Raw genomic sequence first — 115,090 nt, forward strand, 5'->3', positions numbered from 1 at the left:
AGTTTTTTATTATAAATTAAATTATGTATTTCCCTCAAACCCAGAATAGTTAAATGCCATTAAAGAAACCGAGTCTGCCGCAATGCGCCCCCATACCCTTACCTTACCCCGCGCTAAGCCGGGATATTCAAATCATTTCCCGTCGCTAAAGAACTAACGCCATCGTGTCATCCACCTGCCGCCGCAACGCCTGGGAGCGCCTTCCGTCACGCGCAGCTCGCACTCATATCGCGCAGACTCAGGAGTCTGACCCGGTGTGCCTGTTCGATGGCGTCGCTCCCTGCTGCTCTTTGGGCAATAATGAGCGAGGCGAGATGCCAAAGGCTTTGCGGAAGGCGTGGCTGAAATGAGAGAAATCAGAGAAGCCGAAATCCAGCGCCGCCTGGGACACGCTACTGACTCGTCCGCGTTCGAGGGCCTCTCGGCTCGCTCGCAGCCTCTCCTGCCAAATCACGGCCATCGGCGTTTTTTTGTGGCGGGCGAAAGCACGCGTGACGGTGCGAATGGAAACATGGTGCGCCCGAGCCAGGCTCTCAATGTTCAAATCTGGATCGACAAGCTGCCGCCGAATGCAAATCATCATCCTGGCGTACAGATCGCGCTCAGCACTCACGTTATCCAGATCCTGCAATTCCAGACTCAGCACCAGCAGATCCAGCATCGTCTGGGAGAAACGGCCATAAATATCTGGGTTGTCCAGACACGCGGGCATCGCTGTCGCCTGACGCAGCATTTCACGCAGTGGAATCACGCCGGGCCGACTGTCGTCCAGTACCATAGCGGTGAGCGTTTCAATCCTCGGCAAACGACAACTCAGCAGATGCCGCGGGATCCGCACCAGGTGATTATCGCCCCCACCCAGGCTGAAACTGAACGTCTGCGCGGCGTCGTATAACACCAGACTATCCGCCGCCAGCGCCGCCTTGCGCCCCCGCTTTGCATATAGCCCAGCCACAGATCGTCGTCTGGCCCCTGCCTCAGATAACGTGCGGTGCGTTCCCAGCGGTGCAACGGCGCGGACAACGAACAGATATCCACCATCCCCACCCCGCGTACCGCAAGCCGGGCGTCAAAGTCGACCCCAGCCATGGGCACGCTGGCGGCCGGAATGCAGTGACGCAACACCACGTCGTTCCAATACTCGAAGCGGCGCGACTCGGCAACGCCAATGGTCGAATAGTGGGAGCAGACCGCAGACGGCATGATGCTATTCATAATTGCTCACCTCGCACCTTAATTCCCGCATCAATAACAGACACGGGTTCACAGACAGCAACTATCGTGCCAGCACTCAGATGTCCCTCCAGCTCTCACTCGCATCCGCGCTAAGGCAGTGGAGATATCGCTGACGCTCCGTCGATGCGCCAGGCGTCCCACGTCGCGAATGGCGTCGAAAAAGCGAGAACCGCACTCAAGGTGTGCACATCTGCGCTATGACGGAGCATCACGCTATGGACCTTTTCAGCCTGCCCGCCCGTTGTCCCTGCCAGCCAAACGACTGTCCTTATGAAACAAGTACGCAGCAAATTTCTCCCTAATATCTGTAACCGTAAGGTCTTCCGGCCACGTTGGTACCGGGAAATAAACAAGAGATATCAGACATGAGGGTAACGTTATGACTGTTAGTGGCACCACATCTCGCATCAGCCTGGTCGCCTGCACACTCTGGCTGGCGACGATCCCGGCCCATGCGGTCGATCTCAACTCACAGGATCTCATTCCGGCTCCTGCCGGTACCGATGCCATTCTGGCGTATTTCACCTACGCCACGCGAGACAGCTTTACCCCCACAGGTGGCGACGAAATTAAGCAAGGCACCGGGCTGGACTCCTTCGTCAGCATCTTTCGTTACGTCCACTATATGGATGTGGGGGGCTTCACGGTCGCGCCGCAGGTGCTGATGCCCTACGGACGTCTTTATAACGGCTCCCTGGGCGGTGCCCGCCTCGATTCCGCCAGCGGCCTGGGCGACCCCATTCTGGCCGCCCCGGTCTGGCTGGTGAACAACCCCAGCACCACCTTCGCCCTCGTGCCCTACCTGTACGTCCCTGCCGGTTCCTACGATGCCGGGCGCACGCTCAACGTCGGTGAGAACCGCTGGAAGTTCGATCTGCAGCTTGGCGGCGTGCAGCAGCTTGGTAACGGTTTCGCCACGCAGCTGTCCGCTGATGCGATGTGGTATGGCGACAACGACGATGCCACGGGCATCGGCACCGGCCGCCTCAAACAAGACAACACCTATCAATTTCAGGGCTGGGTAAGCTGGACGCCGCCCGCAGACACCACCTGGACCGTCTCCGCCGGTTACGCCAAATTGTGGGGCGGTAAGCAGCAGATCGACGGCGTCGAGAACGGACAAGCGACGCGTTCGGATCAGGTAAGGCTGGAATTGTCGAAATTCATCACCCCCACGGTGCAAGTGCAGGGCTTGCTCCAACGCGACATCAACGTCGATGGCGGTTTTAAGGAAGATCTCCACACCACCCTGCGCGTGATGAAACTGTTCTGATTGAACAGAGGCCTATGCACCCCCTTCCACTCACATGTTACGGAGAAATCCACCATGAGCGAACAGCAGCAAAAGCCGTCTCTCTATGAACGTCTCGGCGGATATGACGCCGTCTACGCCTTCGCAGGCGAAGTGTTGAAGACCTGTATGAAGCATCCCGACATCGGCCATATCTGGGCGCACGTGTCCGAGTCTTCATTTCAGAAAGAGCATATCAACTTCGTTGATTTCTTGTGCAAGCACTGGGGTGGCAACACCGTCTATCGGGGACGAGATATGGTGACCGCGCACCGCGGCATGGGGCTGACCGAGGTGCACTGGAAAGCCGTATTCGAGTCTATCGACGAGTGTTACGAAAACTTCAATGTGCCGCAGGATATTCGTGAAGAGGTCAACGCTTTCCTGACCCAATTCAAGCCCGCGGTCATCGGCAGTCCTTCGTATCGCGACGTGGTGCTCTCACACCCGGACATGGATGTGACCAAAGGCATGAAAAGTGTCGGTATCCACTGGCCCAAAGCCGATAAGCCGTCTTAACACCTTACGGACACCCGCAGGCTGCGCGGGTGTCCATTTCAGCCAAACGACTGACCCGGATAACCAAGTCAGGATGGCATTCCGGGCTTATGTTCAAGACAGGCGCATGAGCAAACACAGAAAAAGGAAACAACATGGCTATTCAACGTCCCACTGCCGAACAACTCCAGGAGCTTGCCAGTCGTCTGCATATCAGCCTGACGCCGGCGCAGGCCGAGGAATATCTGGCGGTGATGCAGGCTAACTTCGACGCTTACGATCTGATCGACTCCCTTCCCGACGATATCCCGGAGGTCCGCTATCCGCGCGCCGCCGGCTATCGTCCGACTGGCGAGGAAAATCCGCTCAATGCCTGGTATTACAAAACGGAGGTAAAAGGTGCAGCGACTGGCGCGCTGGCCGGGCGGACCATCGCTCTGAAAGACAATGTCTCGCTCGCCGGCGTACCGATGATGAACGGCGCCTCCACGCTCGAAGGTTTCGTCCCATCCTACGACGCGACCGTGGCCACCCGCCTGCTGGATGCCGGGGCGACGATTCTCGGCAAAGCCACCTGCGAGCACTTCTGCCTCTCCGGCGGCAGCCACACTTCCGACCCGGCCCCGGTGCACAATCCCCATCGTCATGGCTATTCCTCCGGCGGTTCGTCCTCCGGCAGCGCCGCACTGGTGGCGGCTGGCGAAGTGGACATGGCGATAGGCTGCGATCAGGGCGGTTCCATCCGTATCCCTTCCGCCTTCTGTGGTACCTACGGCATGAAACCGACCCACGGTCTGGTGCCTTACACGGGCATCATGCCGATTGAGGCGACCATCGACCACGCCGGTCCCATCACCGCCAACGTGCGCGACAACGCGCTGATGCTGGAAATCATCGCCGGAAGTGACGGGCTTGACCCGCGTCAGTACGCGCCCGTTGTAGAGAGCTATACCGCCGCCCTCGGAAAAGGTGTGCGCGGCCTGAAAATCGGCATTCTGACCGAGGGATTCCAGTTGCCGAATATGGACCCGCAGGTAGAAACGAAGGTGCGGGACGCCATCGCCCGCCTGCAAGCACTGGGCGCCATCGTTAGCGAAATTTCCGTGCCGGAACACAATCTGGCGGGCGCGCTTTGGTCGCCTATCGGCTGCGAAGGTCTGACCGCCCAGATGATGCACGGCAACGGCATGGGTTTTAACTGGGAAGGCCAGTACGACGTCAGCCTGCTGGACAAACACGCGCAATGGCGCGACAGCGCGGATGCCCTCTCCCCGTCGCTCAAAGTTTGCATGTTCGTCGGCCAGTATGGGCTGGAGCGCTATAACGGTCGCTACTACGCCAGAGCGCAGAATATCGCGCGTCGGGCCCGCGCCGGCTACGACCGGGCCCTGAGCGATTTCGATCTGATGGTGATGCCTACCGTGCCTGTCCTCGCTCAGCCAATACCAGGCCCGGACTGCTCCATCACCGAATACATCTCGCGCGCTTTCGAAATGATCGGTAACACCGCTGCGCAGGACATCACCGGTCACCCGGCCATGTCTATCCCCTGTGGCATGGTCGACGGACTTCCGGTTGGCATGATGCTGGTAGGACGTCATTACGCTGAAAACACGCTCTATCAGGCCGCCGCCGCTTTCGAAGCCTGCGGTGACTGGCGGACGTTTTAACCTTAACTCTCGGGAAGCCTAAAATGAGCCATAAACACGACCACGACCATACCCAACCCCCCGTTGATATCGAGCTACGCGTCCGCGCACTGGAATCCCTGCTGCAGGAAAAAGGCCTGATCGACCCGGCTGCGCTGGATGAGCTGATTGACACCTACGAGCACAAAGTCGGCCCCCGAAACGGCGCACAGGTTGTCGCCAGAGCGTGGAGCGACCCGGAATACAAACGTCGACTGATGGAAAACGCCACTGCCGCTATTGCTGAACTGGGTTTCTCCGGAATACAGGGCGAAGACATGCTGGTCGTGGAGAACACGCCGGACGTGCACAACGTCACCGTTTGTACGCTGTGTTCCTGCTACCCCTGGCCGGTACTTGGTCTGCCGCCGGTGTGGTACAAATCAGCGCCCTATCGTTCGCGTATCGTCATCGACCCGCGCGGCGTTCTCGCCGAGTTCGGGTTACACATACCAGAAAACAAAGAGATTCGCGTCTGGGACAGCAGCGCCGAGCTGCGCTATCTGGTCCTGCCAGAACGTCCGGCAGGCACGGAAGGCTGGAGCGAAGCGCAGTTGAGCGAACTCATCACGCGCGATTCGATGATTGGCACCGGTGTGGTTAGCGCACCATAACGAAAGGAGAAAACCATGAACGGGATACATGATCTGGGGGGGATGCACGGCCTTGGCCCGATCCCTACCGAGGAAAACGAGCCCTATTTCCATCATGAGTGGGAACGCCGGGTATTTCCTCTGTTCGCCTCGTTGTTCGTCGGCGGACACTTTAACGTCGATGAATTTCGCCACGCCATCGAACGTATGGCGCCGACCGAATATTTGCAGTCGAGCTACTACGAGCACTGGCTGCATGCATTCGAAACGCTGCTGCTGGCAAAGGGGGCGATCACCGTTGAAGAACTGTGGGGTGACGCGAAGCCTGCCCCCTGCAAGCCTGGTACACCTGTGCTGACGCAGGAGATGGTGTCGATGGTGGTCAGCACCGGCGGGTCTGCTCGGGTCAGTCACGATGTTGCGCCCCGCTTCCGGGTGGGCGATTGGGTACGAACGAAAAATTTCAACCCGACCACCCATACCCGCCTGCCACGCTACGCACGCGATAAAGTCGGTCGCATAGAGATCGCTCACGGTGTGTTTATCACGCCAGATACTGCGGCGCACGGGCTGGGCGAACATCCCCAGCATGTTTACAGCGTCAGTTTCACCGCGCAGGCGCTGTGGGGAGAGCCGCGCCCTGACAAAGTGTTCATCGATCTGTGGGACGACTATCTGGAGGAAGCATGAATACGGTAACACAACACGATTACGCCGCCCTCGGGTTACCGCGCGATGAGGAAGGGCCGGTGTTCGATAAGCCCTGGCAGGCAAAAGCGTTCTCCCTGATAGTCCATCTCCACCGGGCCGGGCTGTTCCCGTGGGCAGAATGGGTACAGACATTCAGTAAAGAGATCAACGCGGCGCCGGCGCAACCGGGTGAAAGCGCGAATGATGCCTACTATCGTCAGTGGACGGCGGCGATGGAAAACATGATGACGGCACTCAACCTGACGGTGCCGGATGAAATCAACCGACGGACGCAGGAGTGGCGCAAGGCGTATCTCAACACGCCCCACGGCCAGCCGATTGTACTGGCGAACGCCAGTTGCCCGCCGGCACATAGCCATCATCACCTTTCGCCGGGCGTGCCGGTCACGGTGAGTCCGGCACTCGCTACCAACAGCAAAATCGATAATGGAGTTACACCATGAGTGATATCACCCTTAATGCCCACACCCCGGCTGCTCCCATTCCTGTCGCGAAACTGCTGCCCTGGGCGCTGTTCACCGCCCTGCTGGCGCTGCTGGCCATCTATTTCGTTGGCGCAGAACAAGGCGCAACGTCGATGTTTTCCGGCACGCAGGTGCATGAATTCTTCCACGACGCACGTCATCTGCTGGGCTTTCCCTGCCACTGAGGAGGCGGAAATGATTGGCAAACTGTTATTTAAAGGGATGATGGCCGGCGTTCTGGCCGGGATGGTGGCATTTGCCTTTGCACACCATTTCGGCGAGCCGCAGGTCGATCGCGCGATTGGCCTGGAAAAAAGCATGTCAGCTCACGCTCACCACCACGGCGCGTCAGCAGACGGCGAAGAAGAAGAGGTGTTTAGCCGACAGACCCAGTCCGGGATTGGCCTGATGACCGGCATGGCGCTGTTTGGCGCCGCGCTGGGCGGCGGTCTGGCGCTGGCGTGGGCCTTTAGCTACCAGCGCTTTGGGCCATCGGACCCGCGTGTGCTGGCGTTATGCCTGGCGCTTGGCGGCTTTCTGGCAATGAGCCTGATGCCAGGTCTGAAATACCCGCCCAATCCGCCCGCAGTCGGCAACCCGGAGACCATCGGCTATCGTACCGGGCTCTATTTCGTCATGATGTTGCTTTCTATCGGCATCGTCATCGCGGCCGCGTGGTTATCACATCAGCTCACGCCGCGCCTCGGCAGAGGGAATGCGATGATGTGGGCAACGCTGTTCGCCGTGGCGCTGATGCTCGTGGTTTGTGCCCTGATGCCGACAGTGAATGAAGTCTCCGACCACTTCCCGGCGGACCTGCTATGGCGTTTCCGCATAAGTTCCTTCGGCACGCATCTGGTGCTCTGGGGCGTCATCGGCGTGGCTTTCGGTGCTTTAGCCGAACGCACGCCGACGACACGCGAACATCGCCCGGCCTTCCGGCGCGGTTAACAACATGAGAGCGTCGCTAACGCTGATTTGTCAGGGAGAAACGGCAGCCTCCAGAGGTTCACACTTTCCCTGTGATGACCCTCTGGAGGCGCGGGAGTGGCAACGGGCGCGCCAGCTACAAAGCAGTGTCGCCCGTTATCACCGCGTCTGGTTCGCCCCGGACGCCGCCGCCAGGCAAACCGCCGCAGCGCTCTCTTTACAGGGTACGCCAGTGACGGAACTGGCGGAGCCCGACTACGGCATCTGGGCCGGTCGGCCAGTGCATGAGGTGATGATGCAAGACGCCGAAGCGTTCCAGGCCTGGCTGGAGGGTGCCGCTCCCCCGGGCGGAGAGTCACGTGCTCAGCTGCTGGCGCGCTGTGGCAGCTGGCTGGCTAAACACGTCGATATTCGAGGTCGCCACTGTGCCATTGCGCCTGCCGCCGCAATCCGCGCCACGATCGTCGACGTTCTCGGCGCCCCGCTTCACTCATTTGCGCGTATCGACATCCACCCGCTGAGCATCACCGAATTGCGCAGCGACGGACGACGCTGGAATTTGTGTTTATTGAAGAGCCACATAAATGGTGAATAGACCACGTTCAGCCAGCGGACGGACGTCTGTCACATTTTTAACCCTTCCATAAATCAGGTCCGACACTACCCCTCGTGGCATTCATATACGCTTTCATCAAGGGGATGATATTGAATCAGTGGTTTCAAGTTAACGCGAACCACCACTGAGCTGAAGTACCAGCCAGTGATATAGCTACCTGTGGCTGGAGCAGGCCATTATTTGGTCGATAAGCCAGCGGCCTGCCTGGCCTGGCGGATTATCCACACGATACACTGCTGACATCAACATACTGACCCCACCCTGAGGTTCTTCCTCAATGGCCAGACGTACGAGGCGACCACTATCCAGATCGGTCTGCACGGTGTGGAGAGGCATTCCTCCCCAGCCCAGTCCATTAAGCAGGAATGCGCGCTTGGCAAACAGGTCAGCGAGTTTCCATGTTTTGGGAGACATTACGCCAAAATCGCGCCCTTTTGAATGTTCAGAACGATCGGTCAGTACCAGCTGAACATGCTTTGCGAGTTCACTCTGCGGGATTGGGCCTGGATACGCCGCCAGTGGGTGCTCTGCCGCAGCTACCATTGCAAAAGGAATATTCACCAAAGGTTCAGTGATGATTCCTGGGGGCGTCAATGGCAGGAAACCAACAATACCCACCGTGGCTCGTCTATCCAGAACGGGCTGGAAAGTAGCGCCAAGAGCTTCTACGTACACATGAAGCGGTACTGCCGGGAACTGTTGACGAAACTCTTTAGCGACTCCCGCAAGGGCATCAATGGGAAAAAAGACATCCACAACCACAGCAAGTTCGGGTTCCAGTCCGGCCGCCATGCCTTTTGCCTGGGATTTCATGGCATCCACAATAGAAACGGCTTTTCGCGCGCTGACAAGCAATGCCGAGCCTGCAGGTGTCAGCAATGGATAGCGCCCTGAGCGATCGAATAAGGTGACACCTAATTGCAGTTCCAGCCCACGCACAAGCTCACTGGCTGCTGACTGAGCCCGGCCAAGACGACGGGCAGCGGCCGAGAAGCTCCCTTCATCTACAGCAGCAACAAATGTTCGAAGCTGGTCGAGCGATATTCCGTCAAGCATAAACCCTCACCAATGTATCTGAATTCAAGATGGTATCCATAAGATTATAACGGCTGTTCAGATGCATTCGTAGGTGCAATTATGGTGGCGCACTATTTTTTACGTTGACCACAGTCCACTCACCGGAGATTTAATATGACTACTATTCTGCATATCGACTCGAGCATCCTGGGTAGCAACTCTGTCAGCCGCAGCCTGACTGCTGAAATCGTCGCTAAAGAAGTGAAATTAAACCCTGGGGCCACACTTCTGCGACGCGATCTTGTTGCAGATGAATTACAGCATTTGAGCCCTGCCCATCTGGCTGTGTTTCAGGGAAATACACCGACTTCAGAATCGTTAGCGAACGACATCGCTCTGGGCAGCACCTACATCGATGAGTTGTTCTCAGCGGATATCATTATTATTGGCGTTCCGATGTACAACTTTTCGCTTCCGAGCCAACTCAAGGCATGGCTGGATCGTGTACTTGTCGCGGGAAGGACATTCCACTACACCGCGAATGGTCCGGAAGGTCTGCTTCCAGCAGGTAAAAAAGTGTATATCGCTTCAACTCGCGGTGGCGTTTACAGCGGTACCAGCCCTGTCGCCCATCTTGACCATCAGGAAACGTTGCTTACCGCTGCGCTTAATTTCATCGGACTCTCTGACATCACCATTTTTCGTGCGGAAGGTCTTGCTCTGGGAGATGACGCCAGAGCAACGGCACTTGCCAGGGCGAAGAACGAGGTTGAAACAACGGTTATCTGACTCGTGACCGGGGCTACGTTGAAAAACCGGCACAAGGAGTTAAATGTGGAAATAGGCATAAACAGTTTCGCTTCACTTTTACCTGAAAGGAACAATGGGCGTATACCTAATCCGGCGGAACGTCTTGCGGCATTACTGGAGGAAATCACTCTTGCCGACGAGGCTGGTATAGATGTGTTTGGTGTCGGTGAACATCATCGTACTGATTTCGCCGATTCGTCACCTGCTGTCATTCTTGCGGCGGCCGCCGCACGAACGAAAAAAATCAGACTAACCAGCGCGGTATCGGTTCTCAGTACGGTTGATCCGGTGAGGTTGTTTCAGGACTTCTCCACCCTGGATCTGCTCTCGCAGGGCCGTGCCGAAATCACCGTTGGTCGTGGTTCTTTTGCAGAAGCTTATTCGCTATTTGGTCACTCCAGGGATGACTATGACGCTCTATTTACAGAGAAGCTTGGACTTTTGCAGCAACTTGTCAGGGAAACACACATCACATGGTCAGGCCGTTACCGTCCAGCGCTTACGGGCCAGGGCGTCTATCCCCGGCCAATGCAGAATCCGCTGCCGGTTTGGGTAGGTGTTGGCGGGACACCGCACTCCTTCATCCGGGCCGGAGCTGCGGGTCTGCCGCTGATGGTGGCGATTATCGGGGGCAGACCCGATCGTTTCCGGCCATTAATCGACCTCTACCGGCAGGCCGGTATTCGTGCCGGCTACCATCGCGAACAGCTTAGGGTGGGGCTACATGTTACCGGCTTTGTGGCTGACTCCGCGAAAGCAGCAAAAGACGCGTTTTATCCAGGCTGGCTGCATGCTTTCACACAAGTGGGCAAAGAGCGCGGTTGGGGGCCAGTGACGCGTGAGCAATTTGATGCCTCCTGTAGCCCTGACGGTGCATACCTCGTTGGCGATCCGCCAACCGTGATAGCCAAAGCACAGGCAATATCGACATCATTGGGCGGTATTGACCGGCTGTCATTTCAGATGAGTGCTGCCACTGCAGGATCTGAGGCAATGGGTCATTCAATCAAACTTATCGGACACGAAGTGGCTGCGGCCCTTCGTGAAAAAAAGCACACAGCCAGAATTGTATATTGAAGGAAAATCTATCATGACCGATTCTCTTGAGAGCCAGGGCGTGAATCGCGCCATTGCCTACCGTACGAAGGGCCATCGATTAGGCCCCATTACGCGATTACTGAGTCCGGATGATCTGGGAGATGATATCAAGCCGTTCGTTTTTCTTGATTTGTTTGAGTTCTTCCCACCGTATAACCGTGGTTTTATACCTCATTCACATTCAGGTATTGCAACCCTTACGGCCTTCTTTGAAGGTGGTATGACTTACGGGGATACCACAGGAAAACAAGGTTCCATGTCTGATGGTTCTGTGGAGTGGATGCGAGCAGGTAGTGGGGTCTGGCATGCGGGTGAGCCCTTACCGGGGAAAGTCATGCGAGGTTTTTAGCTCTGGGTGGCTTTACCGCCTGAACTGGAACTGGCATCGGCAGAAAGCCTTTATTTCGAAGCTGAAGCTATTATGCACGATGGCCCAGCCCGTATTTTACTGGGACAGTACAATGGCAGGACCAGTCCAGTTCCTTCACCATCATCAATGACTTATCTGCACGTGCGGCTTTCAGATGGTCAGAAGTGGACTTATCAGCCGCAGGCAGATCATGATATCGCATGGCTGGCAACTAACGCCGGGCAGCTGGAGATCGGAAATACCCTGCTCGAACGTGAGCTGGCAATTTTCGCAGAAGGTCATGGAGCTATCAGCATCACGGCTCATGAAGAGGCCGAATTTGTGATCGGTTCAGCGGTCAAACACCCTTACCCTCTCATCCGGGAGGCTTCCTCTGTCCATACAAACGCGGCTTCGCTGGCAGAAGGAGAACGAACTATCGCCTCTATTCGCAACAGCCCGTCATTCAGTGCGCTTACATCGCGCTGATAACTCTCATCGATATTCAAAGAAATATCATGACACGCCGTAGTCATACTCATAAAACTGTCGCCATCACTGGCGGCAGTCCCGCCTGAAAACGTCGTATTTCTGCGGCATAGCATTCACGAAGGTAATATCTCAACCGTGGCCGCTCTGGCGCGAGCTTCCGTCATTGCGGAAACATAGCTGCTGCCGGAATATTTTATCTGGTAGGTCCGATCGATTTTACTTTCAAGAACCGGGTCCGCGGGTTTTGCGAACCGCACGTCGAATTCCTGTCCGATAGCCACTATCTTACCCGCCCGCTGAGACAGTGCTGCCTGATACCATTTTGAACGGGTACCGCTATAGGCACGGACGAAAAGTCGGTTATCCACCGTCACTTCCCAAATCCATGTTGGCGTGCCGGTGGTATTCATATCGGGACGGTACGGCGCGATTTTCAGGTCGTCCGCCGCATCTATTTTTGCTAAAAGCTCGCGGTTCCAGAGCATAAACCTTTCCTCTTTTCTATACGTTATTTCGTATATTATAAAGTTGGTAACACTGCGTCGGAGAATATCGAACGGTGTTATGATTTATTTATTAAGGTATTTATTAAAAAATGCCGTGATGTTATCAAACGGAATCTTATCCATGCGGTCATATAAATCAACATGGGTGGCATCTTTAACAATCAGAAGCTCTTTAGGCTGATTTGCCGCTTCATATGCCGTTTTAGAGAAATAAAGCGAATGCGCTTTTTCGCCATGAACAAACAGGATTGGGCGCGGAGAGATTTCCTTAATATACGTCATCAGCGGGAAATTCATAAAGGACATCGGCGTTGTCACGGACCATGAGTTTCCGGAGTTGACGGCACGTGGATGATATCCGCGTTTGGTCATATAGTAGTCCGCGTATTCCACGAGGAACTGCGCTTCGCCGCCCTTCAGTTTATTGTAAGCTGGCTGATAGGCCGGTTGACCGTTTGCCGCATCGTCCCAGCGCTGAAGGCTCATCTTCTCAAGCGCCTGCTCGCGTTGCGCCGGCGTTACGCTGTCATTGTAGCCCTTTGACATCACGCGGCTCATATCATACATGGTGCTGGCAACAACCGCTTTTACGCGTTTATCCACGGCAACAGCGTTCAGCGCGATCCCCCCCATACCGCAGATACCGATGACGCCGATACGTTCACGGTCCACATAAGATTGCAGCCCAATAAAATCAACGGCTGCCATAAAGTCTTCGGTATTAATATCGGGTGACGCGATATTGCGCGGTTCCCCACTGCTTTCGCCGGTATAAGACGGATCAAATGCCAGCGTCACAAATCCGCGCTCGGCTAAGGTTTGCGCATAAAGACCTGAGGCCTGCTCTTTTACCGCGCCAAAGGGCCCGGAAATAACCAGTGCCGCAAGCTTCTTGTTTCCGCGATCTTTAGGAAGATACACATCTGCGGCCAGCGTAATGCCGTAACGGTTTTTAAAAGTTACTTTTTGATGATCCACTTTGTCGCTCCTTGGGAAGGTTTTATCCCACGTCTGAACCAGGCGTACTGAAGAATCTGCTGTGCCTGCTGCCGGCTGGGCGACCGCAGATTCTGTTGAAATCATGGCCAGCGCTCCGGCAAGGAGTGCGCCATTAAAAAAGCGGGTTGAAGTTTTTAGCGTCATGATAGTCATACCTTCATTCAAATTGGATGCGGATTGGGTTGTAGTCAGCGCCTCATTTCGGTATGGCTATTTTGGATGTCGCTAATGAAATCTGTTATTAAAATACTCTGTATTATTTGCCTGATCCTATTAACATGATGCCAAAGCGTATATTTCACTTTTCATAACGGGTAAGTTGACGACGTCGCACAGACTTAACAAATATGAGGCGTGACGGAATGATTTCAGACAAATCGGTTGAGAGACGACTCGGCAAGCTCTCCCGGGATATTGCTCAGCGCACGCCCGGTACCGGTGATTTTCCCACCGCGGTTGAAGGGCTGGAACTCTTCCGGCGCAACGAACCCGCCCCTCCGGTGAGCTGCCTGGTCCCTCCGAGTATCGTTCTGGTGGCTGATGGCGCGAAGATCATGTGGGTTGGCGGTGAAGCTTATGAATATAATACGGAAAAATTCCTCATCACCTCCCTCGACTTGCCAGCCAGTTCGGAAGTGTTACAGGCATCGCCATCACGGCCCTGCGTCGGCGTCGCCTATAAACTTGACCAGCGCGTACTGATGGAATTAATTGCCCAGGGATGCCTGCCGCCAGTCAAAAAACGAGATGCGGGAACGGGGGTCGGTATAGGAACCATGACTGATGTTTTACTGGAGCCTTTCTGCCGCCTGCTTTCACTGCTGGACGAACCCGAAGCCATTCCCGTTCTCGGCCCGCTGATTCAGAGGGAGATACATTACCGGCTGTTGATGAGCGATCGGTCCGATCGTCTCAGGCAGATTGCGGCAGTCGACGGCCATGGTTACCGTATCGGTAAAGCTATCGACTGGTTAAAGACCAATATTGCTTCGCCGCTGCGTGTCGAAGAGCTGGCAAGTCGCGTGCAAATGAGCACGCCCTCCTTCCACCACCATTTCAGACAGCTTGCGGGAATGAGTCCGCTCCGCTATCAGAAATGGCTGCGTCTCAATGAAGCAAGGCGACTGATGCTGAATGAGCATTACGATGTCACCACAGCGGCCTATGCTGTCGGCTACGAAAGCTTATCCCATTTCAGCCGGGAATATACGCGGATGTTTGGGGAATCACCCAAGAGGGATATTACTGTGCTGAGAGAGTCTGCCGGTAGGCTTTAGTAAATTCTGCCCTGCTCTGCCTCCCCCGGTGAAATCTATTGTACGTGAAGGCTACAGGAGATGCTAAAGACCTGAACTCAAAAATATTTGCGCATCACTGACATTATTAATCCAGTAACTTCATTTCCAGAGCCCGACTCATGGCTTGCGTACGACTATTGACTTTGAGCTTGGCGTAGATGTTCTTGATGTGCCATTTCACCGTCTCAGTAGAGATAGTCAGGGAGCGAGCGATTTCTTTGTTCATCTGACCGTCAGCAATGAGCTGTAATATCTGCAGCTCTCGCTCACTGAGCTCCTGGTTAACATCAAGGTTTTCATGCTCAATCCGCTTGCCTTCAGACAGGCTCCCTTTCCCGGGCCAAGGGTCATCCCCTTCGCTGGCTGCCGAGGTTTCGCGTACACGGACAAGCAGAGGCTGCAAGGCATCGCCAGCATCAAGAAAAATACGTTTGAGATGCTGTTGTGCCGCTAATTGCAGGACGGGCTGCAATGCAGCCACGGCAGCCGCGTTTTCGCCACTATCCCACAGTGATAATGACCATAGCGTACGAAGACGCGCTGCGGAGAGCCGGTCGCCCCGACGCTCCTGCTCAGTCACGAGTTCGCCAAGCAAAAGGCTGGCTTGTGGCGCCTGACCTGACGCCAGAAGCAGGCGGCTGCGGCTGACATTGGCATGCTGTGCTATTGCGCGTTGACAGGGGTTTTCGGCATCAATTGTGGCACGGGCCGCCAGTTGTTCGAGTTGCCGATGCAGCAGCTCCGCGCCTGGATAATTCGCGCGCTGCAGGCGCACTCTCGCTTGCTCTGCTAACAATAAAGCCTGCGGCCGTTGCCATCCTCGAGACACCGCTAGTCGCTGCGCGTGTTCCAGCAGTCGTTCTGCCTCATGCGGCATATCGTCATTCAAGGCCTGGCGCGCAAGGTAGGTATAGCAGCGACTCAGGGCGTCGGGTGGACCAAACCGATCGATGAATTCGAGTCTATCTGCTAACAGCGTATTTAATGAGTCCAGGTTCATACGTTCGTAAGCCATTTCCGCCAGCAGCGGCGCAAGCGTCGCGCCGCTGGTCGACTGAGGGCCGGTATAACGCTCAGCCTGGCGCAATGCATTCTCTGCATGCCCCCAGGCGTTCTCCAGGTCACCCTGACCAAGGTGGCACTGAGTGATGATAAAAGCGCGATAAACCGAGACAAATAGATTGTCTAGTGGACTTTCCGGGCAAGGCATATGCCGTTGAACCTCAAGAGCGTCGCTATAGCGCTGGTTAACCACGTGGCAGTAGCTCAGAATATTGCATATGAGACCGTCGACCCAGGTGTCTCCGCAGGGCACTTTAGCCAGCAACGGCTCAACAATCGCCAGGCTTTCCGGGATTTTCTCGGCAAAAGCTTCGCAAATTGCGCGCACGACACGTAATTTGAGCCAGGCGTTGGGGGTTATATCATCACGATGATTAACGACCATTTGGTCAAGATTATCAAGTAACTGCCTCGATTCATCGAAGCGAAAATAGTGCGCCAGCGCCCAGGCCAGATTGATTTGCAGGTCAATGCGCGAAGGGTCAGTACTCGCAGGTAAGTGATGCATCCAGGAAACCAGGGTATCTATATCCCCTTCTTCCGCCAGCGACTGCGCGCCCGCGCCATCCTGCCCGGGATTATGGATCGGCTTGCCCGCTGCCAGTGCGTGGCGTACCGCCTCGGACCACAATCTCTGCTCAACGAACCAATGACTGGCTAATTCATGTAAGTGCTTGAGGTTGATATCGTTGTTCTGCTGCAATATCGTTCGCAGGGTTTCCTGCAAAAGAGGATGGTAGCGAAACCAGCAGCCTTGTTCGTCCAGGGCTGACAAAAAAAGATTGCGCCGCTCAATCCATGCCAGTATCGCTTCACTATCATCACGCTCTGTAACCCCGTTACATAACCCGGCATTTAAACGATTAAGAAACGATGTTTTGACGAGAAAATCAAAAACTTCCTGTGGCAATGGGTCAAGTACCACCTCTTTCAGATAACGGGCGATAGCGCGGGTTCCACCACGAATATTGCGCAGCAGATGTTCTGGATCATTGAGCAATTCTGGGGATAACGAAGCGATTTTCATGCCGGCGATCCACCCCTCTGTCGCGGAAAGTAGCCGCTGTACATGCTGATTACTGAGCGGTATGTCAATCGTCTGGCTGAAATAGTTTCTGGTTTCTTCAAGCGTAAATTGCAGGTCTCGATCGTAGATTTCCACCAGCTGGTCCTGTGCCTGAAGCAGGCTCAGAGAGAGACTGGGGTGGAAACGGCTGCCAATGATCAGGTGCAAGGCGGCAGGAGCATGCTTGAGCAAATATCCCAGGGCTTCATATACACCAGCATCATTAATCATATGGAAGTCATCAACGATCAGATACAGGTCGTGCGGACAGTAATGCAGTTGGTTAATCAACCCGGCCAGCAGCTGTTGAGAACTGGAAGGCGTCTGTTCTTCTATGTTGCGCCAAAAGTCGGCGTCCCAATCGCCATAGAGCGGCCGCAATGCTTGCAGCAGATAAGGAATGAACTGCCATACGCCATCATCATCCTCATCGAGGCTAAGCCAGGCAACGCGTTCACCCTGGGCAATCATTTGCTGATACCACTGCGCCAACAGCGTGGTTTTGCCAAATCCAGCACCCGCGCAAACGACGCCCAGACGGCGTCGCTGCATGCGATCGAGGAGGAGCAGAAGCCGTGAGCGCTGTAGCAGCCGTATCGAAGAGCGTGGTGGAACGAATTTGGTCAGGATTAGCGGCAAATCTCTCGTCAGCCGCAATGGCCCGGAGACCAGTGAAGTTGCCTGGCGACTTTTCAAATCCGATGGCTTCATCCGTAGTTATCTACTCGTATTATTTTTTTATCAATTGTACGCCAGAGCCCGGGATGGCATGGAGCCACCCCTCTCGATAGATACATAAAATTTATAAAGTTTGACCTCAAGCATGAAAACCCCCTCCTACCCCCCCATGAAGGTGGCTTCGCACCTCCTCGTCGCACTCGTAGATTCATTGCATCGGCGTGGTTAAGGGGCTTCCAGCCTGTCAAACCCCCGCCTGACGACCTTTACTGAGGAGAATTAAGTGATGCTTAACAAACAGGCTTTACTCCAGGCTTACCGTAAGATGCGCGAAATCCGGACGTTTGAGGAGCGTTTGCATCAGGAAAACACCAGCGGGGATATTCCGGGCTTCATTCACCTTTATACCGGTGAGGAAGCCATTGCGGTGGGGGTCTGCGAAAATCTCACTAACGCTGATTTCATTGGGTCCACACACCGTGGGCATGGCCACTGTATTGCCAAAGGCTGCGATATTCACGGCATGATGGCTGAAATATTCGGTAAGGACAGCGGATTATGCCGGGGCAAGGGAGGCTCTATGCATATTGCCGATCTGTCGAAAGGTATGCTGGGTGCGAACGCTATCGTGGGTGGCGCCCCTCCGTTAGCCATCGGCGCTGCTCTGACGGCCAAAACCCTCAAGACCGGTAACGTTGGGGTCTCTTTTACCGGTGACGGCGGTTCTAATCAGGGCCTGGTATTTGAAGCCATCAACATGGCAGTCGTGCTGCAACTCCCTGCCATCTTTATTTTCGAGAACAACGGTTATGGCGAAGGAACGGGTCATGACTACGCCGTCGGTGGTCGTGATATCGCCGGGCGCGCCGCGGGCTTCGGTTTACCGGCAGTGACGGTTGATGGCACCGATTTCTTTGCCGTTTACGATGCCACCGCAGAGGCGGTCAAGCGCGCCCGAGAAGGTGGAGGCCCAAGCGTCATTGAGGCCAAAGCTTTCCGCTGGCACGGTCACTTTGAGGGCGATCCGGCGCTTTACCGCGCTGAGGGCGAAGTTCAACGTCTGCGCGAACAACATGATCCGCTGAAGATTTTCACCGCCAGGGTCAAACAACACATCTCCCTTGAGGAACTGGCGGCGATCGACGCGGCGGTTGAAGCACTTGTCGATGATGCTGTATTCAAAGCGCGAGCCGCTGCCTATCCGGCTCCGGAAGACCTGCTTACAGACGTTTACGTCTCATACTGAGGGTGATAACAATGCCTATAAAAACCTATCGAGAAGCGGTCAAGGAAGCCCTGGCCCAGGAAATGGAGCACGACGAACGCGTCGTTCTGATTGGTGAAGACTTGCGCGGCGGTCACGGCGGAAATGCGCCCGAAGAAGCAAGGATAGAGGCCTTTGGAGGTGTGCTCGGAGTCACTAAAGGGCTGTGGACGCAGTTCGGCTCCGACCGGGTGATCGACACCCCCATTACGGAGTCGGCGATCGTCGGCATGGCTGCCGGCGCCGCTGCAACGGGTCTGCGGCCGGTGGCGGAGCTGATGTTTATGGATTTTTTCGGTGTTAGCCATGATGCGCTGTACAACCAGGCGGCAAAGTTTCGCTATATGTTTGGTGGCAAGGCCAAGGCGCCGCTGGTGATGCGGGGCATGATCGGTGCTGGTTTTTCTGCAGCAGCCCAGCATTCGCAGTCACCCTATAATATTTTTGCTACCACACCGGGGCTCAAGGTGGTTGTGCCATCGACGCCTTATGATGTCAAAGGGCTGCTGATCCAGTCGATTCGCGACGACGATCCGGTGGTGTTCTGCGAGCATAAAATGCTCTATGACCTCAAGGGCGAGGTACCGGACGAGATTTATACCCTGCCCCTGGGCGTCGCCAACTATACCCGTGAAGGTGAGGATGTCACCATCATCGCGTTGTCTGCAATGGTACATAAAGCAAACCAGGTCGCCGACAAACTGGCCAGGGAGGGGATCTCGGTGGAGGTGGTCGATCCACGTACAATCTCGCCTCTGGACGAAGAAGGTATTCTGGAATCAGTGGCTTCTACCGGCCGCGTGGTCATTGTCGACGAGTCAGCCGCGCGTTTTGGCTTTGCTCATGATGTCGCAGCGCTGATTGCTTCCCAGGCATTCCATTTCCTCAAAGCGCCTGTTGTTCTGGTGACACCACCACACACCCCGGTACCGTTCTCCCCTGCTCTCGAAAAACTCTGGATCCCTGGCGTTGAACGTATCGAAGCTGCCGTCCGTCAAGTGCTGGAGGATTAAGCTATGAGCGATATCAGGACACTTGAAATGCCGAAGTGGGGCCTTTCAATGGAGGAAGGCGTGCTCGCGCGGTGGGCCATCCAGGAGGGTGACCGCTTCGCCAAAGGGCAGGAAATCTGTGAAATTGAGACCAGCAAAATCGTCAATGTTCTGGAGGCCCCCTTCGCCGGTACGCTACGGCGGATAATCGCCCGGGTGGGAGATACCCTCCCGGTCGGCGCTGTTTTGGCGTTGGTAGCTGACTCTTCGGTAAGCGATGCTGAACTGGATGCCTTTGCCGCCAGTCTGGCCGCGGCGCAGCCAGCAGCGCCTGCCACGCAGACTACCGAGCCTGCTGTAGCGGCCGTCGCGCCCTCCATTGTACCAGCCCCCGCCAATAAGCCTGCGGCATCCATTGGGCAGACCGAGGTACCCACCAGCCTGCAAGGCATAACCGATCCGACTCAGGTGAATGCCACTCCCCATGCGTTACGTCAGTCTGCGCGGTTGGGCGTTGACTTGAAAAAGGTCCAGGGTAGCGGGCGTGGCGAGCGTATCTCTGTCGCTGACCTGGAGAGCGCGATCGTTGCCGCAGGCGGCCGCATCGCCTCTCCGCCGCCGCCCGTTCGTTCCGGCAAAGCGCCGCGATCGCATACCGATGATAGCCAGGTATCGGCAACCCCGTTGGCGCGCCGTCTGGCCAACAAACTGGGGATCAACCTGCACGACTGCCGCAAAAGCGGTTCACTCGGACGGGTGAGCCGTGATGATGTGCTGGCGGCCGCTTTGCTGCTTGATGGGCTACCCCAGGCCGGGGCTCCACAAGCCACGTCAGCGACAGCCTTTGAGACGTTGCCGATGTCCAGTATGCGGCGAGCGATCGCTGGCCGTTTGCAAATGTCCAAGCAACATGCACCCCATTTCCGTTTGACCGTCGATCTCGATCTGGAGCGACTCTTAGCATTGCGTAAGGAAATCAACAGCGAAGTACCCGGCGTCAAGATTTCGGTTAACGATATGCTGGTTAAGGCCTGCGCCATGGCGCTGATAGCCGTGCCGGACGTCAACATACAGTTTGATGAGGCTACCCAGAGCATCCGCCGTTTTGCCGATGCCGACATTTCCGTGGCCGTTGCGCTGCCAGACGGGTTAATTACCCCTATCGTACGTTCGGCCAACAGCAGGTCGATAAGCGACATATCAAACGAAGTTCATTCTCTGATAACCAAAGCCCGGGCGGGCATGCTCAAGCCCGAAGAATTCCAGGGCGGCACCTTTAGCGTGTCAAATCTGGGCATGCTCGGAGTACGGCAGTTTGACGCCATCATAAACCCACCCCAGGGCGCGATCCTTGCGATTGGCGCAGGCGAGCCCCGAGCGGTAGTTCGCGATGGACAAATCGTCGTCCGCCATCAACTGACCGTATCGCTGTCCTGCGATCACCGGGTCATCGATGGGGCGTCAGGCGCGGCTTTTCTCCAGGCGCTCAAGCGGCTGGTTGAAACACCGACGCTGTTGTTTATCGAGGAGACGAGCTATGCACGACAAATATGATGTACTGATAATAGGGGGCGGGCCTGGGGGGTATGTCGCCGCCATTCGTGCCGGCCAGCTAGGGCTTCGTACAGCATTGGTGGAAAAGCAGCATTTAGGGGGGATCTGCCTGAACTGGGGATGCATTCCAACCAAGGCGCTGCTGCATGGTGCAGAGGTGGCGCACAGTATTGCGCATGCCGATCGGCTGGGTTTTAGTCTCAGAGAGGTGAGTTTCGATGTGCAGAAACTGGTGCAGTTTAGCCGCGCCGTGTCGCAACAGCTGACCGGAGGTGTCGAGTACCTGCTGAAGAAAAATGGCGTTACTGTCATTACCGGCACCGCCCGGCTACGTGGTAAGGGGCATGTAACGGTCGCCGATCCCCGAGGGGAAGAGCGAGACTATCGCGCTGGTCATGTGATCCTTGCGACTGGCGCCCGGCCGCGAGCGTTGCCAGGAGTAGAGCCAGATGGTGAGCGAATCTGGACCTATTTTGAGGCCCTGCAGCCTGAGCGCTTACCGGAGTCTCTATTAATCATCGGATCAGGGGCCATCGGAGTCGAGTTCGCCAGCCTTTATAACGATCTTGGCAGTAACGTGACGCTGGTCGAACAAGCCGCGCAGATTCTGCCCGCTGAAGACGCCGAAGTCTCCGCTACCGTGCGTAAATCGTTCGAAAAACGCGGTATACACGTCCATAGCCAAACGCTGCTGACGCAGGTACAGCGCACCGATACGGGCGTGCGCTGCACCTTGAAAACCACCGGTGCCGAACAGACCCTGGAAGTCAAACGTGTGCTGTTGGCAGCGGGCGTACAGCCTAATGTGGAAGGCCTGGGGCTGGAAGCGCTGGGAGTCGAGTTGGACCGCGGGTTTATCAAGACGGATGCAGCTTGCCGAACCAACGTATTTGGGCTCTATGCTATCGGCGATGTGGCCGGCCCGCCGTGTCTGGCGCACAAAGCCAGCCACGAAGGCGCGATCTGCGTCGAGACGCTGGCCGGCGTCAAAGGCGTACGCCCTCTTAACCGCGACTATGTGCCCGGTTGTACCTATGCCCGGCCACAGGTTGCCAGCCTGGGCTTGACAGAGGCGAAGGCTCGAGAGACGGGACGGCCAATCAAGATCGGTAAGTTCGCATATCAGGGGAATGGTAAGGCGCTGGCCAGCGGGGAGACGGAGGGTTTTGTAAAGACTGTTTTCGACGCCGAAACCGGCGAGCTGCTGGGCGCGCATATGGTTGGTGAGCAGGTCACTGAACAGATCCAGGGTTTTGGTATCGCGCATCATCTGGAGGCCACAGATGAGAGTCTCTTATCGATGATCTTTGCTCATCCAACGCTTTCTGAAGCCATGCATGAATCCATCCTTGCCGCCAGTGGTCAGCCGCTGCATCAACAATGACAATATAAACCCGGCATTCAACGCCGGGTTTGTCTGAGGCTTTAAGGCCGTCTGAAAAGGGCAATGCTGCGCCCGGCCAGAACAAAATCAATTGTCTCGGTAATGATGACGCCGTCCGTTTTTTCTTCAGCGGTCGACAGCTCAAGAACCCAGCCGCCTTCGCCAAACTGCGGGATCTGGAACGGAACATCGCCCTCAAAGGGATTGAACAGCATCAGCACGTCATGCCAGATGCCCTCCTCCTGTTCAAGATCGGGTCGGCTGATGGCGAGACCTAACGTCGAACCTTCATCCCATTGTTCAGATTGCTGCAGACCGCCGCCGGCGTTAAACCAGCGTATCTCGAGCCCGTCACGCCAGCTTTCACGGCGTAAAAGCGGTTGCTCCGCACGCAGCGCTATCAGACGCTGGGTGAAATGGCGCAACGCATGGTCCTGATCGGACAGTGCTTCCCAGTTGACCCATGAAATCTCGCTGTCCTGGCAGTAGCCGTTATTATTGCCCTGCTGAGAACGGCCAAACTCATCGCCGGCCAGCAGCATCGGCGTACCGTGGGAGAACAATAACGTGGTCAGGAAATTCCGCTTCTGGCGTTCGCGGACGGCGACGATATCCTGGTTTTCCGTCGGGCCTTCTTCGCCATAATTGCAGGAGCGGTTGTCATTATGCCCGTCGTTATTGTCCTCACCGTTGGCTTCATTATGCTTCTCGTTATACGAAACCAGATCGTTCAACGTGAAGCCGTCATGGGCGGTAATAAAATTGACGCTGGACCACGGACGACGGCCGCGTAAATCGTACAGATCGCCGGAGCCCAGTAAACGGGCGGCAAAGTCGTTGGAAACATTATCCCCCTTCCAGTATTCCCGCACCGTATCACGATATTTGTCGTTCCACTCGCCCCAGCCAGGCGGAAAACCGCCGACCTGATAACCCCCGGGACCGATATCCCAGGGTTCACCAATCAGTTTAAGCTTCGATAAAACCGGATCCTGGGTTATCGCATCGAAAAAACCACCTCGCGGATCGAAGCCTTCGGGTTCGCGTCCGAGAATGGTCCCCAGATCAAAACGAAAGCCGTCGACGTGCATAGCTTGCGCCCAGTAACGTAGCGAATCCATGACCATCTGCAGCACCCGGGGATGCGAGGTATTCACCGTGTTCCCCGTCCCGGTATCATTTATGTAATAGCGATGCTGATCCGGCATCGTCCGGTAGTAGGAAAAATTATCGATGCCTTTAAATGAGAGCGTCGGTCCCAGCTCATTGCCTTCCGCGGTGTGGTTGTAAACCACGTCAAGGATCACTTCGATACCGGCATCATGAAATGCGCGCACCATGTCGCGGAAGCCCGCGATACCCGCGGGTCCGTAGTAACGGGACGCGGGAGCGAAGAAGCCCAGCGTATTGTAGCCCCAGAAGTTTTTTAGCCCTCTGTCGAGCAGATGCCGATCGTCCGGAAACCAGTGTACGGGAAGCAGCTCAACGGAGGTGATGCCCAGGCTCTTGATATAATCGACGGAAACCTGATGCCCAAGTCCCTCAAATGTGCCGCGCAGCTCCGGGGGAAGCGCCGGATTGCGCTGGGTAAAACCCTTCACATGCGTTTCGTAGATAACCGCATGCGGCCAGGGGACGTCGGGGCGATTCTCCCCCTGCCAGTCGAAGGCATCCGGGTCGACAACCTTGCATTTTGGCGTAAATGGCGCGCTATCGCGGGTATCAAAGCTCAGATCTTTCTCCTCATGGCCCAGCTCGTAGCCGAAATGCGCATCGTTCCATTCAATATCGCCTTCCAGCTCCCGCGCGTAGGGATCGATAAGCAATTTGTGTGGATTAAAGCGATGGCCGTTCTCCGGATCGTACGGCCCATAAACCCGATAACCGTATAAGGCTCCGGGCTGCAGACCGGGTACGTAGCCGTGCCAGATTTCGTGTGTATATTCAGGTAGTTCAAGCCGGGCTATTTCCGTTTTTCCGCAAGGATCGAATAAGCACAGCTCAACCCGCTCAGCGTGCGCTGAAAACAGCGCGAAGTTCACGCCCTTTCCGTCAAAATTAGCCCCCAGCTGCTGGCCGTCCCCGGGCTCTATTGCAAACGTTTCTTTCATTGACACTATTCCTCTCTACTTTTCTTTTCACTAATAAGCGTTACTAACCACCCCGTTGCTGACGCCAGATCGAGCGCCTCTTCGACCAGACGGTTTTCGCCGGTTAACGCATCGCGATAATGTCGTCCTGCCAGATCTTCGGGTATGGCTACCGCAGTGTTGCCCCACAGCCTGACCGGGGAATCAGCCAATCCGTGCGCCGCGACGTCAAACGCCAGGCGAGGAACCACCACGATAAGGGCCTCCTCGTCGTTGATGCGCGCGTAGGCGATAAGATTCTCTTCCCTGTCACCGGTGACCTTTAATGGTACCCAGTCACCATAATGGAAGAGCGCGGAATGCCGCTGCCTTAACCTGAGAAACGACGCGGTGACGTACTGCTTCAGCTGTCCGTCTCGCCATGCGTTTTCGCTATTAAACAACTCAGGGCCTTCGCTATCGAGGTTATGCGCCAGGACGGCGAAGTCAGGTTCACGTCGGTTATCCGGATCGACAAGGCTGAAGTTCAGCGCCTCGCTCCCCTGATAAATATCCGGTACGCCGGGGGCGGTCAGTTTGATGACCGTCTGGCTGAGGCTGTTCACCAGGCCGGCACGGATAAAAGGCTGCAGGGCGGTGTGAAAATCGTTGAGAAAGAGCGAATTATCCGCAGCGAACAGCTGTTGCGCATAGTTCAGCACAACGCTTTCATAGCTTTCATTGCTGTCGATCCAGTCGGTTCTTTGCTTGGCCTCGCGCAGCGCTTTTTCCATAAAAGCAAGAAAACGCGTCTCGAGTTCTTTCAGCCCTGCGGTATCGTCGGGCAGCAGCGTTGCAGGCCACACGCCGGCGAGCGCCTGATAGATCATCCACGTATCCGCCGCGTTCGGCGCCGTACCGTCGTTCAAAAAACGCACCTGGGTTTGATTCATCTGACGCCAGCGCGCAAGGTTTTCCGCCCACAGCTGCGGGGCTTCCGTTAGGGTGTAAAGGCGGGCGCGCGCATCTTCCCCGCGTTTAGTATCGTGCGTCGACGTTCCCAGCAGCGCGTCGGGCTGGCGGGCAAGACGAATGCGCATCTCCTGGTGAAAACGAGAGAGAGAAAAAGCGCGAGGAGTAGGATCGGCCCCGACTTCGTTCAATGCCAGGTCGAGGTTATGGCGAAAGAACAGCGTATCCTCGACCGATTTAGCCATCAACGGCCCCGTCAGCTGCTGAAAGCGGGTTCTGAAGAGTGACGCGGTGTCGAGGCTACTTCCGTGCAGATTGCCGGTCAGGATGGCGATAATGACCTCAAGCGCCCTGGCATCGGGTTTGTCTTCCCTGGCGTTCACCTGGTCAACCACCCGGTTTAACAGCGTAATATCGCCTGCGGTCAGTCCTTCGGCGGTGCCGTAGGTACGATAGACCGGGAAGGCCAGCAGCAGTTCACGCAAGGCATGGCGCAGCGCGTCGCTCTCAACCGCCATGCTATTACGCTCCGCCAGTTCGGTGGCCAGCCGCAATAAGGTGGTAAATTCACCCTCAAAATTGCGATCCACCATCAGTCCTTTCGCCTCGCGCAGCGCGGTATGGCGATCTATCGCTCCGCCGAGCGCTTCATCATGAACCTGCTGCAGCAGATCGAGGTTATTGTCATCCACCAGCACTTCCGCCAGCGAAGCGATAAACTCATATCCTGTGGTGCCGGAGACGGGCCAGTCGGCGGGCAGCTGCTCGCCTTTGGCGAGGATTTTTTCCACCGTAATGTAGCACTCTGGCCCGGCTGCCTGGCGCAGGCGCTGCAAATACCCCAGCGGGTCGGCAAGGCCATCGATATGGTCAATGCGCAGACCATCGACGATGCCAGAATGCACCAGTTCAAGAATAAGGCGGTGGGTGTCGTCAAACACCGCCGGGTCTTCAACCCGGACGCCAATCAGGCCGGTAATTTCAAAAAAGCGCCGCCAGGAGAGCTGCCTGGGCGCTTCCCGCCAGGACATCAGCCGCCAGCTTTGCGCCTCGTGCAGGGCCAGAATGGCGTCGCGATCCGGAGATGTTAGTAGTTGCTCACCTGTCGCCAGGGTTTGAGGATTCAGGGGCCAGGCCTGGTCATAGTAGACGAACGCCGGCTTCCCGGTTTCCGGATCGCGTTTTAGCGCGAGCGCCCCGCTCTCCAGCTCTGCCTCAAAGGTATCCCCCAGAAACGGCAGCGTAACGGGACGCGTCCAGTCAATATCGAAATAATGGGCCCAGGCGCTGTTTTTGCCCTGCTCGATGACGTCCCGCCACCAGCGATTCTCCAGCGAGGTCGCCATATGGTTGGGAACAATATCCAGAATCAGGCCAATTTGCGCGTTTCGCAGCGCCTTCACCATCCGGTCAAACCCTTCGCGGCCCCCGATGGCCGGATCGATCTCGTTAGGATCGGTAATATCATAGCCATGGGTTGACCCGCTGGTTGCCGTAAAAATCGGCGAGGCGTAAAGATGGCTGATACCCAGGTCTTTGAGATATGGCGCCAGCGCCGCCGCGCGATCGAAGGTCATGCCGTTACGGAACTGAATACGATAGGTTGCGGAAGGGATCATGATGAGGCTTCTCCATGTGCAAAACGGACAACAATACTGTTTGGCGATAACGCCTCCTGCCGCTCCGGCCAGCTAAAAATGACCTCGCCCGCTATTTCCGGCATCGCTGCCCGCTCCTCGCCGATATTCAGCGCCACGGAGAGCGTGCCGCCGGAGAATTGCCAGCTCACCGCCAGCGCCTGCGCCGCCGCGTGCAGGATCATGCCCTCCACGGCCCCTCCCGCCGCGAGCAGCGGGACAATGTAGCGATGGCGCAGCTGGATAAGGTGGCGCGTAAAGCGCAGCCAGGCTTTCCCCTCCTCGCTTGCCGCCTTCTGCCAGTCGAGCTTAGAACGGATAAAGGTCCGGGGATCGTTCGGGTCAGGGACTGATGCATCGTGTCCCGCGTGCCCGGCAAACTCTTTAGCCCGCCCTTCCCGCACCGCCTTCGCGAGGTCGCCATGAAAATCGGTAAAGAACAGAAAGGGGTTCGTCTCCGCAAACTCTTCGCCCATAAACAGCAAAGGAATGTGGGGCGACAGAAGCAATGCCGCGAGCAGAACGCGCGTTTTCCCGGCGCCGGCAAGAGAAATCAGCCTTTCCCCCTGCGCACGGTTCCCGGTCTGATCGTGATTCTGAATAAAGTCGACAAAAAACTGCGGCGGCTGAGCGGCGCAGGCCACGCCGCGTGGCTTTCCGGTTTGCGCAGAAAGCTCACCCTGGTAGACAAACCCTTCGGCCAGCGCCCTTGCGACATTCTTTGCCGGCTGATGCGCAAAATCCTGATAATAGGCGTGCGTTTCGCCGGTCGCGAAAACGTGGGCGGCGTTATGAAAGTCATCATTCCACTCGGCGGTAAAGAGCGGCGTCTGTCCTTTCTCATCGCGCGGATGGAGGAAAATCACGTTCCGGCTGTCTTCAGTGGTGAGGTGGATGTGGCGGTCGGGAATCGCGGCGCGGATATTTTCGGCTATTTCTATCAGTACGTGCCTGGCGGAGCGATCTTCAATCTGATCGATAGCATCAAAGCGCAGCCCATCGAGCTGGTATTCGGTCAGCCAGAACAGCGGCGCCTCGGTAATATACTGCCGCACGGCCTCGGTTTCATAGGCGATAGCGTTACCCCACGGGGTCATCCGGTCCTGATGAAAAAAGCCCGGCGACAGCAGAGAGAGATAGTTGCCTTCCGGGCCAAAATGGTTCAGCACGATATCGAGAACCACCGATAGCCCTAACCCGTGGGCGGCATCAATAAAGGCGTGAAAATCCTCCGGTGCGCCATACGCTGCGTGCGGCGCATAGAGTAATACGCCGTCGTAACCCCAGCCGCGGGAACCGCCAAACTGGGCTACGGGCATGACCTCTATCTGGGTGATCCCCAGCTCCGCCAGATAAGGCAGCTTTTCGATGGCAGCCAGAAAGGTGCCATCCGGCGTAAAGGTGCCCGGATGAAGTTCATATATCACGGTTTCTTCCCACGGACGTCCTTTCCAGCCAGCGTTAACCGGCTGAAAACGCCTGGGGTCGATGACCACCGAAGGGCCGTTAACATCATCGCGTTGCGCGCGCGACGCCGGGTCCGGAATGCGCGTGCCGTCGGCTAAACGGAGCATATATTCATCACCATGCTTTACGCCGGGGACGTCAATCTGGAACCAGCCCTCTCCCGCGCCGTCCATCGGAATATCCCGGCCCGTCAGGCTCAGCGTCATCGTTTTTTGACCTTCGGCCCAGACGCGAAAGCGGACCGTGTCCGCGGCAATGAACTCCGCCCCCCAATGTTTTTTAAATACTCTGGATTCCATTAAATATCCTCAAATGACCTGTGGAAAATGCGGCATGAATATAAGATTAGACCAGGTTTAAACGCGTGCGCTGTTGATGGCGAGGCTGTTATTTTTAAAGACGTTGTCTATGATTAATAAATCGCTTAAAAAACAAGGAATGCTATGCAGATTCGTAAAGGATTAAATTCCGACCTGGCTCGTCTGGAATATTGTGATTTTTCCTTCACCGTCAGCCAGATTGCCACCGGCCCCTTTGTCAATAATGATCTGAAAATTGAAACACTTCCCAGCGCTTATAATAAAACCTATGAACTGGACATCCAGACGCTGGAAAACCACTGCGTTAATCCGGATGCTATATTTTTAATCGCGGAAACCGACGCGGGGCAAGTCGCCGGATTTATCACCGCTTCCTTGATCTGGAACAAGTTTATTTCCGTGGATTATATCGCCATCGAGCGCTCACAGCGCAGAACGGGCGCGGCCAACAAGCTCATGGCGGCAGCCCATATATGGGCCCGGAGCATGAGCGCGGCGGGATTAAAGCTGGAAACCCAGAACGTCAACGTTCCCGCCTGTCTTTTCTACCGAAATTATGGCTTTACCCTGGGCGGATACGATCGTTATCTCTACAGCGCGTTACCGGAAAAAGATGAAATTGCGTTGTTCTGGTATTACATGTTGACTTAAAAGCCAGGTAAATAATTCCTGGTTTTACGATGTTAATTATTCCTGGTTTACGCTTTTTTTATCGCCCAAACGCAGTCATTGACTAATCTTAAATTTCATTTATTAAGGAGGCCGGTATGACAACAGGAAATAACCCAACGCTACACTATCCACTTCCGCCGTTTGTCGAGCAGCCGCAGCAGCCCCCGGGGCTGGCATCCGAAATGAAGCCCCTTCCCGATCACGGTGAGACCAGCTATACCGGTTCCGGAAAGCTGGCGGGGAAAAAAGCGCTGATTACCGGCGGTGATTCGGGGATTGGTCGGGCTGTCGCGATTGCCTACGCGCGGGAAGGCGCGGATGTCGCTATCGGCTACCTGCCGGAGGAGGAGTCCGACGCGGCTGCCGTTATCGCGCTGATCCAGGCCGAGGGAAGAAAAGCCGTCGCCATTCCCGGCGATATTCGGATTGAGTCATTTTGCGATACCCTGGTTGAAAAGGCGGTCGCTGAGCTGGGCGGGCTGGATATTCTGGTTAACAACGCCGGCAGGCAGCAGTATTGTGAATCCATTGAGACGTTAACGACCGCCGCGTTTGACGCCACGTTTAAAACCAACGTTTATGCGCCCTTCTGGATAACCAAAGCCGCGCTTCGTCATCTCTCTCAGGGGGCGGCGATCATTAACACCTCTTCCGTGCAGGCGTTTAAACCCAGCGAGATCCTGCTGGATTATGCCCAGACCAAAGCCTGCAACGTGGCGTTTACCAAATCGCTGGCTAAGCAGCTTGGTCCGCGCGGTATCCGCGTTAACGCCGTGGCGCCCGGCCCGTACTGGACTCCGCTGCAATCAAGCGGCGGCCAGCCGCAAGAGAAAGTTCAGCATTTTGGTGAGGATACGCCGCTCGGCAGACCGGGACAGCCGGTCGAGATTGCGCCCCTTTACGTTCTCCTCGCCTCAGATGCCTGCTCGTACGCTTCCGGTCAGGTCTGGTGCTCAGACGGCGGTACCGGCGTCGCATAAAAGAAGCGCTCGCCGCTGTCGCGCGCTGTTCCAGCTAGCCGCAGCGGCGAACGCTAGCCGCAGAGAAGAAACTGGATGAGGGTAATCAGCAAATAAAAACCGCAGACGATTTGCAAAACTCTCCAGCCCCACCTGAAATAACGCCACTGATAACGCTCCCTGGCATTCGCCTGCGCAATAGCGGGTTCCAGGACCTGCTTTTTCTGCTTCCTTCTAACCATGCTCCAGCCCCACCCGACAATGGTCAGGATGACGATAACTTTATAAAGGATAATGTTGTCCATGCCGCCGCCATTTCATGATGGGATAAATCTCCCCGCCAGTGTAGCGCACTTCCCGCCTCGTTACCTGCATTCCTTATTTACGTTTAAATGCGTTTACGATGGAACACTCTTGCTTTGTCAGCGTTGCTGACGCAAGCATCACTCTGGAATAATCTTATATATGTCAGAAAGGTGAATTGGGACTTTTCTATTTATTAAATATGTAGTATCGAGGCGCGGGTAATATTAGCAGTCTTATTATTCAAAAAGTTAAAATTTGCAAAAACAGACGCAACCGCTAAAATAATTATGAGCTAACTCACTAAACAGGGAGATATTATGGGTTTTTGGCGAATTGTGTTGACGATTATTCTACCCCCGCTTGGCGTACTGCTGGGTAAAGGCTTTGGTTGGGCGTTTATCCTCAATATTATTTTAACGATCCTCGGCTATATTCCAGGCCTTATCCACGCTTTTTGGATCCAGACCAAAAACAGCTAATCAGAGCCATTATCACCGGTCATCAAACGGAATCAGAAAGTTCGCAGGAGCTATTTTATGCTTAAACACTTAACCGCTATCGCTTTTCTGGCTGCATCCACCCACGCCATGGCGCAAGCCGATATGACGCTGGACGGTCTGGCCAAAAAGGAACCGGCAGCCTTTAGCCAGATGGTTAAAGGGCATAACCTGCCCGCCTGGATAAAGTCCGGCGGCACGGGCTCGCCTGCACGGACGGTGAAGCTTGGCGCCGAGGTCTATCAGGTATTCAGCGTCTGCAAGCCCCACGACTGCGCAGCGGAGCGCTTCGCCGTGCTGTGGTCGGAAAAATCCGGACAGATGTCCGGGCTTTATTCCGCCGTTGACGAAAAAACCGCCCAGGAGACACTGACCTGGCTGAATGTTAGCGATGAGCGCTCTATCGATGGCAAGACGGTGCTCTTTGCCGCCCTGAGCGGCAGCCTGGAGAACCATCCGGATGCGTTTAACTACCCGTAGTAAAACGCAGAGGCAATAATTTCGCGCCTTCTGCCGCACAACCCCAGGGTCTGGACGGCAGAATCTCTCCCCCGACGTTCAGCGTAGCCTACAGCGCGATGCCGGCGAACGACATAAACCCCAGCGACATTAAGCCGGCGGTAATAAATACGCTGCCTAAACCGCGTAAGCCTTTCGGCATATTGGCATATTTCAGCTTTTCACGAATGGCGGCCAGCGCCACAATCGCCAACGCCCAGCCAATACCGCATCCGGTGCCATAAGTCAGTGATTCAAGGAAGCTGTATTCACGCTGCACCATAAAAATCGTCGCGCCGAAAATGGCGCAGTGGATAGTTAACAGCGGCAGGAACGGCCCCAGAGCATGGTTTAACGCGTGGAAATATTTGTCGATCACCATTTCGAGGATCTGCACCAGCGCCGCAAGAACGCCGATAAACGTGATGAAATCGAGGAAGCTCAGGTCAACCCCTTCGATCAGGGCGTTCTCTTTCAGCAGGTAATGGTAAATCAGGTTGTTAATCGGCGTCGCAATGGCCAGCAGCGCCGTCACGGTTACCCCAAGGCGAAATGCGACATCGATTTTTTTGGAGATAGCGAGAAAAGTACACATCCCGAGGAAAAAATTGAGCGCCATATTTTCAACGAAAACCGCGCGGATAAAAATATTGAGATGAGATTCAAACAAGTCAACCTCCATGTTGTTGAGTTGTTTCTCAATAATGCCAAATTTTCAGCTTGAACGGGTCATTATTACTCGGTTTTGCCGAGTCGATCACCTTTTAATTTCCTGTGTTTTGCGTGGGCAAGAGCGTCGCCTTTAGGGCCTTCCTGACTCGCTAAACGAGCGAGGAAGCATCTGAATAAACGCATCGACCGGCACCGGTTTAGAAAAGTAATAGCCCTGATAGAGGGTAATCCCCATATTTTTGAGCATCGTGAGCTGCTCCTTATCCTCGATGCCCTCAGCAATAATCTGGCAATGAAACTTCCTGGCCAGATTAACCATATTCTTCACCACCAGGGCGGAAGCCGTGTTGGTCACAATGTTGAGGGTAAAGACCTTATCGATTTTGATAATCTCAGGATTAAATTGCTGGATGTAGCTGTAGTTCGCGTAGCCGGTACCAAAATCATCCAGCGAAAACTGGACGCCGATACGCCTGAGTTTGTCCGTTACCGCTGATGTTTGCCGGGTATTTTCGATCGACTCCCGCTCGGTTATCTCCAGAACAAGGCGGACTTGCGCCTCTTTCATCTGCTGGATAAACGTCTGGCACAGGGTCACTATTTCGTCGTCCTGAAAGTTTACCGAACTGGTGTTAAAGCAAATAAACAGCCCTCCAGGGATAACGGGTTGATGGCGCCGAAGCTGACGGATCACCTCGGCAAAGCAAATCGCCGTCACGTCTTTAATCAAGCCGGTCTGCTCTGCCACGGAAATAAATTTATCCGGCGCAATAAATCCCTGCTTTGGATGTTCCCAGCGCACCAGCACCTCACCGCCGATAACCGCTCCGCTGTCATTGTTGATAATTGGCTGAATATAGGGCTTGAGCTGCTTCAGTTCGATAGCCTTTCGGAGCTGATACTCAATCGTATTCCGGTAGCGGAGGTAGTTCCTGAATAAAAAGGTGAGCAGCAAGGAGGCCAGAATAATGGCGATAAGCGTGTGTTGCTCATAGCGGATAAACGCACCGACGCCAGAGGCGTAGCCGCGGTCGGCAATAACCGAATAGGTAAACAGCTCAGAGGCCAGGCGCACGGGAACCTTGATATCCGGCGTCGCCGTCACTTCCCCTTTGCGGGTCATTATCCGATCGCCAACCTGAAGATAGAGATGCGCATCGCCATCAAGAACGGTCAAAATGTTGTATAAATAATAGCCGTCAACGCCAACCAGAATCGTATTTCCCCGCTCATCCTGTTCGCTGTAAACCATCAAGGGATGAAATGGCGTGATTTCGCTGCCGCTCAGCAGGCGCAGAGCGCCATGCGTATACTGGCGGCGATCGAACTGAAATTTACGCCCGCCAAAAACCGAGGTGCAGTATATTTCGTTATCCTTACCTAAATTCACCGTGCGCACATCGGGAATGGTGGCCACCAGCGTGCGCAGCTCCGTCAGGACATTCTCGCTACAGCTTTTACCATAAAAAGGCTCAGCCAGATCGGCTGCCTGCTCCGCATGGGAGACGGTCACATCGAGGCTGGCTATCGCCTGCTGCAGGCGCGAATGGATATCTTGATCCACCTTTTTTTGCATTTGCCAGTAGCAAAGCCCGGTGCCCAGGCTCAGTAGCGCAAGCAGAAACAGGAGTATCCACAGACGATGGCGTGATGATGAATAGTTCATTGTGCTAATCCAGTTTGACTCGCCGGAAAAGGCCAAAGGTCAATTGTTTGGCCAAATTTTAATAAATCCTGTTTATACTCGCCCTGAACCGATCAAGTTTTAATGCATATCAATGATATATCATGGCAAACCATTGCGCGGTGCAGGAGGCGTTTTCTGCGTCTGAGGTTTGCGTGCTTATGCTGCCGCATCTGTAGCTAAATGATTGACTTAAAGCCGAATAATACGAAAATGACTCTTTTGTGCGATGACCAGAAAAGCTGGCAAATATGATGACGATCCGCTCTCGTAAGTTTATTCTGAACAAGGTGAAAATATCCGCGGTAGCTATAGCTGCCGCGCTGCTGTTAGCCCACTGCGGTAGCAAACCGCCCGTTTCTCTTGTCACGCCCATGCCGCCCGCGGCCCGCCAGCCGACGTTGCCCAAAAGCCAGGAGCCGGTGCGCGGCGTCTGGCTGACGACCGTGTCGCGCCTCGACTGGCCGCCGCTGGAATCCGTCAATGGCGGCATTAGCGCCGAATGGCGCATCGCCCTGCAGCAGCAGGCGCTGGTTGCCAAGCTGGATAATTTAAAAAGCCTCGGCATTAACACCGTCTTCTTCCAGGTGAAACCGGATGGCACCGCGCTCTGGCCATCGAAGATTCTGCCGTGGTCCGATATGCTGACCGGCAAAATCGGTGAGGATCCGGGCTACGATCCGCTCAAATTTATGCTGGATGAAGCCCATAAGCGCGGCATGCGCGTTCATGCCTGGTTTAACCCCTATCGCGTCTCGGTCAATACGCGGCCGAAAACCGTCACCGAACTGAACAGCACGCTGTCGCAGGTTCCCGCCAGCGTATACGTCCTGCACCCTGAGTGGATTCGCACCTCCGGCGATCGCTTCGTGCTCGATCCGGGCATTCCGGAAGTCCGCGACTGGATCACCAGCATCGTGGCCGAGGTTGTGGAGCATTACCCGGTTGACGGCGTCCAGTTCGACGATTACTTCTACACCGAATCACCGGGATCGGCCCTTAACGACAACCGGACGTTCCAGCAGTACGGCCAGGGCTTTGCCGCGAAAGCGGACTGGCGGCGGCACAACACGCAGCTGCTGATTGAGCAGGTTTCCCGCACCATCAAGCAGCTGAATCCCGATGTTGAATTTGGCGTCAGTCCGGCAGGCGTCTGGCGCAACCGCTCCCACGATCCGGCGGGTTCAGATACCCGCGGCGCAGCGGCCTACGATGAGTCGTATGCCGATACCCGCCTCTGGGTCCAGCAGGGATGGCTGGACTACATCGCGCCGCAGATTTACTGGCCTTTCGCCCGCGACGCGGCCCGCTACGATGTGCTGGCAAAGTGGTGGGCTGACGTGGTGAAACCCACCCGTACCCGCCTCTATATCGGCGTGGCGCTGTACAAAGTTGGCGAGCCATCGAAGAACGAACCTGACTGGATGATTAGCGGCGGCGTGCCGGAGCTGAAAAAGCAGCTTGATCTGAATGAATCCATGCCGCAAATTCAGGGCACGATTTTATTCAGAGAGAATTACCTCAATCAGCCGCAAACCCAGCAGGCCGTTAACTACCTGAAAAGCCGCTGGGGAAGCTGATGCACTCACCTGACAGGCCAGGCGCCTGGTATCAACCCCACCGGAGGATGTATGTTGAAAAAATCGATCGTCGCCTTTTCCTTGTTCTGCGCTCTGACGCCCGCCGTTTTTGCGGGCAACAGTGAAAATGAACAGCTGAATAAAAAGAATGTTATTGATTTTTATAATAAAGCGTTAAATGACAAAGACTTTGCCGCCGCCAGACCCTATCTGGGAGACCGCTACGTACAGCATAACCCGATGGCGAAAGACGGCGTTGCAGGCTTTGAGCAATTTATCGCCTTCCTGAAGAACAAATATCCCGACTCGCACAGCGAAATTAAGCAGGCGTTTGTCGACGGCGATCATGTGATCCTGCACGTTGAGGTCACCGGCCGCGAGCCGGGCGTGACGCGGGCGATTATCGATATCTTCCGCGTCGACGAGCAGCATAAAATCGTTGAACACTGGGACGTGACCCAGAACGTTCCGCAAAAAACCGCCAGCGGCAACGGCATGTTTTAAATCCTGAGCAGGCGTTTCCTGCTCATCCCCCTCGCTTTCCCCGTTTACTCTTCGTACAGATGAACGCTTGTTTAAACAGTTTATTTACTTTACTGTAAAGTAAATAAACTAACAGAGTGAATCTGATGATTAGCAAAGAAAAATGGGGAAAGCTGTTTTATTTCATTGGATTATCATTTCTCCCCTGCGCGATGAACGCCGCTTTACCCAGCCTGCCCGCGCAGGGCGCCCCGCTCTATGACGCCTGCTCGCACCTACAAGAAGCGTCCGAGGCCTGGCGCTGTCGCGCCCTGCTCATTAGCCAGCGCGTGGAACAGCGGCAACGCTATCTGCACTTTTTACTGCAGCAGAATATTTTCAGCATTCAAACCTACGACTATCTGTGGAGTGAGTACCAGCGTACGACGTCATGTTCTGAGATCGGCGCCTTCTTGATGAGCAAAGTCCACGATGAGGCATTCCATGGGCTGCCCTTTACCCCGATTCCGCCCGACGATGCGATAAACGCGCCGCCCGCCGTGTTTGCTCTGCAAGCATCCCTTAACTGACCGAAGGTGCACCACGATGCTGGCTCGCTTTTTTGTGTTTCGCCCGGTTTTCGCCGTCGTCATCGCCCTCTGTATTATGGCGGCCGGCGCCCTTGCCCTGCTGACCCTGCCGGTTGAACAGTATCCGGATATCGCCCCGCCCGGCGTCAACGTCACGGCAAACTACCCCGGCGCCTCGGCTGAAACCGTGGAAGACAGCGTGACGCAGGTGCTGGAGCAGCAGATTAAAGGTATCGACGGCCTGCTTTATTTTTCCTCCAGCAGCAGTTCAGCGGGCCAGGCGCGCATTAGCCTCAGTTTTGATCAGCGCATTAACCCTGACATGGCGCAGGTACAGGTGCAAAACGCCGTCAATCAGGCTATCACGCGCTTACCGCAGGAGGTGCAGCAGCAAGGGATCGCGGTGACCAAATCACAGGGAGACAGCCTGATGGTGGTGGCCCTGTATGACCAAAGCCGATCGTTAACCAGCCTCGATATTAGCGACTTTCTCGTCAGTTCCCTGCAGGAGCCGCTGAGCCGGGTTGAAGGCGTAGGAGAAACCACCGTTTTCGGCGCCCAGTATGCAATGCGCATCTGGCTCAATCCGCTGCAGCTGACCAGCTACGGTCTGATGCCCTCCGACGTGCAGGCCGCCATCGAGGCGCAGAATTCGCAGGTCACCAGCGGTGAAATCGGTTCGCTGCCCACGCTGGAGGGGCAGTATCTGAACGCAACGGTCACCACCCAGTCCCGCCTTGAGCGTCCGGAACAGTTCGAAAACATTATCCTGCGCACCCACAGCGACGGCTCGGTGGTCTATCTGCGCGATGTCGCCCGGGTGGAGATCGGCGCGGAAAACTATCAAAACCAAACCACGCTCAACGGTTTCCCCTCCGCCGGGATCTCAATTCAGCTGGCCTCGGGGGCTAACGCGCTGGCGACGGCGGAGAAGATCCGGGCGGAGGTCGAACGCCTGACGCCGCGCTTTCCGCAAGGCGTTGTCGCCGCTTACCCGCGCGACAGCACGCCGTTCGTGACGGTCTCTATTGAAAGCGTGGTGCGTACGCTGATTGAGGCGATTCTTTTTGTGGTGGCCGTCATGTACCTCTTTCTTCAGAGCTGGCGGGCTACGCTGATCCCGACGCTCACGGTGCCGGTGGTTCTGCTCGGCACCTTCGGCATCCTCAGCCTGCTGGGCTACAGCATTAATACCCTCACCCTGTTTGCGATGGTTCTGGCAATCGGTTTGCTGGTTGATGACGCCATTGTGGTGGTGGAGAACGTTGAACGCCTGATGGCGGAGGAGGATCTTACCCCGCCTGAAGCCACCCTGCGCTCGATGAATGAGATCACCGGCGCGCTGATTGGCATCGCGCTGGTTCTCTCTGCGGTATTTATCCCGATGGCGTTTTTCGGCGGCTCGGTGGGGATTATCTACCGCCAGTTCAGCGTCACCATCGTCTCGGCAATGGCGCTCTCTGCGCTGGTGGCGTTAACCCTGACGCCGACGCTGTGCGCCCATCTGCTTAAACCCGGGCACCTTAAAAAAGGGCGATTCTTCACCTGTTTCAACCGCGGCGTCGCCGCCAGCCAGAACCGTTACCTCGCCATACTCCGGCGGATAACCGTTCGCCCGCTCCGCTTTGTGCTGCTGGCCCTGACGCTGACGCTTTTGATGCTCTGGCAGTATCAGAAGCTGGCCAGCGGCTTTCTGCCCGAAGAGGATCAGGGCGCGGTGATGGTTCAGTTTACGCTCCCATCCGGTTCGCCGATGGCGATGACCGAGGCAGTCGGCGCGGACATTACCCGCTATTTCATGGCCGAGGAGGAGGATAACCTCAACGTCATCTTTATGGTCACCGGCAGAAACAACGCCGGCAGCGGGCAGAACGTCGGGATGGCCTTCGCCGAACTAAAGCACTGGGACGCGCGTCCCGGGGAACAGAACAGCGCGCAGGCGATTATCGCGCGGGCGAACCGGTACTTTTTAAAAAACGCCCGGCTGGCCACCATCAGCGTCATGTCGCCGCCTACCGTACGCGGACTCGGGCAGTCGAGCGGCTTTGAACTCTGGCTGCAGGACAGCGCGGAAAACGGCCGCCAGGCGCTCATCGAGGCGCAAACCACCCTCCTCACTGCCGCCAGGCAAACCCCGACGCTGGACGCCGTGCGAATTAACAGTCTGGAGGAGAAAGCGCAGCTGCAGGTGGATATCGACAGACAAAAAGCCCAGGCCCAGGGGCTGGATCAGGCCGCCATCAATAGCACCCTCTCTGCGGCTTGGGGCGGCGTGTACATCAACGATTTTATCGACCGCGGGCGCGTCAAGCGCGTGTATATGCAGGGGGATGCGGCCTGGCGTTCGACGCCGGATAATTTATCCGCCTGGTTTGTCCGCGGCGACAGCAACAACATGGCCTCCTTCGACAGCTTCTCATCATTCCGCTGGACCACCGGGCCGCAAATGCTCCAGCGGTTTAACGGACTGTCGGCCGTGCAGTTTCAGGGAAACGCGGCGCCGGGCGTCAGTTCCGGTGCGGCGATGGCGACGATGTCCGAACTGGTGGGCGAGCTGAGCGGGTTTGAAAGGCAATGGAGCGGTTTATCCTGGCAGGAGCAGACCTCCTCAGTGCAGACGTTATGGGTATGGCGTCGATTACCAGTATTTGGGGATCAGATAGCCATACATAACGACGGCGACAACAATCATCAGCGTAATAATCGCCCAGTCGGCTTTTAGTGATTTTACCGCGTTCATAAGTTCCTCTTTTTCAATGAATCACCGGGTAACGTTACCGCCGTCGCGCCTGCATGTAGGTGATAGAGATCACATAAAAAATATTTGTCATACAAATAAAGTGTGTCAATTTTTTTACTCTTCTCAGCAATATTTTGCCCGCTCATTCGTCTACCTCCGCACAGGGTAATTATTCAATAGCGTAATGAGGTAAACAGACGATGAGAGATATCGATATGCACGGTCAGCACCACCATCACCGCTTTGGCCGCCACAGAATGGCGAAGCCGCTTCTTATCGGCGTGGCGCTAATCGCCATTCTTGGGCTGCTGGTGATGTCGCTGTGGAATGCGCTGCTGCCGGCCATCCTTGGGGTGAAGAGCATTGGCTTCTGGCAGGCGTTAGGTGTGCTGGCGCTGTCGCGGATCCTGTTCGGCGGCCTCGGCTTTCGCCCGGGAATGTTCGGCATCGGTAACGCGCGGCGTCGGATGCATGAACGCTGGATGAACATGAGCCCGGAGCAGCGCGATGAGTTTGTGCAGCGCTTTGGCCACCGCGGCCGCTGCGGCCGCTGCGGCTGGCGCGACCGCCGCAGCGAACATGCTCCGCAGCAGGAGAGTTCGCCTAAAAGCGCGGATCCCGAGTGAGCACAATGAAAAACAGGATCGTGGCGCCATCACGGCTTGTTTCCGCCCTCGATGCCTGCCGGTCGCGGCTGAAGGCTTTTATTCGCGGACGGACCCCGCTGCGCGATGAGGCGGACGATATCCTGCAGGAAGTGACGTATCAGCTCATTCGCGTCGAGCAGCCGGTGGAGAATATCGCCGCCTGGTTGTTCCGGGCGGCGCGTAACGAGATGACCGACAGGGCGAGAAAAAAGCGCGAGCTACCGCTGGCGGGCGGTTTCAGCGACGAGGAGGAGGGCGATTTTCCCGAGGATGAGCTGGCCGAAACGCTGTTTGGCGTTGCGCAAACGCCGGAGGATGAGTATCTGAAAGCGCTGCTCTGGGAGGAATTAAGTCAGGCGCTCTCGGAGCTGCCGCCCGCCCAGCGTGAAGCCTTTGAGAAAACCGAACTGCATGGCTACAGCTACCGGGAGCTGGCAGAGGAGTCCGGCGTCAGCGAACAGGCGCTGCTCTCACGTAAGCATAAAGCGGTACTCTACCTTCGTACCCGCCTGCGCGCGCTGTACGATGAACTGCTGGCCAGTTAGGCATTCTCCGGCCCCTGCTGCAGGGGCCGGAGAGGTGCGTTTAAGCCGCTGATTGAATTATTGCCTGTAGCCCCAGGCCGTGAGGAAGGCGCTAATCGCGCATTCGGCGAGCTGCTCCAGCCTCTCTGGCGCCACCGCTTTTTGCGCAATTAAGGCCCCCGGCAGCGGATAGCCCATAATCGCGCCGAGAAACGCCGTCGCCTCTATCTCCGGGTCGCTGAGGGTCAGCAGACCTTCGTCTTGTTTCTGCGCCAGGATATCGCTCAGCGCCTGCAGTACGCGGCCTGAGGGGCGCTGTTCGAGCGTGACGTAAAGCTCGGGCTTTTGCACCAGCACCTGGATCAGCAGGCGCTGAAAGTGAATATTCTCCGGCGCATAAAAGTGTTGTTGCACCACTTTCGCAAACCCGCGCAGCAGCGCGGGAAGATCCTGCTGACGATCCTGCAAAAGCTGGCGCAGGGGCGGCTGCATGGTGTCATTGAGAAACGCGAACGTCTCCAGCAGCAGCGCGTCTTTACCGCCGGGAAAATGGCTGTACAGCGTCGGGCGTGTGGTACCCGCTTCGGCGGCAATGGTATCCAGCGACACATCAAGCCCGTGGCTGAGAAAGAGCTCACGGGCGGTTTGTAAAATGCGTGGGCGGGCTTTCATTGGCCGCCCGCGTTGATTTCCCATCAATTGAGTCCTTACCGTTTGCGCCCTTTAAGGCGCATCATTCCTTGCTGTAGCAGCAGGAAAAAGAGTGGAACGAAGAGCAAGGTCAGCAGCGTCCCGGTGAGCATACCGCCGATCACCGCGGTGCCAATCTCACGCTGGCTGGAAGCGCCGGCGCCGGTAGAGAGTACCAGAGGGATAACGCCGACAACAAATGCAAGTGAGGTCATCACGATGGGGCGCAAGCGCAGGCGAGCGCCCTCCAGCGCCGCGTCGGCCAGCGTTTTACCTTGCTGAAACCGCGCCAGGACGAACTCAACAATCAGAATCGCGTTTTTGGCGGAAAGCCCCATGGTCGTCAGCATACCGACCTGAAAGTAGATATCGTTTTCGTATCCGGCGAGCAACGAAGCGCTCACGGCCCCAAGAATGCCTAACGGGACGATCAGCAGTACGGCGACAGGAATCGACCAGCTTTCATATAAGGCGGCGAGACACAAAAACATAAAGGCCAGCGACGCCAGGTATACCTGTACTGAACCGCCCCTTGCTCAGGGCGGCTCATCATCCCTTCGCCGCTACCGCTTATCGTTGAGCGTCTTAATCAAAAACGGCACCGAGTCGCGTAAAGACGGGTTAACCGTACCGCTATGATCCAGCCCCTCATAAATATGCACGTCCGCACGGGTTCCCGCGCTTTTCACCGCGTCCGCAAAGCGTTTTTGCATTGCCGTCGGCACGTTAATATCCGCGCTACCAATACCGATAAACACCGGGTGATCGATTTTCAGCGTCGGGTAGAGCATGGCGCCCACGCTGGCGTTTAACAGCGAATCCACCCCCGGCTTCAGGGCATTAGCCGCATTCAGACCGGCCTTCATCACTTCATCGTTGAGCGGCGTAATGCATAAATTGCTCGCCTCTTTCAGCAGCGGCAGCGCTTTATCCTGGAAATAATCAGCCGGATTGAGCTGCGGGTTGCTATCGGCAGCCGAGAGGTAAATATAGAAAATATAGGGTATTTTCGGGTCGCCGCCGCTCGGCGCTTTGCCGCCTGCCGGCGGAAGAATGTCGGCTGCGGTGGTCCCCTTCTCAAAATACGGCGTCCCGGTCAGCACCGTTGCGCGAACATTCAGCTCCGGCGCGTAGTGGGGTTGATATCCGGCGCTGGCGAACGCGGCGTGCGCGCCCTGCGACTGTCCGACCAGAATGAGTTCATTTTTCAGCGGGAACTGTTTCAGGGCGGCGCGAACGCTATCAAGCACGCTCCACGCTTCGCCGCGGGCATTAAGATAGTGGTGCAGGCCAGACGAACCCAGACCGGCATAATCCGGCGCGACCACCGCGTAGCCCAGCGACAGCCAGGTGTTCAGGTACTGCTTATCGCGATCGCTGCGCGGGTTTAACGACGGCGCGCAGTGATTAGCCACGCCCACGGTACCGTGGGCCCAGACCACGACCGGCCATCCCCCTTCCGGTGTGGCGCCAAACGGAATAAAGACCGCGGCGGTATCTTCGCGGGCGGTTTTGCCGTCCACGCCGCTGCGGGAGGGATAGCGCAGGAGATACTGCTTTGCCGCTTCGCTTAAGCCATTTCCGGCGCTGAGCGGAGAGACCGCGTCGCTATTATCGGCGGCGGCGCTGGCCGGGACCGCGCTCATGGAGAGCAGTAGCAGCGCAGAGGTGGCGGCGAGGAATTTTTTTGAGAGGGAATACGTCATAACATCCTGTTCCTGAGTGGGGATGCACTTAGTGTAGACCCTGGCGGTTGAATATCAGGTCAATGAAGCCAGTGCGGCGAAATGATTTTCCTGAAGTCTGACCCGCCTCGCTGTTTGCCTGTCACAATAATGATAGCTTTTTATCATTACCCTCAAAGGAAGAGAATCATGTCAGCAAAAAAAGTCACCATGGCGGATATCGCCAAAGAGGCCAGAGTCGGTATCGCGACGGTGGACAGGGTGCTCAATAAACGCACGCCCGTGAAAGAGAGCACCGAACGTAAAGTGCTGGAATCCGCGCGGCGCTTAGGCTTCGCGCTGGAGCAATCCCGCTATCGGCTGGCGGCGGATCGGCCGGCGGTAGCCCTCAGAATGGGCTTCATTCTGCTACAGCAGTCACACTCGTTTTACCATCAGCTGGCGCAGGCGCTGGAGCAGGCGGCGTTACCGTGGCATAGCCCGGCGCAGGCCCCCGCTTTCCTGCATTATGATATTAACGCCATCGACGATATGGCCGCCGCGATCGCCCGTCTGAGCGATACGGTCGACGTTATCGGTATTGTTGCGCTGGATAATCCGCTTATCCGCCATGCGGTCGTGCAGGCCATCGAGAAAGGCGTCCGCGTCTTCACCCTGCTCTCCGATATGAGCATCCCGCAGCGTACCGGCTATATCGGGCTGGATAACCAGAAAGCGGGCCGCACCGCCGGTTGGGCGGTGGACAGGCTGTGCCACGAAGACGGCGAAATTGGCATTATCGTCGGCGATAACCGGTTTATTTGTCAGGAAAGCTGCGAGATAAGTTTCCGCTCCTACCTGCGTGAACAGGGCAAAGGCGATCGGGTGCTTGAACCGGTGCGCAGCCACGAACGCGCCGATGTCGCGCGCCAGGTTACGGAAGAGATGCTGCAACAGTACCCCGATCTGAAGGCCATTTACGCGCCCTGCGGCGGCGTGGAAGGGATTGTCGCCGCCCTGCGCGTGCGCCAGCGCCAGCATCAGGTCACCCTGATTTGTCATGGCCCGGTGGATAGCGGCGAGCTGGCGCTAATTGACGGCACTATCGATCTCATGCTTACCCATCGGCTTGACGAATTTGCCGCCGCCACCATCAACGCGTTTGTCCACGCCGCCAGCCAGCCGCAGGCGGCGTTTATCAACGCTCTACAGCCGTTTGACCTCCTCACTAAAGAAAACCTCTGATTGCCGCAGGCGCGGGTAAAGTTGCCGCGCCCCGCTTCAGCGCTGCGTTTGATAAAAAACTATCATTTATGCCATCAAAATAAACCTTGAATCCCATCAAAAAATTTAAATTTCATCATTGTTGGATATGAAATTTTCATTCAATACTGGTCATGTTTTCTCCTCATCTGAAAAGGAAGCCATCGTGACCATACATATTGCCAACGCGCCGTGCAGCTGGGGCGTCGATGATCCCAAAAATCCTTATCTGCCGCCGTGGTCCAAGGTACTGGAAGAAGCGGCGACCGCCGGTTATAAAAGCATTGAACTGGGCCCGTGGAGCTATCTGCCGACCCGGGCCGATGAACTCAGCGCAGCGCTGAATAAACAGGGGCTGTCGCTGGTTGCCGGAACGATCTTCGACGATCTGGTCAGCGAAGAGAACTTCGCGAATATTGTCGAACTGACGCATAACCTCTGCCGCAACCTGTCGCAGGTGCCGTCGGCGGAAAAGACGCCGGGCAACCCCTTCCAGCCGCCTTATCTGGTCATTATTGATTTCGGCAATCCGCAGCGGGCGAAATATGCCGGGCGCGGCGAGCTGGCTCCCCGCCTGTCACCCGCCGACTGGCAGCGGATGGTCGACCACATTGTGACCATCAGCCGACTGGCGTGGCAGGAGTACGGCGTTCGCCCGGTTATCCATCCTCACGCCGGCGGCTGCATTGAGTTTGCCGATGAAATCGATCTGCTGGCGGCGCAAATCCCCCATGACGTAGCCGGTTTATGTCTCGACACCGGCCATCTCTTCTATTCGGGTATGGACCCCATCAGCTGGCTGGATCGCCATTTTGATCGCCTTGACTACCTGCACTTTAAAGATGTCGACCCGCAGGTGTTCAGGAGCGTGATTTCCCGCGGCATCGACTTCTTCTCCGCCTGCGCGGAGGGGGTGATGTGCCCGCTCGGCAGCGGCGCCATTGATTATCCGGCGGTGCGCGCCTTTCTCGACAAGCGGGGCTATCAGGGCTGGATCACCATTGAGCAAGAGCGCGATCCGCGCAACGTCGAGGGCAGCCTGCAGGCGGTCACGGAAAGCCTGCGCTACCTGCGCTCGGTTGGTTTTTAATCGGGAGAAAACACATGATTAACGGTATTAAACCTGTTGGCCGCTCCTTGCGCTGGGGCATGGTGGGCGGCGGCGGAAGCAGCCAGATTGGCTATATTCACCGCTCTGCGGCGCTGCGTGACGGATCGTTTACCCTGCTGGCCGGAGCCTTTGATATTGACCCCCAGCGCGGGCGCGAGTTTGGCCAGCAGCTGGGCGTGGAGGCCGGGCGCTGTTACCCCGACTACGAAACGTTGTTTCGCGAAGAGGCGGCGCGGGAAGACGGCATTGAAGCGGTCTCCATCGCCACGCCAAACAACACCCACTACGCCATTTGCCGCGCGGCGCTGGAGGCCGGACTGCATGTGGTCTGCGAAAAACCGCTCTGTTTTACCGGCGAAGAGGCCGACGCGCTGGTGGCCCTGAGCGAAAAACAGCACAAAATCATCGGCGTCACCTACGGCTATGCCGGGCATCAGCTGATTCTGCAGGCGCGGCAGATGATTGAACAGGGGCTGCTGGGCGAGATCCGCATCATCAATATGCAGTTCGCCCACGGTTTTCATAACCAGCCGGTAGAGCAGGATAACCCCAGCACCCGCTGGCGGGTGGACCCGAAATTTGTCGGTCCCAGCTACGTGCTGGGCGATCTGGCCACCCACCCGCTGTTCCTGGCGGAGACCATGGCGCCGAAGCTCAATATCACTCGCCTGATGTGCTCCCGCCAGAGCTTTGTCAAAAGCCGCGCGCCGCTGGAGGATAACGCGCATGTGCTGATGGAGTACGACAACGGCGCCGTAGGGTCGATGTGGTGCTCGGCGGTCAACAGCGGCTCAATGCACGGACAGAAAGTCCGCATCGTCGGGGAGAAAGCCAGCCTGGAGTGGTGGGATGAACAGCCGAACCAGCTGCGCTACGAAATTCAGGGCGAGCCGGTGCGCATCCTCGAACGCGGAATGTCCTATCTCGATCCGCTGGCCCTGCAGGACGACCGGATCGGCGGCGGCCATCCCGAAGGGCTGTTTGAGGCCTGGTCGAATCTGTATCGCCGCTTTGCCATCACCATGGATGCGACCGACCGTCGCGACGCGGCTTTGCTGGAAAACTTCTGGTATCCGGATGCCAGAGCCGGGGCGCTCGGCGTGCACTGGGTCGAGAAGTGCGTACGTTCAGCAGACAGCGGTGCCAGCTGGGTAGAATTTCACTGATCCTTTGATAATACGCGCCCGGCAAGGCATCAGCCGCCGCCGGGCTGCCACGATGCAAAAAAGCCCTTTCTCGCGACACTCACACGTGACAACGTCACCTTTCCTCATAAAATTCACAGCATTGTAATCAAAAAGGGAATGTCGTATAACAGGGGCCAAACCGAGGGGTGTCCCGTGAGGGCTGAGATGGCGTAAGCCGAACCCTTTGAACCTGATCTGGGTCATGCCAGCGAAGGGACGGGTCGGCATTTCCGCCAGTTTTGCGCCATTGCCTGTTCACACTTCTTTCAGCACGCCCGGATCTCCCTTTTTTCAGGAGGTCCTGTGATTCTTCCCGCGTTTACCCAGGGTATTTATGGTCGTCTGCGTCAGCAGGCCGGCGCCGACTGGCAGCACTACGTCGCCCACCCCTTCCTGCGCCAGCTCGCCAACGGTACCCTCCCCGAGCCCGCTTTTCGCCGCTATCTGACGCAGGACTATCTGTTTCTGATCCACTTCGCCCGCAGCTACGCCCTGCTGGTCAGCAAGCTGCGCACCCTGGCGGAAATGCGCGCTGCCGCCGCGTCGATGAACGCCATTCTCGACGAACTGCCGCTCCACGTTGGCTACTGCCGGGAATGGGGGCTGGATGAAGCGACGATGGCCGCCGAAACGGAAGCCGCGGAAACCGTCAACTACACCCGCTACGTACTGGACATTGGCCACTCCGGCGACGCCCTGGATCTGCTGGCGGCGCTGATGCCCTGCGTTGCCGGCTACGCGGAAATCGGCCTCAGCCTGCTGCACGATCCGGCGACCCGGCTGACCGCCAATCCTTATGACTCGTGGATCCGCAACTACGGCGATGAGGGTTACCTGAACGGCGTCAATAACGCCATCGGCCTGCTGGAAACCCTCTGGCAGCAGCGCGGCGGCGAGGCGCGTTTCGCTGAACTCAGCGCTATTTTCACCACCGCCACGCGTCTGGAGGCTAACTTCTGGCAGATGGGCCTTAACGCCGTCGCGGAGCGCCCGGCGTGACGGCTCCCGGAATTGAGGTGCGCGGCCTGGGCCTGCGCTTTGGCTCGCGGCAGATCTTCGACAATCTGACGTTCACTATCCCCGGCGGCCAGTGGGTATCGCTGCTGGGGGCCAGCGGCGCCGGAAAGACCAGCCTGCTGCGTATTATCGCCGGGCTGGCAAAAGCCACCGCCGGTGAGGTTCGCGCCAGCGACGGGCAGCCAATAGACAAGCGGCTGGCGTGGATGGGGCAAAAAGATCTGCTGTATCCGTGGTTAAGCGTGCGCGACAACGTCTCGCTTGGCGCGCGTCTGCGCGGGGAGCGCGTGGACCATCGGCGGGTTGCCGCGCTGTTACAGCAGGTTGGCCTTGAACACTGCGCCGGCGACCGCCCGGCCGCCCTCTCAGGCGGCATGCGCCAGCGTGCGGCGCTGGCGCGTACGCTCTACGAAGACCGGCCCATCGTGCTGATGGACGAGCCCTTTTCCGCGCTCGACACGATTACCCGCACGCGCATTCAGACCCTTGCCGCCGGGCTGCTGGTAAACCGCACCGTCGTGCTGATCACCCACGACCCGATGGAAGCCTGCCGCCTGAGCCACCGTCTGCTGGTCCTTTCCCCCGCTCCCGGCGGGATTGACGACGGGCATCACCTCTCCGGCATGCCGCCGCGAGCGCCGGACGACCCGGCGCTGTTGGCCAGCCAGGCGGAGCTGCTGCAACAGCTCATAAGGGCTAACGGATGAGCGCAAAACTGTTTCGCGCCGCCGTGGTGTTCTGCGGCCTGCTGCTGCTCTGGTGGCTGGCGACCCGCAGCGGCATTCCCGCTTTCCTGCTGCCTTCCCCCGCGGCGGTAGCAAGCGCTCTGTGGGTCAACCGCGCGTACCTCGGCGAACACACGCTGATCACATTAAGCGAGATCCTCAGCGGCCTCACGCTCGGCGTTCTGCTCGGCGTGATCCTGGCGCTGTGCATGATTGTCTCGCCTCGCCTTCAGCGCTGGCTGATGCCGCTGGTGCTGACCAGTCAGGCGATCCCGGTTTTCGCCCTTGCCCCGCTGCTGGTGCTGTGGTTCGGTTTCGGCATGAGCGCCAAGGTCATGATGGCGGTGCTGGTGATTTTCTTTCCCGTCACCTCGGCGTTTTTCGACGGTCTGCGCCGGGTTAACCACGACTATCTCGATCTGGCACGCACGATGGGGGCCTCTTATGGCGCGCAGCTGCGCCACGTTCGCCTGATGGCTGCCCTTCCGGCCCTCGGTTCCGGCCTGCGGATGGCGGCCGCCGTCGCCCCCATCGGGGCGATCATCGGCGAATGGGTCGGTTCAGCCGAAGGATTGGGCTACGTGATGCTTAACGCCAACGCCCGTCTGCAAACCGATATCTGCTTTGCGGCCCTGTTTATTCTGGTGCTACTGACCGTCCTGCTCTGGCTGGCGGTGGATGCTTTCTTACACCGGCTGATTAACTGGACGCCGGAATAACGCTCTTAAAAAAAGGACTAATCATGCGTAAACGTGTTTATGCCGGTATGACGCTTGCCGCGCTGTTCAGCGGTCAGGCGCTGGCCAACGAGAAACTCACCCTGGTGCTGGACTGGTATATCAATCCCGACCACGCGCCGATCCTGGTGGCCGAACAGATTGGCGCCTTTAAAGACGCGGGGCTGGACGTCAACATTGTGCCGCCGTCCGACCCGGCGCTGCCGCCGCGGCTGGTCGCCGCCCGCCAGGCGGACCTGGCGATTACCTACCAGCCGCAGGTGCATTTTTTTGCTGATGAAGGGCTGCCGCTGGTCCGCGTCGGCACGCTGATTAATTCGCCGCTGAATACGGTGATCGCGCTGGATAAAAGCATAAAATCTCCCGCCGATCTGCAGGGCAAAAAAGTGGGGTATTCGGTGAGCGGCATCGAACAGGCGACGCTGGCCACCATGGCGCAGCATGCGAAAATCGATCCCAAAAGCATCAAGCTCATCAATGTTAACTTCCAGCTGACCAGCGCCCTGCTGGCCGGACAGGTCGACGCGGTCATTGGCGGCTATCGTAATATCGAAGCGCTGGAGCTGAAGCTGCAGGGGAAAGATCCGCAGGTGATGAGCGTTGAGGATTACGGCGTACCGGCCTACGACGAGCTGGTGATTGTCGCCAACCGGGATGAAGTCCACGCGGCGAAAATCAGGGCCTTCCTCAAGGCGCTGCAAAAAGGCGTCGCTTACCTGCGCGCTCACCCGCAGGAGACCTGGCAGGCGTTTGCCGCCGCGCATCCCGAGCTCAACACCGAACTGAACAAGCAGGCATGGCTGAAAACCCTTCCTCTGTTTGCCAGCGATCCGGCGGCGCTGGATAAACCACGGTATGAAGCTTATGAACAGTTTTTATATAACAATAAGTTGGTGAAAAAAGTTACACCTTTAACGAATTATGCGGTTGAGCTGCATTGAGTCATGCCATTGCTGGCGGAAACTTTTCGCCAGCAATGCCCGCCCGGCAGTATTAAAAAACGAGAAATTTCCTCACTAATAATTACAATTTTAAAGGTCTTTTATCCTTTAAAACACCTGATTTAAATCAAATGGTTACGTTGGTTTTTGCCTGTGTAAAAATAACGTAAATATACCTTAATCAATAAAACGTTGAATGCGTATCTAAAAAGCCATATATTGTGCCCGCTTTAATGCATGGCGATTCAATTTCTTACACCAATTTATTCAACCAGCGCTCAACCGTAACGCTGGTTGTGGGAGTGATATGATGACGGATAAAGTCCGTATTGATACTTTAGGCGCAGATTTATTAGATGCAAACAACGATACCTTTTTGGCCCGTCAGGCTGAATTCGAATCGAATGTCAGGAGCTACCCGCGCAAGCTGCCCCTTGCGATTACCAAAGCGGAAGGCGTCTGGCTGACCGATGCGGATAATAAACAGTATCTGGACTGCCTTGCCGGCGCAGGTACTCTGGCACTCGGCCACAACCACCCTGATGTGCTGCAGAGCATCCAAAGTGTCATTACCAGCGGCTTGCCGTTACATACTCTCGATCTGACCACTCCGTTAAAAGATCGCTTCTCTGAATACCTGCTTTCCCTGCTGCCGGGCGAAGGCAAAGAATACTGCCTGCAGTTCACCGGTCCGTCCGGCGCTGACGCCGTGGAAGCGGCGCTGAAGCTGGCGAAAAAATACACCGGCCGTTCTTCCGTGATCAGCTTCTCCGGCGGCTACCATGGGATGACCCACGGCGCGCTGTCCGTCACCGGCAACCTGTCGCCAAAAGCGGCGGTTAACGGCATGATGCCGGAAGTGCAGTTTATGCCTTACCCGCACCAGTACCGCTGCCCGCTGGGTATCGGCGGTGAAGCCGGCGTGAAAGCGCTGACTTACTACTTCGAAAACCTGATCAATGACGTCGAAAGCGGCGTGCGTAAACCGGCGGCGGTGATCCTGGAAGCCGTTCAGGGTGAAGGCGGCGTGAACCCGGCTCCGGTCGAGTGGCTGCAGCGCATCCGTAAAGTGACTCAGGAACACGGCATTCTGCTGATCATCGATGAAGTTCAGGCTGGCTTTGCGCGTACCGGTAAATTCTTCGCCTTCGAACACGCGGGCATCGAGCCGGACATTATCGTGATGTCGAAAGCCGTTGGCGGCGGTCTGCCGCTGGCCGTTCTCGGTATCAAAAAGCAGTTCGACGCCTGGGAACCGGGTCACCATACCGGCACCTTCCGCGGCAACCAGCTGGCGATGGCCACCGGCCTGACCACCCTGCGCCACCTGAAAGACAATAACATTGCGGATAAAACCGCCGCTCAGGGCGAATGGCTGAAAGGCAAGCTGGCCGAGATGCAGAAACGCTATCCGGTTATCGGCCACGTTCGCGGTCTGGGCCTGATGATCGGCATCGAGATCGTTAAACCGAACGAAGCGCCGGACCACATGGGCTGCTACCCGGCGGATGGCGAACTCTCCGCGCTGCTGCAGAAGAAATGCTTCGAAGCGGGTCTGATCCTCGAGCGCGGCGGCCGCCACGGCTGCGTGCTGCGTCTGCTGCCGTCCCTGCTGATCAGCAACGCTGAGCTGGAAATTTTCTTCGACAAATTTGAACAGGCCCTGCTGGCCGCCGGCGTAAAACCGGTCTGAGTGGAGTAAGTGACCGCAATGTCCAAGTTGAATCCGATTCTTGCTGGTTCCGCGCAAAGTATTGATGCCTACCAGCAAGCGATCGCCCAGACCAGCCAGGCGGTAGCGCAGTGGCTGCAGCAGCCTGAAATGTATCAGGGGAAAAGCGTTGACGAACTGCGTGAGCGTATCACCCTTGATTTCAACGAACAGGGTCTGGGCAACCAGGCGGCGATTGAACGTGCGATCGAGTACTTCCTGAAAGACAGCCTGTCGGTACATCACCCGCAGTGCGTGGCGCATCTGCACTGCCCGAGCCTGGTGATTAGCCAGGCGGCGGAAGTGCTGATTAACGCCACCAACCAGAGCATGGACTCCTGGGACCAAAGCCCGTCAGCCACCATCATCGAGATCAAGCTGATTGAATGGCTGCGCGATCAGGTCGGCTACGGCGCCGGCGATGCGGGCGTTTTCACCAGCGGCGGCACCCAGAGCAACATGATGGGCCTGATGCTGGCGCGCGATGCCTTCTTTGCCCGCCGGGGTCATTCCATCCAGCAGGATGGTCTGCCGGGCGATATTCGTCAGTACAAAGTGCTGTGTTCAGAAAACGCCCACTTCTCGGTGCAGAAGAACATGGCGCTGATGGGCCTCGGCTACCGTTCCGTGACGCTGGTGAAAACCGACGAATTCGCGCGGATGGACGTGGCGGATCTGAAAGCGAAAATCGCCGAGGCGCAGGCTAACGGTGAACAGATTATGGCCATCGTCGCCACCGCCGGCACCACCGACGCGGGGGCAATCGACCCGCTGCGCGAGATTGCGGCCGTCGCGGCTGAGCACCAGATCTGGCTGCACGTTGACGCGGCCTGGGGCGGCGCCCTGCTGATGTCCGAGAAGTATCGCGATCGTCTGGACGGCATTGACTTAGTGGACTCCATCACCCTGGATTTCCACAAGCAGTTCTTCCAGACCATCAGCTGCGGCGCGTTTCTGTTAAAAGAAGCCCGTCACTATGAGCTGATGCGCTATCAGGCGGCCTATCTGAACTCTGAGTTCGATGAAGAGCACGGCGTACCGAACCTGGTATCCAAATCGCTGCAGACCACCCGCCGCTTCGACGCGCTGAAGCTGTGGATGGGCCTGGAGGCGCTGGGCCAGAAGCAGTACGCGGAAATCATCGATCACGGCGTGACGATGGCGCTGAACGTGGCGGATTACGTCAAAACGCAGCCGACGCTGGAGCTGGTCATGCAGCCGCAGCTGGCAAGCGTGCTGTTCCGTTCCCGTCCGCAGCAGATGGCGGGCAGCGACAATGCCGCGATCGCCCTGCTCAACCAGCGGGTTGGCGATGCGCTGCTGGCTTCCGGTCGCGCTAACGTCGGCGTGACCGAGCACAACGGCGTCACCTGTCTGAAGCTGACGCTGCTGAACCCGATCGTGACGTTAGAGGACGTGAAGGTGCTGCTGAGTCTGGTAGAACGTACCGCCCAGGAGCTGCTGGCGCAGTAAATTTGTTTTCGCATTAACCTTGAAAGCCGATAACTCACCTTATCGGCTTTTTTATTGGTTTTTCGCCCTGAATTTGTGACGTTGTCACGATATTGAGGCTACCGGCCTGAAGATGGCTGTGAACCTGTAGCCCGGACAGGTGCGCAGCACCGCCTCCGGGTATTCTGCCACTCAGCGCTCTTCTCCCGGGGGCATTGTATCCCTGCCGGGCGTGACATGGCGGGATGTTGTCGCACCGTGTATCGACTCTCCTTTCCGATACACGGTGCGACAAACTCACGATCGCAACAGGTAACGGGCCGCGGGTTCAGATTGCGCAAAGCCGGGGAGCATGGCCTGACGCGTCGCGTTCAGCGTCTGCCACTGCGTTTCATCATGCAGCGGCGGTATGGTCACCGATTCGCGGCGGTCGAACCCCACCAGGGCGGCATCCACCAGTTTATCCACCTCCATGACGCCGGGAATGGTATCCACATCTTTGCCGCTGTGCTGCCAAATCTCGGTGCGCGTTGCCGCCGGCAGTACCGCCTGAACGTATACGCCTTTCGCGCTCAGCTCAACGTCGAGTCCCTGCGAGAGAAACAGCACAAAGGCTTTCGTGGCGCCGTAGACGGTCAACCCCATTTCCGGACCCAGCCCAACGACCGACGCAATGTTGACAATCGCCCCCTCTCCGGCCTCGGCCAGACGCGGCGCAATCGCGTTCGCCAGGCGAGCCACTGAGGTCACGTTGAGGGTAATCAGGCGAGTGATATCGTCACTGCTCTGATGGAGGAAATCACCGGGAATCGAGGTGCCGGCATTGTTGACCAGAATCCTGATACGCGCGTCTTCCCGCAGCCGCTGCTCCACGGCGGCGATGTCGCTATCCTGGGTTAAGTCGGCCTGCAGGATGTCGACCTGAACGCCGGTTTCGTCGCGCAGCCGCTCGGCCAGCGCCGTCAGCCGCTCGTGATTACGCGCGACCAGCACCAGGTCATGGCCGCGGCGGGCAAAACGTTCGGCATAGGCTGCGCCAATTCCGGTCGATGCGCCGGTTACCAGCACCGCTGATTCACTGCTCATAGGTGTACTCCTCAATTTATACATGATGGTCGTCATGTATAATGGCACGGGCTGGGTATGCTGTAAATAATGTTATATGATGGTCATCATAAATAATTTCGCAGCAGGACGACGCCATGAGAGTGAGCAGAAAACAGGTTGAAGAGAATAAGCAGACAATCCTGACCGCCGCCGGGCGGTTGTTTCGCGAGCGGGGTTTTGACGCGGTCACGGTCACCGATATTATGAAATCAGCCGGTCTGACCCACGGCGGATTCTACGGCTACTTCAAATCGAAGGATGACCTGATCGCCCAAACCCTCGCGGAACTGAAGATAGAGAACGACGCGGCGAAAAACGACGTCGTCGCGCAAATCGAGCGTTATCTTTCCCCCGAACATCGGGATAATTTTGCCAGCGGCTGCCCGCTGGCGGCGCTGGCGGCGGAGACCATCCGCCAGTCCGAACCCGCGCGTGACGAAATGAGCGCGCGGCTGCAGCAGCAGATAGCGCAGCTCAGTGAAGCGATGGATGATCGGGACGCTGAAGCCAGCCGCCGCGCGGCGATTGGCAGCTGGTCGGCCATGGTCGGCGCGTTAATTCTGGCGCGGATGACCGCGGATTCAACGTTTTCCGACGAAATCCTCGGTGAAACGGCGGCCTGGCTCGCGGAAAAACAGCGCTGAGGTTAAGCCGGGTTCAGGTCTGGCTGCAGGTAGCCTGCGACAAAGCGGGTCAGAATCGCCGAGGCCACCGGGCTCTCCACAACGTCACGACTCAGCCTGTCCGGGTCAACCCCCTCGTTGCGCAGCGCCGCCTGGCGGAACGCGATCAGCGAGCGGGCAATCGCCGGGGTGATCTCCGGATGAAACTGCGTAGAAACGGCATGCGCGCCGTAGCGTACAATCTGATGAGGATCGTGCTGCGACGAAGCCAGCACCTTCGCCCCTGGCGGTAATCGGGTGACCGTTTGCATATGCGTGAGGTGCGCGCTGAACGGCGCCGGGTGGTCAGCCAGCAGACGATCCGCCAGGCCGTGTGCGGACAGCGAAATGGTTTTACTTCCGGCTTCGCGTCCGGCTGGATGGTAGTCCACCTCACCCCCCAGGGCGTGCGCCATCAGCTGATGCCCGTAGCAAACGCCAAACAGCGGCATCTCTATCGCCATCGCCTCGCGGATCCAGGCCGCGGTCATTTCACTCCACGGCAGGCGTTCGGTCACCATATCCCAGGAGCCGGTAATCACCGCGATGGTCGCGTTATCCGGCACGGGAAGCGGCTCTCCGGCATAGACGCGCGCCACGCTGATTTTTTTGCGCCACGGCGCCAGTAAATTGCCAAACCAGAGGGGAAGATCGCCGTGGTCGGAGACGATTTCATCCGGCGGAGTCCCGGTTTGTACAAGAAGAAGCGTATTTCGGCTTAACGACATCAGAGCGCCTTTTTTCACAGCAATACAGAACGCTACTATGAGCAAAAGCGCCGGCGGCGGCAAATAACCAATCCGCTAACGCTTATGCTCAGAGTGAATAACGTTTACTGCGCGTCGGCGCTCTCCACCTGCGGCACCGTCGACGTCGCGCCCTGTTCCGCCGGCGCGTTGGCCGGGTCGAAGATATGGTCGAGGATGGCGCGCGCCGTCGGTCCCGCAACCACGCCATCGCCGCCGCCGTTCTCCAGAATCAGCGCCATCGCCACCTTCGGATGCTGATAGGGGGCAAACAGGGTATAGAAGATATGGTCGCGCAGGCGTACCGGGATCATCTTCGCGTTATAGGTCTGGTTCTCCTTCAGGCTGAAGACCTGGGACGTCCCGGATTTTGCGGCGATCTGGTACGGCGCGGTATGGAACAGCTTATAGCCGGTGCCGTTTGGCAGGTTCGCCATGCCGTACATGCCGTTGCGCACCACGCCCCAGTACGGCGAATGCGGATCGCCAACCTGCGGCAGATCCTGCGGCGGCTGATAGCGCTCGACCTTATTACCCTGCTTCATGGAGTAAAGCAGATGCGGATTTTGCACTTTGCCGTTGTTAATCAGGGTCGTCAGCGCCTTGACCATCTGGATCGGCGTGGCAATCCAGTAGCCCTGACCGATACCGACGGAAATGGTATCCCCCTGATACCACGGTTTTTTATGCACCCGCTGTTTCCACTCCCGGCTCGGCAGCACCCCGGCATACTCCTCGTTAAGATCGATGCCGGTAGACTGACCGTAGCCAAACTTGCTTAGCCACTCGTGAATGCGGTCGATACCCATCTCAAACGCCACCTGATAGAAGAAAGTATCCGCCGATTCTTCTATCGCTTTGGTGACGTTAAGCATGCCGTGGCCGCTCTTCAGCCAGTCGCGGTAGCGGCGCTGGGTCCCCGGCAGCGTCCAGGTCGGCGCGCCGAAGAAGGAGGTGGTTGGCGTGATCACGCCCGCCGACAGCGCCGACAGCGCCATGTAAGGCTTCACCGTCGACGCGGGCGGATAGAGGCCCTGGGTGACCCGGTTAATCAGCGGCCGGTCCGGGTTATCGAGCAGCGAACGGTAGGCCTGATAGCCGATGCCCCTGACAAAGGGATTGGGATCGTAGCTGGGGCTCGACACCATGGCCAGCACGCCGCCATCGCGCGGATCGACGGCCACTACCGCCGCGCGCTGCCCCTTCAGCACCGACTCGATATACTGCTGCAGGTGCAGATCCAGCGTCAGGTAGATGTTCTTCCCGGCCACCGGCGGGACCTCTTTTAGCAGACGCACGACCCGCCCGTGGTTATCCACTTCCACTTCCTGATAGCCGGTGGTGCCGTGCAGCGCTTTCTCGTAGTAGCCTTCAATGCCCTGCTTGCCGATATTGTGGTCGGCGGCGTAGTTCTCTTCTTCCCCGGCTTTGGCCAGCTTTTGCAGATCGCTGTCGTTGATCTTCGAGACATAGCCAACCACGTGCGCCAGTTCGGCGCCGTAGGGATAAGCGCGCTGCTGATAGCTCTCCACCGTGACGCCGGGGAAATGAAACTCATTGACCGCAAAACGCGCCACTTCAACATCGCTCAGGTCCGATTTTAACGTCACCTCTTTGTAGCGGCTGTTGTGGTGCATATCGTCGCGGAAGTCGGCGATATCCTGCGGGGTTAAATCAACGATCGGCGTCAGCTGCTGCAGCAGCGCCGTCATATCGGCGATTTTGCTCGGGATCACCTGCAAACGGTAGAGGGTAATATTTTGTACCAGCGGGATGCCGTTGCGGTCGAAAATCAGCCCCCGGCTCGGCGCGATGGGCAGCATTTTAATGTCGTTCTGGTTTGAACGCGTCTGATAAAAGTCGTGCTGATCCACCTGCAGGCGGTAAAGATTAAGGATCAGGATGGCGAAGCAAATCACCACCAGTAGAAACGCAATGACGGCACGGCGGATAAATAGCATCTTTTCCGCTGAATGGTCGCGAATTTCATCTCTCAATAGGGACATTAGCGGTCATTTACCTGGGTTACAAAGTGCCTGAAAAGGGAAAAGCGGGGAAGAATAGCGTTATCGCAGCGGGAGCCCTACCGAAAGGTTGCTAATGATCTGGCAGAAATGTTTCAGCATGTTAGAAATTTAAGGTGACACTGTCACCAATCCCCTCCATCAAAAAGCGATGGAGGGGTTGTAGTTTAACGTGCCAGCCAGGCGCGCCAGCCGCCGTAGGCGGTAATCTCCGTGGCTTCGCCTAATCCGTTGGCTTCGCAGATAAAGCCCGCTAACCGGCGTCCGTCGGCAAGCTCAACTTTTCCCAGGCCCAGCGGCGCGGGGATGGCCGCCAGCAGCGAACCGACCTCCGCGCTGGGTAGCTCCCACACTTCAACCGCGATCGACGCCCCGCCGCTATCGGCGCGAACCATCGCCGGGCGTTTGCCGTCCGCGAGAGCGTATAAACGATAGTGCGGCGCGCTGCGGGTCGCCTGCAGCAGCCGACCGCCCCGCGCCAGCAGCTGGCCGTTAAGCGGCAGGCCAGAAAGATGAGCGCCGCAAACAACCAGCGCCATTCGGTCATGGCCGGCGACGCGTTCAGGCGGCGGGGTCTCCAGCCGCGCTCCGCCCGCCAGCGGCAGCCGCTCAGCGCGCTGAAACGCATCGGCCAGGCCCAGTAAATACTGGTCGGTAAAGGCCCTGCCAAACAGCGTGACGCCCGAAGGCAATCCGTCCGGCATAAATCCGCATGGCACGCTCACCGCGGCATAGTCCAGCAGGTTCATAAAGTTGGTGTAGTATCCGAGATCGGCGTTGCGCGCGATCGGCTCCGCCTCCAGCTCGTCAAGCGTCACCGGGCGCGGATAGGTGGGCGTCAGCACGCAGTCCAGGGTCTCGAGTATCGCGTCGCACCGGGCTTTGTACTGCTGTAGCTGATAGATCGCCGTAAAGGTCGCCGTGGCATCGGTGCCCGGCGCTTTTGCCAGCACGTCGCGAATAACCGGCAGTACCGCCTCCGGCTGCCGCGCCATCAGCGGACCGACCACCGCGTAGCGTTCGGCGACCCACGGCCCGTCATACAGCAGCCGGGCTGCCGCCAGAAACGGCGTGAAATCAATCTCAACTGCCACCCCGCCCAGCGCCGTCAGCCGTTGCCGGGCCTGGGAAAACAGGCGTTCGCTTGCGCGGCAGCCGAGGAAATTGAGCTCGCGCGGAACGCCAAAACGAAACCCCGCGGACGGCCTGCCGAACGCCTGACGGCTATTCCACTGAGGATTACGGCGGCTCCAGGCGTCCTGCGGATCGCACTGTGCGACGAGCGCCAGCAGCTGGCTGGCCTCGTCGGCGGTGGGGCTGAAAAAGGTCACGCAGTCTAACGTACGACAGGCGGGGACCACCCCTGCGGTGGATATCAGCCCTTTACTGGCCTTCAGACCCACCAGGTTATTCAGCCCTGCCGGGACGCGGCCGCTACCGGCGGTATCCGTGCCCAACGAGAAGCTGGCAACGCCCAGCGCCACCGCCAGCGCGGAACCGGCGCTGGAACCGCCGGAGGGATACTCCGCATGATAGCTATTGCGGCAGCGACCGTACGGCGATCGGGTACCGTTCAGGCCGGTAGCGAACTGATCGAGATTGGTTTTACCGACCGGCACGGCGCCCAGCGCAATCAGCTGAGCGACAATCGTCGCGCTCTGCTCCGCCCGATACGCAAACGCCGGACAGGCCGCGGTGGTGACAATCTCCGCCAGATCGATATTGTCTTTGATGGCGAACGGCACGCCGTACAGCGGCAGCGCGGCCGGCGAAAGGCCATCCAGCGCCGCCAGAAACGGCTCCTGCTCCTCTTCGCTCAGAATATGGATAAACAACCGGAACTCGGGGTTCAGCGCCTGCGCCCGCTGGCGGATGTCCGCCAGCACGCTGCGCGGTGTGGTTTTACCGGTGCGATAACGCTCCGCCAGGGTTGCCAGGCGTAAATCAAACGTCTGCTGCATCATGCCTTCTCCTCAATAATCACCGCCACCCGCTGCCCGGCGCGTACCGCGCTGCCCGGCTGCACGTGAACCTGTTGAATAACGCCATCGCAGGGGGCCAGCAGCGGGATCTCCATCTTCATCGACTCCAGCACGACCAGCACATCCCCCGCGCGGACCCGGCTGCCTGCCGCCGTTTGTACTTGCCACAGGTTTCCGGAAATCGGGCTTTCCACCCCCTGTTCGCCCTGCCGCAGCGGCGCGTCTCCGCCCTCATCCACGGCGCTCTCCTGGCTGTCAAAATGGGCCTGTCCGCTGGCTATCCAGCGATCGCGTTCGGCGTTAAACGCCCGCTGCTGATGCTCGCGAAACGCGCCGATGCTGCGCGCTTCACGGCGGAGAAACTGCTGGTATTCCGCCAGCCGCAGCGTGCTGTGCTCAATGCGCAGCGGGTAGCGACCGAGCGGGAAATCGCGGCGAATTTGCAGCAGCTCTTCGGCCGACACCGGATAGAAACTCAATTGGTCGAAGAAACGCAGCAGCCAGGGTTTGCCGGCAAAATCCGCCACCTCGCGATAGCGATTCCACATCTGCAGGGTCCGGCCAACGAACTGATAGCCGCCGGGCCCCTCCATGCCGTAGACGCACAGATAGGCCCCGCCGATGCCGACCGAGTTTTCCGCCGTCCAGGTGCGCGCCGGGTTGTACTTGGTGGTAACCAGGCGATGGCGCGGGTCAAGCGGCGTCGCCACCGGCGCGCCGAGATAAACATCGCCCAGCCCCATCACCAGATAGCTGGCGTCAAATACCGTATTCCATACCGCCTGTTCATCGGGCAGATCGTTGATGCGACGGATAAACTCCAGATTACTCGGACACCAGGGCGCGTCCTGGCGCACGGTGGTCATATATTTATCGATTGCCTTGCGGCAGGCCGGATCGTCCCAGGAGAGCGGCAGATGCACCACGCGCGTCGGCACCTGCAGATCGTCGCTCAGGCAGACCGTGGACCACTCGCCGCGCACCCACGCCAGCAGCGTCTCAAGGGGCAACGTTTCCGGCTGAAAATGGATTTGCAGCGAACGAATCCCCGGGGTGATATCGATCGCGCCGTCTCTTGATTGCGCTTCCAGGGCCTGCATCAGAGCGTGAATGCGGAAACGCAGAACCAGATCCAGCTCCGGCTCCCCGGCTTCCAGCAGCAGATGCGTATCGCCGGAGAGTCGCGCCACCAGGCGTTTGTCCGCCTCGCCGCAGGTCATCACGACAGGCGACGTCAGCGGAGCGGGCTGCCAGGCTATCGCCTGGTGACTTAGGGTCGCCAGCTCGGCGCGCCGCCCTTCCGCCAGCCGCCGGGCGGTGGGTAAATCCACCGCCACGAAACGTACCTTATCCCCGGCCTTGAGCTGGCCTAACTGCCAGAGGTCGGCTTCAATCACCGTGACCGGGCAGACAAAACCGCCGAGGCTCGGCCCGTCCGGTCCAAGGATCACCGGCATATCGCCGGTAAAATCGACCGCGCCCACCGCGTAAGGGTTATCGTGAATATTCGACGGATGAAGCCCCGCTTCGCCGCCGCTGTCGCGGGCCCACAGCGGCTTGGGGCCAATCAGGCGCACGCCGGTGCGGCTGGAGTTAAAGTGGACCGCCCACTCCGTGGCGAAAAACGTCGCGATATATTCCGGCGCAAAGAATTCCGGCGCGCCGTGGGGGCCGTAAATCACCCGCAGCGTCCGCACCTCAGCCAGCGCCGTGCGTAGCGTGGCGGGTAGTTGATCCCCGCTTCTGGCGGCGGCGTGCGGCGCCAGATGCAGCACGTCGCCTCCGCGCAGCGCCCGTCCGCCGTGGCCGCCAAACTGGCCGAGGGTAAAGGTGCTTTTACTCCCCAGATAGTCCGGTACCTGAATGCCGCCGCTCAGGCAGAGATAGCTTCTGACTCCCGCGCCGCTTATCGCGCCCAGCTTCAGGGTCGCCCCCGCCGGAATAGTCAATACGCAGTCCAGCGGCTGGTCTACGCCATCGAGCGTCACCGCCAATGGCGCGCCGCACACCACCGCCTGAACGTCGGTATTAAATTTCAGGGTCGGCCCGTTGAGGGTGATTTCCAGCGCGGCCGCTCCCTCGGCATTGCCCAGCAGGCGGTTGCCGAGACGCAGGGCGCGATCGTCCATCGGCCCCGACGGCGGTACGCCCACCGCCCAGTACCCCAAACGTCCCGGATAGTCCTGCACGCTGGTCTGGGTTCCGGCGCTCAGCACCTCCACGGTCGCCGCGCGGTAGCGCAGCTGCTCAAGGCAGCGGGTCCAGGGCTCGCCTTCGGTAAAGGGCGCAAAGCCAAGAATTTGTTGCAGGTACACGCGGTTAGTTTCTACGCCGTACAGGCGGGTCTCCGCCAGCGCCTGCGCCAGGCCGGCGATAGCCTCATCGCGGCTGGGGCGCCAGGCGATCGCTTTCGCCAGCATCGGGTCGAAGAACGGCGGGACTTCGCACCCGGCTTCCACCCAGCGGTCAATACGCAGGGCTGCGCCGTCCGCCGGCGGAAAGAAGACGTCCGTTAACAGTCCGGGAGAAGGCTGGAATTGCCGCCCCGGATCTTCGGCGTAAATTCGCGCCTGGATAGCGTGGCCCTGGGGCCGTAACCCGGCGGCCAGCTCAGGTAGCGGAGGCAGTTCCCCCGCCGCCAGTTCAATCATCCAGCGCACCAGGTCAACGCCCCACACCTGCTCCGTGACGCCGTGTTCGACCTGAAGCCGGGTATTTACCTCGAGGAAATAAAACTGCCGCGCCGCGCTGTCATAGACAAACTCCACCGTCCCGGCGCTGCGGTAGCTCACCGCTTTGCCCAACGCGATAGCCGCCGCGCATAGCGCCTGCGCCATCCCGTCAGGCAGATTCGGCGCGGGCGTCTCTTCAATCACTTTCTGGTTACGCCGCTGGACTGAACAGTCGCGCACGCCGAGCGCGATGACCTCTCCCCGCCCGTCGCCGAAGATTTGTACCTCCAGATGGCGGGCGCGTTCGATATATTTTTCGAGAAATACCCCGCCGTCGCTGAAGTTGTTTTGTCCCAGCCGCTGCACCGCGGCAAACGCCTCAATCAGCTCACGGGCGTCGCGACAGACGCGCATGCCAATCCCGCCGCCGCCGGCGGTGCTTTTGAGCATGACCGGATAGCCCACCGCCTCAGCCGCCCGGCAGGCTTCGCCGCTATCGGCCAGCAGCTCGCTGCCTTCCAGCAGCGGCACGCCCTCGGCTTTGGCTAAGGCGCGAGCGGTATGCTTCAGGCCGAAGGTGCGCAGCTGTTGCGGAGTGGGGCCGACAAACGCCACCCCCGCCGCCTCGCAGGCCTCAGCGAAGGCCGCGTTTTCAGACAGAAAGCCGTAGCCGGGGTGGATCGCTTTGGCGCCGCTCTGCTGCGCGGCGGCCAGGATCTTCTCCGTCACCAGATAGGTTTGCGCCGCCGGGCCGTCGCCGAGGCTTAACGCTTCATCCGCGTCGCGGATATGCAGACTACTCAGGTCGGCTTCGGAATAGACGGCGACGCCCTTCACCTGCATCGCGCGCAGGGTGCGCAGAATGCGGCAGGCGATGGCGCCGCGGTTGGCAATCAGTAAGGTATCAAACATAAGCGGAACTCACAGGGTCGCGGGTCGTCCCGCAATAATTCGATGTTCCCCTGAGGTCGTCCCCGGGGTGAACCGGCGCTTAAGGTTTGCGCGTCGGCGTACTGTTCAGGCGGTCTGCGCGGACGGCGAAGAGCCGAAAGGCCAGCAGACGCCAGCGCTGCCAGCGGGTCAGTTCCATACCAGCACCTCGGCGGGCGTGGGGTTCCAGCCGTTGCAGGGATTATTTAACTGCGGACAGTTGGAAATCAGCACCACGGCGTTGCACTCGGCGCGCAGCTCAACGTATTTCCCCGCCGCCGATATCCCGTCCTCAAAGGTCAGACCGCCTTCCGGCGTTACCGGGACGTTCATGAAAAAGTTAATGTTGGCGCCGATATCGCGTTTATGCAGGCGGCCATCGTGCAGGCAGGCGCAGAGGAAATTATCCCGACAGCTGTGCATATAGCGTTTATCCTGGGCGTAGCGCACGGTGTTGCTCTCCTGGGCACAGGCGCCGCCGAGGGTATCGTGGCGACCGCAGGTGTCGGCAACGATGGTCAGCAGTGGATTGCCCAGATTGGAATAGAGTACGCTGCCGGTGGTCAGATAGGCATTGCCCTGGCGGCGCAGCGTGCGCTGCGGATCGTAGCGTTCTCGGGGGTTATCGGCGTTGTAAAACAGGGTATCAATGGCCTGGTTGCCTTCGAGGTCAAGCAGGCGCAGGGTTTGCCCTTTTTGTACCTCAAACAGCCAGGGTTCCCCTGCCGGGATCACATGGCGATAGACGGCATCTTCGGGACGACGGTTACTGGCGATCAGGGTCATCGCAGCCTCCTTACAGGGCAAAAAGTTGGGTGTTGAGGAACGCGCGCTGGTTTTCATCGCGGGTAAAGAGCGCTTCCGCGGCCGCCTGCGCATCGTCAGCCTGGTACCAGCTCAGCTGGATCGGCCGCGGGGCGTACTCAGCGGCAGGGTCCTGAGGATGCGGCAGCGCGGTCAGCACCATGAGGACATCCATCGGCGCAAACAGCTCAACGTAATCTCCGGCGCGGCTGTTGGCGGAAATAAACTGAAAACGGCCATCCTCATCGACGGTGACTTTGCTGAAGAAGTTAACCACCATCAGCAGGTCCTCCAGGCCCAGATCCCATTTACCCATTTCAACCAGCAGGTTATCGACGCCGTTGCGGTAGAAGCCGTTTCGCAGCTCCTGGTAGCGTCCTGCGCCATATTTTTCACGCGTCTCGTCGGCGTTGAGTATCCCGCCGAACGGGTCGTGCCAGCCGCAGCTGTCGGCAACAATCCCGGCCAGAACGCGCCCCATATCGGAGTAGAAACAGTGCCCGGCGGTCAGGCGCGCGGTGTGCTGCCCCTTGAGGGTATCCGGCAGATTCAGGCGCTCACTCTTCTCATGGGGATTCAGCATCATCATGCTGACGTTGGCTCCGCCGTCGATATCGGTCAGGCGCAGGATCTGCCCTTTGCGCAAAATCAGCGAGGTGTGCGCCCCGCCGGGTAGCCGCTCTTCGCGCAGGCTGGGGGATGAGTGAAAAAGTGCGGTCATCAAACTATCTCCTTAATGCGTAAACGTTATTGTCGCTGCCGGTGGTCATCTGCGACATCCGCGCTTCATTGAGCGGAATATCGTAGGTAACGCGCGCACCCCAGGCGTTGGGCGCCTGCGGATCGATGCGCACTTTGTCGAAAACCAGCAGCCGGGTGCCAAGGTTGAAGCCCTCCGCGAGGTCGTGGGTGACCATAAAAACCGTCATCCGCGTTTCGCTCCACAGCTGGAGCAGCAGCCCGTGCATATCCTTGCGAATACCGGGATCCAGCGCGCCGAAGGGTTCATCAAGCAGCAGTACGCGCGGCTGCATGACGAAAGCCTGGGCGATCGCCAGCCGCTGCTGCATCCCGCCGGAGAGCTGCGCCGGATATTTATTCAGCGCGTGCCCCAGCCCGACTTTCTCCAGCATCCGCTGCGCCCGTTCGCGCGCGTCGCGTTTCCTGCCGGCAAACAGCCGGCCAAACAGCGGTGACGCCGGGAGTTCGAGGCCAATGGCGACGTTATCCAGCACGTTGAGGTGCGGGAAAACCGAATAACGCTGAAACACCACGCCGCGGCTGCGGTCCGGCTCCGCCGCCAGCGGCTGGCCGTCGAGGGTGATTTCCCCGCGAGTCGGCTTTTCCTGGCCGAGCAGCAGGCGTAAAAACGTCGACTTCCCGCAGCCGGACGCGCCGACCATCGAACAGAACTCGCCCTCTTTCACCTGCAAATTGATGCGCTCCAGCACCACGTGGTCGCCGTACTCCTGCCAGATATTTTTGATGTCGATAAAGCTCATGCCCGGCCTCCTTCCGCCCACGGGAAACAGGCTTTGTGCAGCTGGCGCAGAGCCAGATCCATCAGCCACGCCAGCAGGGTTATCCAGATGACGTAAGGAATAATCACGTCCATCGCCATATAGCGGCGGACGAGGAATATGCGATAGCCGAGACCGGCGGTGGCGGAAATGGCCTCGGCGGAGATCAAAAACAGCCATGCGGAGCCCAGCAGCAGGCGCAGGGAGGTTATCAGCCGCGACAGCAGCTGCGGCAGCACTACCCGCAGCACCACCGTCCAGCTATTGGCGCCGAGGGTTTGCGCTTTGAGAAACAGCTCCGCCGGGATCTCCCGCGCCCGCTGTTCAAGGTCGCGCGCCAGCATCGGCGTAATGCCAATGACGATAAGCATCACTTTTGATAGCTCATCCAGGCCGAAGACGATAAACAGCACCGGCAGGATCGCCAGCGGCGGGATCATCGACACCACGGTCATCAGCGGCGACAGCGCCGCGCGGTACATCGGGAACACGCCGGCGGCGATGCCGATGCCCAGGCCAATCAGCGACGAGAGCGCCAGACCAATCAGCAGGCGGCTCATACTAATCAGCGTGTCGGCCCACAGCAGATACTCGCCGCTGCGTTTATCCGGGGTGAAGGCCATCCGATCGATGGCCGCGATCATCTGCGACAGGCCGGGCAGCAGCTTATCCTGCGGGTTGGCTTCCAGCCGCACCGCCGAACCGATAAACCAGGCGGCGATCATCAGGACGAAGGGCAATAGCATCAGCGTCAGGCGCATACCCTGCCGGGGATAGCGGTTAATGTGGCGCATGGCGTGGACTCCCAAGGTCAATCATTACAGCTGCCCCGCCGCGGCCAGCTTCAGATAGCTGTCGTCAAAGCGCAGTTTGCTGTTGGCGGTATCGCCGACGGTGACGCCGCCGGGGAAGGTCATGCCGATAAAGTCAGCGCTCTGCGCTCCCTCTCCCAGCAGCCCTTTGTCAAAAGAGAACTGCGCTACCCGCTGCATGGTTTTTGCCAGCGCCGGCGAGGAGATAAACGTCAGGGTATCGGCAGGCGTCCAGAAGAGATGGGTTGTTTTTAGCTGCGCCCGGTAGCCGGCGAGGTCGGTGCCGGAATCGGCGGCCATTGCGCTTAGCGCCTGCGTATCTCCGGCCTGCATTTTGGCCATCATCTCGAACCAGGCGCCGGTCAGGGCTTTACCCAGCTCCGGGTTATCTTTCAGAGTCTGAGTATTCACCACCATCATGTCGATCAGCTCGCCGGGAACCTGCGAAGAGCTAAAGACCTCCGTGGTTTGCGGCGTCTTTTTGATAACCGAAAGCTGTGGATTCCAGGCCACCGCCGCGCGTACGCCGCTGGTGCCAAAAGCCGAGACGATATCCGCATCCGAGGTATTGACCACTTTGACGTCTTTTTCCTGCAGCCCGGCTTTTTCCAGACCGCGAACCAGCAGGTAGTGCGATACCGAAAGCTCCGGGAGATACACCGCCATGCCTTTCAGATCGCTGAGCTTTTTATCCGCCCCCTTCAGCACCACGCCGTCGTTGCCGTCGGAGTAGCTGCCGGTAATGAGCGCCGTGGTATCCACGCCCCCCGCCGCCGGAATGGTCAGGGCATCCATGTTGGTCATGGTGCAGCCGTCAAACTGGCCCGCGGTGTACTGGTTAATGGATTCGATGTAGTCGTTCAGCTGAACGATATTGATTTTGATGCCGTATTTGCTGGCCCATTTATCGATGATCTTTTCGTTGCTGATGGTGCCCCAGGGCATCCATCCGGCATAGATAGTCCAGCAGATGTTGAACTCTTTTTTGACGGCGGCAAACGAGGGGACGCTGGCCAGCAGCGCCAGCGACAGGATAAGAGAGCGGAGGATCGGCGGTGTCTTCATGGTGGACCTCTGGTTAGCACGAGAAACGGGGGCAGCGCGACACCCAACGGTGCTGCTGTCTCCCGGGCTTTTGTCCCGCCGTGTAACCTCGCAGAGGTCGCCAGCTCTCGGACCAGACGTTCACCTGAGTGAACCGGAACCCTAGCCAGCTATTGTGTTATCTCAATTGTCTGTTGCGCTGCCTTCTGAACAGGAGTGTGCAAGGTCTATGCCAGGCGCGCAGCGCGCGTAAAATCAGCCCTACGACGGCAGGCGCCGCCGCGGCTCCCAAAAATGGGGAGTGATGATGGGGCATTGCATGGATTTGGTGCGTATGGCGTGAAGGCGGCGAGCGGTCGGGACGATAGCCGCTCGCCGGGAAACGCTTGCTAGCGCGCTTTTTCGCTCACCGTCATGGTGAATCGCGCGATCTTATCCCCGGCGTTAGCGTAGCTATGCGGGGCGTCGGTACGCGCGACGGCGGAATCCCCCTCTCGAATCAGATAGACCCCGTCGTTAACCGTCAGGGTTAAGGCGCCCTCGGTCACGAAAAGCAGCTCAGTCGTCCCCTCCCCGTGCCCCGGCGATGTGAACATTTCTCCCGGATTGAGGCTCCACTGCCAGAGCTCAACCATATCCGGACCGCTGGTACCGGCAAGGAGCCGCGCCTTGCCGCCCTGCTCGCCCTGCCACAGCGTGGGAATCTCGCCTTCTGCAATCACCTTTACCGGCGGCGCGGTGGCGACATTGACAAAATCGGCCACGGAAACGCCCAGCGCCGAGGCCAGACGGCACAACAGCGCAATGCTGGGATTGGCCCTACAGGCTTCAATGTCTACCAGCATACCTTTGCTGACGCCCGCGCGTCGCGACAGCTCATCCAGGGAGATCTTCTTTTCCGCCCGGTAGCGCTTAATGCGCGCCGCAACGGCTTCATTAATCATGGCGGCATCGGCGCCCGCGTCGGTCGTTATATTGACTTTATTGGTCATCGGTCGATATTATGCTTTAAAATGGTCGTTACAGGATTATCCAATGAATAGCGTATTACCGTCAATGAGCCCGCAGGTCTCCGCGCTGGCCCCCGGCTTTCGCGCCCTGAGCATTGATGTCGTTTCCGCCGCCGTACGCGCCCCCCTGGTCGGGTCCGATGCGCTCCGCTCCGCCTGCCAGGCGGTTATCGCCGGCGAGCCGCAGTGGGCGGAGGCGCACCTGCAGGCCTGGAACGAGGTATTCCGCGCCTTTGGCGCAAAACCCAAGCGGACGCCCTGCTCGGCGGAAGCCTTGCGCAGGCGGGTGCTGCGCGATGGCGAGATGGCTGCGATCGATCCCATCGTCGATCTCTATAATGCGGTGAGCCTGCGCTACGCCGTGCCGGTCGGCGGCGAAAACCTGGCGGCTTACGTTGGCGCCCCGCACCTCAAGCTCGCGGACGGCAGCGAACCGTTCGATACCGTCAAAGAGGGGCAGATCGTTCACGAATATCCCGACGCGGGAGAAGTGATCTGGGGCGACGATCGCGGCGTGACCTGCCGACGCTGGAACTGGCGACAGGGAGTACGTACTCGTCTGAGCGTGGAGAGTCCGCGGATGTGGTTTATTCTTGAAAGCCTGCCGGAAATGCCGCTTAGCGCGCTGCAGGAGGCGGGAGAGATGCTGAGCAACGGCCTGCTGGAGATGATGCCGGAGGCGACGATCCGCTCACAGCTGATAGGGCCAGGGGCCTAAAGCCATTCCCCTGCGCCCGGCAGCGTAGCATCGCCGGGCGCAGCGATTACTTCCGCGCCTCGAAGGCAATTTTCACCGCCATCCCCGCCAGCACCGTCGCCATCAGCCAGCGCTGAAACTGCTGCCATAACGGGCGCCCCGCGAGAAACAGCGACACCTGCCCGGCCATCACCACAATCAGCGCATTAACCGCTACGCTAATGAGCGCCTGCGTCCCTCCCAGCACCAGCGACTGCGCAAGGATGCTGCCGTGTCCGGGAGAGATAAACTGCGGCAGCAGTGAGAGATACATGATGGCGATTTTAGGGTTCGCCAGGTTAGTAATAAAGCCCATCATAAACAGCTTACGGCCGCTATCGGCAGGCAGGTCGCGCACCGCAAAGACCGAGCGCCCGCCGGGCTTCACCGCCTGCCAGGCCAGATAAAGCAGATAGACCACGCCGCTGATGCGCAACGCGTCGTAAGCGTAGGGAACGGCGAAGATCAGTGCGGTAATACCGAACGCGGCGCACAGCATATAAAACACAAACCCCAGCGCCACCCCGCCGAGGGAGACCAGTCCGGCCCTTCTTCCCTGACAAATCGAGCGCGAAATCAGATAGATCATATTCGGCCCCGGGGTCAATACCAGGCCAAGGGCAACAAGCGCGAAGGTCAGCAGCGACGGTATCTCAGGCATAGCGTATCTCCGGTAAAGTGATGTGATGCCCAGGCGCGCGGCGGCGATCCCCATGCTCCCCGACAGTACCTGTCTAAAGCGCCAGTCACAGGGTGACGAACAGTATGACCGCGGTTGGCGATGCGCGACAACTCACCTGAACAGGTGGGCTAACTCTCCTTATCTTCAGCTTTTGCCGCCGCGCTGGAGCGGTAAATAAAGAACAGCGCCAGCCCCAGACAGACGATGGCCCCCAGCCGCCCCGCTGAAAAGGCAATGGCTTCGTTACCCAGCCAGCCAAAATTATCGATCAGCAGACTCATGGCCAGTTGGCCAAAAATCACCGCCACCGTGGCCGTCGCGGTACCGATACGCTGCACCGCCACCACCATAATTACGATATAGGGAACCCCGCAAAATGCGCCCAGCAGCTGCCATTTCGGCACATCCAGCAGCGTTGTCGACTGATGGGGGGCAAAATAAAAAATCAGCAGCGCCGTGATCAAGGCGCCCACCGCAAACGTGAGAAACGCGCTGCGAAATACGCCCACCTGGCTGCCCAAACGGCCGTTAATCGCCGCCTGCATACTCAACATCGCGCCGCCGACCAGCGCCAGCAAAATCATTATGCTACTCATGTTAACTCCTCAGCTTGTGGCGATCAGAATCAGGGCGACGATGATAAACAGCAGCGCGATAACCCGCCGTCCATCGATTTTACGTTTTGCCGAACCAAACAGACCGTAATGGTCAATCAGCAGGCTTTTGCATACCTGACCGGCCAGAATGCCGATCATCGTCATGGCGATACCGATAACCGGTACGGCAATGGTTAAGATGACGACGTAAATGGGCCCCAGTACGCCCCCGGTAAGCTGCCAGCCCGGTAAGGAGAAGAACGAGGGACCCTGCCTGGGGCCAAACAGCAGCATCAGCAGAAAGGTTAGCGCGCTGCCGACGCTAAAAATGCTGAAGGTGGCCCACAGGTCCCCTACCTGACCGGCAAGCGGCCCGAGTAGTCCGGCTTCCACGGATAACCCCATGCCGCCGGCAATCACAAGAAAAATAAGTAATAACTGCATCGTTGATATCCGATTATTGATTGGGTGGCAGAGCATAAAGCAGCGAAGTAATGTGAAAAACGATACAATCAGGGAAACACTTTTGCGGATATTGCATTAATGAGCGATGCGGGTAATGTAAATTTTCGGGCGCTACAGCTGTTTATCGCCGTCTATGACAGCCAGAGTTTCTCCGTGGTGGCGAGGCGGGAAGGCGTTTCGCCCTCGATGGTGTCGCGCGTCATTCACCAGCTTGAGGATGCGCTCGGCCAGCAGCTCTTTTATCGTAATACCCGGGCGGTGGTTCCCACCGAAGCGGGACGCCTGTTTGCCGAACATGCCAGAGGGCTCGGCGAACGGTTCAGCGTTGCCAGGCGCGACCTGCAGGACCGTCGTCTTGAGCCGGGTGGACTGGTGCGGATCAACGCCCCGGTCTATTTTGGCCAGCGCCATATCGCGCCGTGGCTGCCGGGGCTGACGCAGCGCTATCCACAGATGCAAATTGCGCTGGCGCTGACCGATGATTTTATCGATCCGCACCGCGAAGCGACCGACCTGATTTTCCGCATCGGCAGCCTGCCGGACTCCAGCGTTCATGCCAGAGTACTGGGTATGCAGCATCACTATCTGGTTGCGGCTCCGGACTATCTGCAGCGCTGCGGCACGCCGGAGAAACCGGAAGATCTTCGCCATCACAGCACGCTGGTCTACAGCGGTTCAAATGGACCTAACCGCTGGCTGTTCCGCCTCGCGGAGGGAGAATGGGTTCACTATCCGCAAACGCCGCGGCTGGCATCAAATAACGCCGATGCGCTGCTGACCGCTGCGCTGGGAGGCATGGGGGTGGTGCTCTTTCCCGATTGGATGGTCAATGAAGCCATGGGGGCTGGAAGGCTGGTTCAGCTGATGCCTCACTACAGCGCGGCGATCGGCAGCAGCCCCTCGCCGATGTCGGCGATCTACCCTCACGCCCGTCATCCTTCGTTAAACGTACGTGCGGTAATAGACTATTTTATCGACGCTTTTGGTACGCCTTTATACTGGCAGCGCTAAGCCGTTTTACGCACTAAAATTGTCGTAACTCAAACAATCGGTCTTCGCTGGCGGGGATGATGTCTTAACGATTCCTTTACGCGTATGTTACGACTATTGTGGTTGAGTCAATACTGAACAATCAATCATTGAACAATGATATATGTTCGGTTTTTACAAAGGCATTGAACGGAAATAACTATTAAATCCGTAGACTCATTCAAATATCGCTTACTGGTAGCAGTGTATATCGTAATGGCATTCACAAAAGCAAACGGAGCCTGATATGAGCACGTCAAACGATCCTTCGAATACCCCGTCGGCAGGGAAATGCCCTTTCCACGCCGAGACGGCGACGCCCACCCAGAGCGCGGGCGGTGGCACCGGCAACCGCGACTGGTGGCCAAATCAACTACGGGTGGATCTGCTGAATCAGCACTCCAATCGTTCAAACCCGCTGGGCGAACACTTTAACTACCGCGAAGAGTTTAAGAAGCTCGACTACTCGGCCCTGAAGGCCGATCTGCGCGCCCTGCTCACCGATTCTCAGGAGTGGTGGCCAGCGGACTGGGGTAGCTATATCGGGCTGTTTATTCGTATGGCGTGGCACGGCGCCGGTACCTATCGTACCGTTGACGGACGCGGCGGCGCGGGCCGCGGCCAGCAGCGTTTCGCACCGCTCAACTCCTGGCCGGATAACGTCAGCCTCGACAAAGCCCGTCGCCTGCTGTGGCCGGTAAAACAAAAATACGGGCAAAAAATCTCCTGGGCCGACCTCTATATGCTGGCAGGCAACGTGGCGCTGGAAAATGCCGGTTTCCGTACGTTTGGCTTCGGTGCCGGTCGTGAAGACGTTTGGGAACCGGATCTGGACGTCGACTGGGGTAACGAAACCGAATGGCTGGCCCATCGTCATCCGGAAAGCCTGAATCAGCAGGCCATCGGCGCGACCGAAATGGGGCTGATTTACGTCAACCCTGAAGGCCCCAACGCCAGCGGCGATCCGCTCTCCGCCGCCTCCGCGATTCGCGCGACCTTCGGCAATATGGCAATGAATGATGAAGAGATCGTCGCGCTGATCGCCGGCGGTCATACGCTGGGCAAAACCCACGGTTCCGCGGTGACCAGCCACGTTGGCGCAGAGCCGGAAGCGGCGCCGATTGAAGCGCAGGGACTCGGCTGGGCGAACAGCTACGGCAGCGGCGCGGGCGCCGACGCGATCACCTCCGGTCTGGAAGTGGTCTGGACGCAAACGCCGACCCAGTGGAGCAACTACTTCTTCGAAAACCTGTACAAATATGAGTGGGTGCAAACCCGCAGCCCGGCAGGCGCGATTCAGTTCGAAGCGAAAGATGCGCCGGAGATCATTCCTGACCCGTTTAATCCGGAGAAAAAACGCAAGCCGACCATGCTGGTCACCGACCTGACGCTGCGCTTCGACCCGGAGTTCGACAAGATTTCCCGCCGCTTCCTTAACGACCCGCAGGCCTTTAACGAAGCCTTTGCCCGCGCGTGGTTTAAACTTATCCACCGCGATATGGGGCCGAAGTCCCGCTACATGGGCCCGGAAGTGCCGAAAGAAGATCTGATCTGGCAAGATCCGCTACCGGCGGCGGTCCACACCCCAACCGCAGAGGATATCGCGACGCTGAAAACCGCCATTGCCGACGCCGGCCTTTCGGTCAGCGAGCTGGTTTCCGTGGCCTGGGCATCGGCCTCCACCTTCCGCGGCGGCGATAAACGCGGCGGCGCCAACGGCGCGCGTCTGGCGCTGGAACCGCAGAAATCCTGGCCGGTAAACGCCATCGCGTCCCGCGTGCTGCCGACCCTGCAGGGGATTCAGCAGGCATCCGGTAAAGCGTCGCTGGCCGATATTATCGTTCTGGCCGGCGTGGTGGGCATTGAGCAGGCTGCCGCGGCGGCGGGCGTTCAGGTTAGCGTTCCCTTCGCCCCTGGCCGCGTCGATGCGCGTCAGGATCAGACCGATGTGGAAGCGATGGATCTGCTGCAGCCGCTGGCCGATGGTTTCCGCAACTATCGTCGCGTTGGCGGCGGCATCTCCACCGAAACGCTGCTGATTGATAAAGCGCAGCAGTTAACGCTGACGGCGCCGGAAATGACGGTACTGGTGGGCGGTCTGCGCGTGCTGGGCGCGAACTTCGACGGCAGCCGACACGGCGTGTTTACCGACCGCGTGGGGGTGTTGAGCAATGATTTCTTCGCTAACCTGCTCGATATGGGGACCGTCTGGAAAGCCGCTGACGAGCACGCTGAGCTGTTTATCGGCCGCGACCGTAAGAGCGGCGAAGAGAAATATACCGCGACCCGCGTTGACCTGGTGTTTGGCTCCAACTCCGTCCTGCGCGCCCTGGCTGAAGTGTATGCCTGCAGCGATGCGCGGCAGAAGTTCGTGAATGACTTCGTTGCCGCATGGACCAAGGTGATGAACCTCGACCGCTTCGATCTGTAATCCTTTCCCCGGCAGAAATGCTAAACCCGGGCCAATGGCCCGGGCTCCTCTTATCTAATCCAGATTGTCAGCAGAATAATGATGGCCGCAATAATCGCCACCTGAATAAAGACTTTATCCAGCGATCCTCTGCGCATCGCGCCCCCTTTTTCAGAACAGGATTTGCCAGATAGCCAGCAACAGCACCAGCAGACCCACCAGGAAAAATATCAGCGCGATGAGGGTGTCCGGAGAACGATTCATCTCTGCGCCTCCTTATCATCAGAACCACTGACCAAAGCGTTTGATATAGAAACGCTTCATGCCCTGCGCAACCAGGCAGTAGCTGAGCAGCGTCGCGATCAGCCACGGGAAGTAGCTCAGCGGCAGCGGCTCCAGCCCGACCATCGCCCCCAGCGGCGAGAATGGAATGTAGATGCCCATCGCCATAATGACCGCGGTGGTGAGCAGCACCGGCAACGTCGCTCGACTCTGGATAAACGGAATTTTCTGCGTTCTCAGCATATGCACCACCAGCGTTTGCGACAGCAGCCCTTCAATAAACCACCCGGACTGGAACAGCGCCTGGGCTTCGACGTGATTCGCCGCAAACACGTACCACATCAGCGCGAAGGTGGTGATATCAAAAATGGACGACGTCGGGCCAATCCACAGCATAAAGCGGCCGATATTTTTCGCATCCCACTTGCGCGGCTTACGCAGGAATTCCTTATCCATCTTGTCCCACGGCAGCGAGAGCTGAGAGAGATCGTACATCAGGTTCTGGATCAGCAGATGAATCGCCAGCATCGGCAGAAACGGAATAAACGCGCTGGCCACCAGTACCGAGAAGACGTTGCCGAAGTTAGAGCTGGCGGTCATATTCAGGTACTTAATGATATTGCCAAAGGTCTCACGCCCTTTGATCACCCCTTCTTCCAGCACCATCAAATCCTTTTCCAGCAGGATGATATCGGATGCCTCTTTGGCGATATCCGCCGCGCTGTCGACGGAAATACCAACGTCCGCATCGCGCAGCGCCGGCGCATCGTTGATGCCATCGCCGAGGAAGCCGACGGTGTGGCCGTTTTTCTGCAGCGTTTTCAGGATGCGCGACTTCTGCAGCGGCGTCAGTTTGGCGAATACCGAACGCGTTTCCACTTCGCGCTCCAGTTCGTTATCCGTCATCGCTTCAATCTGCGTGCCGGTCAGGATACCGTGGGCATCAATCCCCACTTCCAGGCAAATACGCGCCGTGACCACCGGGTTATCGCCGGTCAACACTTTGACCGCCACGCCGTTATCGCGCAGCGCGGTAATCGCTTTTCCCGCGCTCTCCTTCGGCGGATCGAGGAAGGTCAGCATCCCTTCGACCGTCAGCCCCTGCTCATCCGCGGCGCACAGCGGGGTTGTCAGGGCGGAGTCATCCAGCTTGCGGGTCGCGACCAGCAGCACGCGGAAACCCTGGGCGTTGTAATCCTGCGTTTTGGCTAACAGCAGATCGCGGCGGGTTTCATCCAGCGCAACCACGCGGTCGCCTTCGCGCAGATGCGTGGCCACCATCAGCATCTCTTCGACCGCGCCTTTGCAGATCAGGCTTTTATCGCCGTGGCGGACATCTTCCACCGACACCGAGACCCGACGGCGGACAAAATCAAACGGCAGTTCATCAAGCTTCACGAAGCGCTCTTTGGTCGCTGGCGCAATCCGCCCCTCGCCAAAGCGCAGCACCGCCCGGTCCATCAGGTTGCGCGCCCCGCTCTGGCTGCTGCTGTTGAGCCACGCCAGCGTCAGCACCCGGTCGCTCTCGCTGCCGCTGACGTCAAGATGATGCTCAAGAATGATATTGTCCTGCGTCAGCGTGCCGGTTTTATCGGTGCACAGCACGTCCATGGCGCCAAAGTTCTGAATGGCGTTCAGCCGCTTGACGATCACTTTGCGCCGCGACATGGCGATAGCGCCTTTCGCCAGGTTTGAGCTGACGATCATCGGCAGCATTTCCGGCGTCAGGCCCACCGCGACCGCCAGGGCAAACAACGATGCCTCAACCCAGTCTCCTTTGCTGAAGCCGTTAATCAGCAGCACAATCGGCACCATCACCAGCATAAAACGGATCAGCAGCCAGCTGACGCTGTTTACCCCACGGTCGAACGCCGTCTGGGTGCGCGTACCGACAATGGACTTCGCCAGCGAACCAAACCAGGTGCGGTTTCCGGTGGCCACCACCACCGCCTGCGCCCTGCCGCTGGTCACGTTGGTGCCCATCAGACAGATATTGCCCATCTCCAGCAGGCTTTTATCTTTGTTCGGCTCGGGAAGCCTGTCGCACCCTTTGCCGGACACGCTGGCCAGAACGTCATACTTTTCCACCGGCAGCGATTCGCCGCTAAGTATCGACTGGCTGACGAACAGGTCCCGGGACTCCAGCAGGCGGACATCCGCCGGAACCAGATCCCCCGCAGCCAGGAAGATGATGTCACCGGGCACCAGTTCCTCAATGGCAATCTCCTCCTGCGCCGGCCCCATGTTACCAGGACCGCGACGCAGTACCGTCGCCGTGGTGCGAACCATGGATTTCAGCGCCTGCGCCGCTTTGTTGGTGCGAAACTCCTGCCAGAAACGCAATAACCCGCTCAGGCTGACCATCGTGACGATAATGATAATCCCGGTCAGATCGGTCTCTTCGCCGTTACGCAGCGGTAGCCAGTAATCGGTCACGAAGCTGACGGCGGCCAGCGCCATCAGGACATAGATAAACGGGTTATTGAATGCCCGCAAAAGCTGGATTAGCGCCGGCGGCGCCTGCTCGTGCGCGACTTCATTGCGGCCATATTCATTCAGCCGTTCAAGGGCATCTTCGGTGGTGAGCCCCTGACGGCTGCTGTTGAGCCGCGCCAGCGTATGATCCGGGCTGTTAAATGCCTCGGTTTCAATGGCGAAGCTTTTTTTATGCTGCTTATCATTTTCTGACGCAGACCGGTTTATTTTCCGGTTTTCTATTTTCATGTCAGTCATGATTATTCCTCAAATTTAAGACGTCGTTATCCCTGCATAATTGACTTATGCATAATTCATTTTTACGTTATTAAACGCTTATTACTTTAATTGCCTGGGAATATCCATCATTCCCTCCTTAGACAAATCATTGCCAGAGTAGAATATCAGGGAGGCTAACTCCCCTCGACGCACCAGCGCACTGACGTAATGTTTTCGTCACCGCCAATTCTTGACATAATAAGATCTCGCGCTTTGCGGGAGTCGGTATTACCAACCAGTTCGATGCGGATTTCTTTATGTCCTTGTTCTTTTGCTGCTATCGACACCAGCCCCTGCAGGCTGAGCGTCATCTCTTTACTGATATTAAGCAATAGCTGACGAATCGCGTTTTCATGTTCGCTATGACAGATAATATTCAGGACGTAGCATTTTTCTTCTTCTGTCGCGCCGGGGATCTGATTAATTCTCTGCGCCGCTTCGCGCAGTAGAATATTGGCGCACAGGATGATCAGCGTTGCCGCCGCCGCTTGCCAGAACTGGCCTAAGCCACACAGTACGCCAATCGCCGCAGAGCACCACAGGGTTGCCGCGGTATTCAGGCCGCGCACGTTCATGCCTTCCCGCATGATGACCCCGGCGCCGAGAAAACCAATTCCGGAAACCACCTGCGCGGCAATACGTCCCGGACTATCCGGCGATGTGGAGATAGAGCTCAGAATAAAAACCGCCGCGCCGGTGGCGACCAGTGCATTGGTGCGCAGGCCAGCCATCCGCTGACGCCACTGTCTTTCGGCGCCAATCAGCGCGCCCAACAGCATCGCGGCGAGTAAATTTGCGATATAAGGAAACATCAACATAGCTTCCTCCATTTTTGCTGGAAGAATTAACTACGTGCTTTATTAAGCACACGACAAATTGTCGCCAGAGAGGCGATTAACGTCGCGTTGACGGTGGAGGGAATAATGTATTTTTAAACATGAACATGACGATTATCCTCGCAGCCATGCTGCGTTATTTTTTATGGGATGCAATCGTCTGGATGAGGAGATTGCTGCCCGCCGGTTGGCAAGCAGCGCAGAAAAAATAGCGTCAGCTTGCCTTGATGTTTAAGTAAGGGTGACTGTCCAACATATTTCTCCTGTGTGAATTTGTGCTCATTATAGTCATTCAATTATTTGAGTAAAGTTAAAATCTCGCTTTAGTGACGATTTGTTTAAAATGACCTTAATGCGCTAAGCCTGCCCGTCAGGATTAACCCCGGCGTGAACCGGGGTTAATTCACTAGTCAAAGACGCCATTAATTATCGACGTCACGATCGCCGTACTCAGCGCGATCAGCACTAAATCCTGGCCCACCACGCGCCATTCATAGCCAGGATAGTAAGGCAGTTCGTTGAGCATCGATGCCGGAACCGCTTTTTTTGCAATCCCCGGAGGTAAGGGTTTACCGCGAGCCAGATTTTTGGCGATTCCCGGCGGCAGCGACTGATAGCCGGTTAAACCGTAGTTTACCGCCAGCGAACGCGCTCTGGAGAAGCTGATATCAGCGGAGACATGATCGGGTTTGCCGTAGTTTTTTCTCTGCCCCGGATTTCCTTCTTTCTGACCCTGGTTGCCCTTATCAACGTTGTTTTTACCGCTATTGCCGTTGTTACCGTTATTGCCATGGTTACCGCTATTCCCACCACTGTTGCCATGGTTACCGCTATTTCCACCGCCGTTGCCACCGCCGTTACCGGGATTAGCGAAGACCGGCGTAGCCATCATTGACAGCGAAAGCGCCGCCGCCAGCGCTGCTTGTAAAATTTTCTTACTAGACATGATTATTTTCCTGAGTGGGAGTACTCGCTTTGAATGTAGGTGAATAACCTGAGCGCAACAATCTCTCGTTATCTTAAATTTATTTCAGGTCAAACTTAGCGGCCCGATGGTGAATTCCTTCACCCCGCGGCCGGGCCACAGGCGAAAACCAGCACACAACGCCAGCCAAACCACATTGGCATTATTTTATTCTGCAAATCTCTCTCCCCCGATGCGATTAAAAATTTAAAACCATTAACAATCAAATAACATTAGCAGGCAAACATTTTATCTGAGGAAAATAATAATATGTCTACCACCCAGGTTCTGGGCGACGCCGCGTTCGCCTCCCCAGGACATCCCCACTCCAGCCTGACCGCTCGCATCGATGCGCTCCCCGCCTCCGTTGGCCTGTGGTCTTTTATCACCCTCCTGGCGCTGGGCGGCTTCTTCGAGCTGTACGATCTTTTTCAGACCGGCTATATCAGCACCGGGCTGCTGGCAGAGGATATTTTCCATACCGGCGAGCAGGGTATCTTCGGTATCTCCGACCAGGCCGCCTTCGCGTCGTCCACCTTTATGGGGCTGTTTATTGGCGCCAGCCTGCTTGCGCCGCTGGCGGATAAGCTGGGCCGCCGCCTGACGTTTATGTTTGCCCTCGCCTGGTACGGCGTATTTTCGCTGATGATGGCCCTGCAAAGCAGCGCTGAAGGGGTTATCTTCTGCCGCTTTCTGGTCGGCGTCGGTCTCGGCATTGAGCTGGTGACCATCGACACCTATTTAAGCGAATGGGTGCCGACGCATCTGCGCAATAAAGCCTTCGCTTTCGCCTTCTTTATTCAGTTTTTATCGGTTCCCGCCGTGGCGCTGATGTCGTGGCTGCTGGTGCCGATTACCCTTTTCGGCCTGACCGGCTGGCGCTGGGTGATTATCTTCGGCGCGCTCTGTTCGCTGATTATCTGGGTTATCCGCAAGAAGCTGCCGGAGTCGGCGCGCTGGCTGGATGAAAAAGGCCGCCACGAGGAAGCCCATAAGGTGATGTGCGAAATGGAACAGCGCTGCGGCGTTTCTCCCTCGCCACGCCACCAGGTTGAGAGGCAGGATAACCCGCGCAGGCTGGGAAGCTTTAAAGCGATCTGGGCGCCGCAGTACCGCAAACGTACGATCATGCTGATGGTAATGAACTTCTTCCAGGCCATCGGCTTCTTTGGCTTCGGCAACTGGCTACCGGCCCTGCTTTCCGGCCAAGGGGCGAGCATCACCCACAGCCTGCTGTATGCGTTCTTTATTACCCTCGCCTATCCGATTGGCTGTCTGTTCTGCACCCGCTTCGTTCATCGTTTTGAAAACAAATGGCAAATTGTGCTTTCCGCGCTGATGACGGTGGTGTTTGGCACCCTGTTTGCCCTGCAGAACAGCCCGGTGCTGCTGGTGATTTGCGGGTTTATGATCACCTGGTCAAACGCCTGGCTGACCATTAGCTATCACGCCTACCAGGCCGAAGTTTTCCCGACCCACATTCGCGCGCGGGCGGTCGGCTTCTGCTACTCCTTTAGCCGGCTGTCGACGGCGATCACCAGCATTTTGATCGGCATTATTTTGCAATACGCCGGTACCCCAGGCGTGATTAGCTTTATCGTCGCCAGCATGCTGATGGTGATGCTGTCGGTGGGCATCTTTGGTCCGAAAACTCGCGGGATCAGCCTGGAGAATATTTGACGGTAGCCGCCGCCGGGTTAGCCGGCGGCGCGCGTGGCTAATCTTTTCTCCTGAACCCGCAGTAGCCACGGCAGCGGCAATGCGCTCAGGGCGCAGAGCAGCAATATCCCCTGCATCGCCCGCTCGCCGTTGCCGTCAACCGAGAGCACCCACGACGAAAGCAGAAAGGCCGCCGCCGTACTTAATGACATCAGGGTATTCTGTAAAAGCGTAAACCCGGACCTGGCGCTATCCGCTGGAAAACGCATTGCCACAGCCGATGAGGCCACCAGACGACAGTAGGCGGCGGCCAGAAACAGCACCATAAACAGTGCGCCGCCGCGGTTGCAGGTAAAAGCGATGCTCAGGCTCAGTATAAACAGCAGACTGGCCAGCAGGCTGATGCGGTAGCCGCTGTAATGCTGGCATAGCTTGCCGGTGAGTTTAGTTGCGCATAGTCCGGCCACGCCTCCGCCGAAAAAGAGCCACGGCAATTCATCGCCGCTGGCCCCCATTTTCACCGTCAGTAACGGTACCAGCAGCGGAATGATTAACATCGGACTGAACTGCGCGAGCGCGTTGCCGGAGGCGTAAAACAGCACCGATGACGACCAGCGCAAACCCGCCTGACGGCTCGCCTCGATGGGTTGCTCCGGCAGCGCCAGTTGTATCAGCGGTAACGCGATTAAGCAGAGTCCGCCGATCGTCGCGGGGGCTATCTGCCAGCCGATTTTTGCACTGAGAAATAGCATCGTCGGCATACCGACAATACTGACCAGCGAGAATGCGGCAATCGTGGAGGCCAATGCCCGCGGGCGCAGGTGCGGCGGCATAATGTTGATTAACAGACTGCTGCCCACGCCCATTGTGGTCCCGCCAACCAGACCGGCAAGAAAACGCCAGAACAATAATACGTCAAACCGGGTGGTAGTCAGCGTCATCATCGTTAATCCCCCCAACAGGACCATATTGCAGAGCAAAAAGCGCCGCGGTTTAACGTTACCGACCCATCGCCAGACGCTTACCCCAGCAATGACGGAAGCCAGCGTATAAACGCCGGTGACGTAACCCGCCTGGCTTACCGGCACCTGAAACGTCGGCGCCATCCAGGTAAATAAGGGATTAAAAATCATATATTCAAGGGCGTTGATGAATTGAACAAAGGCCACGATCAACGTTATTCGTACCAGATATCCGGGCATGTAAGACTCCTGACTATGTAATGCGGAGAGTCTAGCGTCTGGCAAAACCGGGCATAAGACGGTAAAAATGACGTTGTTAATTATCAAAATCGGGATAATCGAGAGTGAAAAAATTGGATCTCAACGCCCTGCGGGTCTTCGTCACCGTGGCGGAAAATGGCTCCTTTCGCGGCGGAGCAAAAGCGCTGCAGATGCCCTCATCGAACGTGAGCCGACAGATTTCGCAGCTTGAGGAGAGCCTTCAGCTACGCCTGATACAGCGCAGTACCCGGCACATGAAGCTGACCCCTGCCGGTCAGACGCTGCTCGCCAGTATGCGACCGGTGCTGGAGCAACTTGCCGCTACGGAAGCTGAACTGACGCAGCAGCAGGCCGAACCCGAAGGGCCGCTACGCCTGTGTCTTCCGAACGAAATTGGCCCCTCGCTGTTTGCGCCGCTGATGGCGCAATTTGCCATGCGCTATCCAAAAATAATCGTCAGCTGTACCACGAATCTGGCGGGAATGGAGGTGTTAAAAGAGGATGTGGATATTGCGGTGATTATCACCCGCGGCAAAATGGAAGACGCCAGCGTCATTGCGCGCCCGCTCTTTTCGTTTCCCTGCTGCGTGGTCGCTTCTCCGCAGCTGATTGCCAGAACGGGTATGCCGACACACAGCGAGCAATTAACCGCGCTACCCTGCATTACCACCGTCAGCGCCCTCGCGGGGCAAGCCTGGCAATTTGCCGCGGCGGACGGTAGCTTTAAAAAGGTTAACGTCAACGGGCACTATCGCGTCAACAGCGGCGAAATGGCGCTGCATGCCGCGCTTGCCGGCGTTGGCTTCGCTATTCTGGGGGAGAAACCCTGCCGCCCGTTTATCGATCGCGGTGAACTCCAGGAAGTCACGCTGGAGCTGCCGCCGGCGCCGTTACAGCTCTCCGCCCTCTATCGGGAGCGCCACTTTATGCCCGCCAGAACGCGCGTCTGGCTTGAATTTATCCAGTCGCAGATGGCCAGCTAAGCGCCGTCAGCCGACTGGCGTTCGCTAAAAATCACCTGCGCATCGGCGAAGCATTTTTCCGCCAGCGACGACACCGGCTCTTTGTTGCGCATGATCAGCGCCAGCATCGAGTCGACCTCCGTCTCGGCGATCGGCCTGATTTCCAGATTATCGCTTAGCGCTTCGAGGCCGTTGTTCAGCGGCATAATCGCACAGCAGATCCCGGCCTGCACCGCCTGGATGATCTGAAACGTGGAGTCGCTTTCAAAAACGTATTTTGGCGCCAGCCCCTTGGCCTTAAAGCTCATCTCAATCGATTCACGGTAGTACATGCCCTTGGTCAGAAAGCCCAGCGGCAGCGCGGCCAGGGTATCCCACTCAGGCGTCGCGTCGGCAAACTGATAATGACGCCTATCGTGCAGCAGCCCCATGCGGGTATTCGGCAGCCAGACCACGTTGAACAGTTGGCTATCGACGTGGTGCAGATAGCAGATCCCCAGATCCAGCTGGTTGCGGCTAACGCCGTCGATAATCTGTTCCGAGGTCATGGACAGCAGACTGAACTGCAGCTCCGGGTATTTATCCGCCAGCGGCTTGATCAGCTGCATCGGATTCAGGCTGGCTAAAGGCACCATCCCGACTCTTAGCTGGCCGACCATCTGCCCGCGACAGATAGCCGCCTCCGCCTCCAGCCCGTCGTGCGCCGCCAGCAGCGCTCGCGCCCAGGCCAGAATACGCTCGCCCTCTGGGGTAAACCCTTCAAACCGCTGCCCGCGCTGAATCAGCGTCAGATTAAGTTCTTCTTCAAGATTGCGGATACGCATCGATAGCGTGGGCTGGGTGATATGGCAGGCCGCCGCGGCCTGGCCGAAATGTCGTGTTCTGTCGAGCGCAATCAGGTACTTAAGCTGTTTAATATCCATTATCATCCACTGTTTGCGCAATCTGCTGGCAGCGCAGCAGGCAAAATGTTAGCTAAATGTTATGTTCTGCGTTGATGAAATTCAAGCGCCGGTGGACCGTTGCTCGTCCCGCGTGCCTGAGGCTACACTCATGCTATGCCCCGGCAGGAGAAACCGTTGAAAACTCGCCTTCATCACGTTCAGCAACACCGGCTCGCCATGCCGGGACTGGAAGCCATGTCGTTAGTCACGGAACAGAGTTTTCCGCGCCATTCCCACGACCAGTTCGGCATCGGGATTTTCACTCAGGGCGCGCAGAGTTCGTGGAGCCATCTGGGCAAAATTGAGGCCGCCGCCGGAAATATCATTATGGTTAATCCGGGGGAGATGCACGACGGTATCCCGCTGAATGGCCCGCGCAGCTGGCAGATGATCTATCTCGATCCCGAGCGGGTTGCCGCTGAATTTCAGGGGGCGATAAAGGCCGAAGATATTCTCCTGCGCCCGGTGGTCGAGGACCCGCAGCTGCGCGGACTGATGCTGCGGCTGTTTAGCGAGATTGTCGCCAGCGCCCCCGAGGATACCGCCGTGGAAGAGGCGCTACTGCTCTGCCTGATGCGGGTGAGCCGATACCATCTCTGCGCACGGCGGCCTGATAAAAGCGGTACCCCCTCCATCGCGCTGGCAAGGCAATATCTCGATGATGCCCCCGAAGAGAAAATCTCTCTCGAGGAGCTTGCTACCCTCTGCGGTCTCAGCCGCTTTCAGCTGATCCGCGGCTTCGCTCGCGAAACCGGCATCACGCCGCACGCTTATCTGGTACAGGCCCGCCTGCGCCTGGCGCGCCGCCTGCTCGCCGAAGGTCACTCCCCCGCCGATACCGCCTTCATGGCCGGCTTTGCCGATCAAAGCCATCTGACCCGCGCGTTTCAAAGGCAGTTCGCCATAACCCCAGGCAGCTATCAGGCGAGCCGCTAGCCGACGCTGTGCAATTTTGTTCAATACCGGCGCGCGGCTTTGCGAAATACTCAGGGCCTCGATTCTCTGCAACAGGAATGACATCATGGCGTTCATCACCCCTGAGTTTCTTTTGACTTCGCTGATTGTGGTCATCGCCCCCGGCACCGGGACGCTTTACACCATTGCCACCGGCCTGGCGGCGGGCAGAGGCATGAGTTTTGCCGCGGCCTTCGGCTGCACGCTGGGCATTATTCCGCATATGCTGGCGGCGATAACCGGGCTGGCGGCCATCCTCCACAGCACCCCCGGCGCCTTCGAGCTGGTGAAGTACGCCGGCGTCGCCTGGCTGCTGTACCTCGCATGGGTCACCCTAAACCAGCGCGGCAGCCTGAACGTGGAGGGCGTCGAGCAACGCAACCCGCGCCAGGTCATCAGCCACGCGATTCTGATTAATTTGCTTAACCCCAAGCTGCCGCTCTTCTTTCTCGCCTTTCTGCCGCAGTTTATCCAGCGCGGCTCGGCTTCGCCGATCGGGGAAATGCTGATCCTGAGCGCCGTTTTTATGCTGATGACGCTGCTGGTTTTTATGCTCTATGGCGCCTTTTCGGCGGCGATGCGCGGATACGTTCTGTCGCGTCCGCGGGTGTTACAGGGGCTGAGAGCCTGCTTTGCCGCCGGTTTTGTCGGGCTGGGGATTAAGCTGATTCTGGCGCAGAGGTAGCGATTTTGCCCACGACGCGACGATCGCCGCGGGCAAACGGCGCTTTAGCGAAGCCCCGCCAGCGCGCGGATCTCTTTCGAGCGCAGCGTTAAACGGACGGGCGCCGATTTATACGACGGCGTGCCGCTCTCTTTATCGAGATAATCCAGAGGGACCAGCACGTTGGCTTCGGGGTAATAGGCGGCAACGGTGCCCGGCGCGATGCTGTAGGCGACCAGCGTGATATCTTCCAACCGCTGATGGTGGCCCGGCAGCGCGGAGCTGATATCCACCCGATCGCCGTGTTCGAATCCCTGCTCAGCCATATCCTGCTCGTTCATAAACAACACGTCGCGACGGCCAAACACGCCGCGGTAGCGGTCGTCCATGGCGTAAATGGTGGTGTTGTACTGATCGTGGCTGCGCAGCGTCACCAGGCGCATCACGTCATGCCCTGCTACCTGCTGGTTTTCGTGCACCCCGTGAAAAACGGAAAACATCGCTTTGCCGGTCGGCGTCGGCCAGATACGCTCCGTCGGCGGCAGCGGCATGCGAAAACCGCCGGGATGGCGAATACGCTGGTTGTACTGGTCAAAGCCGGGAATGGTCTGCTCGATCAGATCGCGAATGCGATCGTAGTCGGCAACCAGCGACAGCCAGTCAACGCTGCTTTCCGGCAGCGTCGCCATGGCCATCCCCGCGACAATCGCCGGCTCCGATCGCAGCTCTGGCGAACCGGGTTTCAGCTTGCCCGACGACGCGTGCACCATCGACATCGAATCTTCCACGGTGATTGACTGGCGTCCCGTCTCCTGAATATCGAGTTCGGTTCGGCCAAGGCACGGCAGGATAAAGGTCTCATTGGCCACCAGAAGATGCGAGCGATTGAGCTTGGTGCCAATATGCACGCTCAGATCCAGCCCCCGCATCGCCGGAAAAGCCCGTTCGCTATCCGGCATAGCCACCGCGAAGTTCCCGCCAAGGCAGAGCAGCGCTTTCGATTCGCCGTCGATCATCGCCTGTAGCGCTTTTACCGCATCGTGACCATGCTCCTGCGGCGGCGTAAAACCAAACACCCGCTGCAGGTTGGCGAGAAACTGGGGGCTCGGCTTTTCAGTGATGCCGACGGTACGGTTGCCCTGTACGTTGGAGTGTCCGCGCAGCGGGCAGATCCCGGCCCCCGGCTTGCCGATATTCCCGCGCATCAGCAGCAGGTCGGCTATCAGGCGTACATTAGAGGTGCCCTTATTGTGCTGGGTGATGCCCATACCGTAGGTGATAATCGTGGCGTTAGATTTAGCGTAAGCCGCCGCTACCCGTTCAAGATCGCCGCGCGTCAGGCCGGACTCGCGTTCAATATCCGGCCACGGCGTCGCGTCCACATCCTGCGCAAATTCGGTAAAGCCCAGCGTATGCTCATCGATAAACGCCCGATCCAGCACATCGCCCTGCTCTGCTTCCAGCCGGAGCAGCGCCTTCGCGATACCCTTAAGCGCCGCCGCGTCGCCGCCCGCTTTGACCTGGAAATAGGTCGACGCGATGTTGGTTGAGCCGTAGGTCGCCATCTCAATGACGTTCTGCGGATCGGCGAAACGCTCCAGCGCCCGCTCTTTTAGCGGGTTGAAGACGATAATCGGCACCCCCCGGCGCGCCAGTTCGTGCAGCGTGCCCATCATGCGCGGATGGTTGGTTCCGGGATTGTGGCCGATAGAGATAACCAGCTCGGTCTTATCAAAGTCATCGAGGGAGACCGTCCCTTTACCGATGCCGATGGACTGCGGCAGGCCGACGCTGGTCGACTCGTGGCACATATTGGAGCAGTCCGGAAAGTTGTTGGTGCCATATTCGCGGGCAAACAGCTGGAACAGGAAGGCCACTTCGTTAGAGGCGCGCCCGGAGGTATAAAACTCGACTTCATTGGGCTGCAGCGTACGAAGAATGGCGCCGATGCGGGTAAACGCCGCGTCCCATGAGACCGGACGCAGGGTATCGCTGGCCTTATCGTAGGCCAGGGGCTGGGTTAAGCGCCCGTAGCCTTCCAGCTCAAAATCGCTGCGCGCCAGCAGCGACGTCACGGTGTTAGCCGCGAGAAACTCAGCCGTGACCCGTTTACTGGTGGCTTCCCAGGTCACCGCTTTGGCGCCGTTTTCGCAGAACTGAAACGTCGATTTATGCTCTTTGTCGGGCCAGGCGCAGCCGGGACAATCAAAGCCATCCGGCTGATTGGTCCGCAGCAGCGTGGCGGGGGCATCGAGCGCATCCATTTGCGTACGAACGGCGATAGCGGTGGCTTTTAAGGCACCCCAGCCGCCCGCCGGACCATCATAGGGATGGACGCCGGGAACGACGCGTCTTCTGTTACTCATGTTCACTCCTGATGCGCTTTCGGCGGCGTATGGCAGGTGAAACGCCGCACGATCTCTTATCACCCGTTACCAGCCAGGATAACGGGCGTTTTTGTTAACGAAAGCATAACAATCAGGGCGGTGGCTGTATAATCAATGTTATCTATCACACGTTAGATTTAACTTATTTAACGAATAATAAACATACAAAAATCAGGTCAGATTGTAGTGGCGGTCCGGCGCCAGTTTCTCCGGTAAGGGATGCTGGCCGGTCATATCCAGCAGGTTGCGCTCAATGGTGTTACACATCGCGTTCAGCGGCAAATCGTTGGCTGCGGTACCGAACGGGTCCTCCAGCTCTTCCGCCAGCGAATCCCACGACAGAAAGGTGTAGGAGATAAACACCGACACGAACGGCGTCATATAGTGAAGATCGCCGACCAGCGCAAACGGCAGCAGCGTACAGAACAGATACACGGTGCGCTGCAAAATGAGCGTGTAGGCAAAGGGCACCGGGGTGCTGGCGAGGCGCTCACAGCCGCCCAGCGCGTGCCCCAGCTCATCAAGCTTATTGTCCATCAGGCTGAAGGTGACATCGCCGATCTTCCCTTCTGCGCGCAGGTGCCCAAGCTCATCGCCTGCCAGCAGCAGAATGCGGTTGGTTGGCATCGAGCTGGCGAGGATTTCCGCCACGCTTTGCGCCGGCAGCAGACGCGCTAAATCGGCGCTCGGATCCGTCTTGCGCAGCTGATGCTTCAGGCTCCAGCTAAACGCCACCAGGTAGCTCACCAGGCGTTGATGGGCTGCGCTTTCGGCCGGCAGGAGATTCTTCAGCTGGCGCACCAGCGTTCTCTGGGCAATCAGCACCGTTCCCCACAAATTGCGCGCTTCAACAAAGCGGTTGTATCCGGCGCTATTGCGAAAGCCAAGAAAAATGGCAATGGCGATCCCCAGCAGGCTAAACGGCGCGACGGTAAGATGGATACCCAGCTGCTCGTACCATTGATAGCTGATGATCGCGATAATCGACATCATCAGGTTAAGCAGCAGGCGAAAGACGATTTTTGACAGCACGGAGCCGTGCCAGTCAAACAAGCGAAGGAACCAGTGTTGTTCTGGCCGGATAATCATTGTTTTACTTCCTGAAGTTTCGAACGAATAATAGATACTTTCTATTATGCGATTGCCTTTTTATATTGTTTAAAAACACGACACGGCGTCAGCCGGCTATTTATCAGCGATGAAAGAATAGCCGCTGGATTATGGTCCTTTTTTATTTCACAGGCAATATTATCCGCAGGCTGACAAAGCCCTCAAGCGTTCAGGGGAATAACCTAAGCGATAATCGCGTCGCTATCCGCGCGGCAAGGGTCAATATGAATCATCATATGCAGCACGTTTTGGCTGTTTAGCACCCGCGCGCGGGCCAACAGCGCAATATCGTGCCCTTCCGCCACCGATAAATCTCCCGGCACCTCGATATGTACATCGACCAGGATCCCATCGCCGGCGCGTCGGGTTTTCAGGTCATGCAGCGCCACGACGCCGGGCGTTGCCAGAATAGTGGTGATTATCTGCTGCTCGCTGTCGCTATCCACTGACCGATCCATCAAGTCATGGAGGGCGTCATACGAAAAGGTATAGCCCATGCGGGTGACCAGCGCGCCGACGGCCAGCGCGGCCACCGGATCGAGCCAGGCGAAGCCGGCCAGGTTACCGATGATGCCGACCGCGACCACCACCGACGACGCGGCATCCGAGCGGGCGTGCCAGGCGTTGGCAATCAGCATGGACGACTGAATTTGTTTAGCCGCCCTGAGCATATAGCGGAATAACATCTCTTTGGCGGTCAGCGCGGCGAGCGCCACCCACAGAGCGGTAATATGCACGCTCGGGATAGACGCCGGATGCAGCAGTTTGCCGCAGGCGGACCACAGCATACCCGCGCCAACCAGTAACAGCAGCGCGCCAATCACCAGTGAAGCGCCGTTTTCATAGCGCCGGTGTCCGTAGTGATGATCGCTATCCGAGGGTTTGCCGCTTTTTTTATTGGCCAACAGCACGACGAAATCAGCGACTAAATCGGAAAGAGAATGAATACCATCGGCAATTAATCCCTGCGAACCGGAAAAAACGCCCGCCAGAACCTGGGCGCTGGATAAAAAAAGATTGACAACCACGCTGACCAGCGTCGTTTTACGCGCAACCTGGGCGCGCTGACCATCGTCAGTCATTTTCGCCATGATGACTTCCCCGCAAAAAAAAGAAATAACGTACGCGATTTGGCTTAATTTTTCCTGAATAATCCGCCACCGTTAAGAGAACATTTACTTATTTTTATTGCTGTCAAATATATAAATGAGAATAGTTTGTTTTTAAAAAATATAGCCATGACAATAATAGCCATGGCTATATTTTTGGCGTAAAAACGCAGCCTGAATAATTAAAACTGATTCATCCGGCGCATTGCGCAATGATACGCGCCGTTACGCACCGACGCGCGCAGTACGCGGGCGACGCCGTGTACCGCAATTCGTGCGCTGTGCCGCTGCAGCGCGCTCATCGGCAAATTGAGCATCGCCTGCGCCCACGGCGGCAGAAGGTCAATCCCGGCGCGCATCATCATTCGCCCGACGGGCTGACTCAGGCGCCCCGGCAGGCGGGTCGATAGCAGGACGTCGGCAACTTCCTGCGTTCGCTCATCGCAGCGCAGCGTTGGGCGCATATCCTGCAGGTAGTCGGCAACCTGACGCGGCGTTACCGGGATATCCCGAGCGCCAAGGCGGCGGGCAATTTCGGCGGCCTCCTGATAATACTGCTCCTGGCGGGCGGCGCTGACCACGGTCCGCTTGTAGCGCAGGTGCGAGGCCATAAAGCTGCTGCATTCGGCGACATGAACCCAGGTGAGCAGCGCCGGGTCGCTGGCCTGATAGGGCGTGCCGTCTTTATCCTTGCCGCTCACCCGCAGGTGGATCCCCTGCACTTTTGCGATCAGCCGTTCGGCGTCGGCGGTGGTACCAAAGGTGGTGGCGGAAATAAACTGGCTGGTACGGCGCAGGCGGCCAAAGATATCTTCGCGGAAGTTTGAGTGATCCCAGACGCCCGCCAGCGCCAGAGGATGCAGCATCTGTAACAGCAGCGCGCTGACGCCGCCGCAGAGCATGGAGGTAAAATCGCCATGAACCTGCCAGATGGCCGACTGCGGACCAAATAGCCCCGGTTCGCCTTTGGGGTGTTCAAAATCGATCTCTTTTAGCGCCATGCCGGTTAAGCCCAGAACCTGAGCTTCAATCATTCCGCGTATGCTGGTCATTACCCACCTGCTCTGATCCGTGAGCGAGAAAGATAGCATTTATTAACGCCGGGGGCATTTACCAACGATGGCTTTTAGGGCAGGAGCGCCCGCCGATAGCGGGCGCCAGTGAGCTTATGGATTGAGCTGGTAGTCGAGGCTTATCTCCGCGTTCAGCACCTGCGACACCGGGCAACCGGCTTTGGCTTTTTGAATGATGCCGTCAAACGCATCGGCCTCAATGCCTGGCAGCACAATTTTACTCTGCAGCGCGATTTGGGTGATGGCGAAGCCGCCGCCGGACTTATCCAGCGTCACCACCGCCACGGTATCAATGGAGGTGGCGGTGTAGCCCTCTTCGCTCAGCATCAGCGAGAGCGCCATGGAGAAACAGGCGGCATGGGCGGCCCCGATAAGCTCTTCCGGGTTGGTGCCCTTGACGCCTTCGAAACGAGTGTTAAAACCATAAGGCTGCTGGTTCAGCGCGCCGCTCTCGGTCGAGACGGTTCCTTTTCCGCTTTTCAGATCCCCTTCCCAATGCGCCTGACCTTTCTTATGGATTGCCATAATATCGCTCCTTTTTTGATATGAAAGGGTTAAGTATAGAACCCCCTAAGGCATTTGGGCGGCGCGCGGCGTTTTTCAGATCAATCCGTCGGGATATTTTTACTCATATTAACGCCGGTAACGCGGAAACCCGCGGCGTCGTAGAGATGGCGCGCGCGCTGATTATCCCCGGCGACGCGCAGTTTAATTTGGCCGATCCCCTGGCTTTTCAGCGCATGCTCAAAAGCCGCCATCGCTTGTTTACCCAGGCCCTGTCCCTGAAACGCCGGATAAATATAAAAATCGCAGATAAAGGCGGAGCGCATTTCTTCGTCAGGCTTGTACCAGAGATAGCCGACCCGCTTTTCTGCGCCGTCACTGTCATCGAATAAGCAGCATAAAACCTGGCCGCGAGTATTGACGCCGTCGGGCAGATCCGCGGCGATTTCGCGCTGCGCCTGGGCTAACGCGGCCGCCGGCGAGAGCGCGTAATTGGCGGAGATTTCCGCCGCGTAGTCGGGGATAAAGTAGTCGAGATACGCGGGGTATTCCGTATCACGCATTGGGCGAAGCACTATCATTAAAGGGTTCCTTTTATATCGTGAGTTTGCGCCAGTTTCTGCTGAATCTCACCGAGAAACAGCGGCAGCGCGGTTGGCTGATAGTCCCGAGAAAGGTAAATACCATATACGCTTAGCGCTTTTGGCCGCCAGGCCGGTAAAACCTGTTTCAGCGCCCCGCTGTTGAGCGCCCGCTGCGCCTCCAGCTCCGGCAGCATCGCGATGCCGCAGCCGGCGACCGCCGCCTCCATCAGCAGCGAGGAGATCCCGGCGCTAAGGTTGCCGGAAACCGCCACCGCCACGCTTTCGCCGCTGGCGTCGCTAAACTGCCAGGTCTGGCTGGCAAAATGGCTGTAATGCAGGCAGTTGTGACGAGCGAGATCTTCCGGCGTTTGCAGCGGACCGTTCTGCTGAAGCCAGCGCGGCGACGCGCACAGCACCGAACGACACACGCCAAGGCGGCGGGCGATAGCCCCGGGCTCCGGATTGTCGGTGATCCGAATCGCCACGTCGATCCGTTCGCCGATCAGGCTGACCGGGTGATTATTGATATCCAGCTCAAGGCGCAGCTGCGGATAACGGGCGAGAAAATCGGGTAGCAGCGGCGAAATCAGCTGCATCGCCGTAAAGTGAGCGCAGGCGACGCGCAGCGTCCCGCTGGGGATCGCACGCTCGCTTTGCCCGGCGATCTCATCCGACAGCTGCGTCAGGGTGCGCGTTTTTTGCAGCACCTTTTCCCCCGCAGCCGTGAGCGTCAGTTTGCGGGTTGAGCGATGGACCAGCCGGGTTCCCGCCCACTGCTCCATCTGTTCCAGATAGCGGCTGACCATCGGACGCGACATCCCCAGCGCGCGGGCGGCGGCGCTTAAGCTCCCCAGTTCACAAATGCGCATATACACCTGCGCGGCAATTACCCGATCCATAACTGATTTCCATCTGCACGTTTTATGAAACTCAGCATCTCTTTTTTCAGGAATTTTCGCAAATCATGAAATCCGTACAATAGCGCTCATTCACCTGACCAAGAGAAAACGAATATGAAATTATCTGCCCTTGCTATCGCAACCACGCTGTTCAGCACGTCGGTTCTGGCCGCGCCCCTAACGCTGCAAACCTACAACCCGCAGGAGAACGGCATTTTCGCGGTTAACTCCACCCTCGCCTCCGGCCCGCATGAAGCGGTGCTGTTTGACGCTCAATTCAGCGTCAAAGATGGCGAGAAGCTGGTTGAAATGATTAAGAAAAGCGGTAAAAAACTGACCCGCATCGTGATTACCTCCGGCGATCCGGACTTCTATTTCGGCCTCGAGCCGCTGGTGAAGGCTTTCCCGGATGTCAACGTGGTGGCGACCGCGGAAGTGGTTAAACACATTAACGCCACCAAAGCGGCCAAACTGGCCTACTGGGGCCCGCAGATGAAGGACGGCGCGCCGAAGCAGGTTTACGTCCCGCAAGCGCTGACGGCAAACACCTTCACCATCGACGGCGAAAAGGTTGAGATCCGCCAGCCGCAAAATTATGCCGCCTATGTCTGGATCCCGGCGAATAAAGCCATTCTTGGCGGGACCGGCGTGGCGTGGGGCATGCACGTCTGGACGGCGGACACCCAGAGCGTTGAAAGCCGCCAGCAGTGGATAAGTACGCTCGACGAGATGGCCGCGTTGCATCCGCAGCAGGTGATCCCCGGCCATTACCTGGGGACTCCGCCCGCAGGCGACCGCGCGATTACCTTTACCCGCGATTATCTGACCCAGTTCGAGCAGGCGCTCAACGCGCACAAAGATTCCGCCGGCGTTATCAAGGCGATGAAACAGCGCTGGCCGGGACTCGCGGAAGAGAGTTCGCTGGATCTGAGCGCCAAAGTGAATACCGGCGAAATGAAGTGGTAAGACTGGCTAACGTGCGGGTCTTTCTGCCGGATGGCGGGTGACCTCCTGTCCGGCCGACGAACCGGGGTTCGCTAAAAAGACTGTTCTTAATCTGCCGACTCAACGTTGCTAAACCCGGCAAAATGGGCCACGATGATTATCGCCGCGCTAAAAATGCGCGGCGTACTTAAGGGTTAAATTTCGTCCGACACCCGTCGGGCTTGTCCTTGAAACCGACACAGGATAAAGGAGTAAGAATGAAATCGAACCAACAGGCACGTCATCTTCTTGGTCTGAACTACAAGCTTTCTCAGCAGAAAAAAGTGCTGCTGGAAGGCGATGCGGAAACCACGGTTAACCATGTTCGCGCCACCGGCCGCAAGCGCCGCGGTGGCTAACTTTTCAGCTGAATGATGATAAAAACACCGTCCTCTCCCCGGGATGGTGTTTTTTTAAGACTATCGGCCTCATGTTTACCCTCCTTTGATGTCTTCTGCTTTATACTCTGCCCGCTGCCATTCCCTGCCAGCCCCCCGCCTGTCGCCGCGCCCGGGCTGAAGCGATTATCAAGGAGTTAGTGCGATGCAATTCACTCATAAGAAAAACCGCTCTCTATACATCCCTTACGCCGGCCCCGTGCTGCTTGAATTTCCGCTGCTCAATAAAGGCAGCGCCTTCAGCATGGAAGAGCGCAGCAGCTTCAACCTGCTGGGCCTGCTGCCGGAAGTGGTCGAAACCATCGAAGAACAGGCCGAACGCGCGTGGATCCAGTACCAGGGATTTAAAACCGAGATCGACAAGCACATCTACCTGCGCAATATCCAGGATACCAACGAAACGCTGTTCTACCGCCTGGTCGGCAACCACCTCGACGAAATGATGCCGGTTATCTACACCCCGACCGTCGGCGCCGCCTGTGAACGCTTCTCTGAGATCTATCGTCGCGCCCGCGGCGTGTTTATCTCTTATCAGAACCGCAATAACCTCGACGATATTCTGCAAAACGTACCGAACCACAACGTCAAGGTTATCGTGATGACCGACGGCGAACGTATTCTCGGCCTCGGTGACCAGGGTATCGGCGGGATGGGCATTCCTATCGGCAAACTGTCGCTGTATACCACCTGCGGCGGTATCAGCCCGGCCTACACGCTGCCGGTGGTGCTGGACGTCGGTACTAACAACCAGCAGCTGCTGGACGATCCGCTGTATATGGGCTGGCGCCACCCGCGCATCACCGACGACGAGTACTATCAGTTTGTCGACGACGTTATCCAGGCGATTAAAGCCCGCTGGCCGGACGTACTGCTGCAGTTCGAAGACTTCGCGCAGAAAAACGCCATGCCCCTGCTCAACCGCTATCGCCACGAAGTGTGCTCCTTTAACGATGATATCCAGGGAACCGCTTCGGTCACCGTCGGTACGCTGATCGCCGCCAGCCGCGGCGCGGGCAGCCAGCTGAGCGAGCAGAAAATTGTCTTCCTCGGCGCCGGCTCCGCGGGCTGCGGTATCGCAGAGCAGATCGTCGCGCAAATCCAGCGCGAAGGGTTAAGCGAAGAGGAAGCCCGTAAACGCGTCTTTATGGTTGACCGTTTCGGTCTGCTGACCGACGCCATGCCGAACCTGCTGCCGTTCCAGAGCAAACTGGTGCAAAAGCGTGAGCATCTGCAAGCGTGGGACACCACGAATGATGTGCTGTCGCTGCTCGACGTGGTGCGCAACGTCAAACCGGATATCCTGATCGGCGTTTCCGGGCAGCCGGGGCTGTTCACCGAAGAGATTATCCGCGAGATGCACAAGCACTGCCCGCGGCCAATCGTGATGCCGCTCTCCAACCCGACCTCCCGGGTGGAAGCCACGCCGCAGAATATCCTCAGCTGGACCGACGGCGCGGCGCTGGTCGCCACCGGCAGCCCGTTTGCCCCGGTCACCCTCAAAGGCAAACAGTACGTTATCGCCCAGTGCAATAACTCCTATATCTTCCCGGGAATTGGCCTCGGCGTTATCGCTTCGGGCGCATCGCGCGTGACCGATGAGATGCTGATGGCCGCCAGCGAAACCCTGGCGAAACATTCGCCGCTGGTGAATAACGGTGAAGGCCCGGTTCTGCCGGAGCTGAAGGATATTCAGAGCGTTTCACGCGCTATCGCGTTTGCGGTGGGCAAAATCGCCCAGGAACAGGGCGTGGCGGTGAAAACCTCCGCCGAAGCGTTGCTGCAGGCGATCGCCGATAACTTCTGGCAGCCGGAGTACCGGAACTACCGCCGCACGTCGATTTAACCGGAAGATGAGTCATACAGGGGCCTGCTTTGCAGGCCTTTTTTTATTCTCATCTGGTCAAAACCACTTTCTCCCTCTACACTGCCAGCACCCATCAACTCACTGAATAAAAAAGGAGGATCCCATGTCGTACTGTGAAATGTTTTTTTCACGTGCATTTGGCGATCGCACCTGCTCAAGCGTTATCGGTATCGTGCTGCGATAACTTCAGCTTGAGCGAAGAAACCATAGACTAACTCCCTTCCCTCGGGCTTACCGGGTTATCGTCAGCGATGTTTGACGAGGCATTCACATGCCTGTAACTCTTGAGTAAGTTCACAATGAGCACATTACTAACTGCACAATCTCTTCATGTTGATACGGCGTTTGGCCCGCTGTTCACAAACCTCTCCTTTACCCTGAAAAAAGGCGACCGTATTGGCCTGATTGGCTATAACGGCTGCGGAAAAAGTACCCTGCTACAGGTGCAGGACGGCACGATCGTGCCCAGTTCGGGCTGCGTGGCGCTGGCCAGTCACTGTCTGATGGCGCGTGTGGAACAGCATCTACCCGATGCGCTGTTAGCGCAGCCCTTGCTGCAGGTAGTACTGGCGAAACTTCCCGCCCCTGAGCGGGAGAGTCAGCGCTGGCAAGCGGAGAGGCTATTGGCAGAGATGGGCTTTACGCCAGATGAGGCCGCGCAGCGGGCGTCAACCCTGAGCGGCGGTCAGCATACCCGGCTGCTGCTTGCCAGGGCGCTGATTCAGCAACCGGATCTCCTGCTGCTGGATGAGCCGGGAAACCACCTCGACCTGCCGACCCTCCTGTGGCTGGAAAGCTTCCTGCAAACCTGGCAGGGGAGCTTCGTTCTGGTGTCGCATGATAACACCTTATTGGATGCTGTAACTAATTCCAGTTGGATCCTGCGCGACAGAACGCTGCACGCCTTCTCCCTGCCCTGCAGCGCCGCCCGCCGGGCGCTGGAAGAGCAGGACGCCAGCGATGCGCAGCGCCATAAAGCCGAGCAAAAAGAGATCGACCGGGTCGCCGCCAGCGCCAAACGGCTGGCTATCTGGGGTCGGACCTATGACAACGAAGATCTCTCCCGCAAAGCCAAGCAGATGGAGAAGCAGGTTCAACGCCTGAAGGAGAGCCAAACTGAGCTGACCATGGGCACCCCCTGGCGGCTGGCGCTCCACGGCGACATGCTGCGGGCTGACCGACTGCTGGAGATGGAACAGCTCCCGGTTCCCCCCGCGCCCGGTCTACCGGCCCTGTTTACCGCGGGCCTGGCTCGCCTGAAAAGCGGCGATCGGGTGGCGGTGATGGGCCGTAACGGCGGCGGCAAGTCTTCGCTGCTGCGTCTGCTGTGGCGGCAAATGCAGCAGGAAACGACGGAAAGCGGTTTGCGCCTGCATCCGCGGCTGAAGCCGGGTTATTACGACCAGACCCTGCATCAGCTGGCGGATGACGATACCCTTCTCGACGCGCTGGAGCCCTTTGAACCAGGCCCGGATGCGCGCAGGCGGGCGCTAATTTCCGCCGGATTCAGCTGGCCGCGTCACGGGCAAAAGGTCGCCACCTTAAGCGGCGGCGAGCGTTCGCGCCTGCTGTTCGTCGGCCTCTCTCTGGCCCGCTATAGCCTGCTGCTGCTGGATGAGCCCACCAACCATTTAGATATGGATGGCAAAACGGCGCTGGCGGCTACGCTGCGCGACTATCCCGGCGGCCTGCTGCTGGTGAGCCACGATCGCGAGCTCATTAACCGCAGCTGCAATCGCTTCTGGCTTATCGACGAGCGCGGGCTGAGCGAATGGCACAGCAGCGAAGAGGTGTATGAGATTTTGCGCACCGCCGTTCGTCGTCCGGCGACGCAGGCCGTGACGGTGAACAGTAGCGAACCGGAGGAGGACCAGGATGCGCTGCTGGAGCGGTTAGTCACGCTTGAGCAGCTGCTGGCCGACGATCTGGCGCGCAAGCCAAAACATCAAAAACCGCAGCTGCAGGCGCAGTGGCGTAAGGAGATAACAACGATTGCGACGTTATTAGGCTAACAGGCGCTCTCCCGGCGTGGCGATCCGCGCCGGGAGATTATTCCGCGCCGGCAGGCGCAACGGGTTTGACCCGACTAAACTGCTGCTCGGTCATCATCCGCCCCCACTGATCCCCCTGCCACGCTTTATCCAGCGTAAAGCCGAAGGATTCATACAGCCTGCGGGCGGCGTTCAGCCCGCTGAAGGTCCACAGCCGCACCGCGGCGAAGTTCTGGCTATCGCAAAAGGCCATCGCTTCATTCAGCAGACGTCGGCCAACACCGCTTCCCCGGCAGCTATCGTCGAGGATAAACCAGCGCAGATGCGCTTCATTATTGCCAAGATCCTCGCCGTCAATCGCCACCGATCCGACAATCTGCTCACCCTGAACGGCAAGCCAAACCCGGTTGCACGGTTTCTCAAGACGACCGGAAAACTCCGCCAACCCGCTGGCCACTTTGCTCTCGAAAAAGTGACCAAATTCATAATGCTTCGCATAGTACTCGCCGTGCATCTGCGTAATGCGGCCAATCATTCCCGGACGATAGCCGGTAACGATATCAATCCTGGCGGTTAAGTCGATCATTTTATCTCCTCGTCAGAGCCAAGGGAGGCAATGGCCTCCCTTGGTACCATGTGCGGGTGTAGACATAGCATTTCCTTATAAATAAATTTCAAACAATGCTAAATTTTGATGTTTTGATGATTACCATTTCACGTATCGATAAAAAACAACGATCACAAAAATGCAGAATATGGGGACAGGCCATATTGGTCCATCAGGGAAAATTTGAAAAAGGACAATTGCAAATAAAAGTGTCAATAAGGCAGGACCGTACATCGATATCAATGACCTGAATATCCGTCTGAAAAACCTTTTAATAAGACTCATCATTATTATCGAATCATCCTGGTGATGATGTCTGCAATCTCACCATCCTGTTGCCCAGCGCCAGCTTCACGCCACGGGCCTGAAGGGCATCAGCAATATCTCCTGCATCCGGAACTGAACGGGCCAGCCTGTCCAGTTTCGGTACGACCAGCGTGTCTCCCTGGCGAACTGCCGCCAGAGCCTGAGCCAGATCCTGGCGGTCAGTTGAACATCGGGCATAGCCAATGCGTATTTCTGTCATAAATATGTACGTATAAGGGCCATGAAAGAGATTTATATCGTACCAGTGATATGAGACAACGTCAGCAGTGAGATTGACCTGGACTTATTACCCGTGAAAAAAGCAATTTCGAGCGCATCGTCGCCACGCTGGGGCTGAAGAAAAGGACGCAGGGTAACGGAAATTTCGGCGGTTCCGGCGTAGTCCCCCGTATTACCTCACTCTGCGGATAATAGGGCGAAGAAAAAGCGACAGGCACCGGGCGATGCCTGTTTTTCCGCTTATTGCGGATTTTTCTCTTTCCAGGCATCCCATGCCGCTTTAATTTCTTGCTTCGCGGCGGCGGCATCGTTAAAGCCGTTCAGCTCCACTTTTTTACGCCCTTCCGGCAGCTGTTTGTAAACGCGGAAGAAAGCCTGCAAACGCTCCTGCTCAATTTTCGGCAGATCGCCGATGGTGTTGATGTCATCGTAGGTTGGGTCGATTTTGCTTGCCGGAACGGCAATGATTTTGTCGTCCTTCTCGCCGCCATCAATCATCTTGAGCACGCCAATCGCGCGCAGCTTAATCAGCGTTCCCGGCGCCATCGGCGCGCGGGTGTAAAACACCACGTCCAGCGGATCGCCATCCCCTGCCAGGGATTGCGTCAGCGAACCGTAGTTAGCCGGATAGGCCACCGGCATTGACTGGAAACGATCGGCGATCAGAAATCCGGTTTTGGCGTCGGTTTCATATTTGATAATGCCGCCCGCGGGAATTTCGGTCACGGCATAAAACTCTTCAGGGTTGTTTTTCGGCTGCGGGAAATCCAGTACGTTCTGCGCCTGAACGGTAGCGGAAAGCAGAAGGCCTGAGGCAAGGAGTGTTTTTACCAGATGCATTGTCGTGTCGCTCTATCGTTATAAGAAATTGAAAAACAGAACGATAGAGGCCGCAAATGAAGCGTGTATGACGTAACGATGACAGTGATGTGACGCGAATTTCATTAATAATTCTGATTAAAAAATCGGCGCACCAAGCTCACCCCGGCAAGGAATATCTATTATTCCCTTGATTTAATGAAGATTTAAGCTAAACCTTAGCATGCGTAAAAAACAAAATTGTGTTAATACGCTTATGTTCAATAAGGAGAACAGAATGAAAGCTGCTGTCGTCACGCAAGATCATCAGGTCAATGTTACGGAAAAAACGCTTCGTCCCCTGCAACATGGCGAAGCCCTTTTAAAAATGGATTGCTGCGGCGTATGTCACACCGACCTGCACGTTAAGAACGGCGACTTTGGCGATAAAACCGGGGTCATTCTGGGCCATGAAGGCGTGGGCGTTGTGCAACAGGTCGGCCCCGGCGTTCATTCTCTGAAGCCGGGCGATCGCGCCAGCGTGGCGTGGTTCTTCGAAGGCTGCGGGCATTGTGAATATTGTAACAGCGGCAACGAAACGCTGTGTCGCTCGGTGAAAAATGCCGGCTATACCGTGGATGGCGGTATGGCGGAAGAGTGTATCGTCATGGCCGATTATGCGGTCAAAGTGCCGGACGGGCTCGATTCTGCGGCGGCCAGCAGCATCACCTGCGCGGGCGTCACCACCTATAAAGCGGTCAAAGTCTCACATATCAAACCCGGCCAGTGGATTGCCATTTATGGCCTCGGCGGCCTCGGCAATCTGGCGCTGCAGTATGCCAAAAACGTGTTTAACGCCAAAGTCATCGCCCTTGACGTTAATGATGAACAGCTGAAGCTGGCCGCGGAAATGGGCGCGGACCTGACCATCAACTCCCGCAGCGAAGACGCAGCCAAAATTATTCATGAGAAAACCGGCGGCGCGCATGCCGCGGTGGTAACCGCCGTCGCCAAAGCGGCGTTTAACTCAGCGGTGGATGCGGTTCGCGCGGGTGGACGCGTGGTGGCGGTAGGCCTGCCTCCGGAAGCGATGAGCCTGGACATTCCGCGTCTGGTCCTCGACGGTATCGAAGTGGTGGGTTCGCTGGTCGGTACCCGTCAGGACCTGACCGAAGCCTTCCAGTTTGCCGCGGAAGGGAAAGTCGTACCGAAAGTGACCCTGCGTCCGCTGGGCGATATCAACGCCATCTTCAAAGAGATGGAACAGGGACAGATTCGCGGCCGTATGGTCATTGATTTCCGCCGCTAATCTTCGGACCTCTCCCGCTACGGGAGAGGTTTAATTGTCCCTTTACACGCACGGCCCCGTTGCGCAACCGTACATCATCACCAGCGGAAATAGCGGCACCAGCGGAATCAGGGCAATCTCTCCCAGAGGGCTAATGGTCTGCGTTTTATCGTTAATTGACACGACGACGGGTCTGGCAAGCCGATAAGCGCCATCCAGCTCATTGGGATCAACGGTTGACCAGAAACCGGTCGCTTTAAACAGTACGCCAAGATGGTCGTTGTCCAGCGCGGTCGCGTGATACTGGCTGGTTAACAGACTTAGCTGACTGGCATCCAGTCTGCGCTTGTCGAGCACCACCAGATATTCCGCAACAACCTCATGCTGTTTCACGACAAAATTCACCCGTACGCCGGATGCGACCTTATTGAAGCGTTCGTAGAAAGTATTATAACGCTGGTACTCCTGCGGCACCCCTTTACGGAAGAATCGATAGCTGTATTTGTTTGAATTGGCAATGATGCCTGACTCAATAGGTTTAACCTTAATAATGGTATCGGTAGAGGGCAAATTGGGTGCGCTGGTACAGCCTGCCAGCACCGTCATCGCCAACATCAGTAAATACTTCAGCATCGTCGCTATCCCTTTATTACGCTGACTATCTCTCAGTCATTAAATTATCCAGTATGAGTTTCAGCTGAAAGGCATGTAAATACCAGCCCCTAAAAATCGAGCCGGGTATAAATGCTTTTTATGCAAATGCTTAGCGCAAATCCTTACTTCCTTTGTTAAAACGCGCGCCCGATGATGGCCAAACAAGAGATAACAAAGGAATTCACCATGCACACCCGTTTTCGCCTGCCCGCGCTGGCGGCATTTTTTTTGAGCGGCGCGTTTTCCGCGTGGGCCGCCGACGCGCCGGTTAAAGGCGGCACGTTAATTTATCTGGAGCAGCAGCCGCATACCAATCTTTATCCCCCGGCCGGAGGCTTTTACCCTAACGGCGGTATTCTTAATCAAATAACCGATAAGCTGACCTGGCAAAATCCAAAAACCTTACAAGTCGAACCGTGGATAGCCGAAAGCTGGAGCGCCAACGCGGATAAAACCGAATATACCTTTAAGATTCGCCCTGGCGTCACCTTTTCTGATGGCACCCCGCTTGACGCCAATGCGGTTGCCAAAAACTTTGATACCTACGGTCTCGGTAATAAAGCGCACCGCCTGCCGGTGTCCGAGGTGATTAATAACTACGATCGCAGCGAAGTCATCGATCCGCTGACGGTTAAGTTCTACTTTAAAAAGCCCTCGCCGGGATTTCTGCAGGGCACCGCGACCATCGGCTCCGGGCTGGTTTCCCTGAGCACCCTGGCGCGAAATTTTGAAGAGCTGGGCGACGCCCGCCATATTATTGGCTCCGGGCCTTTTACGGTTAAAGATGAAAAGCCGGGACGTGAACTCGCTCTGGTCGCACGTCAGGATTATCAATGGGGGCCGAAAAGTCTCGCCCAGCAGGGGCCAGCGAATCTCGACGGCATAACCTATATCGTCACCCCGGAAGATGGCGTACGCGTTGGCGCGCTGCTGGCAGGCCAGGCCGATTTTATTCGCCAGGTGCAGGCCTATGATGAAAAGCAGGCAACCGATCGGGGCTTTAAAATCTATGCCGCCCCGACGCGCGGCGTTAACGACAGCCTGAGCTTCCGCCCGGATAATCCGCTGGTTGCCGACCTGCGCGTTCGTCAGGCGCTGCTGCACGCCACCGACGCCAGACAGGTGGTTGAAACCCTGTTCTCCGCCAACTATCCGCAGGCGACCTCCGTCGTCGCCAGCACCGCGGCCGGATACGTTAACCTCAGCGATAAGCTGGCTTTCGATCCGGCCAAAGCGAAACAGCTGCTTGATGAGGCTGGCTGGAAACCGGCCGCCGACGGTATACGGGTCAAAGATGGCCAGCGCCTGGCATTAACCGTCTATGAATCCCTGCCCCAGCCGCAAAACAAAGAGGTACTCCAGCTTGTCGCCCAGCAGTGGCGCCAGGTCGGCGTTGCGCTGGCGGTCAAAGCCGGTGATGCCGGCAGCCGTACGCTGGACAGCCTCGACCCGTTGAAAACGCCGCTTACCGTGTCGGAAGTGGGCCGCGCCGACCCTGACGTGGTGAAAAGCATGTTCTTCCCCGCTAACCGCGACGCGCTGCTGCAAAAAGGCGGCTCCAGCGACAAAGTCCAACGCTTCCGCGACGATAAGCTCAACGCGCTGCTGACCGCGATCTCAGCCGAAGTCGAGCCGCAAAAACGCCTCCAGCTCACCGGCGACGCCCAGCGCTACCTGCTGGACAACGCCTACGTAATCCCGATATTTGAAGAGCCGCAGGTCTTTGCCGGCGCGCCGTGGGTGAAAGGCGTCAGTTTTGAAGCGGTAGGCCGCCCGTCGTTCTACGGCGCCTGGCTGGAAAAGCACTAAGGAGCCCGCGATGAGTCACTATCTTCTGCGGCGGTCCGGTCAGGGTTTACTGGTGCTGTGGGCCGCGTTTACCCTCTCCTTCGTCCTGTTACAGGTGCTACCCGGCGATGCGGTACTGATCAAGTTTCAGAATCCGGATCTGGGGCTCAGCCCTGAGCAGTTCGCCGAAATGCGCCTCGCCTACGGGGCCGATAGCCCGCTGTGGAGACAGTACTTCCACACGCTGATGGCCATGCTGCGTGGCGATTTTGGCTATTCGCTGCAGGCCGGGCTGCCGGTCAGCGCGCTTATCGCCAGCAACCTGCCGGAAACATTAAGCCTGGCGCTGCCCGCCTTTACTCTGGCGGTGGCGCTGGCCTTCGCCCTCGCCTTCGCCTCACGGCTGCCGGGCCTGCGCTGGCTCAGCAACGCGCTGCAATCCCTGCCGGCGCTGTTTATCTCGCTGCCGACGTTCTGGCTCGGCATCGCCCTGATTCAGATTTTCTCCTTTCAGCTGCGCTGGATCCCGGTGATCAATCCCGGGCCGATTGAGGGGCTGATTTTGCCCATTATTGCCGTCGCGGTGCCGATTTCCGCTCCGCTGGCGCAAATCCTGATGCGCAGTCTGGATCAGGTCGCCGCGCAGCCGTTTGTCGCCGTTGCCCGCGCCAAAGGCCTGAGCGAAACCGGCGCCCTGTGGCGGCACGTTACCGGCAACGCCCTGCTGCCGGTGCTCAACATCGCCGGTCTGCTGCTGGGGGAACTGATCGCCGGCGCGCTGATTACCGAAACCGTGTTTGGCCGCGGCGGTCTGGGGCTGCTGACGCAGCAGGCCGTCAATAATCAGGATATCGCGGTACTGCAGGCGGTGGTGATGATCTCTGCCCTCGGTTTCGTGCTGATTAATCTGCTGGTCGACCTGCTGATGCCGCTGTTCGACCCGCGCCTGAAAACCGTTATCGGAGGTGCCGTATGAGCCTGGTGGATTACGCAACCGCCGCGCGCCGCCGCACGTCAAACTGGCGTACGCGGCGCGTCCAGCCCGGTCTGCTGCTGGCCTGGGCGGTGATGATCGTTGCCGCGCTGATGGCTATCGCTCCGCAGCTGTTTACCGCCTATAGCCCGCTGGAAGGGTTCCCCGGCGCCCAGCGGCTGGCCCCGCAGGCCGGCCACTGGCTGGGAACCGACCAGCTGGGCCGCGATCTGTGGAGCCGCATCGTCTTCGGCGCCGTTCATTCGCTTTCCGCCGCGCTGGCGGCGGTGGCGATCGGCCTGTTTATCGGTACCGCGCTGGGCACGCTGGCCGGCGCGCTGGCGGGACGCGTGGAGTCGGCAATCATGCGCCTGGTCGACGTGCTGCTGGCGATCCCCTCTTTATTGCTGTCGCTGACGGTCATCATTCTACTCGGTTTCGGCACGCTCAACGCCGCCGTCGCGGTCGGCGCGGCGGCCGTCGCCAGCTTTGCCCGCCTGGCGCGAGCGGAGGTGGTCCGCGTACGCCACAGCGACTTCGTCGAAGCGGCCTACGGCAGCGGCGGCACCTTTTTCGCCGTTTTCTGGCGGCATATTCTGCCCAACTCGCTCACCGCGGTGCTGGCCTTTGCCACCCTCCAGTTCGGCCAGGCCATTCTGGCGCTCTCGACCCTGAGTTTTCTCGGCTACGGCACGCCGCCGCCGGTCCCGGAGTGGGGTCTGCTGATCGCCGAAGGCCGCAACTATCTCTCCACCGCCTGGTGGCTGACCACCCTTCCCGGTATTGCGGTGATTGCGGTCGTGCTCGCCGCCAACCGTATTAGCCGTCAATTTAGCGGAGAACGCCGATGAATGTTTTAAGCGTAGAGCATCTGCGCATCAGCTATCGTTCACAGCGTGAATGGCGCGAGGTCGTGCACGACGTGAGTTTTCAGGTCAAACGCGGCGAAATGCTGGCGTTTGTCGGTGAATCCGGCTCAGGTAAAACCACCACCGCGCAGGCGATTATTGGCCTGCTGGCGGATAACGCGCGCCGGGACAGCGGGCGTATCTTGATTAATGGCGAAGATATCAGCGGCTGGTCCGCTAAACGCCTCGACGGCCTGCGCGGCGCGCGGATTAGCCTGGTGCCTCAGGATCCGGGCAACTCCCTGAATCCGGTGAAAACCATCGGCGCGCAGGTGGGGGAAATCCTGCGTCTGCATCAAAAAAGCAGCGCCGCGGCGCGTAAAGCGCAGGTGCTGGCGCTGCTGACCAAAGTTGGGCTGAGCCACCCGGAACAGCGCCTCGATCAATATCCCCACCAGCTTTCAGGCGGTATGAAGCAGCGGGTGCTGATTGCTATCGCGATCGCCCTGAAACCCGACTTAATCATTGCCGATGAACCCACCAGCGCCCTCGACGTGACGGTACAGAAAAGGATCCTCGACCTGCTGGATACGCTTCGCCGGGAGTCCGGCACGGCGGTACTGTTCGTCACCCACGATCTGGCGCTGGCGGCGGAACGCGCCGACCGCCTGCTGGTCTTTCGCCACGGCGAGATTCAGGAACAGGGCGCGACCGGCGACGTCATACGTACGCCGCAGCATACCTATACCCGCCAGCTGCTGAGCGATCTCCAGGGTTCGACGCTAACCATTGCCCCGGCCAGCGGGCGCGTGCTGGCGACCCCGGCGATCCGCGTGGAGGGCATCAGCAAGCGCTTCTCATTAGGCCGCGCGCATTTGCAGGCGCTGGACGCCGTGAGCTTCGAGGTGAAGCGCGGCAGCACCCACGCGCTGGTCGGCGAGTCCGGCTCCGGCAAAACGACCCTTGCGCGGATCCTGCTGGGATTTGAAAAGACCGATAGCGGCCATATCGCTATCGACGGTATCGATGCCGGGCATCTCAGCCGCGAGGCGCTCCGCCAGCTGCGGCGTAAAATTCAGTTCGTTTACCAGAATCCTTTTGCCTCGCTGGACCCGCGGCAAACGCTGTTTGAGATTATCGAAGAGCCGTTAAAAAACTTCGACCGCCTCAACGCCGAAGTGCGGCGCCAGCGCGTCGAAACGGTCGCCGCCCGCGTGGCGCTCGCTCCGGAGCTGCTGTCGCGAACCGCCCGTGAGCTTTCCGGCGGCCAGCGGCAGCGGGTGGCCATCGCCCGCGCCTTAATCCTTGAACCGACGATCCTTGTCCTCGATGAAGCGACTTCGGCGCTGGACGTCACGGTGCAGACGCAAATTCTCGCGCTGCTGCAGCAGCTTCAGCAGCAGCTGGGGCTGAGCTATCTGTTTATCACTCACGATTTGGCGACGGTGCGCCGTATCGCCCACAGCGTGACGGTGCTGCGGGCGGGCCAGGTGGTTGAACACGGCGACGTCAGCCGACTGTTCAGCGCCCCGCAGCATGACTATACCCGCGAGCTTATCGCCGCGATTCCCCACTTTTCATCCCCGAGCAAGGAGGTTGCATGACGCGTAAACGACTGGGCTTTTTCACCCGTCTGCTGGACCACGCCACGCCTAAAGAGCGCTACCGGCTGGCCACCGAGCAAATTCGCCACGCGGAACGCCTGGGATTCGACAGCGCGTGGATCGCTCAGCACCATTTTCATGAGCACGAAGGCGGCCTGCCGTCGCCGCTGGTCTTTCTCGCCCACGCCGCGGCGCACACCGAGCGCATTCGTCTTGGCACCGCCATTATCACCCTGCCGATGGAAAACCCGCTGCGGGTGGCGGAGGATGCGGCGGTGCTGGATCTGCTCGCCGATGGACGGCTGGAGGTGGGCTTCGGCTCCGGCGGCACCCCCACCTCGTTTTTACCCTTCGGGCTGACGATGGACCAGCGCAGCGCGGTATTTGCCGAACACCTGCATCTGATTCAAAGCGCCTGGCGCGGGGATTCGCTCTCGCACCCGGATAATCATCTGTACCCTCAGGCACCGCAGCTGGCGGAGCGCATCTGGATTGCCACCTTTTCCATTGAGGGGGCGGTTCGCGCGGCTCAGGCCGGGCACGGGCTGATGCTCTCGCGCACGCAGCCGCGTCCGGCTGGACAGCCCACGCTGCCGCTGGACGCTATCCAGAATCCGATTATTGACGCCTATCTCGCCGCGCTGCCGGCGGGCGTCGAGTCAAGGATCCTCGCCTCGCGGACGGCCTTTGTCGCCGATAACCAGCAGTATGCACTGCAGGTCGCTGAACCCGGCCTGCGCCAGCAGGCTGCCCAGCATCGCGCCGCAGGTCATGATATTATTGGTGACACTGTCACTGATTTTTTGCCGCAGCTTGACGCGCACGTTGGCGACCCGCAGCACGTCGCCGCTTCGCTGGCCCGCGATAGCGTCCTGCGGCGGGTAACCGATATTTCGTTTCAGGTGCACTCCGTTGAACCCTCGCACCGCGACACGCTTCGTTCCATTGAGCTGATCGCTCAGCATATTGCCCCGCAGATACGATAAGGAGTCACCATGACGCTCAGTCAGGATATATTGGCCGAACTGGCAGAAATTGCCCCCGATTCCGCCTTAGCGGCGGCGCGAGCCGTGCGCGAGGCGGCCACCCGCCATGCTCAGGGAAGTTATGAAACGCTGTTTGGTCAGCAGGATAACGACTTTCCGCTCGACGAGCGTTTTGCCGTGGCCGCGAGGGTGGCGAAGCTGCATGAGAGCGATGCGCTGGCCGCCCACTACGCCGGCTTTGGCATTGCCGACCCCACATCGCCGCGGCTGGCGCCGGCGCTGGCCTTTGCCCGGCTGTTGACCTTTACGCCCGTGGAGGCCACGCCGTCGGCGCTTGAGGCCTTAATCCGCGCCGGATGGAGCCTGCGCGGCATCGTCACCCTCGCCCAGCTTATCGCTTTTGTCAGCTTCCAGAGCCGGCTGGTCGTCGGGCTGCGCCTGCTTAACGGCAAAAATATCCACGTCGCACAAACCCCGACGGTGGCGGGATTCTGGCATACCTCGCCGCAAACCATCAGCGGTAAGAAGGCGCCGGTGCACTTCACCCGCGATGAACTGCACTGGGAGCCCTGGCTGGCGGCTAAACCGCTGGCGGAATTTACCCCCGACGAGCAGGCGCTGCTGGCGAAATTCGGCCACAGCGATTCGCCCTACTTCCGCCTGCTGGCGCGCAACCTGCCGCTCCTCGAGCAGCGCACGTTAACCGACAAAGGGATCTTTTATACTCCCGGCGGCCTGCCGCGCGCTGAGCGCGAGCTGGCGGCAACGGTGGCGAGCAAAATCAACGGCTGTATTTATTGCGCCTCGGTGCATGCGCGCAAAGCGGCACAGCTGGCTAAAGATGAAACGGCGATAGAGACGCTGCTGGCGGTGACGCCGGGAGAGCAGTTAAGCGACGGGCAGACGCCGGGATGGCAGGCGCAGATCGATTTCGCCGCCGCGATTTCCGTTACCCCTCCCTCCCTGTCCGTTGACCACCTTGCCGCCGTCGAGCAACAGGGGCTGGATACCCTCGCCCGACTGGATTTACTGCAATCGGCGGCTTTCTTTGCCTGGGCCAACCGGTTAATGCTGACCCTCGGCGAGCCGTGGCAGGAATAGCTGCCAGCGGGCTTAATCAGGCCAGACGCCGCTGATGGCGGGCATAAATCAGCAGCGAACTGAGCGCAAGAAACGAAAGCAGCGCGGCCGGTAAGGCAACGAAACGCCAGCCAGGACCGGCCGTAATCATCATCCCGCCGAATAGCGCCCCAATGGCGCTGCCGAGATTAAAGGCGATCTGGCCGCCCGCCGCGCCCAGCATCTCGCCGCCCTTCGCATTTTGCAGCAGCAGAATTTGCAGCGGTGCCGACAGGGCAAACAGGGCCGCGCAGCAAATAAACGCGAGGGTTAATGCGGCGGCTTTATTCTCACCCAGCAGGAACAGAAGTAATAAAGTCACGACAATCACGCCATTCGTCACGGCGGCAATACGTAACGGGCTATAACGGACGGAGACTTTACCGCTAAATAAATTCCCCAGAACCATCCCCAGCCCCGCCAGCAGCATAATGGCTATGATGGCGCTCTCACCAAAACCGGAGACGTTAATCATAAACGGCTTAATATAGCTAAACCACGCGAATACGCCGGCATTGCCGAACATCGTCGCGGCAAAAATTAACCACGGTGCGGGCGATGTTAAAAAATGAAACTGCGAGCGCAGGCGCGTCGTCGGTTTATCAAACAGCGTGGGCACCCACCAGGCGATGGCGACCAGCACGGCGATGTCAAACACCGCAATCGCCAGAAAGGTATAGCGCCAGCTAAACTGATGGCCAAGCCAGGTTCCGGCGGGAACCCCCAGCAAATTTGCGACCGTCATTCCGGCAATCATTCCCGCCACCGCGGCGGTGACCTTCCCCGGCGGCGCAATTTTCGACAGAACGATCGCCCCCACGCCAAAGAAGGCGCCGTGCGGGAAACCGGAGATCAGGCGCCCCAGCGCCAGCATCGAATAGCTGGAAGATAGCGTAAAGATGGCATTGCCGATAACGCACAGCGCCACGAGGAACAGCATCACCGATTTTAACGAAAAGCGGCTGGAGAACAGCGCCATCACCGGCGCGCCGATGACGACGCCAAGCGCATACCAGGAGATCATATTGCCCGCGGCGGGAATAGATATTCCGACGTCACGGGCAATTTCAGGTAATACGCCCATGATGCCAAATTCCGCCATTCCGAGACCAAAAGTGCCAAGCGCTAACGAAAAAATAGTCTTTTTCATACAACTAATCACTTGTTATAAAACATACCGCCGGCATTATTGTGCATTATTAAACGGCAGACCAGATAAAAACGCCGGGTGGCATATTTATCCATAAAACGGCGTGATTATTTCATAGGCTCACTGGCAGATTGATTATTCAGTTCCTGAGGTAAATATTGAATTTTAAACGTTTATGCTTTGTTCGCCGATGATGACAAACCTTAATAATAAGCCGATCAAGCGCGAAGATTTTATCTGTAACTTAAAAAGCGCCAGAGGCGAAGTTATTTCCGCCATTGACGCCCTTGTTACCAATAGCCGATCCGCTCCGGCTTCAGCCAGAGCGGGTTGCTCAGTTACGCTTACTTCAGCCCTTCACAGCTCTCTTTCTTCGCTTCCTGACGCTCCACCTCGCGATACCAGCGCGGATGATGCTTCTTCGCCCAGCGGCGACTCACCTTCCCTTCGATCATGCCTTTAATCGATCCCTTCACCCAAAACGCCATATACATGTGGATCAGAATCGCATGAATAAGAATAATCGCCGAGGTCGCGTGAATCAGCAGGCTATAGCGAATAACCTGAATCGGGAAATAGTGGGCAAACCAGGGCCGCCAGATAATCACGCCGGTCACCAGCAGCACAAAAATCATGCTCATGATGGTCCAGAACATCATTTTCTGCCCCGCGTTATATTTCCCTACCCGCGCCACTTTATGCTCGTTGCCTTTCAGTACCTCAATAATGCCCTTTAGCCAGGGGATATCCTGCTTGTCGGGAATATTGTGATGGACAAAACGCACAAACATAAACATCAGAGCCACGAAAATCAGTACCCCGAAGAACGGATGCAGAATTCGCCCCATCTGCGGCGTACCGAAGGTTTCGGTCAGCCACTGCAGCGTCGGGAAGAAAAACGAGATCCCCGATAGCGCCACCAGGAAAAAGCAGATGACCACCGTCCAGTGACAGGCGCGGTCAATAAACTTCGTGCGCACAATCATTTTCGATTTACTCATCATGCTCCTCCTCATCGTCATCCGCTTCTTTATTCGGCCCAATCCCGATGTAGTGATAAATCAGCCCGGCAAAGGTGGCGATAAACCCGACCGCCGAGAGCGGCTTCAGCGCGCCTTTCCACAGGTTGATCGACGTATCGATCTGCGGCTCTTTCGGCAGGTTGTGGTACAGCTCCGGCTGGTCCGCATGATGCAGCACGTACATCACGTGGGTGCCGCCGACGCCCGGCGGGTTATACACCCCGGCATGGGGATAGCCGCGTTTCTTCAGCTTTTCCACGCGCTCGTTGGCCACTTCCAGCATCTCTTTCTTGCTGCCGAAGTGAATCGCGCCGGTTGGGCAGGTTTTCACGCAGGCCGGTTCCTGGCCGACGCTGACCCGGTCAACGCACAGGGTGCACTTATAGACCCGGTTATCCTCTTTATTGAGGCGCGGGACGTTAAAGGGGCACCCGGCGATGCAGTAGCCGCAGCCGATGCAGTTCTCCTGCTGAAAGTCGACGATGCCGTTAGCGTACTGAATAATCGCCCCGGCGGACGGGCACGCCTTCAGGCAGCCCGGGTCCTCGCAGTGCATGCAGCCGTCTTTGCGTATCAGCCACTCCAGCTTGCCGTTCTGTTCGGTTTCGCTAAAGCGCATTACCGTCCAGGATTTGGCGCTCAGATCGGCGGGGTTGTCGTACACCCCGACGCAGTGCCCAACCTCATCGCGGATATCGTTCCACTCGGAACAGGCCACCTGGCAGGCTTTACAGCCTACGCAGGAGGAGACATCGATCAGCTTCGCCACTTCCGCTTTAAAATCCCGCGCGCGCGGCGCGGGCGTGATCGGGTTGGTGGCGGAGCGTTTGATAATGTCCTGGGTTTCCATCGCCATGTATTCGCTCCTTACGCTTTCTCGATGTTGACCAGAAACGCCTTGTACTCCGGCGTTTGCGAGTTGGAATCCCCGACGTTTGGCGTCAGGGTATTGGCGATGTAACCTTTGCGGGCTACCCCTTCAAAACCCCAGTGCAGCGGGATCCCGACGGTTTCTACCTGCTGGCCGTTAACGTTGAGCGTTTGCAGACGACGCGTCACCACCGCTACCGCGCGAATAAAGCCGCGCTTGCTGCTGACCGTCACCCGATCGCCGTTGGCAATCCCCTTCGCTTTCGCCAGACCTTCGCTGATTTCGACAAACTGTTCCGGCTGCGCAATCGCATTGAGCAGCGCATGCTTGGTCCAGGTATGAAAATGCTCGGTCAGGCGATAGGTGGTGCCGACGTACGGGAATTTATCCTTCTTACCTAAACGAAGGGCATCCTCTTCATACAGGCGCACCACCGGGCTGGAGACCACGTTCGGGTGCAGCGGGTTGGTGCCAAGCGGCGTTTCCATCGGCTCGTAGTGTTCCGGGAACGGACCTTCCGCCAGCTTATTCAGGGCAAACAGGCGCCCCAGTCCTTCCGGCTGCATAATAAACGGCCCGGTTTTGCTGCCCGGCGGCGCGGTATTGAAGTCCGGAATATCGTTGCCAACCCACTTGCTGCCGTTCCACTGGATCAGCATCCGCTTCGCATCCCACGGCTTGCCGTTAATATCCGCCGACGCGCGGTTGTACAGCACGCGCCGGTTGAGCGGCCACGCCCATGCCCAGCCGAGCGTGTTGCCGAGGCCTGACGGATCGGCGTTATCGCGGTTGGCCATCTGGTTGCCCTGCTCGGTCCAGCTGCCGGTATAGATCCAGCAGGACGACGCGGTGGTACCGTCATCGCGCAGCAGCGCGAAGCTGTTCAACAGCTGGCCCTTCTTCGCCAGCGGCGCGCCGTTAGCGTCGAAGAGATCCGCCAGCGCGTAGCCGTTGTTCTCTTTCGCGACCTCTTCTGATTCCGGACGATCCGGCTGCTTGTAGTGCCACCCCATCTTCAGCAGCGGCTCGACGCCTTTGCCGCCCTCGGTGCGATACAGCTCGCGCAGACGGTGGTAAATGCCGGCCAGAATTTCGCCGTCGTTGCGCGCTTCGCCCGGCGCGTCCTGGCCTTTCCAGTGCCACTGCAGCCAGCGCCCGGAGTTGGCGATTGAACCATCCTCTTCGGCGAAGCAGGTGGACGGCAGGCGGAACACTTCGGTCTGAATCGCCGCCGGGTCAACATCGTTCGACTCGCCGTGGTTTTGCCAGAAGGTCGACGTTTCGGTTACCAGCGGGTCGATAACCACCATGTACTTCAGCTTGCTCAGGCTGCGGACCACCTTGTTTTTGTCCGGGAACGAAGCCACCGGATTGAAGCCCTGGCAGATATAGCCCGTGACGTTGCCGTTATCCATCATATTGAAATATTTGATGACGTCGTAAGCCTGGTCCCATTTCGGCAGCCAGTGGAAGCCCCAGTCGTTCTCTTTTTGCGCCGCGTCGCCGTAGAACGATTTCATCAGGCTGACGAAGAACTTCGGATAGTTGCTCCAGTAGTTCACCTGTTCGGCCAGCGTCGCCTTCGGCGTATTGGCGGCGAGATAGCTTTGCAGATCCGTCTGCTGTTCCGACGGCAGCGTCAGGTAGCCCGGCAGGCTGGTCGAGAGCAGGCCTAAATCGGTTAGCCCCTGAATATTGGAGTGCCCGCGCAGCGCGTTGACGCCGCCGCCCGCCATCCCCATATTGCCGAGCAGCAGTTGAATCATCGCCATGGTACGGATGTTCTGCGCCCCGACGGTATGCTGCGTCCAGCCCAGCGCGTAAAGGAAGGTGGTGGTTCGGTCCGCCGCGCTGGTTGACGCCAGCACTTCGCACACTTTGAGGAAGTCCGCCTTTGGCGTACCGCAGATATTCTCCACCACCTCCGGCGTATAGCGCGAAACGTGCTGCTTCAGCAGGTTCCAGACGCAGCGCGGATGCTGCAGCGTCTCGTCGCGCATGGCGTAGCCGTTTTCGTCGAACTGATAGTTCCACGAAGACTTATCGTACTGACGCTTTTCGGCATCGTAG

Annotated in this window: 103 protein-coding genes, 5 pseudogenes and 2 riboswitches (1 of these 110 cut by a window edge); of the genes and pseudogenes, 56 read left to right on the forward strand and 52 right to left on the reverse strand. The window is 57.9% G+C overall.

Going from position 1 to position 115,090, the window contains the following annotated elements:
• Window positions 1-238: 238 nt before the first annotated feature.
• Window positions 239-1,215: pseudogene (locus SIK97_RS05860) on the reverse strand (AraC family transcriptional regulator).
• A 400-nt stretch (window positions 1,216-1,615) separates the two neighbouring features.
• Between SIK97_RS05860 and SIK97_RS05865 the strand changes: the two are divergent.
• From SIK97_RS05865 to SIK97_RS05905, 9 genes are all read left to right on the forward strand, one after another.
• Window positions 1,616-2,509 (forward strand): transporter, encoded by an 894-nt coding sequence (locus SIK97_RS05865; RefSeq protein ID WP_047723909.1) that lies wholly within the window; start codon window positions 1,616-1,618, stop codon window positions 2,507-2,509.
• Window positions 2,510-3,046, forward strand: a complete 537-nt coding sequence (locus SIK97_RS05870) for a group I truncated hemoglobin (RefSeq protein WP_224226510.1) — start codon at window positions 2,510-2,512, stop codon at window positions 3,044-3,046. It begins immediately after the preceding gene.
• 134 nt (window positions 3,047-3,180) lie between these two features.
• Entirely contained in the window at window positions 3,181-4,695 is a 1,515-nt protein-coding gene (locus SIK97_RS05875; protein WP_032749086.1) for an amidase, read from the forward strand.
• A 23-nt stretch (window positions 4,696-4,718) separates the two neighbouring features.
• A complete protein-coding gene (gene nthA / locus SIK97_RS05880; RefSeq protein WP_009652266.1) occupies window positions 4,719-5,327 on the forward strand; it encodes a nitrile hydratase subunit alpha in 609 nt (202 codons plus the stop codon).
• 15 nt (window positions 5,328-5,342) lie between these two features.
• Window positions 5,343-5,996: a nitrile hydratase subunit beta gene (gene nthB, locus SIK97_RS05885; RefSeq protein WP_032749087.1), complete on the forward strand. Its 654-nt coding sequence runs from the start codon at window positions 5,343-5,345 to the stop codon at window positions 5,994-5,996.
• A complete protein-coding gene (locus SIK97_RS05890; RefSeq protein ID WP_047723908.1) occupies window positions 5,993-6,460 on the forward strand; it encodes a nitrile hydratase accessory protein in 468 nt (155 codons plus the stop codon). The genes nthB and SIK97_RS05890 overlap by 4 nt, the downstream gene beginning before the upstream one ends.
• Window positions 6,457-6,666 carry a CbtB domain-containing protein gene (locus SIK97_RS05895; protein ID WP_004850884.1) on the forward strand — a complete coding sequence of 70 codons (210 nt, stop codon included), beginning with the start codon at window positions 6,457-6,459 and terminating at the stop codon, window positions 6,664-6,666. Before SIK97_RS05890 ends, SIK97_RS05895 begins: the two co-directional genes overlap by 4 nt.
• Window positions 6,667-6,676: 10 nt before the next feature.
• Window positions 6,677-7,432, forward strand: coding sequence for a CbtA family protein (locus SIK97_RS05900; protein WP_025108351.1), 756 nt, complete (start codon window positions 6,677-6,679; stop codon window positions 7,430-7,432).
• A 4-nt stretch (window positions 7,433-7,436) separates the two neighbouring features.
• On the forward strand, window positions 7,437-8,006 hold the full coding sequence (locus SIK97_RS05905; protein WP_047723907.1) for a histidine phosphatase family protein: 570 nt from the start codon (window positions 7,437-7,439) through the stop codon (window positions 8,004-8,006).
• A gap of 174 nt (window positions 8,007-8,180) precedes the next feature.
• Here SIK97_RS05905 and SIK97_RS05910 read toward each other — a convergent pair whose 3' ends face one another.
• On the reverse strand, window positions 8,181-9,083 hold the full coding sequence (locus SIK97_RS05910; protein ID WP_025108353.1) for a LysR family transcriptional regulator: 903 nt from the start codon (window positions 9,081-9,083) through the stop codon (window positions 8,181-8,183).
• Between the two features lie 135 nt (window positions 9,084-9,218).
• Between SIK97_RS05910 and SIK97_RS05915 the strand changes: the two genes are divergently transcribed.
• From SIK97_RS05915 to SIK97_RS05930, 4 genes are read left to right on the forward strand one after another with little or no spacing between them, the layout of a single operon-like run.
• Window positions 9,219-9,833 (forward strand): FMN-dependent NADH-azoreductase, encoded by a 615-nt coding sequence (locus SIK97_RS05915; RefSeq protein WP_025108354.1) that lies wholly within the window; start codon window positions 9,219-9,221, stop codon window positions 9,831-9,833.
• Window positions 9,834-9,878: 45 nt separating this feature from the next.
• Window positions 9,879-10,931 carry an LLM class flavin-dependent oxidoreductase gene (locus SIK97_RS05920; protein WP_047723906.1) on the forward strand — a complete coding sequence of 351 codons (1,053 nt, stop codon included), beginning with the start codon at window positions 9,879-9,881 and terminating at the stop codon, window positions 10,929-10,931.
• A 13-nt stretch (window positions 10,932-10,944) separates the two neighbouring features.
• The gene (locus SIK97_RS05925) at window positions 10,945-11,301 is read left to right on the forward strand and encodes a pirin family protein (protein WP_201149424.1); all 357 of its coding nucleotides are present in this window, start codon (window positions 10,945-10,947) and stop codon (window positions 11,299-11,301) included.
• 6 nt (window positions 11,302-11,307) lie between these two features.
• The gene (locus SIK97_RS05930; protein WP_201149422.1) at window positions 11,308-11,790 is read left to right on the forward strand and encodes a hypothetical protein; all 483 of its coding nucleotides are present in this window, start codon (window positions 11,308-11,310) and stop codon (window positions 11,788-11,790) included.
• A 116-nt stretch (window positions 11,791-11,906) separates the two neighbouring features.
• On the opposite strand, the gene SIK97_RS05935 is transcribed toward SIK97_RS05930, so the two are convergent.
• Window positions 11,907-12,278: a DUF2255 family protein gene (locus SIK97_RS05935; RefSeq protein ID WP_047723905.1), complete on the reverse strand. Its 372-nt coding sequence runs from the start codon at window positions 12,276-12,278 to the stop codon at window positions 11,907-11,909.
• A gap of 84 nt (window positions 12,279-12,362) precedes the next feature.
• Window positions 12,363-13,451, reverse strand: a complete 1,089-nt coding sequence (locus SIK97_RS05940; protein WP_162557583.1) for an alpha/beta hydrolase — start codon at window positions 13,449-13,451, stop codon at window positions 12,363-12,365.
• A 209-nt stretch (window positions 13,452-13,660) separates the two neighbouring features.
• Here SIK97_RS05940 and SIK97_RS05945 point away from each other — a divergent pair, with 209 nt between their 5' ends.
• Complete coding sequence (locus tag SIK97_RS05945; protein WP_047723904.1) at window positions 13,661-14,575, forward strand: AraC family transcriptional regulator; 915 nt, start codon at window positions 13,661-13,663, stop codon at window positions 14,573-14,575.
• A gap of 106 nt (window positions 14,576-14,681) precedes the next feature.
• Here SIK97_RS05945 and SIK97_RS05950 read toward each other — a convergent pair whose 3' ends face one another.
• Window positions 14,682-17,435: a LuxR C-terminal-related transcriptional regulator gene (locus SIK97_RS05950; RefSeq protein WP_319610926.1), complete on the reverse strand. Its 2,754-nt coding sequence runs from the start codon at window positions 17,433-17,435 to the stop codon at window positions 14,682-14,684.
• 253 nt (window positions 17,436-17,688) lie between these two features.
• Here SIK97_RS05950 and SIK97_RS05955 point away from each other — a divergent pair, with 253 nt between their 5' ends.
• Genes SIK97_RS05955 through lpdA form a run of 4 tightly spaced genes read left to right on the forward strand, consistent with a single transcriptional unit; the run spans window position 17,689 to window position 22,596 of the window.
• The gene (locus tag SIK97_RS05955) at window positions 17,689-18,648 is read left to right on the forward strand and encodes a thiamine pyrophosphate-dependent dehydrogenase E1 component subunit alpha (RefSeq protein ID WP_161506315.1); all 960 of its coding nucleotides are present in this window, start codon (window positions 17,689-17,691) and stop codon (window positions 18,646-18,648) included.
• Between the two features lie 11 nt (window positions 18,649-18,659).
• Window positions 18,660-19,679, forward strand: a complete 1,020-nt coding sequence (locus SIK97_RS05960) for an alpha-ketoacid dehydrogenase subunit beta (protein ID WP_014229353.1) — start codon at window positions 18,660-18,662, stop codon at window positions 19,677-19,679.
• A gap of 3 nt (window positions 19,680-19,682) precedes the next feature.
• Entirely contained in the window at window positions 19,683-21,212 is a 1,530-nt protein-coding gene (locus tag SIK97_RS05965; protein WP_032749102.1) for a 2-oxo acid dehydrogenase subunit E2, read from the forward strand.
• Window positions 21,196-22,596: a dihydrolipoyl dehydrogenase gene (lpdA, locus tag SIK97_RS05970; protein WP_057174109.1), complete on the forward strand. Its 1,401-nt coding sequence runs from the start codon at window positions 21,196-21,198 to the stop codon at window positions 22,594-22,596. The genes SIK97_RS05965 and lpdA overlap by 17 nt, the downstream gene beginning before the upstream one ends.
• A 41-nt stretch (window positions 22,597-22,637) precedes the next feature.
• Here lpdA and glgX read toward each other — a convergent pair whose 3' ends face one another.
• Genes glgX through treZ form a run of 3 tightly spaced genes read right to left on the reverse strand, consistent with a single transcriptional unit; the run spans window position 22,638 to window position 29,040 of the window.
• A complete protein-coding gene (gene glgX, locus SIK97_RS05975; RefSeq protein ID WP_057174108.1) occupies window positions 22,638-24,707 on the reverse strand; it encodes a glycogen debranching protein GlgX in 2,070 nt (689 codons plus the stop codon).
• Window positions 24,708-24,712: 5 nt separating this feature from the next.
• Entirely contained in the window at window positions 24,713-27,256 is a 2,544-nt protein-coding gene (treY, locus tag SIK97_RS05980; protein WP_057174107.1) for a malto-oligosyltrehalose synthase, read from the reverse strand.
• Entirely contained in the window at window positions 27,253-29,040 is a 1,788-nt protein-coding gene (gene treZ, locus SIK97_RS05985; RefSeq protein ID WP_057174106.1) for a malto-oligosyltrehalose trehalohydrolase, read from the reverse strand. The genes treY and treZ overlap by 4 nt, the downstream gene beginning before the upstream one ends.
• Window positions 29,041-29,184: 144 nt before the next feature.
• Here treZ and SIK97_RS05990 point away from each other — a divergent pair, with 144 nt between their 5' ends.
• Window positions 29,185-29,712 carry a GNAT family N-acetyltransferase gene (locus tag SIK97_RS05990; protein ID WP_025108366.1) on the forward strand — a complete coding sequence of 176 codons (528 nt, stop codon included), beginning with the start codon at window positions 29,185-29,187 and terminating at the stop codon, window positions 29,710-29,712.
• Window positions 29,713-29,828: 116 nt separating this feature from the next.
• Entirely contained in the window at window positions 29,829-30,713 is an 885-nt protein-coding gene (locus tag SIK97_RS05995; RefSeq protein WP_025108367.1) for an SDR family oxidoreductase, read from the forward strand.
• 53 nt (window positions 30,714-30,766) lie between these two features.
• Here SIK97_RS05995 and SIK97_RS06000 read toward each other — a convergent pair whose 3' ends face one another.
• A complete protein-coding gene (locus tag SIK97_RS06000) occupies window positions 30,767-30,997 on the reverse strand; it encodes a hypothetical protein (protein WP_014838472.1) in 231 nt (76 codons plus the stop codon).
• A gap of 318 nt (window positions 30,998-31,315) precedes the next feature.
• Between SIK97_RS06000 and SIK97_RS06005 the strand changes: the two genes are divergently transcribed.
• Both SIK97_RS06005 and ivy read left to right on the forward strand, forming a co-directional pair.
• Window positions 31,316-31,477, forward strand: a complete 162-nt coding sequence (locus SIK97_RS06005; protein WP_047723897.1) for a YqaE/Pmp3 family membrane protein — start codon at window positions 31,316-31,318, stop codon at window positions 31,475-31,477.
• A gap of 57 nt (window positions 31,478-31,534) precedes the next feature.
• The gene (gene ivy, locus SIK97_RS06010; RefSeq protein WP_047723896.1) at window positions 31,535-31,975 is read left to right on the forward strand and encodes an Ivy family C-type lysozyme inhibitor; all 441 of its coding nucleotides are present in this window, start codon (window positions 31,535-31,537) and stop codon (window positions 31,973-31,975) included.
• A gap of 88 nt (window positions 31,976-32,063) precedes the next feature.
• On the opposite strand, the gene nqrE is transcribed toward ivy, so the two are convergent.
• Window positions 32,064-32,675, reverse strand: coding sequence for an NADH:ubiquinone reductase (Na(+)-transporting) subunit E (gene nqrE / locus SIK97_RS06015; RefSeq protein ID WP_047723895.1), 612 nt, complete (start codon window positions 32,673-32,675; stop codon window positions 32,064-32,066).
• 120 nt (window positions 32,676-32,795) lie between these two features.
• The gene (locus SIK97_RS06020; protein WP_047723894.1) at window positions 32,796-34,331 is read right to left on the reverse strand and encodes a cyclic diguanylate phosphodiesterase; all 1,536 of its coding nucleotides are present in this window, start codon (window positions 34,329-34,331) and stop codon (window positions 32,796-32,798) included.
• Between the two features lie 269 nt (window positions 34,332-34,600).
• On the opposite strand from SIK97_RS06020, the gene SIK97_RS06025 reads away from it, so the two are divergent.
• The 4 genes and pseudogenes from SIK97_RS06025 to SIK97_RS06040 all read left to right on the forward strand — a co-directional run.
• A complete protein-coding gene (locus SIK97_RS06025) occupies window positions 34,601-35,929 on the forward strand; it encodes a glycoside hydrolase family 10 protein (protein ID WP_057174105.1) in 1,329 nt (442 codons plus the stop codon).
• Between the two features lie 51 nt (window positions 35,930-35,980).
• A complete protein-coding gene (locus SIK97_RS06030) occupies window positions 35,981-36,433 on the forward strand; it encodes a nuclear transport factor 2 family protein (protein ID WP_025108372.1) in 453 nt (150 codons plus the stop codon).
• A 125-nt stretch (window positions 36,434-36,558) separates the two neighbouring features.
• The gene (locus SIK97_RS06035) at window positions 36,559-36,981 is read left to right on the forward strand and encodes a hypothetical protein (protein WP_057174104.1); all 423 of its coding nucleotides are present in this window, start codon (window positions 36,559-36,561) and stop codon (window positions 36,979-36,981) included.
• A 16-nt stretch (window positions 36,982-36,997) separates the two neighbouring features.
• Window positions 36,998-39,613, forward strand: a pseudogene (locus tag SIK97_RS06040) (efflux RND transporter permease subunit); the annotation flags it as partial.
• Between the two features lie 6 nt (window positions 39,614-39,619).
• Here SIK97_RS06040 and ykgR read toward each other — a convergent pair.
• Window positions 39,620-39,721 (reverse strand): small membrane protein YkgR, encoded by a 102-nt coding sequence (gene ykgR / locus SIK97_RS29680; RefSeq protein WP_004137159.1) that lies wholly within the window; start codon window positions 39,719-39,721, stop codon window positions 39,620-39,622.
• Between the two features lie 200 nt (window positions 39,722-39,921).
• On the opposite strand from ykgR, the gene SIK97_RS06045 reads away from it, so the two are divergent.
• Window positions 39,922-40,347 (forward strand): hypothetical protein, encoded by a 426-nt coding sequence (locus SIK97_RS06045; RefSeq protein WP_047723890.1) that lies wholly within the window; start codon window positions 39,922-39,924, stop codon window positions 40,345-40,347.
• Between the two features lie 5 nt (window positions 40,348-40,352).
• Window positions 40,353-40,913, forward strand: coding sequence for an RNA polymerase sigma factor (locus tag SIK97_RS06050; RefSeq protein ID WP_014229338.1), 561 nt, complete (start codon window positions 40,353-40,355; stop codon window positions 40,911-40,913).
• 57 nt (window positions 40,914-40,970) lie between these two features.
• On the opposite strand, the gene SIK97_RS06055 is transcribed toward SIK97_RS06050, so the two are convergent.
• The 3 genes and pseudogenes from SIK97_RS06055 to SIK97_RS06065 all read right to left on the reverse strand — a co-directional run bounded on the left by SIK97_RS06055 (window position 40,971) and on the right by SIK97_RS06065 (window position 43,288).
• Window positions 40,971-41,588, reverse strand: a complete 618-nt coding sequence (locus SIK97_RS06055; RefSeq protein WP_032749122.1) for a TetR/AcrR family transcriptional regulator — start codon at window positions 41,586-41,588, stop codon at window positions 40,971-40,973.
• A gap of 11 nt (window positions 41,589-41,599) precedes the next feature.
• A pseudogene (locus SIK97_RS06060) lies at window positions 41,600-42,097 on the reverse strand (efflux RND transporter permease subunit); the annotation flags it as partial.
• Window positions 42,098-42,145: 48 nt separating this feature from the next.
• Window positions 42,146-43,288: an alpha/beta hydrolase gene (locus SIK97_RS06065; RefSeq protein WP_014838467.1), complete on the reverse strand. Its 1,143-nt coding sequence runs from the start codon at window positions 43,286-43,288 to the stop codon at window positions 42,146-42,148.
• A gap of 168 nt (window positions 43,289-43,456) precedes the next feature.
• Here SIK97_RS06065 and SIK97_RS06070 point away from each other — a divergent pair, with 168 nt between their 5' ends.
• From SIK97_RS06070 to SIK97_RS06110, 9 genes are all read left to right on the forward strand, one after another.
• Window positions 43,457-44,491 (forward strand): LacI family DNA-binding transcriptional regulator, encoded by a 1,035-nt coding sequence (locus SIK97_RS06070; protein ID WP_047723888.1) that lies wholly within the window; start codon window positions 43,457-43,459, stop codon window positions 44,489-44,491.
• 184 nt (window positions 44,492-44,675) lie between these two features.
• On the forward strand, window positions 44,676-45,599 hold the full coding sequence (locus SIK97_RS06075; RefSeq protein ID WP_009652232.1) for a sugar phosphate isomerase/epimerase family protein: 924 nt from the start codon (window positions 44,676-44,678) through the stop codon (window positions 45,597-45,599).
• A 14-nt stretch (window positions 45,600-45,613) separates the two neighbouring features.
• Window positions 45,614-46,786 carry a Gfo/Idh/MocA family protein gene (locus SIK97_RS06080; RefSeq protein WP_057174102.1) on the forward strand — a complete coding sequence of 391 codons (1,173 nt, stop codon included), beginning with the start codon at window positions 45,614-45,616 and terminating at the stop codon, window positions 46,784-46,786.
• A 153-nt stretch (window positions 46,787-46,939) separates the two neighbouring features.
• Window positions 46,940-47,041: riboswitch (TPP riboswitch) on the forward strand.
• 69 nt (window positions 47,042-47,110) lie between these two features.
• Window positions 47,111-47,806: a TenA family protein gene (locus SIK97_RS06085; protein WP_032749128.1), complete on the forward strand. Its 696-nt coding sequence runs from the start codon at window positions 47,111-47,113 to the stop codon at window positions 47,804-47,806.
• The gene (locus tag SIK97_RS06090; RefSeq protein ID WP_032695014.1) at window positions 47,803-48,531 is read left to right on the forward strand and encodes an ABC transporter ATP-binding protein; all 729 of its coding nucleotides are present in this window, start codon (window positions 47,803-47,805) and stop codon (window positions 48,529-48,531) included. The genes SIK97_RS06085 and SIK97_RS06090 overlap by 4 nt, the downstream gene beginning before the upstream one ends.
• Window positions 48,528-49,268, forward strand: coding sequence for an ABC transporter permease (locus SIK97_RS06095; protein WP_047723886.1), 741 nt, complete (start codon window positions 48,528-48,530; stop codon window positions 49,266-49,268). Before SIK97_RS06090 ends, SIK97_RS06095 begins: the two co-directional genes overlap by 4 nt.
• 23 nt (window positions 49,269-49,291) lie before the next feature.
• Complete coding sequence (locus SIK97_RS06100; protein WP_057174101.1) at window positions 49,292-50,227, forward strand: ABC transporter substrate-binding protein; 936 nt, start codon at window positions 49,292-49,294, stop codon at window positions 50,225-50,227.
• A 307-nt stretch (window positions 50,228-50,534) separates the two neighbouring features.
• Entirely contained in the window at window positions 50,535-51,920 is a 1,386-nt protein-coding gene (locus SIK97_RS06105) for a diaminobutyrate--2-oxoglutarate transaminase (RefSeq protein ID WP_009652210.1), read from the forward strand.
• A 9-nt stretch (window positions 51,921-51,929) separates the two neighbouring features.
• On the forward strand, window positions 51,930-53,411 hold the full coding sequence (locus SIK97_RS06110; protein WP_192845389.1) for a pyridoxal phosphate-dependent decarboxylase family protein: 1,482 nt from the start codon (window positions 51,930-51,932) through the stop codon (window positions 53,409-53,411).
• Between the two features lie 276 nt (window positions 53,412-53,687).
• On the opposite strand, the gene SIK97_RS06115 is transcribed toward SIK97_RS06110, so the two are convergent.
• Window positions 53,688-54,476, reverse strand: a complete 789-nt coding sequence (locus tag SIK97_RS06115; RefSeq protein ID WP_047723885.1) for an SDR family NAD(P)-dependent oxidoreductase — start codon at window positions 54,474-54,476, stop codon at window positions 53,688-53,690.
• Window positions 54,477-54,592: 116 nt separating this feature from the next.
• On the opposite strand from SIK97_RS06115, the gene SIK97_RS06120 reads away from it, so the two are divergent.
• Window positions 54,593-55,141 (forward strand): TetR/AcrR family transcriptional regulator, encoded by a 549-nt coding sequence (locus tag SIK97_RS06120; RefSeq protein ID WP_032749132.1) that lies wholly within the window; start codon window positions 54,593-54,595, stop codon window positions 55,139-55,141.
• A gap of 2 nt (window positions 55,142-55,143) precedes the next feature.
• Here the strand turns inward: SIK97_RS06120 and SIK97_RS06125 are convergent, their stop codons facing one another.
• The 10 genes from SIK97_RS06125 to SIK97_RS06170 all read right to left on the reverse strand — a co-directional run bounded on the left by SIK97_RS06125 (window position 55,144) and on the right by SIK97_RS06170 (window position 68,685).
• Complete coding sequence (locus SIK97_RS06125; RefSeq protein WP_047723884.1) at window positions 55,144-55,887, reverse strand: glutamine amidotransferase; 744 nt, start codon at window positions 55,885-55,887, stop codon at window positions 55,144-55,146.
• Between the two features lie 104 nt (window positions 55,888-55,991).
• Window positions 55,992-57,911, reverse strand: coding sequence for a penicillin-binding protein 2 (gene mrdA, locus SIK97_RS06130; protein WP_057174099.1), 1,920 nt, complete (start codon window positions 57,909-57,911; stop codon window positions 55,992-55,994).
• 185 nt (window positions 57,912-58,096) lie between these two features.
• Complete coding sequence (gene atzF / locus SIK97_RS06135; protein ID WP_025108284.1) at window positions 58,097-59,893, reverse strand: allophanate hydrolase; 1,797 nt, start codon at window positions 59,891-59,893, stop codon at window positions 58,097-58,099.
• Window positions 59,890-63,495, reverse strand: a complete 3,606-nt coding sequence (gene uca / locus SIK97_RS06140) for an urea carboxylase (RefSeq protein WP_047723882.1) — start codon at window positions 63,493-63,495, stop codon at window positions 59,890-59,892. The genes atzF and uca overlap by 4 nt, the downstream gene beginning before the upstream one ends.
• A 168-nt stretch (window positions 63,496-63,663) precedes the next feature.
• Window positions 63,664-64,299, reverse strand: coding sequence for an urea amidolyase associated protein UAAP2 (locus SIK97_RS06145; protein ID WP_009652130.1), 636 nt, complete (start codon window positions 64,297-64,299; stop codon window positions 63,664-63,666).
• 10 nt (window positions 64,300-64,309) lie between these two features.
• Window positions 64,310-65,038 carry an urea amidolyase associated protein UAAP1 gene (locus tag SIK97_RS06150; protein WP_014838455.1) on the reverse strand — a complete coding sequence of 243 codons (729 nt, stop codon included), beginning with the start codon at window positions 65,036-65,038 and terminating at the stop codon, window positions 64,310-64,312.
• Between the two features lie 4 nt (window positions 65,039-65,042).
• Complete coding sequence (locus tag SIK97_RS06155; protein WP_014838454.1) at window positions 65,043-65,819, reverse strand: ABC transporter ATP-binding protein; 777 nt, start codon at window positions 65,817-65,819, stop codon at window positions 65,043-65,045.
• Entirely contained in the window at window positions 65,816-66,631 is an 816-nt protein-coding gene (locus SIK97_RS06160; protein ID WP_057174026.1) for an ABC transporter permease, read from the reverse strand. Before SIK97_RS06160 ends, SIK97_RS06155 begins: the two co-directional genes overlap by 4 nt.
• Window positions 66,632-66,655: 24 nt before the next feature.
• Window positions 66,656-67,714, reverse strand: coding sequence for a putative urea ABC transporter substrate-binding protein (locus SIK97_RS06165; RefSeq protein ID WP_047723880.1), 1,059 nt, complete (start codon window positions 67,712-67,714; stop codon window positions 66,656-66,658).
• A 57-nt stretch (window positions 67,715-67,771) separates the two neighbouring features.
• Window positions 67,772-67,870: riboswitch (guanidine-I (ykkC/yxkD leader) on the reverse strand.
• A gap of 212 nt (window positions 67,871-68,082) precedes the next feature.
• Window positions 68,083-68,685 carry a helix-turn-helix domain-containing protein gene (locus SIK97_RS06170; RefSeq protein WP_014229319.1) on the reverse strand — a complete coding sequence of 201 codons (603 nt, stop codon included), beginning with the start codon at window positions 68,683-68,685 and terminating at the stop codon, window positions 68,083-68,085.
• Window positions 68,686-68,728: 43 nt separating this feature from the next.
• Between SIK97_RS06170 and SIK97_RS06175 the strand changes: the two genes are divergently transcribed.
• Window positions 68,729-69,421, forward strand: coding sequence for a B3/4 domain-containing protein (locus tag SIK97_RS06175; protein WP_047723879.1), 693 nt, complete (start codon window positions 68,729-68,731; stop codon window positions 69,419-69,421).
• A 46-nt stretch (window positions 69,422-69,467) separates the two neighbouring features.
• On the opposite strand, the gene SIK97_RS06180 is transcribed toward SIK97_RS06175, so the two are convergent.
• From SIK97_RS06180 to SIK97_RS06190, 3 genes are all read right to left on the reverse strand, one after another.
• Window positions 69,468-70,100, reverse strand: coding sequence for a LysE family translocator (locus tag SIK97_RS06180; RefSeq protein ID WP_014229317.1), 633 nt, complete (start codon window positions 70,098-70,100; stop codon window positions 69,468-69,470).
• Between the two features lie 149 nt (window positions 70,101-70,249).
• Window positions 70,250-70,717 (reverse strand): DMT family transporter, encoded by a 468-nt coding sequence (locus SIK97_RS06185; protein ID WP_057174025.1) that lies wholly within the window; start codon window positions 70,715-70,717, stop codon window positions 70,250-70,252.
• 9 nt (window positions 70,718-70,726) lie between these two features.
• Window positions 70,727-71,161, reverse strand: coding sequence for a DMT family transporter (locus tag SIK97_RS06190; protein WP_004850792.1), 435 nt, complete (start codon window positions 71,159-71,161; stop codon window positions 70,727-70,729).
• A gap of 99 nt (window positions 71,162-71,260) precedes the next feature.
• Here SIK97_RS06190 and SIK97_RS06195 point away from each other — a divergent pair, with 99 nt between their 5' ends.
• Together SIK97_RS06195 and katG are read left to right on the forward strand one after the other, a co-directional pair.
• Entirely contained in the window at window positions 71,261-72,193 is a 933-nt protein-coding gene (locus SIK97_RS06195; RefSeq protein WP_047723876.1) for a LysR family transcriptional regulator, read from the forward strand.
• 265 nt (window positions 72,194-72,458) lie between these two features.
• Window positions 72,459-74,642, forward strand: coding sequence for a catalase/peroxidase HPI (gene katG, locus SIK97_RS06200; RefSeq protein ID WP_032695023.1), 2,184 nt, complete (start codon window positions 72,459-72,461; stop codon window positions 74,640-74,642).
• 50 nt (window positions 74,643-74,692) lie between these two features.
• Here katG and mgtU read toward each other — a convergent pair whose 3' ends face one another.
• The 5 genes from mgtU to SIK97_RS06225 form a co-directional block, all read right to left on the reverse strand.
• Entirely contained in the window at window positions 74,693-74,779 is an 87-nt protein-coding gene (gene mgtU, locus SIK97_RS06205; protein ID WP_251009858.1) for a magnesium transporter protection protein MgtU, read from the reverse strand.
• Window positions 74,780-74,792: 13 nt separating this feature from the next.
• The gene (gene mgtR, locus SIK97_RS06210; protein WP_014229313.1) at window positions 74,793-74,885 is read right to left on the reverse strand and encodes a protein MgtR; all 93 of its coding nucleotides are present in this window, start codon (window positions 74,883-74,885) and stop codon (window positions 74,793-74,795) included.
• An 18-nt stretch (window positions 74,886-74,903) separates the two neighbouring features.
• The gene (mgtA, locus tag SIK97_RS06215; protein WP_057174039.1) at window positions 74,904-77,636 is read right to left on the reverse strand and encodes a magnesium-translocating P-type ATPase; all 2,733 of its coding nucleotides are present in this window, start codon (window positions 77,634-77,636) and stop codon (window positions 74,904-74,906) included.
• A gap of 155 nt (window positions 77,637-77,791) precedes the next feature.
• Window positions 77,792-78,487 carry an MgtC family protein gene (locus SIK97_RS06220; protein ID WP_025108277.1) on the reverse strand — a complete coding sequence of 232 codons (696 nt, stop codon included), beginning with the start codon at window positions 78,485-78,487 and terminating at the stop codon, window positions 77,792-77,794.
• Window positions 78,488-78,899: 412 nt separating this feature from the next.
• Window positions 78,900-79,439, reverse strand: coding sequence for an anti-virulence regulator CigR family protein (locus SIK97_RS06225; RefSeq protein ID WP_049080918.1), 540 nt, complete (start codon window positions 79,437-79,439; stop codon window positions 78,900-78,902).
• A 288-nt stretch (window positions 79,440-79,727) separates the two neighbouring features.
• On the opposite strand from SIK97_RS06225, the gene SIK97_RS06230 reads away from it, so the two are divergent.
• On the forward strand, window positions 79,728-81,137 hold the full coding sequence (locus SIK97_RS06230; protein WP_025108275.1) for an MFS transporter: 1,410 nt from the start codon (window positions 79,728-79,730) through the stop codon (window positions 81,135-81,137).
• A 17-nt stretch (window positions 81,138-81,154) separates the two neighbouring features.
• On the opposite strand, the gene SIK97_RS06235 is transcribed toward SIK97_RS06230, so the two are convergent.
• Window positions 81,155-82,318: an MFS transporter gene (locus SIK97_RS06235; RefSeq protein ID WP_057174038.1), complete on the reverse strand. Its 1,164-nt coding sequence runs from the start codon at window positions 82,316-82,318 to the stop codon at window positions 81,155-81,157.
• A 104-nt stretch (window positions 82,319-82,422) separates the two neighbouring features.
• On the opposite strand from SIK97_RS06235, the gene SIK97_RS06240 reads away from it, so the two are divergent.
• A complete protein-coding gene (locus tag SIK97_RS06240) occupies window positions 82,423-83,322 on the forward strand; it encodes a LysR family transcriptional regulator (protein WP_032749148.1) in 900 nt (299 codons plus the stop codon).
• On the opposite strand, the gene SIK97_RS06245 is transcribed toward SIK97_RS06240, so the two are convergent.
• Complete coding sequence (locus SIK97_RS06245; RefSeq protein WP_057174037.1) at window positions 83,319-84,224, reverse strand: LysR family transcriptional regulator; 906 nt, start codon at window positions 84,222-84,224, stop codon at window positions 83,319-83,321. The two genes, SIK97_RS06240 and SIK97_RS06245, sit on opposite strands and share 4 nt — an antisense overlap.
• Window positions 84,225-84,380: 156 nt before the next feature.
• Between SIK97_RS06245 and SIK97_RS06250 the strand changes: the two genes are divergently transcribed.
• A complete protein-coding gene (locus tag SIK97_RS06250; RefSeq protein ID WP_057174036.1) occupies window positions 84,381-85,181 on the forward strand; it encodes an AraC family transcriptional regulator in 801 nt (266 codons plus the stop codon).
• A gap of 85 nt (window positions 85,182-85,266) precedes the next feature.
• On the forward strand, window positions 85,267-85,884 hold the full coding sequence (locus SIK97_RS06255; protein WP_077270600.1) for a LysE family translocator: 618 nt from the start codon (window positions 85,267-85,269) through the stop codon (window positions 85,882-85,884).
• Window positions 85,885-85,928: 44 nt separating this feature from the next.
• Here the strand turns inward: SIK97_RS06255 and SIK97_RS06260 are convergent, their stop codons facing one another.
• The 7 genes from SIK97_RS06260 to SIK97_RS06290 all read right to left on the reverse strand — a co-directional run bounded on the left by SIK97_RS06260 (window position 85,929) and on the right by SIK97_RS06290 (window position 93,529).
• Window positions 85,929-88,229 carry an FdhF/YdeP family oxidoreductase gene (locus SIK97_RS06260; protein WP_057174035.1) on the reverse strand — a complete coding sequence of 767 codons (2,301 nt, stop codon included), beginning with the start codon at window positions 88,227-88,229 and terminating at the stop codon, window positions 85,929-85,931.
• A gap of 192 nt (window positions 88,230-88,421) precedes the next feature.
• A complete protein-coding gene (locus SIK97_RS06265) occupies window positions 88,422-89,339 on the reverse strand; it encodes a bestrophin family protein (RefSeq protein WP_057174034.1) in 918 nt (305 codons plus the stop codon).
• A gap of 203 nt (window positions 89,340-89,542) precedes the next feature.
• Window positions 89,543-90,451, reverse strand: a complete 909-nt coding sequence (locus SIK97_RS06270; protein WP_038424484.1) for a cation diffusion facilitator family transporter — start codon at window positions 90,449-90,451, stop codon at window positions 89,543-89,545.
• A gap of 200 nt (window positions 90,452-90,651) precedes the next feature.
• Window positions 90,652-91,521, reverse strand: coding sequence for an oxygenase MpaB family protein (locus SIK97_RS06275; RefSeq protein ID WP_025108268.1), 870 nt, complete (start codon window positions 91,519-91,521; stop codon window positions 90,652-90,654).
• Between the two features lie 114 nt (window positions 91,522-91,635).
• Entirely contained in the window at window positions 91,636-92,067 is a 432-nt protein-coding gene (locus SIK97_RS06280) for an OsmC family protein (RefSeq protein WP_004138064.1), read from the reverse strand.
• Between the two features lie 80 nt (window positions 92,068-92,147).
• A complete protein-coding gene (locus SIK97_RS06285; RefSeq protein WP_025108267.1) occupies window positions 92,148-92,627 on the reverse strand; it encodes a GNAT family N-acetyltransferase in 480 nt (159 codons plus the stop codon).
• Complete coding sequence (locus SIK97_RS06290; RefSeq protein ID WP_014838440.1) at window positions 92,627-93,529, reverse strand: LysR family transcriptional regulator; 903 nt, start codon at window positions 93,527-93,529, stop codon at window positions 92,627-92,629. The genes SIK97_RS06285 and SIK97_RS06290 overlap by 1 nt, the downstream gene beginning before the upstream one ends.
• Before the next feature lie 114 nt (window positions 93,530-93,643).
• Between SIK97_RS06290 and SIK97_RS06295 the strand changes: the two genes are divergently transcribed.
• The 4 genes from SIK97_RS06295 (at window position 93,644) to SIK97_RS06310 (ending at window position 98,787) form a co-directional block, all read left to right on the forward strand.
• The gene (locus SIK97_RS06295; protein WP_032695033.1) at window positions 93,644-94,495 is read left to right on the forward strand and encodes a Vmh family MBL fold metallo-hydrolase; all 852 of its coding nucleotides are present in this window, start codon (window positions 93,644-93,646) and stop codon (window positions 94,493-94,495) included.
• 236 nt (window positions 94,496-94,731) lie between these two features.
• Window positions 94,732-94,872: a stationary-phase-induced ribosome-associated protein gene (gene sra / locus SIK97_RS06300; RefSeq protein ID WP_004101955.1), complete on the forward strand. Its 141-nt coding sequence runs from the start codon at window positions 94,732-94,734 to the stop codon at window positions 94,870-94,872.
• 184 nt (window positions 94,873-95,056) lie between these two features.
• On the forward strand, window positions 95,057-96,754 hold the full coding sequence (locus SIK97_RS06305; RefSeq protein WP_014229295.1) for an NAD-dependent malic enzyme: 1,698 nt from the start codon (window positions 95,057-95,059) through the stop codon (window positions 96,752-96,754).
• Between the two features lie 320 nt (window positions 96,755-97,074).
• A complete protein-coding gene (locus tag SIK97_RS06310; protein ID WP_057174033.1) occupies window positions 97,075-98,787 on the forward strand; it encodes an ABC-F family ATP-binding cassette domain-containing protein in 1,713 nt (570 codons plus the stop codon).
• Window positions 98,788-98,824: 37 nt separating this feature from the next.
• Here the strand turns inward: SIK97_RS06310 and SIK97_RS06315 are convergent.
• The 4 genes and pseudogenes from SIK97_RS06315 to SIK97_RS06330 form a co-directional block, all read right to left on the reverse strand.
• Window positions 98,825-99,331: pseudogene (locus SIK97_RS06315) on the reverse strand (GNAT family N-acetyltransferase); the annotation flags it as partial.
• Between the two features lie 141 nt (window positions 99,332-99,472).
• A complete protein-coding gene (locus tag SIK97_RS06320) occupies window positions 99,473-99,661 on the reverse strand; it encodes a hypothetical protein (RefSeq protein ID WP_042927132.1) in 189 nt (62 codons plus the stop codon).
• Between the two features lie 40 nt (window positions 99,662-99,701).
• A pseudogene (locus SIK97_RS06325) lies at window positions 99,702-99,899 on the reverse strand (recombinase family protein); the annotation flags it as partial.
• A 260-nt stretch (window positions 99,900-100,159) separates the two neighbouring features.
• Entirely contained in the window at window positions 100,160-100,759 is a 600-nt protein-coding gene (locus SIK97_RS06330; RefSeq protein WP_014229291.1) for an inorganic diphosphatase, read from the reverse strand.
• A 256-nt stretch (window positions 100,760-101,015) separates the two neighbouring features.
• Between SIK97_RS06330 and adhP the strand changes: the two genes are divergently transcribed.
• The gene (gene adhP, locus SIK97_RS06335) at window positions 101,016-102,026 is read left to right on the forward strand and encodes an alcohol dehydrogenase AdhP (RefSeq protein WP_004120604.1); all 1,011 of its coding nucleotides are present in this window, start codon (window positions 101,016-101,018) and stop codon (window positions 102,024-102,026) included.
• Between the two features lie 42 nt (window positions 102,027-102,068).
• Here adhP and SIK97_RS06340 read toward each other — a convergent pair whose 3' ends face one another.
• A complete protein-coding gene (locus tag SIK97_RS06340) occupies window positions 102,069-102,638 on the reverse strand; it encodes a hypothetical protein (protein WP_057174032.1) in 570 nt (189 codons plus the stop codon).
• Window positions 102,639-102,845: 207 nt separating this feature from the next.
• On the opposite strand from SIK97_RS06340, the gene SIK97_RS06345 reads away from it, so the two are divergent.
• Genes SIK97_RS06345 through SIK97_RS06370 form a run of 6 tightly spaced genes read left to right on the forward strand, consistent with a single transcriptional unit; the run spans window position 102,846 to window position 109,959 of the window.
• Window positions 102,846-104,468, forward strand: a complete 1,623-nt coding sequence (locus SIK97_RS06345; protein WP_025108260.1) for a TIGR04028 family ABC transporter substrate-binding protein — start codon at window positions 102,846-102,848, stop codon at window positions 104,466-104,468.
• A 10-nt stretch (window positions 104,469-104,478) separates the two neighbouring features.
• On the forward strand, window positions 104,479-105,423 hold the full coding sequence (locus tag SIK97_RS06350; RefSeq protein WP_057174031.1) for an ABC transporter permease: 945 nt from the start codon (window positions 104,479-104,481) through the stop codon (window positions 105,421-105,423).
• On the forward strand, window positions 105,420-106,271 hold the full coding sequence (locus SIK97_RS06355) for an ABC transporter permease (protein WP_047723864.1): 852 nt from the start codon (window positions 105,420-105,422) through the stop codon (window positions 106,269-106,271). Before SIK97_RS06350 ends, SIK97_RS06355 begins: the two co-directional genes overlap by 4 nt.
• Entirely contained in the window at window positions 106,268-107,872 is a 1,605-nt protein-coding gene (locus SIK97_RS06360) for a dipeptide ABC transporter ATP-binding protein (RefSeq protein ID WP_057174030.1), read from the forward strand. The genes SIK97_RS06355 and SIK97_RS06360 overlap by 4 nt, the downstream gene beginning before the upstream one ends.
• On the forward strand, window positions 107,869-108,858 hold the full coding sequence (locus SIK97_RS06365; RefSeq protein ID WP_057174029.1) for a putative FMN-dependent luciferase-like monooxygenase: 990 nt from the start codon (window positions 107,869-107,871) through the stop codon (window positions 108,856-108,858). Before SIK97_RS06360 ends, SIK97_RS06365 begins: the two co-directional genes overlap by 4 nt.
• Window positions 108,859-108,867: 9 nt before the next feature.
• Complete coding sequence (locus SIK97_RS06370; RefSeq protein ID WP_032749165.1) at window positions 108,868-109,959, forward strand: alkylhydroperoxidase domain protein; 1,092 nt, start codon at window positions 108,868-108,870, stop codon at window positions 109,957-109,959.
• Window positions 109,960-109,975: 16 nt separating this feature from the next.
• Here SIK97_RS06370 and araJ read toward each other — a convergent pair whose 3' ends face one another.
• The 4 genes from araJ to fdnG all read right to left on the reverse strand — a co-directional run.
• Window positions 109,976-111,127 carry an MFS transporter AraJ gene (araJ, locus tag SIK97_RS06375; RefSeq protein ID WP_032749167.1) on the reverse strand — a complete coding sequence of 384 codons (1,152 nt, stop codon included), beginning with the start codon at window positions 111,125-111,127 and terminating at the stop codon, window positions 109,976-109,978.
• Window positions 111,128-111,471: 344 nt separating this feature from the next.
• A complete protein-coding gene (gene fdnI / locus SIK97_RS06380; protein ID WP_004120645.1) occupies window positions 111,472-112,128 on the reverse strand; it encodes a formate dehydrogenase-N subunit gamma in 657 nt (218 codons plus the stop codon).
• On the reverse strand, window positions 112,121-113,005 hold the full coding sequence (fdxH, locus tag SIK97_RS06385) for a formate dehydrogenase subunit beta (protein WP_014838425.1): 885 nt from the start codon (window positions 113,003-113,005) through the stop codon (window positions 112,121-112,123). The genes fdnI and fdxH overlap by 8 nt, the downstream gene beginning before the upstream one ends.
• An 11-nt stretch (window positions 113,006-113,016) precedes the next feature.
• Window positions 113,017-115,090: the 3' portion of a formate dehydrogenase-N subunit alpha gene (gene fdnG, locus SIK97_RS06390; RefSeq protein WP_103433574.1), read on the reverse strand. 974 nt of this gene lie beyond the right edge of the window; the window shows 2,074 of its 3,048 coding nt (coding positions 975-3,048); its start codon lies beyond the right edge, outside the window; it ends in the stop codon at window positions 113,017-113,019.

Origin of the sequence: Klebsiella sp. JN_Kp126 (genome assembly GCF_033843325.1) — a bacterium.
In the GTDB taxonomy this organism is placed as follows: Bacteria; Pseudomonadota; Gammaproteobacteria; order Enterobacterales; family Enterobacteriaceae; genus Klebsiella; species Klebsiella michiganensis.

Bases quoted from the DNA above. Each gene is read 5' to 3' on its own strand.
- SIK97_RS05865 (WP_047723909.1), top strand. From the start codon at position 1,616: ATGACTGTTAGTGGCACCACATCTCGCATCAGCCTGGTCGCCTGCACA.
- SIK97_RS05875 (WP_032749086.1), top strand. From the start codon at position 3,181: ATGGCTATTCAACGTCCCACTGCCGAACAACTCCAGGAGCTTGCCAGT.
- nthA (WP_009652266.1), top strand. From the start codon at position 4,719: ATGAGCCATAAACACGACCACGACCATACCCAACCCCCCGTTGATATC.
- nthB (WP_032749087.1), top strand. From the start codon at position 5,343: ATGAACGGGATACATGATCTGGGGGGGATGCACGGCCTTGGCCCGATC.
- SIK97_RS05890 (WP_047723908.1), top strand. From the start codon at position 5,993: ATGAATACGGTAACACAACACGATTACGCCGCCCTCGGGTTACCGCGC.
- SIK97_RS05895 (WP_004850884.1), top strand. From the start codon at position 6,457: ATGAGTGATATCACCCTTAATGCCCACACCCCGGCTGCTCCCATTCCT.
- SIK97_RS05900 (WP_025108351.1), top strand. From the start codon at position 6,677: ATGATTGGCAAACTGTTATTTAAAGGGATGATGGCCGGCGTTCTGGCC.
- SIK97_RS05905 (WP_047723907.1), top strand. From the start codon at position 7,437: ATGAGAGCGTCGCTAACGCTGATTTGTCAGGGAGAAACGGCAGCCTCC.
- SIK97_RS05910 (WP_025108353.1), bottom strand. From the start codon at position 9,083: ATGCTTGACGGAATATCGCTCGACCAGCTTCGAACATTTGTTGCTGCT.
- SIK97_RS05915 (WP_025108354.1), top strand. From the start codon at position 9,219: ATGACTACTATTCTGCATATCGACTCGAGCATCCTGGGTAGCAACTCT.
- SIK97_RS05925 (WP_201149424.1), top strand. From the start codon at position 10,945: ATGACCGATTCTCTTGAGAGCCAGGGCGTGAATCGCGCCATTGCCTAC.
- SIK97_RS05935 (WP_047723905.1), bottom strand. From the start codon at position 12,278: ATGCTCTGGAACCGCGAGCTTTTAGCAAAAATAGATGCGGCGGACGAC.
- SIK97_RS05940 (WP_162557583.1), bottom strand. From the start codon at position 13,451: ATGACTATCATGACGCTAAAAACTTCAACCCGCTTTTTTAATGGCGCA.
- SIK97_RS05945 (WP_047723904.1), top strand. From the start codon at position 13,661: ATGATTTCAGACAAATCGGTTGAGAGACGACTCGGCAAGCTCTCCCGG.
- SIK97_RS05950 (WP_319610926.1), bottom strand. From the start codon at position 17,435: ATGAAGCCATCGGATTTGAAAAGTCGCCAGGCAACTTCACTGGTCTCC.
- SIK97_RS05955 (WP_161506315.1), top strand. From the start codon at position 17,689: ATGCTTAACAAACAGGCTTTACTCCAGGCTTACCGTAAGATGCGCGAA.
- SIK97_RS05960 (WP_014229353.1), top strand. From the start codon at position 18,660: ATGCCTATAAAAACCTATCGAGAAGCGGTCAAGGAAGCCCTGGCCCAG.
- SIK97_RS05965 (WP_032749102.1), top strand. From the start codon at position 19,683: ATGAGCGATATCAGGACACTTGAAATGCCGAAGTGGGGCCTTTCAATG.
- lpdA (WP_057174109.1), top strand. From the start codon at position 21,196: ATGCACGACAAATATGATGTACTGATAATAGGGGGCGGGCCTGGGGGG.
- glgX (WP_057174108.1), bottom strand. From the start codon at position 24,707: ATGAAAGAAACGTTTGCAATAGAGCCCGGGGACGGCCAGCAGCTGGGG.
- treY (WP_057174107.1), bottom strand. From the start codon at position 27,256: ATGATCCCTTCCGCAACCTATCGTATTCAGTTCCGTAACGGCATGACC.
- treZ (WP_057174106.1), bottom strand. From the start codon at position 29,040: ATGGAATCCAGAGTATTTAAAAAACATTGGGGGGCGGAGTTCATTGCC.
- SIK97_RS05990 (WP_025108366.1), top strand. From the start codon at position 29,185: ATGCAGATTCGTAAAGGATTAAATTCCGACCTGGCTCGTCTGGAATAT.
- SIK97_RS05995 (WP_025108367.1), top strand. From the start codon at position 29,829: ATGACAACAGGAAATAACCCAACGCTACACTATCCACTTCCGCCGTTT.
- SIK97_RS06000 (WP_014838472.1), bottom strand. From the start codon at position 30,997: ATGGACAACATTATCCTTTATAAAGTTATCGTCATCCTGACCATTGTC.
- SIK97_RS06005 (WP_047723897.1), top strand. From the start codon at position 31,316: ATGGGTTTTTGGCGAATTGTGTTGACGATTATTCTACCCCCGCTTGGC.
- ivy (WP_047723896.1), top strand. From the start codon at position 31,535: ATGCTTAAACACTTAACCGCTATCGCTTTTCTGGCTGCATCCACCCAC.
- nqrE (WP_047723895.1), bottom strand. From the start codon at position 32,675: ATGGAGGTTGACTTGTTTGAATCTCATCTCAATATTTTTATCCGCGCG.
- SIK97_RS06020 (WP_047723894.1), bottom strand. From the start codon at position 34,331: ATGAACTATTCATCATCACGCCATCGTCTGTGGATACTCCTGTTTCTG.
- SIK97_RS06025 (WP_057174105.1), top strand. From the start codon at position 34,601: ATGATGACGATCCGCTCTCGTAAGTTTATTCTGAACAAGGTGAAAATA.
- SIK97_RS06030 (WP_025108372.1), top strand. From the start codon at position 35,981: ATGTTGAAAAAATCGATCGTCGCCTTTTCCTTGTTCTGCGCTCTGACG.
- SIK97_RS06035 (WP_057174104.1), top strand. From the start codon at position 36,559: ATGATTAGCAAAGAAAAATGGGGAAAGCTGTTTTATTTCATTGGATTA.
- ykgR (WP_004137159.1), bottom strand. From the start codon at position 39,721: ATGAACGCGGTAAAATCACTAAAAGCCGACTGGGCGATTATTACGCTG.
- SIK97_RS06045 (WP_047723890.1), top strand. From the start codon at position 39,922: ATGAGAGATATCGATATGCACGGTCAGCACCACCATCACCGCTTTGGC.
- SIK97_RS06050 (WP_014229338.1), top strand. From the start codon at position 40,353: ATGAAAAACAGGATCGTGGCGCCATCACGGCTTGTTTCCGCCCTCGAT.
- SIK97_RS06055 (WP_032749122.1), bottom strand. From the start codon at position 41,588: ATGGGAAATCAACGCGGGCGGCCAATGAAAGCCCGCCCACGCATTTTA.
- SIK97_RS06065 (WP_014838467.1), bottom strand. From the start codon at position 43,288: ATGACGTATTCCCTCTCAAAAAAATTCCTCGCCGCCACCTCTGCGCTG.
- SIK97_RS06070 (WP_047723888.1), top strand. From the start codon at position 43,457: ATGTCAGCAAAAAAAGTCACCATGGCGGATATCGCCAAAGAGGCCAGA.
- SIK97_RS06080 (WP_057174102.1), top strand. From the start codon at position 45,614: ATGATTAACGGTATTAAACCTGTTGGCCGCTCCTTGCGCTGGGGCATG.
- SIK97_RS06095 (WP_047723886.1), top strand. From the start codon at position 48,528: ATGAGCGCAAAACTGTTTCGCGCCGCCGTGGTGTTCTGCGGCCTGCTG.
- SIK97_RS06100 (WP_057174101.1), top strand. From the start codon at position 49,292: ATGCGTAAACGTGTTTATGCCGGTATGACGCTTGCCGCGCTGTTCAGC.
- SIK97_RS06105 (WP_009652210.1), top strand. From the start codon at position 50,535: ATGATGACGGATAAAGTCCGTATTGATACTTTAGGCGCAGATTTATTA.
- SIK97_RS06115 (WP_047723885.1), bottom strand. From the start codon at position 54,476: ATGAGCAGTGAATCAGCGGTGCTGGTAACCGGCGCATCGACCGGAATT.
- SIK97_RS06120 (WP_032749132.1), top strand. From the start codon at position 54,593: ATGAGAGTGAGCAGAAAACAGGTTGAAGAGAATAAGCAGACAATCCTG.
- SIK97_RS06125 (WP_047723884.1), bottom strand. From the start codon at position 55,887: ATGTCGTTAAGCCGAAATACGCTTCTTCTTGTACAAACCGGGACTCCG.
- mrdA (WP_057174099.1), bottom strand. From the start codon at position 57,911: ATGTCCCTATTGAGAGATGAAATTCGCGACCATTCAGCGGAAAAGATG.
- atzF (WP_025108284.1), bottom strand. From the start codon at position 59,893: ATGATGCAGCAGACGTTTGATTTACGCCTGGCAACCCTGGCGGAGCGT.
- uca (WP_047723882.1), bottom strand. From the start codon at position 63,495: ATGTTTGATACCTTACTGATTGCCAACCGCGGCGCCATCGCCTGCCGC.
- SIK97_RS06145 (WP_009652130.1), bottom strand. From the start codon at position 64,299: ATGACCCTGATCGCCAGTAACCGTCGTCCCGAAGATGCCGTCTATCGC.
- SIK97_RS06150 (WP_014838455.1), bottom strand. From the start codon at position 65,038: ATGACCGCACTTTTTCACTCATCCCCCAGCCTGCGCGAAGAGCGGCTA.
- SIK97_RS06155 (WP_014838454.1), bottom strand. From the start codon at position 65,819: ATGAGCTTTATCGACATCAAAAATATCTGGCAGGAGTACGGCGACCAC.
- SIK97_RS06160 (WP_057174026.1), bottom strand. From the start codon at position 66,631: ATGCGCCACATTAACCGCTATCCCCGGCAGGGTATGCGCCTGACGCTG.
- SIK97_RS06165 (WP_047723880.1), bottom strand. From the start codon at position 67,714: ATGAAGACACCGCCGATCCTCCGCTCTCTTATCCTGTCGCTGGCGCTG.
- SIK97_RS06170 (WP_014229319.1), bottom strand. From the start codon at position 68,685: ATGACCAATAAAGTCAATATAACGACCGACGCGGGCGCCGATGCCGCC.
- SIK97_RS06175 (WP_047723879.1), top strand. From the start codon at position 68,729: ATGAATAGCGTATTACCGTCAATGAGCCCGCAGGTCTCCGCGCTGGCC.
- SIK97_RS06180 (WP_014229317.1), bottom strand. From the start codon at position 70,100: ATGCCTGAGATACCGTCGCTGCTGACCTTCGCGCTTGTTGCCCTTGGC.
- SIK97_RS06185 (WP_057174025.1), bottom strand. From the start codon at position 70,717: ATGAGTAGCATAATGATTTTGCTGGCGCTGGTCGGCGGCGCGATGTTG.
- SIK97_RS06190 (WP_004850792.1), bottom strand. From the start codon at position 71,161: ATGCAGTTATTACTTATTTTTCTTGTGATTGCCGGCGGCATGGGGTTA.
- SIK97_RS06195 (WP_047723876.1), top strand. From the start codon at position 71,261: ATGAGCGATGCGGGTAATGTAAATTTTCGGGCGCTACAGCTGTTTATC.
- katG (WP_032695023.1), top strand. From the start codon at position 72,459: ATGAGCACGTCAAACGATCCTTCGAATACCCCGTCGGCAGGGAAATGC.
- mgtU (WP_251009858.1), bottom strand. From the start codon at position 74,779: ATGCGCAGAGGATCGCTGGATAAAGTCTTTATTCAGGTGGCGATTATT.
- mgtR (WP_014229313.1), bottom strand. From the start codon at position 74,885: ATGAATCGTTCTCCGGACACCCTCATCGCGCTGATATTTTTCCTGGTG.
- mgtA (WP_057174039.1), bottom strand. From the start codon at position 77,636: ATGACTGACATGAAAATAGAAAACCGGAAAATAAACCGGTCTGCGTCA.
- SIK97_RS06220 (WP_025108277.1), bottom strand. From the start codon at position 78,487: ATGGAGGAAGCTATGTTGATGTTTCCTTATATCGCAAATTTACTCGCC.
- SIK97_RS06225 (WP_049080918.1), bottom strand. From the start codon at position 79,439: ATGTCTAGTAAGAAAATTTTACAAGCAGCGCTGGCGGCGGCGCTTTCG.
- SIK97_RS06230 (WP_025108275.1), top strand. From the start codon at position 79,728: ATGTCTACCACCCAGGTTCTGGGCGACGCCGCGTTCGCCTCCCCAGGA.
- SIK97_RS06235 (WP_057174038.1), bottom strand. From the start codon at position 82,318: ATGCCCGGATATCTGGTACGAATAACGTTGATCGTGGCCTTTGTTCAA.
- SIK97_RS06245 (WP_057174037.1), bottom strand. From the start codon at position 84,224: ATGGATATTAAACAGCTTAAGTACCTGATTGCGCTCGACAGAACACGA.
- SIK97_RS06255 (WP_077270600.1), top strand. From the start codon at position 85,267: ATGGCGTTCATCACCCCTGAGTTTCTTTTGACTTCGCTGATTGTGGTC.
- SIK97_RS06260 (WP_057174035.1), bottom strand. From the start codon at position 88,229: ATGAGTAACAGAAGACGCGTCGTTCCCGGCGTCCATCCCTATGATGGT.
- SIK97_RS06265 (WP_057174034.1), bottom strand. From the start codon at position 89,339: ATGATTATCCGGCCAGAACAACACTGGTTCCTTCGCTTGTTTGACTGG.
- SIK97_RS06270 (WP_038424484.1), bottom strand. From the start codon at position 90,451: ATGGCGAAAATGACTGACGATGGTCAGCGCGCCCAGGTTGCGCGTAAA.
- SIK97_RS06275 (WP_025108268.1), bottom strand. From the start codon at position 91,521: ATGACCAGCATACGCGGAATGATTGAAGCTCAGGTTCTGGGCTTAACC.
- SIK97_RS06280 (WP_004138064.1), bottom strand. From the start codon at position 92,067: ATGGCAATCCATAAGAAAGGTCAGGCGCATTGGGAAGGGGATCTGAAA.
- SIK97_RS06285 (WP_025108267.1), bottom strand. From the start codon at position 92,627: ATGATAGTGCTTCGCCCAATGCGTGATACGGAATACCCCGCGTATCTC.
- SIK97_RS06290 (WP_014838440.1), bottom strand. From the start codon at position 93,529: ATGGATCGGGTAATTGCCGCGCAGGTGTATATGCGCATTTGTGAACTG.
- SIK97_RS06295 (WP_032695033.1), top strand. From the start codon at position 93,644: ATGAAATTATCTGCCCTTGCTATCGCAACCACGCTGTTCAGCACGTCG.
- sra (WP_004101955.1), top strand. From the start codon at position 94,732: ATGAAATCGAACCAACAGGCACGTCATCTTCTTGGTCTGAACTACAAG.
- SIK97_RS06305 (WP_014229295.1), top strand. From the start codon at position 95,057: ATGCAATTCACTCATAAGAAAAACCGCTCTCTATACATCCCTTACGCC.
- SIK97_RS06310 (WP_057174033.1), top strand. From the start codon at position 97,075: ATGAGCACATTACTAACTGCACAATCTCTTCATGTTGATACGGCGTTT.
- SIK97_RS06320 (WP_042927132.1), bottom strand. From the start codon at position 99,661: ATGATGAGTCTTATTAAAAGGTTTTTCAGACGGATATTCAGGTCATTG.
- SIK97_RS06330 (WP_014229291.1), bottom strand. From the start codon at position 100,759: ATGCATCTGGTAAAAACACTCCTTGCCTCAGGCCTTCTGCTTTCCGCT.
- adhP (WP_004120604.1), top strand. From the start codon at position 101,016: ATGAAAGCTGCTGTCGTCACGCAAGATCATCAGGTCAATGTTACGGAA.
- SIK97_RS06340 (WP_057174032.1), bottom strand. From the start codon at position 102,638: ATGCTGAAGTATTTACTGATGTTGGCGATGACGGTGCTGGCAGGCTGT.
- SIK97_RS06345 (WP_025108260.1), top strand. From the start codon at position 102,846: ATGCACACCCGTTTTCGCCTGCCCGCGCTGGCGGCATTTTTTTTGAGC.
- SIK97_RS06350 (WP_057174031.1), top strand. From the start codon at position 104,479: ATGAGTCACTATCTTCTGCGGCGGTCCGGTCAGGGTTTACTGGTGCTG.
- SIK97_RS06355 (WP_047723864.1), top strand. From the start codon at position 105,420: ATGAGCCTGGTGGATTACGCAACCGCCGCGCGCCGCCGCACGTCAAAC.
- SIK97_RS06360 (WP_057174030.1), top strand. From the start codon at position 106,268: ATGAATGTTTTAAGCGTAGAGCATCTGCGCATCAGCTATCGTTCACAG.
- SIK97_RS06365 (WP_057174029.1), top strand. From the start codon at position 107,869: ATGACGCGTAAACGACTGGGCTTTTTCACCCGTCTGCTGGACCACGCC.
- SIK97_RS06370 (WP_032749165.1), top strand. From the start codon at position 108,868: ATGACGCTCAGTCAGGATATATTGGCCGAACTGGCAGAAATTGCCCCC.
- araJ (WP_032749167.1), bottom strand. From the start codon at position 111,127: ATGAAAAAGACTATTTTTTCGTTAGCGCTTGGCACTTTTGGTCTCGGA.
- fdnI (WP_004120645.1), bottom strand. From the start codon at position 112,128: ATGAGTAAATCGAAAATGATTGTGCGCACGAAGTTTATTGACCGCGCC.
- fdxH (WP_014838425.1), bottom strand. From the start codon at position 113,005: ATGGCGATGGAAACCCAGGACATTATCAAACGCTCCGCCACCAACCCG.